Here is a 115,343-nt window from a genome sequence, read left to right as displayed (position 1 = left end):
ACCGGCCGGGCGCGACGCCATTTGCCGGTGCGGCTCCGTTGCGGGCGATAACGAATCCGACGTGATGCTTGATGCCGACCCCTGGCGTTCCGACATAGTGTGCAACGGGCATGCCCTGACGGGTTGCCCGACTGGAGTACCCTGATGCCATCTTTCGCCCCCGCTCTTGAAACCACGCTGCACAAGGCCCTGGAGGCCGCATCGTCGCGGCGCCATGAATATGCGACGCTGGAGCATCTGCTGCTCGCGCTGATCGACGACGAACATGCGTCCAAGGTGATGCAGGCGTGCCAGGTGGATCTGGGCGAGCTGAAGGCCACCGTGGCGCATTATCTGGACACCGAGCTGGACGCGCTGAAGGTCGATGCGGCCACCGACCCCTCGCCCACCAGCGGGTTCCAGCGCGTGGTGCAGCGCGCGATCCTGCACGTCCAGTCGTCGGGCCGCGACGAAGTGACCGGCGCCAACGTGCTGGTCGCGCTGTTTTCCGAGCGCGAATCCTATGCGGTCTATTTCCTCCAGCAGCAGGACATGAGCCGGCTGGATGCGGTGAGCTTCATCAGCCACGGCGTCGGCAAGGGCGGTCAGGCGAGCGAGGCGGCCAGCCCCAAGGGCGCGGCCGAAGAGGAAAAGCCCGCCAAGGCGCAGCCCGAAAAGGGCAAGACGGAAAGCGCGCTCAAGCAGTTCACCGTCGACCTCAACGAAAAGGCCAAGAACGGCAAGGTCGATCCGCTGATCGGGCGCGGTCCCGAGGTGGACCGCACCGTGCAGATCCTGTGCCGCCGGTCGAAGAACAATCCGCTCTATGTGGGCGATCCGGGCGTCGGCAAGACCGCGATCGCGGAAGGACTGGCGCGCAAGATCGTCGAGGGCGAGGTGCCCGACGTGCTGAAGCCGGCGGTCATCTACTCGCTCGACATGGGCGCGCTGCTCGCCGGAACGCGCTATCGCGGCGATTTCGAGGAGCGGCTGAAGGCGGTCGTGAACGAACTCGAAAAGATGCCGCATGCCGTGCTGTTCATCGACGAGATCCATACCGTGATCGGCGCTGGCGCCACCAGCGGCGGCGCGATGGATGCGTCCAACCTGCTGAAGCCAGCCTTGTCGGGCGGCACGATCCGCTGCATCGGTTCGACCACCTACAAGGAGTTCCGCAACCACTTCGAGAAGGATCGCGCGCTGCTGCGCCGGTTCCAGAAGATCGACGTGAACGAGCCGACGATCGAGGACACGATCAAGATCCTCGCCGGACTGCGTTCGGCGTTCGAGGAGCATCATTCGGTCAAGTATACGCCCGATGCGATCAAGTCGGCGGTGGAGCTGAGTGCACGCTACATCAACGACCGCAAGCTGCCCGACAAGGCGATTGACGTGATCGACGAGGTGGGCGCGATGCAGATGCTGGTGCCGCCGTCCAAGCGCAAGAAGACGATCACGCCCAAGGAGATCGAGGCGGTGATCGCGACCATGGCGCGCATCCCGCCGAAATCGGTCTCGTCCGACGACCGGCAGGTGCTGGAGACGCTGGATACCGACCTGAAGCGTGTCGTGTTCGGCCAGAACAAGGCGATCGAGAACCTGTCGGCGGCGATCAAGCTGAGCCGGGCGGGCCTGCGCGATCCCGACAAGCCGATCGGCAACTATCTGTTCACCGGCCCCACCGGCGTCGGCAAGACCGAGGTTGCCAAGCAGCTGGCCGCGATCCTGGGCATTCCGCTCCAGCGGTTCGACATGTCCGAATATATGGAGCGCCATTCGGTCAGCCGGCTGATCGGTGCGCCTCCAGGCTATGTGGGCTATGACCAGGGCGGCCTGCTGACCGATGCGGTCGACCAGAATCCGCATTCGGTGCTGTTGCTCGACGAGATCGAGAAGGCGCATCCCGACCTGTTCAACATCCTCCTCCAGGTGATGGACAACGGGAAGCTGACCGATCACCACGGCAAGACGGTCGATTTCCGCAACACCATCCTGATCATGACGACGAATGCCGGCGCGTCCGATATGGCGCGCGAGACGGTGGGCTTCGGCAACCTGACCCGCGAGGGCGAGGACGAGCAGGCGGTGCAGCGGATGTTCACGCCGGAATTCCGCAACCGCCTGGATGCGATCGTGCCCTTCGGATATCTGCCGCCCGAGGTCGTGGCGCGGGTGGTGGACAAGTTCATCCTGCAACTGGAACTGCAACTGGCCGACCGCAGCGTGCACATCAGCCTGGACGATGCCGCCAAGAGCTGGCTGACCGAAAAGGGCTATGACAAGCTCTACGGCGCACGGCCGATGGGCCGCCTGATCCAGGAGAAGATCAAGCAGCCGCTGGCCGAGGAATTGCTGTTCGGCAAGCTGGTGCACGGCGGCGAGGTGACGGTGAAGATGAAGGACGGCGCGCTGTCCTTCGCGATCGAGCCGGCCGCGCCCAAGAAGCAGAAGAAGAAGGGCGGCCGCGCCGAGGCGATCGACGCGAAGTAAAGCCAGCCGCCAGTCGATTCGACAAAGAGGCCCCGGCAGCGCATCCCGCTGCCGGGGCCTTCTTCTTTGCCGCGGTCTAACCCGGCCAAGCAGTTGAATACGCGCCGGAATGGCGATACGCCGGGCGATAGGAGATCGATCATGCGCGAGCGTCGGATCATTGCTGCGGTTATTGCCCTGCTGGTGCTGGGGTTGATCGTGCGACATCCGACCGCCGATATCCGCCTGATCACCCATGATCGCAGCGATCCGGCACCACATCAGATGCAGGCGGCGCTCGATACCGGCCTGATCGGGGTGCGCGTGCTCTATACCTGGACGGTACGGTCGCTGGACGCCCGTTAACTGCCGCTTGCCTTGCCTCCCCTGCCCGGCTGGCCCATAGCAGGCGCCATGGATATTCCGATCGAAGACCTGTCGTTTGAGGACGCGCTGAAGGAGCTGGAGCGGATCGTCGGCCGGCTGGAAAGCGGCGAGGCGAGCCTGGACGAATCGATCCGCCTGTACGAGCGCGGCGACCGGTTGCGCGCGCGCTGCGCCGAGCGGCTGGACGCAGCCCAGGCCCGGATCGAGGCGATCCGGCTGGACGCCGAGGGCAAGCCGACCGCTACCCGTCCCTTCGCGGCAGGCTGAGCATGGCGACCGCCACGGTGATGCTGGGCGACGCGCTCGCCGATGTCGCAGCCGAGATCGATGCGCGCTTCGATGCGCTGCTGGAGGTGCCGGACGATCCGCGCGCGCCGCTGTACCGGGCAATGCGTCACGCCGCGATCGGCGGGGGCAAGCGGCTGCGCCCGTTGCTGGTGTTCGCCACCGCGGCGCTGTTCAACGTCGACAAGGACCGGGCAGCCCGCGTCGCCACCGCGCTGGAGGCGATCCACGTCTATTCCCTGATCCATGACGACCTGCCGGCGATGGACGATGACGACATGCGCCGTGGCAAGCCCACCGTGCACAAGGCGTTCGACGAGGCGACCGCGATCCTGGCAGGGGATTGCCTGCATGCGCTGGCCTTCGAGATATTGGCGGAGCCGGACACGCATCCCGAGCCGCATGTCCGCGCCGAGCTGATCCTGGACCTGGCGCGTGCCTCCGGCCCGTCGGGGATGGCGGGTGGACAGGCGATGGACCTGGAGGCGGAAACCGGCGATTTCGATCTGAACACCGTCACCCGGCTGCAACAGATGAAGACGGGCGCCCTGATCACCGCGGCGGTGGAGGCGGGTGCAATCCTGGGCCGGGTGGGGCCGGAGGGCCGCACCCATTTGCGTGGATATGCGCATGACCTGGGCCTTGCCTTTCAGATCGCCGACGATCTGCTGGACGCCGAGGGCGACGAAACAGTGGCGGGCAAGAAGCTGCGCAAGGACGGCGATGCCGGCAAGGCGACGTTCCTGACCCTGCTGGGCGTGGAGCGGGCGCGGGCGCAGTGCGGGATGCTGGTCGACCAGGCGGTCGAGCATCTGCGCCATTACGGGCCCGAGGCGGATTTGCTGCGCGCGGTTGCCCGCTATGTGGTGGAGCGCGACCATTGACCCGGATCGGCGTCTATCCCGGCACCTTCGATCCGGTCACGCTGGGCCATATGGATATCATCCGGCGCGGCGCGAAGCTGGTCGACCGGCTGGTGATCGGGGTGACCACCAACCCCTCCAAGTCGCCGATGTTCACGCTGGACGAGCGCATGGCGATGGTCCGGCGCGAGGTGGCGGATGTGGGCGGCGAGATCCATGTCGTCGCGTTCGATTCGCTGCTGATGGATTTTGCCGAGCGCGAAGGCGCCCGCGTGATCGTTCGCGGCCTGCGCGCGGTGGCCGATTTCGAGTATGAGTATCAGATGGCCGGCATGAACCAGCAGATCAATCCGCGGGTCGAAACCGTCTTCCTGATGGCCGACGTGGCGCTGCAACCCATCGCCAGCCGGCTGGTCAAGGAAATCGCGCTGTTCGGCGGCGAGATCGGCCGCTTCGTGCCCCCGACCGTGCGCGACGAGGTGGTGGCCCGGGTCGGGCAGATCGGACGCAAGGGTAGCTGAAACCCGACGCCTCCTGCGCGACGTTCAGTTTGGCGCAAGTGCGGATTTGCTCTAGAGCGCCGTGATCCTGATAGCCCTTGGGGAAAAGATGCGCGTTTTCGCCGGTATAGTTGCAGTGGTGGCCAGCTTGTTCGCGGTGCCAGCCGCCGCGCAGGTGCAGGCACCGGTGGCCCCGCGGGCGGCACCGCCGCTGGTCACCGACAAGGAAAATCTATGGCTGCTCGATCTGTCGACCGGCGGCCGGGTGACGATCTGGCTGCGTCCCGATGTCGCGCCCAAGATGGTGGAGCGCATCAAGACGCTGACCCGACAGCATTTCTATGACGGACTGCTGTTCCACCGCGTGATCGACGGCTTCATGGCACAGGGCGGCGATCCCAAGGGCGACGGCACCGGCGGGTCGGAGCTGCCCAACGTCCCGTCCGAATTCAACTATCTGCCGCACGTGCGCGGATCGGTGTCGGCGGCGCGCGCCGATGATCCGAACAGCGCCAACAGCCAGTTCTTTATCGTCTTCCAGCCGCGCCTCGCGCTCGACAAGAAATACACGGTGTTCGGCCGGGTGATCGACGGCATGCAATATGTCGATCCGATCGAGCGGGGCGAGCCGCCGGCGAACCCGTCGCGGATCGTCCACGCCTATATCGCGGCGGACAATCCCCCGCCCTTCCAGCCGCTGCCCGTCGCCGCCCCCGCGGCCGGACTGGGCGCGCCGGTGACGTTGCCGGGGGCCGCGGTCGCCGCGCCCAAGCCGGCTGCCCGGACTCCGGCGCCGGCGCCGGCGGCGCGGAAGGTCGCGCCGAAGCGCCAGTGAACGTCGACCTTTTCGACTTCGCGCTTCCCAACGACCGCATCGCGCTGCACCCCGCCGCCCCGCGCGATGCGGCGCGGATGTTGGTGCTGGATGGCGAGGCGACGCGCGACGCAGAAGTGCGCGACCTGCCCGGATGCCTGCGTGCGGGCGACCTGCTGGTCTTCAACGATACGCGCGTCATCCCGGCGCAACTGGAGGGCCGGCGGGGCGAAGCGCGGATCGGGGCGACGCTGCACAAGCGCGAAGGGCCGCGCCGGTGGCGTGCCTTTATCCGCAATGCCAAGCGTTTGCGCGACGGCGATGTGATCGATTTCGGCGCAGGCGTTGCCGCCACTGCGGGCGAGCGTGGCGAGGATGGCAGCTTCGTGCTGGACTTTGCCGGTGACGAACCGGTCGAGTTGCTGCTGGAGCGTGCCGGCCGCATGCCGCTGCCCCCCTATATCGCGCAGAAGCGCGGGATCGAGGCGCGCGATGCGGACGATTACCAGACGATGTTCGCCAACGAACCCGGCGCGGTGGCGGCACCGACCGCGGCGCTGCACTTCACGCCCGGGCTGATCGAAGCCCTGGAGGCGGCGGGGATCGGCCATGCCACGCTGACCCTGCATGTCGGTGCGGGTACCTTCCTGCCGGTCAAGGCGGACGATACCGCGGATCACCGCATGCATGCGGAATGGGGCCGCATCGACCAGGCGACCGCGGACCGGCTGAACGCGACGCGCGCGGCCGGCGGGCGGATCATCGCGGTCGGCACCACCTCGCTGCGCCTGATCGAGAGCGCCAGCGGCGAGGACCGGATCGTGCGACCGTTCGAGGGCGACACCGCGATCTTCATCACCCCCGGCTACCGGTTCAAGGGGATCGACGGGCTGATGACCAATTTCCACCTGCCCCGGTCGACGCTGTTCATGCTGGTATCCGCGCTGATGGGGCTGGAGCGCATGCAGGCCGCCTATGCGCACGCCATTGCGGCCGGATATCGCTTCTATTCCTATGGCGATGCGTCGCTGTTGCTGCCGGGGGACGGTGCATGATCGGGCTGGTGCTGGCGGTGTTGATGCAGGCGGGCACGCCGGCTGCGCAGGAGGCGGAGATCATCGTGCCCGGCCCCGCCAAGCCGTCCGCACAGACGCCTGCGACGATGGTGCTGGAGCCGGTGGCGATGTTCATCGCGGCATGCGACGAGGATGGCGATGGCCGCACCGACCGGGCCGAACTGTCGGCCTGTGTCGATCGCTCGTTCCGCCTGGTCGATACGGGCGGCACCGGCCGCATGCGCTACCTGATCTTTGCGGATTGGGCGCAGCGTTTCCTGGGCGACCGCAACGCGCTGCCCAGCCCGTTCGAGGTCGATCGCAACAGCGACGACATGGTCGGGCTGGACGAGTTGCAGGCGCATTTCGCCAAGCTGTATTCGCGTTTCCACAAGGATGGCGGCGAGGGCATCAGCCGCGCCGAACTGCTGACCTTCCGGACCGCGCCGATCGATGCGCAAGGGCCGACCCGCCCTGCCGAGCGCGGCCGCAAGCCAAAGGGCGAGACCGGACGGTCCCGCTGGAAAGACTGACCCCGATGACCCGTTTCGCCTTTTCCATCCACGCCACCGACGGGCCCGCGCGCACCGGCGCGATCGCGATGGAGCGCGGCACGATCCGCACCCCCGCCTTCATGCCGGTCGGCACCGCCGCCACCGTCAAGGCGATGAAGCCCGGCGATGTCGCGGCATCGGGCGCGGACATCATCCTGGGCAATACCTATCACCTGATGCTGCGCCCCGGTGCCGAACGCGTCGCCCGGCTGGGCGGGCTGCACGGCTTCATGGGCTGGGACAAGCCGATCCTGACCGATTCGGGCGGCTATCAGGTGATGAGCCTGGCGGAGCTGACCAAGCGGTCGGAGGACGGCGTCGCGTTCAAGAGCCATCTGGACGGCACCCGCCATCTGCTCAGCCCGGAACGCTCGATCGAGATCCAGCGGCTGCTGGGATCGAACATCGTCATGGCGTTCGACGAACTGGTGCCCACCACCTCGACGCGCGAGGTACAGGCCGCCGCGATGGAGCGCTCGATGCGCTGGGCGAAGCGCAGCCGCGATGCGTTCGACGGGGGCGGCGCGCATGCCGAGCATAATGCGATCTTCGGCATCCAGCAGGGCGCGCTGGACGAGGGGCTGCGCAAGGCGTCGGCCGACGCGCTGATCGATATCGGTTTCGACGGGTATGCGGTCGGCGGCCTGGCGGTCGGCGAGGGGCAGGAGGCGATGTTCGGCTGCCTCGATTTCGCGCCGGGGCAGTTGCCGGCGGACAAGCCACGCTATCTGATGGGAGTCGGCAAGCCGACCGACATCGTCGGCGCGGTGGAACGCGGCATCGACATGTTCGACTGCGTGCTGCCGACGCGGTCGGGCCGCACCGGCCAGGCGTTCACGCGGACCGGTCCGCTCAACCTGCGCAATGCCCGGCACGGCGAGGATCAGGGGCCGCTCGATCCGTCCTGCGGCTGTCCGGTTTGCCGAACCTGGAGTCGTGCCTATCTCCATCACCTCGTGCGCGCCGGAGAGATACTGGGCGCCATGTTGATGACGGAACATAATATCTGGTTCTATGAAACGCTTATGGCTGATCTGCGCGCCGCCATCAGCGAAGGACGCTTGAGAGCCTTTGCGAACGCGTTCCGCGCGCGCTACGCCGGCAACCCGACGGGAGAGATGCAATGACCGACCGTACCGACGACGCCCCCAACGAGATCCTTGCCGCCGCCAAGGATGCCAAGGCGCATGCCGCCGCCGCCGCCGAGGCCGTGGCGGAGGCAGCGGAAGACGCCGCCAAGCGCTGGCCGCTCGCCAAGATCGGTCTTGGCGTGGGCATCGGTTCCGCCGCGATCGCCGCGGCTGCGCTCTATGCCGATCGCAGCCGGTCCAAGAAGAAACCCAAGTAAAGGATACATGATGCGCTGCTTGCGTGCCGCCCTGCTGTTGAGCGTTGCCACCCTGCCCGCCACGCTTTCCGCGCAGGAGCAGCCCCAGCCGCCGGCCGCAAGCGCGCGCATCCCGTCCATTCCCTTTACCGAGCGCACGCTGGCCAATGGCCTGCGCGTCTATGCCATTCGCGACACGACCACGCCCAACGTAGCGGTGCAGGTGTGGTATGACGTCGGCGGGCGCGACGATCCACGCGGGCGCTCGGGCTTCGCGCACCTGTTCGAACATCTGATGTTCAAGGCGACGCGCAACCTGGTGCCGGAACAGATGGACCGGCTGACCGAGGATGTCGGCGGCTACAACAACGCCTCGACCGGCGACGACTATACCAATTATTTCGAGGTAATCCCCGCCAACCATCTGCAGCGGCTGTTGTTCGCGGAGGCGGACCGCATGGCATCGCTGGTGGTGGAGCCGACCAGCTTCGCCTCGGAACGCGACGTGGTGAAGGAGGAATATCGCCAGGGCTTCGCACGGCCCTATGGCAAGCTGTTCCAGACCTATCTGCCCGAGATCAGCTATTCGGTGCACCCCTATGCGCGCGGGGTGATCGGCGACGTGGCGAATCTCGATTCGGCGACGATCGACGACGTGCGCGCCTTTCACGCCACCTATTACCGGCCCGACAATGCGATCCTGGTGGTGGCAGGCAATTTCGATCCCGCGCAACTGAACGGCTGGGTCGACCAGTATTTCGCGCCGATCAAGCGCCCGGCCGGCGAGATCCCGCGCGTCACCGTGACCGAACCGCCGCGGGAGCACCCCGTCAGCCGCACGGTGTACGAGGCCAACACCCCCCTGCCCGCGGTCCTGCTGAGCTGGCAATTGCCGCCCGATCGCGATGCGGACGTGCCCGCGCTCCAGGTGCTGGACGCGATCATGGCGACGGGCGAGAATTCGCGGCTCTATCGCAGCCTCGTCTACCGCGACGAACTGGCGCAGAGCGCGCAGACCTCGTTCGACACGCGGGCGGGCACGGGCACTTACGCGGTGTTCGCGATCATGGCAGGCGGCAAGGACGCCGCGGCCGGCGAGGCGGCGCTGCGCCGCGAGGTGGCCCGCTTCCGTGACGAAGCCGTCACGCCGGCCGAACTGGCCGAGGCCAAGAACGAGATCCTGACCGCCGCGATCAAGCGACGCGAGACGGCGGAGGGCAAGGCGTTCCTGCTGGCGCAGAACGTCATCATCAACGACGATCCCACCGCCAGCGACAGGCAACTGGCCGCGGTGCAGCGCGTCACCGCCGCGGACATCCAGCGGGTCGCGCGCAAATATCTGGCCGACAACCAGTCGGCCGTGCTGCGCTATCTGCCGGAGCAGACGGGCAAGACGGGCGATACGGTGACGGTCGCGCCCACCGTCGTCACCCGCCCGCTGACCGCACCCGCCGACATCGCCATCGTCACGCCGGCACCCGCCGGACAGCGCATCCTGCCGCCGCCGCCTGCCGCGCCGGTGAAGCCGGTGCTGCCGCAGGTGGCCGAAACGCGGCTGACCAATGGCCTGCGCGTCATCACCGTGGAGCGGCACGACCTGCCGCTGGTCACCGCCTCGCTGGTGGCGGTCGGTGGCGCCGCGACCGATCCGGCCGGCAAGGCGGGGGCGAGCAGCCTGTCGGCCGGGCTGATGACGATGGGCACCACCACCCGGTCCGCCGTCGAGATCGCGCGCGCGGTGGAAAGCCTGGGCGGATCGATCGGCAGCGATACCAGCCGCGACGGGGCCTCGGTCGACCTGACCGTCACCTCCGACCAGCTTGCGCCCGCGATGACCATCCTGGCCGATGTCGCCACGCACCCTGCCTTCGCCGCCGAGGAGATCGAGCGGGCACGCACGCAGACGATCGACGGCGTCGCGGTCGCGATGAAGAACCCGGCGCAACTGTCGGGCCTGGTCGCCAGCCGCGTCGTGTTCGGCAACCAACCATATGGCACCCCGCTGGAGGGTACCCCGACCTCGTTGAAGACGCTGACCCAGGCGGACCTGAAGGCGGCGTACCAGCGGACATGGCAGCCCGGTCAGGCCGCACTGGTGCTGGTCGGCGACATCACACCGGCCGCCGCCCGGACGCTGGCCGAGCGGTACCTGGGCACGTGGCAGGGCAAGGGCACTGCGGCCGCGGTGCCGGGCGACCGGGCGGCCTTCCCCGCGCCGCGCGTGGTGGTGGTCGACATGCCCGATGCCGGACAGGCCGGCGTCGTTGTCGCGCGGCCCGGCATCGCGCGTGACGATGCCCGCTATTACCCCCTCGCCGTCGCCAACACCGTGCTGGGCGGCGGGTTTTCTTCTCGGTTGAATCAGGAGGTGCGGATCAAGCGGGGGCTGGCGTACGGGGCGAGCAGCGGGCTTCAGGCGGGGCGCAGGCCCGGGCTGGTCGCGGCGCGCACCCAGACCAAGAATCCGTCGGCCGCAGAGGTGGTTACGCTGATTTCCGCGGAGATGGAAAAGCTGGGCAAGGCGCCCGTGCCCCAGGCCGAACTCGCCACGCGGCAGGCGGTGCTGGTCGGCAATTTCGGGCGCACGGTGGAGACGACGGACGGTATCGCCGGCCTGTTGGGCGACTATGTCGTCCAGTCCGTACCCCTGGACGAGTTGCAGCGCTACACCGCCAAGGTGGAGGGCGTGGATCCGGCGGCGGTGCAGGCCGCCGCCGCCGCGCTGCTCGATCCCAAGGCGGCGAGCATCGTCGTGGTGGGTGACGCCAGGCAGTTCCTGCCGGCGCTGAAGGCACGTTACCCCCAGGTGGAGGTGGTGCCGGCCGCGGCGGTCAATCTGGACAGCGCCAGCCTGAAATGAGGTAAATTGGTGACCTTTTACCGGTAGCACTGCGCCGATGGGTCGCAGCACACCGTACACGGTCTCCAGGGCCACCCTGCGCCGAATGCTGGCGGGTTGGCTGGTGCTGGTCGGCCTGCTGCTGCTGGTCGCGCTGGGACTGGCGCTGCGCCCGCCGGCGGCGGCGGTGCCCCGGGTGGCGGTCCAGCGGTCCGTGGAGGAGGCTGCGGCGCCCACCCCACCGGCGCCCGGCCGGGCCACCGGGACGGCCGACCTGCCGCCCCTGCCCGCCGGCGTGATCGACCGTGGCGATGCCGGCGTGACGCCCGCCCCGCCGTTTCGCTGGGGGGCGGCGAGCGCCGTCGACCGCGCCCGCGCTCTGCAATGCCTGACCGCGGCGATCTATTACGAAGCGGGCGGCGAGAGCGACGCCGGAGAGCGCGCGGTGGCGCAGGTGGTGCTGAACCGCGTGCGGCATCCGGCCTTTCCGGCCAGCGTGTGCGGCGTGGTCTATCAGGGATCGGCGCAGGCGGGGTGCCAGTTCAGCTTCGCCTGCGACGGGGCGCTGGGCCGGGCACCGTCGGCGAGCGGCTGGGCGCGTGCGACGCGGGCCGCGGCGGGGGCGCTGGCCGGCGGCGTGTTCGCCGGCGTCGGGCTGGCCACCCATTATCACACCTATGCGGTCAGCCCGTCCTGGGCACGGTCACTGGTGATGACGGATGTGGTGGGCGCGCATTTCTTCCATCGGTGGAAGGGATATTGGGGCACGGCGGCCGCCTTTACGCAGCGTTATGCAGGCGGGGAGCCGATGCCGGGTGGCCCGGCGCCGGGCGGCGGGGCGCCGGGCGAGGCGGAGGTCGCCCCGGCGGTGCCGGTCGAGATACCGCCGCTGCCCGGTGCGACCCCCGTCGCGACAGCGGAGGCACCCGCCGGGCCACGCGGTGCGGCGGCTCCTGCCCCGCCGCCGGCCGGTGACCGGTTGCCCGCCTCCGGGCAGATCCTCGACCGGTGGCGGGATGTCGGCCAGCCGCTGCCGCGCTTTACCAGCGGCGCTGCTGGCGATCCTGCTTCTGGAAGCGGACCCGCTGCGACAGCACGTCGTAGCGACGATTGAGATCGGTCCGCTCGGCGCGGGTCAGGCCACCGCCGCTGCGGCGATACCGCTGTTCCAGCCGATCGAGATCGCGGAACTGAACGCGCAGGCGATCCGCCTCGCGACGGTTCAGCGTGCCGGCGCGAATGCCCTGATCGATGCGCCGCTCCAGATTGGCCTGGCGTGCGTTGATCGGCTCCCAACGCTGGGCCTGTGCGGCGGCGGGGAGCAGCGCGGCGAACCCGAGGGTGGCGGCGATGATGGCTTTCATGGGTCTACTCCTTGGTTACGCGGCCATGTGATCTTGGCCTGATGACCATATGGGCGCCGTTCGTCGCAGACCTGTCCCGACTTTCCCGCAAAAGTGTCGCAGGCTGTGGCAGTCGTGGAGACTTCGTTCAGCTTGGCGGTTGAAGGTCCAGGAGGAGCCAGATCATGGACGATGACGCGATCAAGCCGACGACCGAGACGGAGCGGCCCAACCTGTCGACCGAGCATCAGCAGGACGGCGACGCACGGCGGCCGAGCGACACGCTGGACCGCGGGCAGCCGCAGGCGGACGAGACGGTGCCACGCAAATCCTCGCTGACGTGAGGGGCGGCATCCCGGCACCTTGAAGCATCATGCTCGAACCCTGACCCGACATCCGCTTGGCCTTGAGCGACGTTGAAGGCTGTGCGCACGTGACTGTGCTTCGACTTCGCTCAGCACGAACGGATCAGGTTGAAGGCCTGATGCTATAGCGCATGAAAGTGTCCCATATCCGACGCTAGAGCGGTTTCCGACCGATCTGCGCCATCGTGACGGAGCCGATTTTGGTTCAGGGCAAGAAGCGAGGAGCGGAGCGATGCCGGGGCATCGTGACCGACGAGCGACGTGGCCCTGGGCCAAAAATCGGCCCGCCCCGAAGGGGTTGCATCAGGAAGGCCGCTGGACGTCGTCGCGACGCTCGCAGGGGCAGACCAGCCCCTGCTTCGCGCCGCTCCTAGCCAGCAGCCTTCCTGATGCAATCACGATGACGCAGATCGGTCGGAAACCGCTCTAGCTACAGGCAGGACGCTTGGCGTTGCGGCAGGGCGGCGGCACGGCCCGTTCGTGTCGGATAGCGCAGACGGAGCGTGTCGAGTTTGCGCCGCACGCGGCGGCATGTCTCTCGATACATCGTCTCGACACGCGGCTTTGCCGCTACTCGACGATTACTCGAGACGAACGGGGAGGTTAGGGTCGAATTCGATCAGACGTGGTCGTCCTCGTCCTTTGCCGCCTGCCGCGTCTTCTCCCTCTCTCACCGGGAGCATCGAGTGAACAGTGCCCCGCACTGTGCAGGTCATACCGGGGGCATGACCGACCCGATGCTGGAGGGAGCGGCGCAGCCGCGGAAGGGTGAGGGTGAGCGGGGTGGATCGGATTGGCCGCAGCTTGCTCTTAGATGGTCGCGTGTTCGCGGCGGGGGGAGGTCTTGCCCGTCTGCGCATCCAGCCCGCGGGCGGTGAGCAGGTCAACCAGCGTGATGCCGAGAACAAGGCCGAGCGCGCCCCAGACGGCGCCGTTGCGCGGATTTGAACGCGCAGCAAGACCGAGCGCGCCGATGTCTAGCGCGTCGCCGGCGACACGGCCCCAAACATTGGTCGCGGCCGCCGGGGCGGTGAGCAGTGCGGCACCCGCGGCCAGCTCGCGCAGGCCGAAATTGCGCACCAGTGTTTCATGGCCTTCGCTGTCCAGCGCGCTGGTGATGCGCTTTGGTGCCAGCGTTTCGGCCAGGCCGAGTGCCACGGAGAACAGGCCGAGGCCGAAGCTGATCGTCTTGTAGTTCATGGGAACATCCTCTCCTTGGCGGGGCCGCGGTGTCGCGACCCCTGCCCGGCCGTCAGGCGGCGCCGGCGCCTTCCGAAAAGCCGCTGCCGCGATCGGCGACCAGCGTCGGGGCCGGACCGGTGGCGGGGCGCAACGCCTCCTTTTCCTGCTCCGTCGGGGTCGCGGTGGGATCGGGGCGGAAGGCCGCGACCGCGCGATCGGTGTTGCCGGGGTGGCGGTCGCCCATCAGGTCGGTGGGGACGTGTTCGGCGGCCGGATTGGGCGTCTGGTTATGGAAATGCTTTTCCGCCTCGGCCTGGCCGCTGGGCAGATTGGCATCGAGCGCGGTGCGCGGATCGCGGTCACCGCCGAGCGGTGCGGCAGTGCCGCCGGTGGCGCTGCTCGCCGTGTCGGTGTCGCGCTTGGCGGCCGGCTGGATGGGGGGCAGTTCGGGCACAAAGCGGGTGCCGACGACCCAGGCAATGGCCGCCACCGCAAAGCCGCCGAGACCAAGGCCGGCCGAGCGACCCAAGGTTTTGTTTGGCATGGATTTTTCCTTCCGTAACAGCCCCACGAACGGGCCGTCGGGGGATGAAGTTCCGGCGGCACCCCGCCCCTTTCGGGCGAGGCGCCCGGCGGCGATCAGTCCTTCAGGCTGGCCGGCACACGGCCACCCGACTTTTCCAGCTCACGCATCACGGCCTTGTGCAGCCAGATGTTCATTTCGGCCGAGCCGTCCTTGGCACCGCTATAGCCGAGTTCGGTGGCCAGTTCCTTGCGGTTGTCGAGGCTGGAATCGAGATCGAGCAGCTTCATCAGGTCGACGATCGACGTCCGCCAGTTGAGGTTCGGATTGCCCTTGGACTGGGCGATGCCGGTCAGCACCTGCTCTACATCGACCGCCTGCGCGGGAGCGGCGGCGGCGGGTGTGGCGGAGGCGGCGGGGCTCGACGGTGCCTGGGGCGGCGGCGGGCTGGCGGGATGCGACTCCGCGGCCGTGGTTTGCGGCGGGGTGGTCTTGCGCCCGCTGAACTGGCCGCCAAGGGGGCCGTGTTCGCCGAAAATGGCGGTCTTGATCTTGCCGAAGATGCTCAATTCTTCCTCCACGGTGATGGCTTGCGGGTGGAAGAACGCGGGTGGGAGGGGTTTGATGCATCGACATGGCGGGATTGGCTGGCGGCCGGCACGGGTCGTCGTGGGGGGACGATGGGTCGAGGCGCACTTGCCCTCTCCCCCGCGGGGAGAGGGAGGGGACCCGCGGCGTAGCCGTGGGGAGGGTGAGGGGTTGCCAGGCAGCGCTACACTGCTGGTCTGCCCCTCACCCTTCCCACTGCCTAGCGGCAGCGGGCCCCTTCCAGCATCAGGTCGTCCATGCCCCCGGCATGGACTAAACAGCGCGGGGCGCTGTTTACCTGATGCTCCCGGAGGGGAGAGGGATTAGATGTTACTCGGCGGCTTGGGCCTGCGTGCCCTTGTCGAGCAACGGCTTCAGATATTTGCCGGTGTAGCTGCGGGGCTCCGCAGCGACGGTTTCGGGGGTGCCGGCGGCGACGATCTCACCGCCCTTGACGCCGCCTTCCGGTCCCAGGTCGACGATCCAGTCGGCGGTTTTGATCACATCCAGATTATGTTCGATCACCACCACGGTGTTGCCCTGTTCGACCAGCGCGTGGAGCACCTCCAGCAGTTTGCGGACATCCTCGAAATGCAGGCCGGTGGTGGGCTCGTCGAGGATGTAGAGCGTGTTGCCGGTGGCGCGGCGGGCGAGTTCCTTGGCGAGCTTCACGCGCTGCGCCTCGCCGCCCGACAACGTCGTCGCCTGCTGGCCGACCTTGACATAGCCCAGGCCCACCTCGACCAGCATCGCCATCTTGTCGCGGATCGGCGGCACGTTGACGAAGAAGGCGGCGGCATCCTCGACGTTCATGTCGAGCACGTCGGCGATCGACTTGCCCTTGAACTTCACCTCCAGCGTCTCGCGATTGTAGCGCGCGCCGTGGCACACGTCGCAGGTGACATAGACGTCGGGGAGGAAGTGCATCTCGATCTTCAGCACGCCGTCGCCCTGGCACGCCTCGCACCGCCCGCCCTTTACGTTGAAGGAGAAGCGGCCGGGCTTGTAACCGCGCGCCTGCGATTCCGGGAGCCCCGCGAACCAGTCGCGGATCTGGGTGAAGGCGCCGGTATAGGTCGCCGGGTTCGATCGCGGGGTGCGGCCGATCGGCGACTGGTCGATGTCGATGACCTTGTCGAGATGCTGAAGCCCGGTGATCTTGTCGTGCTTGCCCTGCAGGATGCGCGCGCCGTTCAACTGGCGTGCGGCGGCGGCATATAACGTGTCGATGGTGAAGCTCGACTTGCCCGAACCCGACACGCCGGTGATGCAGGTAAAGGTGCCGAGCGGGATCGACGCGGTGACGCCGGTCAGGTTGTTGGCGGTGGCATTGTGCACGGTCAGCTGCTTGCCCGAGCCCTTGCGCCGCTTGGGCGGGACGACGACCTCGCGCGTGCCGTTGAGGTAGTCGGCGGTGATCGAAGTTTTCGACTTGAGCAGCTGCTTCAACGTGCCGTGCGCGACGATCTCGCCGCCATGGACGCCGGCGCCCGGCCCCATGTCGATGACGTAGTCGGCGGTGCGGATCGCATCCTCGTCATGCTCGACGACCAGCACGGTGTTGCCGAGGTCGCGCAGGCGGCGGAGCGTGGCGAGCAGCATGTCGTTGTCACGCTGGTGCAGGCCGATCGAGGGCTCGTCGAGCACGTAGAGGACGCCGGACAGCCCGGAGCCGATCTGCGAGGCAAGGCGGATGCGCTGGCTCTCACCGCCCGACAGCGTACCCGAGGTACGGTCGAGGTTCAGGTAATCGAGGCCGACATTGTTGAGAAAGCCGAGCCGCTCGACGATCTCCTTCAGGATGCGTTCGGCGATCGCGCGCTGCTGGTCCGACAGGTGGTTCGGCATGTCGGTGAAGAAGGCGAGCGCATCGACCACCGACAGGCGGGTGCCGTGTGCGATGTCCCTGCCGGCGATCTTCACCGCCAGCGCCTCGGGCTTGAGGCGGGCGCCGTGGCAGGTGTCGCAAGGCTTGGAGGACTGGTATTTGGACAGTTCCTCGCGCATCCAGGCGCTCTCGGTCTGGAGCATGCGGCGGTTGAGGTTGCCGATCACGCCCTCGAACGGCTTCTTCACGTCATAGGACTTCTTGCCGTCGACAAAGGTCAGCGTGACCGCCTTGCCCTTGGTGCCGTGCAGGATGATGGACTGGACCTTGGGGTCGAGATCCTTCCAGGCGGTGTCGAGCGCGAAGCCGAACTCGCGCGCGAGGCTGCCCAATACCTGCATATAATAGGGGCTGGGTGGATTGGACTTGGCCCAGGGCACGACCGCGCCCTTCTTGATCGACAGGTCGTGATTGGGGACGACGAGATCCTCGTCGAAGAGCAGCGTCTCGCCCAGGCCGTCGCAGGCCGGGCACGCGCCCTGTGGCGCGTTGAACGAGAAGAGGCGCGGCTCGATCTCGGAAATGGTGAAGCCCGAGACGGGGCATGCAAAGCGTTCGGAAAAGACGATGCGGCCCGGCGGCGCATGGTCGCCGAGGACCGCGGACTTGGGCGTGGTCGGCTCGACCGGATCGGCCGGGTCGACATAGGCGAGGCCGTCGGCCAGCTTCAGCGCGGTCTCGAAACTGTCGGCAAGGCGCGTGGCAAGGTCGCCGCGCACGACGAGGCGGTCGACCACCACCTCGATGTCGTGCTTGAACTTCTTGTCGAGCGCGGGGGCTTCCTCGATGTCGTAAAGCTCGCCGTCGATGCGCACGCGGGTGAAGCCCGCCTTCTGCCACTCGGCCAGCTCCTTGCGATACTCGCCCTTGCGGCCGCGCACGACGGGGGCGAGGAGGTAGAGGCGCGTCCCCTCCGGCAGCGCCATCACCCGGTCGACCATCTGGCTGACCTGCTGCGCGGCGATCGGCTCGCCGGTGGCGGGCGAATAGGGAATGCCGACGCGCGCCCAGAGCAGGCGCATGTAATCGTAGATCTCGGTGACGGTCGCCACCGTCGAGCGCGGATTGCGGCTGGTCGTCTTCTGCTCGATCGAGATGGCGGGCGACAGGCCCTCGATATGATCGACGTCGGGCTTCTGCATCAGCTCCAGGAACTGGCGCGCATAGGCCGACAGCGACTCGACATAGCGGCGCTGCCCCTCGGCATAGATGGTGTCGAAGGCGAGGCTGGACTTGCCCGAGCCCGACAGGCCGGTGATGACCGTCAGCGTGTCGCGGGGGATGTCGATATCGACATCCTTGAGGTTATGCTCGCGCGCGCCGCGCACCGAAATCTTGGTCAGGGACATGAGGCGAGTTCTACTTCCGTTCCGCTCGGGAGGCCAGAGCCGGAAGATAGGAAGCGATCACCTGCGTTACGAGGGTGGCGGATGGGCCACCCTCGTCATCCCCATCCTAAAACGCGCTCCAGTCGTCGTCGTCGAGCTTCAGGGCGGCGTTGCCCTGTACGCGCGCCGGGCGGGCGGTGCGTGGTGACGGCATCTTCGCGACCGGCGCTGGGGCACGCGGGGCGACGGGCGCCGGGGCGTCCTGGTCGTCCACGCGGAAGCGGTGGACCTGTTGTTCGAGCATGCCGGTCTCGTCGGTCAGGGCGCGGACGGCGGCGGTCACCTCCTCGACCATCGCCGCATTCGCCTGCGTCGCGGTGTCCATCTCGCCGATCGCCAGGTTCACCTGCTGGATGCTGGCCGCCTGCTCCCCCGCGCTGCCCGCAATGGCGGTGACGAAGGTCGCGATCTCGTTGATGCCGGTGGTGATCGCACGCAGCGACTGGTCCGTCTGCTGCGCCAGGTCGACGCCGCTGCGCACGCGCTGCACGGTGGCGGTGATGCGCGCGTTGATGTCGCGCGCCGCTTCTGCCGAGCGTTCGGCCAGCGCGCGCACCTCGGACGCGACAACGGCGAAGCCCTTACCCGCCTCGCCGGCGCGTGCCGCCTCGACCCCGGCGTTGAGCGCGAGGAGGTTGGTCTGGAAGGACAATCCGTCGATCAGCGCGATGATCTCGGCGATTTCGTTGGACGAGCGTTCGATGTCGCCGATCGCGGCGACGGTGCGGCGCACGATCTCCTCGCTGGTGTTCACGTCGCGGCTCGCCTTGTGCACGATCGTCTCGGCGGCGCGCGCCTGATCGGCGGTCTGGCGGACGGCACCGGCGATCTCGTTGATCGCGGCCGAGCTTTCCTCCAGGCTGGCCGCCTGTTGTTCGGCGCGGCGCGCGAGGTCGTCGGTGGCGGCATGCATTTCGGCGGTGCTGGCGGCGATGCCGCTGGTGTTGCCGCGCACACCCGCCAAAGCTGCGGACAAGCGCGAGACGGCGGTGTTGAAGTCGCGTTCCAGCGAGGCATAGGATGCCGGAAAGTCCTGAAGCCGGGCACGCAGATCGGATTCGGCGAGTTGCGCCAGCGCGGCGCCGACCTGATCGACCACCATCTGCTGCTCGGCATCGGCGCGCGCCTTGGCGACCGCGGCATCGCGGAACACCACCACCGAGCGCGACATCACGCCGATCTCGTCCCCGCGCGCCTCGTCGGCGACGGTGACGCCGTGATTGCCGCGCGCCAGCGTGTCCATGACGCCGGTCAGCCGCACGATCGGCCGCGCCAGCGAGCGGGCAAGCAGGACCGACAGGGTGATCGCCGCCCCCAGCAGGGCAAGGCCGCCCAGAACCAGCGCCCAGCGCCCGGTGCTGATCGCGGCATCGCGCATGTCACGCGCCGCCACCATATGCTCGGCCTGGTCGGCGCGCAGCGCGCGGAGTGGCGCCAGGACGGGGAGCATCGTCACGGTCTTGCTGGACGCACGCAGCACCTCCTGCGCAGCGGCCGGATCGGTACGCGCCTGCGCGATCAGCGGCTCGCCGATCTGCTGGCGCCAGTCGGCGATCTTGGCGGCCGAACTGGCCACCTGACGCGCCTGTTCGGGTTGCTGCTTCAGCATCGCCTGCAGCTTGTCGGCGGACGCGATGCCATCCTCGCGCGCTTCGCGATATTGCTTCAGATAATTCTCGTCGCGCGTGATGAGAAAGCCGCGCACTTGGCTGTTCTGGCGCAGGATGGCGATCTCCATCGCCAGCGCCTCGGTAAAGATGTCCTGTGCCAGAACGCTGCGGTGGCTGGTCGACTCGATCCTGGCGAAGGCGCCCCACAGCACCGCCATCATGACAAGCACGCCCAACACGACGAGCGCAAAGGCTCCGCCGATCTTCTTGGATATTGGCAGAGAATTCACGTCGTATCGCCCCCGAAAACTTTTGTGTGCCAAGGGTGAACTGGATCAGGATCCATCAAGGGCGAGTTAACGCGCGGAGCGGCGGCGGCCGCAAAAAAGGGCCCGCCGGCACATGCCGACAGGCCCCTTCTCATTCCCAATACCGCGATCGGTGCGTGAACGACGTCAGAAGTTCATCGTCGCGCCGATGACGATCTGGCGACCCAGCGCGTCATAACGCTGCGGCAGCGTGTTGTTGAAGGTCAACGCGGCCTGACGCGAGTTCTGGATGATCGGCGGATCGCGATCGAATACGTTGTTCGCAGCAAGGCGCAGCGCGAACTGCCGCGACACGTTGAACGCCATGGATACGTCGAAGAAGTCCTGCGCACCGATGCGGAAATAGGTGGTGCGCCGGCGTGCCGCGGTGCCGCCGATCGTCGGATCGCCCGAATTGTCCGCGCTGGTGAGCGGCCCGGTGTGGCGCCAGTTGAACGAGATGTTGAACACCGAATCGGGCGTCGTGTAGGTGGTGCGCATCGTGTGCGACCATTTCGGGATCAACTGACCGCAAGCGACGCCGTTCGAGAAATAGCCGGCGCAGTTATATTGTGGACGCAACGGCGAATCCTGAGCACCAGCGAGCGTGGTCAGCGAGCCGTTGAAGTTCAGGTCGATGCGTCCCGCCTGCTGCATGCGCAAGGTGTACTGGCCCTGGAAGTCCCAGCCATTGCCCAGCGTCCTGTACAGATTGGTCGTGCCCTCGCGGAAGAAGCCCGACGTGGGGTTGGTACCCGGGGCATTGTACAGGATGCCGGTCACCGGATCACGTACGACGCCGCGGCAGAAGAACGGATCGCCGTTCGACGCCACGCACCCTTCGGCGAAATAGCTCGCTTCCTGATACCCCAGCGAACCGTTGAGGCGGATCTGGTAGCGATCGACCGAGAAGAACAGGCCCGGAATGAAGCTGGGCTGGAGTACCAGTCCATAGGTCAGCGTGTAGGCGGTTTCCGGGTCGGCGGTCCAGCCGCCCGATCGCGCGGTGCATGTATTGTCCGGGCAGATCAGGGTTTCGCTGCCATACAGCGCGTCGGACAGGCCGGTCGCGCGACAGACCTCGCGCGAGGCGATCGGTGCGCCGCGCGTGCCGTTGGCATTGACGGTCGGGGCGCAGAAGTCCGTCACGGCCAAGGTGCGGTACGTCTGCTGCGTCGCCTGCCGGATCTCGATCACGGTCGGGGCGCGCTGCGCCTTGTTGTAGGATGCGCGGAAGGTGATGTCGCGGACCGGGGCGTAGAGCCCCTCCACCTTCCAGGTGGTGAAGACCGAGGGGTTGGTGCTGTACTTCGACACGCGGAAGCCGCCATTCGCCTGCAACAGATGCGCGAAGCGCCGGTCCTGCATCAACGGTGCCTGGATCTCGATGTTCGATTCCCAGACATGCTGGCGAAGATCGGCTTCGTTGTTCCCATATTGCACACGGTATGCCTCGTTCGCACCGGAGAAGAACCGGTCCTCGCGATATTCCGCACCCAGCGCGATCGCGAGGCCGTCTTCCGCCCAGGGCGAGGTGATGCCGTATTTGCCAAGGTCGCCGGTGACGGTGGAGATGACGTTGTACAGTTCGCCGCCACTGTTGACGGCGCCGTCGGTAGCCCCGCCGAACATATAGTTGATCGCCGCGGTATCGTTGAAGCCAGCGCGGAAGGCATCAAAGGGAAGACAGGCGCGATCGGTGCCCGTCACCACCGAACGGCAGGTCGGAGTGCCGTTCACGTTCACCACGTCCAGTGCGCGGTTGACGCGAACCGGGTCCGAGAACCGGGCGTAGGCCGTATCCATGCGGTTGAACGCATAGACACCGCCGATGTCATACGTCCACGCCTCGCCAACATTGCCGCGCACGCCGCCGGTGGCCCGAATACCCTTGTTGGTGAAGGTATTGGTCTGAAGCGGCTGACCATCGAAACGATAGCGCACGTCCAGCGGCGCGAACGTCCCCGCCCGCCCGGCATTGGTGCCGCACAGGGTATTCGCCTGGCTGCCCGACAGGAACGGATTGTCGCAGTTCACCTGATAGGGCGTCGAGCCGAAGACCGTGGAACTGTAGACCCGCAGCGGCGACCCGTTGCGCGATTCGTTGCGGAACCAGAGCGCGTCGGCGTAGACCTCCACCTCCGGCGCGATCTTGAAGTTGAAGAAGGCGCCGCCGGTGAAGCTCTCCGACTCGCGCTGGAGCGGCGTGAACTCATAGGGGTTGGCCGCATTGCCGCGCCCCGGCCCAAAGGCGACAAAGGTGCGCGAACCGTTCGGGTTGTTGACGAACGACTGCCCCGCGGTCGGGCCGCCGCGCGGCAGGATGAAGCCGCTGGACGAATAGCTCGACAGCGGCGTGCAGGCCACGGGACCGTTGCGAACGGTTTCCTGGATGTAGCAGGGCGAATAGGAACGGTCGGAATAGTTGACCTGATCCGCGGTGCGATAGTTGAAGAAGGTCGAGACGCGCAGACGATCGTCCAGCATCTTCTTGCCCGCGGTGATGGTGATGTCGGCGCGGCCGCCATCGTTGGTCAGGCCAAGTGGCGTCGCGAAGCCGTTGGTACGTGCCAGCGGCGTGACAAATGTTTCGCGATTATTATGGTTGTAGAAGTTGTAGTTGCCATCGATGCGCAGCCCGTCGAAATCCTTGCGCAGGATGAAGTTGATGACGCCCGAAACCGCGTCGGAGCCGTACACCGACGAGGCACCGCCCGACAACACGTCGATCCGCTCCAGCAACGAAGCGGGAATGATGTTCGTATCCTGTCCGTTCTGCGTGCCGAGTCGCTTGCCGTCGAGCAGCACCAGCGTACGCTCGAAGCCCAGGTTGCGCAGCTTGAGGCGCTGGCGGCCGTCCGAGTCCTGGTAGTTCTGCTGGCTGTCCGGCGCGATCTGCGGCAGGCGGTTCAGCACCTCCTCAACGTTCAGCGGACCCTGTGCCTGGATATCCTGTGCGGTGACCGAGGTGATCGGTGAGGCGGAGCTGGTGTTCGGCCGGGCGATGCGCGTGCCGGTGACGATCAGCACGCCGTCGTCGGTCGCGGTGGCCTGTCCGCGGATCGCGGCGGCGCGGGTGTCGGCCGCTTCGGCGGCGAGCGATCCCTGTGCGCTGCCCCCCTGATCGGCATCATCACCGTCTGCGTCGTCGTTGGAGGTCTGTGTGGACGGGCTGGTCGTCTGCGCACCCCAGGCGGGTACGGCGAACATCATCAACGCGCTGGCCAGCGCAAGCGATGATACCGATTGCTTGAGCATGTCTTCCCCTGTTTTACCGGCAGTGCTTTGTGCTGCGGCTTGGGCAAGATGTCCGGGATATTACGGCACCTCGTCAATACCGATGTAATACATGTGCAGCAGTGGACTTGTCCTATTCAGGAAATGCTGACAATCTTTCAAAAGATCACATCACAACAAATTGATTATCAGTCATATTTTGCATTTTTGCCGACCGGCCGTGCAAAATGTCTTGGCAGGATAATTCCTGCCTTTTCAACGAACGACAACGATCACGACCCGATGGATCGGTGTGGCACCTTCGCAACGCGGGCAAAAAAAAGACCTGCCGGCGAGGGGTGCCGGCAGGTCGAGGGGGGAGCTTTTTGGAAGGAATCAGAAGTTGATCGTGGTGCCGATCGCGATCTGGCGGCCCAACGAGTCGTAGCGCGCGGGGATGGTGTTGTTGCGTGCCAGCGCGATGTCGTACGAGTTCGGCAGGATCGGCGGCACCTTGTCGAACAGGTTGTTCGCGATGATCCGGAATGCGAACTGGCGGGCGATGTTGAAGGTCAGCGCCAGATCGAAATAGCTCTGCGGATCGATGCGGTAGAAGGTGGCGCGTGCCCGCTCCGGCGTGCCGCCGATCGCCTCGTCGCCCGAATTGTTGGCGCTGGTCAGCGAGCCGACATAGCGCCAGTTGAACGAGGCGTTGAAGACGTTGTCCGGCGTGCTCCAGGTGGTGCGGAAATTATGCGACCACTTGGGCAGCAACTGGCCGCAACCATTACCATAATAGCCCACGCAGTTGCGCTGCGGCTGGATCGGCGAGTCCTGGCCACCGGCGAAGGTGGTCAGCGAGCCGTTGAAGTTGAAGTCGAAGCGGCCGGCGCCGCCCGCGTTCAGCGTGTATTGGCTCTGGAAGTCCCAGCCGCGGGCGATGGACTGGTAGTAGTTGGTGGTGCCCTGACGGATGAAGCCGCTGGTCGGGTTCGTCGCGCCCGGCGAGAAGAGGTTGCCGGCGGCGTTGCGGACGATGCCCGAGCAGAAGAACGGGTCGCCGCCCGAGCGCAGGCAGCCGTCGGTGTAGTAGCTGTAGTCGTTATAGCCCAGCGAGTCGTTGATCTTGATGCGGTAGCGATCGACCGAGAAGATCAGGCCGCGGATGAAGCTGGGCTTCACGACGAGGCCATAGGTCTGGGTGTAGGCGGTTTCGGGGTCGGCGACGAAGCCGCCCGAGCGGGTGGTGCACTGGTCGTTCGGGCAGATGAGCGAGGTGCTGCCGTACAGGGCGTCCGACAGGCCGGTGGCGCGGCACACTTCGCGCGAGGCGATGGGCGTGCCGTACACGACCTGGCCGGTGGCCGGATCGGTGGTGCGGGTGGGCGCGCAGAAGTCGTTCTGCGAGCCGCCCTGCGTGCCGTAGCTGATGTTCTGCGCCTGGCGGATCTCGATCACGGTCGGCGCGCGCTGCGCTTTGTTGAACGAGGCGCGGAAGGTCAGGTCCGACACCGGCGCCCACAGCGCCTCGGCCTTCCAGGTGTTGAAGGTCTGCGGGTTGGAGCTGTACTTCGAGACGCGGAAGCCGCCGTTGACCTGCAACAGATGGGCGAACGGCTTACGCTGCACGAGCGGCGCCTGCACCTCGATGTTCGATTCCCACACGTCCTGCGAGGTCGAGAAGTCCTCGCCGCCGTTCAACTGGCGGAACAGGTCGTTGGCATAGCCGCGGAAGCTGTCCTTGCGATATTCGGCGCCGAGCGCGATGGCCAGGCCGTCCTCCGCGAAAGGCGAGGTGACGCCGTATTTGCCGAGATCGCCGGTCACGCTGGTGACGACGTCCCACAGCTCGCCGACGCTGCCCTGCGACTGGAGGTCGCCGGTCAGCAGGTAGTTCATCACCGCGGCACCGGGCACGCCGGCGCGGAACGCGTCAAGCGGTACGCACGACGGATCGGTGCCGTTCACCACCGAGCGGCAGGTGGGCGTGCCGTTGACGCTGACCACGTCGAGCGCCCGGTTGACGCGGGTGTAATCGGGGATGTCGCCTGCGGTGATCGTCTGCTGGTTGCGGGCATAGACGCCGCCGACGTCATAGGTCCACGCATCGCCCACCTTGCCGCGGATGCCCGCGGTCGCGCGAATGCCCTTGTTGACATATTCGTCGAGCACATAGGGCAGGTCGTTGAAGCGATAGCGCACGTCGAGCGGCGCGGTCGCGGTGGCCGAGCCTGCCTGCGCGCCGCACAGCGTCGTCGCCTGCGTGCCCGACAGGAACGGGTTGTCGCAATTCACCTGATACGGCGTGGTGCCATAGGCGGTGTAGCTGAGGATGCGGTTGGGATAGCGGTTGTAGGACTTGTCCCGGAACCAGATCGCCGAGCCGTACAGTTCGGTATCCGAACCCAGTTGCAGCGTGGCGAAGCCGCCGGCGTTCCAGCGCTCGAGCTGGCGCTGGTAGGAATAGCCGTCATACGGGTTGGCGGCGTTGCCCGGCCCTGCGCCATAGGGCACGAAGGTGCGCGTGCCGTTGGGGTTGTTCACCAACTGCGCGCCGTTGTTCACGGTGCCGGCGGGCTGGATGTAGCCGCTGGGCGAGTAGGTGGACAGGGTGCAGGACAGCGGACCGTCCTTGCCGTTTTCGACCAGCTGGCAGGGCGAGCTGGAGCGCGCCGAATAGTCGACCACGTCGGCCTGGCGATAGTTGACGAAGCCCATCAGGCTGAGCGCGTCGCCGAACAGCTTCTTGCCGGCGGTCAGCGTGATGTCGGACCGGCCGCCATCGTTGGTCAGCCCGCGCGGCGAGGTGAAGGAATTGTTGCGCGCGATCGGCGAAACCAGCGTGTCGCGGTTGTTGTGGTTGTAGAAGCTGTAGTTCGCATCCAGCCGGACGCCCTCGAAGCTGGGGCGCAGGATGAAGTTGACGACGCCGGCGACCGCGTCCGAGCCGTAGACCGACGAAGCGCCGCCGGACAGCACGTCGATCCGCTCCAGCAGCGAGGGCGGGATGATGCCAGTGTCCTGACCGTTCTGCGTACCCAGGCGCTTGCCGTCGATCAGCACTAGGGTGCGCTCGAAGCCCAGGCTGCGCAGCTTGATACGCTGGCGGCCGTCCGAATCCTGATAGTTCTGCTGGCTGTCCGGTGCGACCTGCGGCAGGCGGTTCAGCACTTCCTCGACGTTCAGCGGCGCCTGTGCCTTGATGTCCTGCGTGGTGACCGAGGTGATCGGCGCGGCGGACGCGACGTTGGGCCGCTGGATGCGCGTGCCGGTGACGACCAGGGTCTGGCCCTCGCCATCCTCCTGCGGTGCCGCGGCCTGCTGTCCGCCGATCGCGGCAGCGCGCGTCTCGGCCGACTGCTCGACCGCATCGGTGGTCGCCGGATCGGTATTGGACGCTTGCTGTGCCAGCGCCGGCACGGCGGATAGGACCAGCGACCCCGCCAGCGCCATGATCGATACAGACTGCTTCAGAACCATCTCGAACCCCTTGCCCCACATTTTGTTGATTCAATTCCGTGGGTTGAGAGCCATGTTTTCGAGAGATTCTCTTGTCAGTCAATACCTCATTGATACCTTTGGGTAGACCAATGCAGTTTAAATGTTGCAGCCAGGGACAAGGCATGCATTGTTTGGGACAAGGCGGTGGACGATCCGGGCCAAGGGGGATGACGATGACGACGCGGCGATCGGTACTTCAAGCATCGGTATTGGGCGGGATGGGCGCCGCCGCGGCGATGGCGGGCGGCGCGCGGGCGGCGGGCAAGGACGCCGCCGGTTCGGCGCTGATCGTGTCGACCTGGGATTTCGGCGCCGCCGCCAACGATGCCGCCTTTGCCGCGATGAAGGCGGGCGGCACGCTGATCGATGCGGTGGAGGCCGGCGGCAAGGTGCCGGAGGCGGACCCGAGCAACCATTCGGTCGGCTATGGCGGCTATCCCGATCGCGACGGGCATGTGACGCTGGACGCGGTCATCATGGACGATGCCGGCGGCGTCGGTGCGGTGGCGGCGCTGGAGGAGACGATGCACGCGATCTCCGTGGCGCGCGCGGTGATGGAGAAGACGCCCCACACCATGCTGGTCGGCGAAGGCGCGACGCGCTTTGCACGCGACCAGGGCTTTCCGCGCCAGAACCTGCTGACGCCGGAGGCCGAGGCGGAATGGCGCAAATGGCTGACCACCGCCCGGTATCGCCCGGTCGCCAACAGCGAGGTCGGCACCTATGGCGCCGCGCCCCCCACCGCACGCCCGGCGGCGCGCTGGATCATGACACGATCGGCCTGCTGGCGCGCGACACCAGCGGCCGGATGGCGGGCGCGTGCACCACATCGGGCATGGCGTTCAAGATGCGCGGCCGGGTCGGCGATTCGCCGCAGGTCGGCGCCGGCCTCTATGTCGAGCGCGGCGTGGGCGGCGCCACCTCCACCGGGCTGGGCGAGGAAGTGACGCGCGTATCGGGCACCGCCCGCGTCGTCGCCTCGATGCGCGCCGGCCTTGCACCTCAGGCGGCGTGCGAGGAAGTGGTGCGCCACATCGCGGCCCTGCGCCGCGATGCGATCAAGGGCGTGCAGGTTGGCTTCCTGGCGATGGATACCAGGGGGCGGATCGGCGCCTTTTGCCTGCTGCCCGGCTTCACCTATGCGGTGACCGACACCGCCGGGCGGACGAAGGTGCTGAAGGCGCCCTCGTTGTTCAAGGCATGACATACCGGCTGGAGGTCTGTGTCGAGGATGCCGCCGGGATCGCCGCGGCGGCATCGGGCGGCGCCGACCGGATCGAGCTGTGCAGCGCGCTGGGCATCGGCGGCCTGACGCCGCCGGCCTCGCTGATCCGCGCGGCGGCGGCGGCCCCCCTGCCCGTCCATCTGCTGTGCCGCCCGCGCGAGGGCGGGTTCGTCTGCGACGCGGCGGACCGCGCGCTGGTCGCCGACGACATGCGCGGCGCAGCGGAGGCCGGGCTGGCAGGCGTGGTGATCGGCGCGAGCCGGGCGGACGGCACGCTGGACACCGATACGCTGGCCGCCTGGGTGGCGCTGGCGCGCGAACTGGGGGCGGCGCGCGGAAGCGCGCTGTCGCTGACGCTGCACCGGGCGTTCGATCTGGTGCCGGACATGGCCGCGGCCCTAGACGATGCGATCGCACTCGGCTTCGACCGGGTGCTGACCTCGGGCGGGGCGGTGAAGGCGGTGGACGGCGCAGCGGCTCTGGCCACGCTGGTCGAACGATCGGCCGGGCGGATCGGCATCCTGGCGGGCAGCGGCGTGTCCCCCGCCACTGCGCCGGCGATCCTCGCGACCGGGGTGCGCGAACTCCACGCCTCGTGCCGGCGCGCCGTGGCGCAAGGCGACGACACGCTGGTGCGGTTCGGCTTTGCCGCCGCACAGCGCATGGAAACCGACGCAAGCATCGTCGCCACCCTGGCGCAGATGGTGAAGTCCGCTTGAATAATACCAATATATGACTTACGCTTCCCAACGAGCGGTTTGCCACGGCGGTGACCGCCTGCGCGTCGCTCGGCCCGAGGCTTGTCGCCAAGCGCCTGCCGGTCGCCCGCGCACCCCATTCTTGGCCGACAAGGAGCCAGCGCGCCTGCCATGACGGATGATCCGCAGATCGCAACCCGCAGCGAAACGGACACGCTGATGCACGCCGAGGCGGCCGAGGCGAGCGCGGCGGTACGTCGCCTGATCGCCGCCAATGGCGACACCCTGGCCGCGCTCGGCGCCCGGCTGCGCGCAGCACCGCCCGCCGTGGTGGTGACGTGCGCGCGCGGCTCGTCCGACCATGCCGCGACCTATGGCAAATATCTGATCGAAACGCTGGTCGGCGTGCCCGTCGCCTCCGCCGCGCCGTCGGTCGCGTCGGTGTACGAAGCCAGCGTCACCAGCCCGGCGATGCTGTGCATCGCGATCTCGCAAAGCGGGCGCAGCCCCGACCTGCTGGCCAGCGTCGCGGCGCAAAAGGCCGCGGGCGCGCATGTCGTGGCGCTGGTCAACGACACGACCTCGCCACTGGCGGAGGCGGCGGACACGCTGGTGCCGCTGATGGCCGGCCCCGAGAAGTCGGTCGCGGCGACCAAGTCGTACATCACCGCGCTCGCCGCGCTGGCGCTGCTGGCGGCGGAATGGGCCGGAGACGATGCGCTGAAGGCCGCCGTCCGGACATTGCCCGACCGGCTGGCCCAGGCCTGGAGCTGCGACTGGAGTGCTGGCCGCGAGGCCCTGGTCGAGGCCAGCAACCTGTTCGTCATCGGCCGCGGCTTCGGCCTGGCGATCGCGCAGGAAGCGGCGCTGAAGCTCAAGGAAACCTGCGCGCTGCATGCCGAAGGGTTCAGTGCGGCCGAGGTGCGCCACGGGCCGATGGAGATCGTCGATGCCGGTTTCCCGCTGATCGCCTTTGCCACATCCGACAGCGCGGGCGACGGCGTGCGCGAGGCGGCGGCGGAGTTCACGACGCGCAGCGCCCGCGTGCTGCTCGCCGATGCCAAGGGCGGCGGCACGCTGCCCGCGCTGGCCGACCATCCGGCCATCGAACCCATACTGATGATCCAGAGTTTCTATCGCATGGCCAACGCATTGTCGGTGGCCCGCGGGCTCAACCCCGATGCCCCGCGCCATTTGAGCAAGGTCACCCGCACGCTATGACGCTGCATCGCTTCACCAACGGCCATATCGTCACGGCCAGCGGCGTATTGACCCGGGCGACGATCGACGTCGAAGGCGGCGTGATCGTCGCGGTCACCGGCGATGTCGGCGACGGCGAGGACGCGACCGACCTTCGCGGCGGCTGGCTGATGCCGGGCTTCATCGACACGCAGGTGAATGGCGGCGGCGGCGTGCTGTTCAACGACGAACCCACGGTGGAGGGCATCGCCGCCATCGCCGCCGCGCACGCACCCTATGGCACCACCGGCCTGATGACGACGCTGATCAGCGACCGGCCCGCGGTGGTGGCGCGCGCGCTGGACGCCACCGATGCGGCGATCGCCGCCGGCGTTCCCGGCGTGCTGGGCACCCATGTCGAGGGGCCGGTGCTGGCGCTGAGCCGCAAGGGCATCCATGATCCCAGCCGTTTCCAGCCGCTGGACGACGAACTGATGGCGATCCTGACGCAGCGCCGCACCGGCCGCGTCATGGTGACGCTGGCCCCGGAACGGGTGTCGCCCGCGCAGATCGAGGCGCTGGTGGCAGCGGGCGTGCTGGTCTGCATCGGCCATACCGATGCCGACTATGCCACCACGCGCGCCGCGTTCGATGCCGGGGTGACCGGCGTGACGCACCTGTTCAACGCGATGTCGCCGCTGGTCCACCGTGCGCCGGGCGTGGTCGGCGCCGCGCTGGACGATCAACGGGTCTATTGCGGGATCATCGTCGACGGCTTCCATGTCGATGACGCGGCGCTGCGCATCGCGCTGCGTGCCCGGCCGCTCGACCGGTTCATGCTGGTGTCGGACGCGATGCCCTGCGTGGGCGCCGCTTCCAAGGACTTCGTGCTGCAGGGCAAGCCGATCCATGTCGAGGACGGGCGCTGCGTCGGTGCCGACGGCACGCTGGCCGGCTCCGACCTGGACATGGCGGGCGCGGTGCGCGGCGCGGTGACGCGTCTCGGCCTGTTGCCCGAACAGGCGGCCGCCATGGCGGCGACCAGCCCGGCGGCGTTCCTCGGCCTGACCGCCGAGCGGGGGCAGATCGCCCCCGGCCAGCATGCCGACTGGGTGTGCCTGACCGCGGACCTGACCCCGGCGGGTACCTGGATCGGTGGCGAGCCGATCGCCGCCCCGGCGGCGCTGCCGCTGGACGAACCCGTCGCCTGACCACCCCTTATCGCGTTTCCCGGAGATATCATGGCCACCATCCCCCTGTTTGCGCCGTTGGAGGGCTGGGCCGGCCCCATTCGGGACGTCCCCGACGCGGTCTTTGCCGAGGCGATGCTGGGCGACGGGATCGCGATCGATCCGGTCGCGGGCATGCTGGTCGCGCCGTGCGACGCGCAGGTGGTGACCGTCCAGCCGACCGGCCATGCGATCACGCTGGTGACGCCCGAGGGGGCCGAACTGCTGATCCATATCGGGCTGGACACAGTGGCGCTGGCCGGGCGCGGCTTCGAACCGGTGGTAAAGGCCGGTGACCGCGTGGCGTGTGGGGCGGCGCTGATCCGGTTCGATCTGGACATGGTGGTGCGCGAGGCGCGCGCGGTAGTGACGCCGATCGTGGTGACCAACGGCGAACGCTTCGCGATCGAATACCGCGCGGATGCCGGGATGGTCGCGGTGGGCGATCCGCTGATGACGCTGGTGGCGCGCGCCGACGTGGCCGCCACGACCGCCGCGCAAGGGGGCGCCAGCGCCAGCCGGGTGATCGCGGTGCCGCTGGTCCACGGCATCCATGCCCGTCCCGCCGCGCGCATCGCCGACCTCGCCAAGCGGTTCGTTGCCGAGGTGACGCTGGAAAAGGACGGCACCGGCGCCAGCGCGCGCAGCCCGATCGGCCTGCTGGCGCTGGGGGTCGGGCATGGCGACACGGTGACGATCACCGCCACCGGCCCGGATGCCGAGGATGCGGTGGCCGCGCTCGCCGAACTGATCCTGAGCGGCATCCATGAGGATGCGCCCGCCCCTGCCCCACCGCCGCCGCCGCCCGCGCCCGTCCTGACCGCGCTTCCCGAAGGCGCGCTGGCGGGCGTGACCGCCGCGCCCGGCCTGGCGATCGGCACCGTCGCCCTGTGGCGTGCGGAGGACCTGTCTCTGCCCGTGGAGGGTGCCGGCATCGCCGCCGAGGAAGCCTGTTTCGACGCGGCACGCCGCGCGCTGGCCGAGGAACTGGCGACGCGCAGCGCGAGCGCGACGGGGCCGGCGCGCGCGATCTTCGAGGCGCATGCCGCGATGCTGGACGACCCTGTGCTGATCGAGGCGACGCTCGCCGGCATCGCACAGGGGCAGAGCGCCGGCCATGCCTGGCGCGGCGCGATCCGGCCGCAGGCGGATGCCTTGCGCGCCGGTGGCGACCGGCGGCTGGCCGAGCGTGCGGACGACATGCGCGATCTGGAGCGGCAGTTGATCGCGCGCCTGATGGGCGTGGAGGATACGCGCGCAGAACTGGCGCCGGGCACGATCCTGGTCGCCGACGATCTGTTGCCGTCGCAATTGATGGGGCTGGACCTCGACCGGCTGGCGGGACTCGCGGTGGAGCGTGGCGGGCCGACCTCGCACGTCGCGATCCTGGCCGCCTCGCGCGGGCTGCCGGCGCTGGTCGCGATTGGCGCGGGTCTGCGCGACGTGGCGGCGGGAACGCGCGTCGTGCTGGATGCCAGCGGCGGGCTGATCCATGTCGCGCCGTCGGCCGACACGCTGGCATCTGCCGAGACGCGTATCGCAGAGGCGCAGCGCCGCCGTGCCGATGCGCTGGCGCGGGCCGGTGAGGATTGCCGGACGCGCGACGGCACGCGGATCGAACTGTTCGCCAATTGCGGCTCCGCCGACGATGCGCAGATCGCGGTGGCGAACGGCGCGGAGGGCTGCGGCCTGCTGCGCACCGAACTGCTGTTCCTGGAACGCGACACCGCGCCCAGCCTGGAGGAACAGGTTGCCGATTATCAGGCGGTGGCCACCGCGCTGGACGGCCGGCCGCTGATCGTGCGCCTGCTCGACATCGGTGGCGACAAGCCTGCACCCTACCTTCCCATCCCGCCGGAGGAAAATCCGGCGCTGGGCCTGCGCGGCATCCGCGTCGGCTTTGCGCATCCCGAAATCCTGGAGGACCAGATCCGCGCGATCCTGTCGGTCGAACCGGTCGGGCAGTGCCGGATCATGGTGCCGATGATCGCGGGCGTCGACGAACTGCGCCGGGTCCGCGCGGTGCTGGAGGGGATCGAGGCGGGCTCGCGCGTCCAACTGGGCGTGATGGTGGAAACGCCCGCCGCCGCCGTCACGGCCGACCTGCTGGCGCGCGAAGCGGATTTCCTGTCGATCGGCACCAACGACCTGACGCAATATGCACTGGCCATGGACCGCGGCAATGCCAGCGTCGCCGGCGCGCTCGACGGGCTGCACCCGGCCGTGCTGCGCCTGATCGGCGAAACGGTGAAGGGCGCGGACGTGCATGGCCGCTGGACCGGCGTGTGCGGCGGCCTGGCCTCCGATCCGCTGGCGGTGCCGATCCTGGTCGGGCTGGGCGTGACCGAGCTGTCCGCCGCGCCCGCCGCCGTGCCCGAGATCAAGGCGCTGGTCGCAGCGCTCGACATGACGGCCGCCCGCGCGCACGCACAGGCGGCGCTGGCCTGCACGACCGCCGCCGAGGTGCGCGCGCTCGCACGCAAGTTCGAAGGGGAGTTGGGCGCATGAGGGCCATTCTGGGAGCGTTGCAGCCACTGGGCCGCGCGCTGATGCTGCCGATCGCGGTGCTGCCCATCGCCGGGCTGCTGCTGCGTCTCGGCCAGCCCGACCTGCTCGACATCGCGTTCGTCAGCGCGGCGGGCGATGCGATCTTCGCGCATCTGGGCCTCCTGTTCGCGATCGGCGTGGCGACCGGGTTCGCCCGGGACGGCAACGGCGCGGCCACGATGGGCGGCCTGGTCTGCTACCTCGTCGCCACCGCCGGCGCGCAGGCGCTGTTCGTGGTGCCCCCCGATGTGCTGGCCACCGTGCCCGAGGGCTTGCGCGCCACGGTGGAGAAGGCGTGGAAGGCGACCACCGTCGCCAAGTTCGACGTGCCCGTCGGCATCATCGCCGGCGCGATCGGCGGCAGCTTCTACAACCGCTTCTCCAACCTGAAGCTGCCCGATTACCTCGCCTTCTTCGGCGGACGCCGCTTCGTCCCCATCGCCTCCGGCTTCGCCGGCCTCGGCCTCGCGCTGATTCTAGGCGTCAGCTACGCCGGCATCAGCGCCGGCATGGACGCCCTGTCGGCGGGCGTGGTCGCGGCGGGTGGCGCGGGGCTGTTCGCCTTCGGGCTGCTCAACCGGCTGCTGCTCGTCACCGGGCTGCACCATATCCTGAACAACGTCGCCTATTTCTCGGTCGGCGAGTTCCAGGGCAAGACCGGCGACCTGACGCGCTTCTTTGCGGGCGATCCCACCGCGGGCGGCTTCATGAGCGGGTTCTTCCCGGTCATGATGTTCGGCCTGCCCGCCGCCTGTCTGGCGATGTATCACGAGGCGTTGCCGGAACGGCGCAAGGCGGTGGGCGGGTTGCTGCTCAGCCTTGCGCTCACCTCGTTCCTGACTGGCGTGACCGAGCCGATCGAGTTTTCGTTCATGTTCCTGGCGCCGGCGCTTTATGCGGTGCATGCGGTGCTGACCGGTACGGCGGAGGCGGTGATGAACGCGCTGGGGGTGAAGCTGGGGTACGGTTTCTCCGCCGGGCTGTTCGACTATGCGCTGAACTTCGGCAAGGCGACCAAGCCATTGATGTTGCTGCCGGTGGGGGCCGCCTATGCCCTCGCCTATTATGCGATCTTCCGCTTCGCCATCCGGCGCTTCGGCTTGCAAACGCCGGGCCGGGAGCCGATCGCCGAGGGCGCGGCGACCGCGGTCGCGCCCGTCGCGGCCGGCGAGCGCGGCACGGCGTTCGCCCAGGCCCTGGGCGGCGCGGCGAACCTGCGCGACGTGGGCGCGTGCACGACCCGGCTGCGGCTGGTGGTGAACGATCAGGACGTGGTGGACGAGGCGGCGTTGAAGGCCTTGGGCGCGCGGGGGATCATCCGCCCGTCCGCCACCGCGCTCCAGGTGGTGGTCGGCCCGATCGCCGACACGGTGGCGTCGGAGATACGCGATGCGCTGGCGGCAGGAGGTGGCGCCGTAGCCGTCGCTCCGGTGGCTGAGGCGGAGACCAGCAAGGCCGTGCAACTGACCCCGGCGCTGGTGCACGCGCTGGGCGGCAAGGTCGGTGCCGCCAGCGTCCATGCCGGGCGCGTGCGGGTCGAGGTTGCGGGGGCCGTGGATGACGCGGCGCTGGCGAAGCTCGGCGTGAAGGCGGTGGCGCGCCCGGCGACCGGGGTCGTGCATCTGCTGGGCGATGCCGACCGGTTCGTCGCCGGTTGAGATTCTAAGCCCTCTCCCCAGATGGGAGAGGGCGTAGTCTGATCACTCCACCGTCAGCGTCACCGGGCCGGTGATGCCGGCACCTTCCACCACCAACAGGATCGTGCGCACGCCTGAGCCGGCCGGAAGGCGCGCCTCCAGCGGGCCGGCGGTGGTGCTATCCTTGCTCGCGAGACGGCGGCCATCGGCATAGAGTTCGGCGCGGCCGGTAATCTCGCGGAAACGGAGCATGCCGCCCTCTGCCGCGATGCGCTTCCACGGGGTGACGGTGGTGCGCCAGGCGCGCCAGTTGCCGGCGGGATCGGGCTTGGCGCCATTCCCGGCGCGGGCAAAGGCCCAGCTGTTGTTGTCGCCGTCGGGCGGCGCGGCGTCGGGACCTGGCTTCGTTGCGGAGGCGGGCGAGCGACGCCATTCGCGCAAGGCCTGCCCGCCGAAGCTTTCCGGCCATTGCGCCACCTCGGCCACCGGGCGGCGCGTGATGGTCAGGCGCGCGGGCAACAAGCCCTCCGCCTCGGCACGGAGGCTCACGCGGCCGGCCCCCCTGTTTGCGCGAACGATGATCTGGGCAAGGCCGTTGAACAGCGAGCGGGCATTGCCCTTTTCGGGTTCGTGGCTGTTGGGATCGCCATTGCCGATGCCGATGATCTCGGCACCCTCGACCGAAAAGCGCGTCGGCAGGTTGGCGGTGGGAACGTGGCGCCCCCTGGCATCGACCGCATCGATGGTGATCGCCTGCGCATCCTCGCCGTCACCGGCCATGACGCTGCGCGCGGGCGTCAGGTGGAGCGCGACGGGCGGCCCGGCGGTTTCCTGCGCCGCCGTCGCCACCACGCGGCCGCCACGCATGGCGATCGCCTCGATCCGGCCGGGGGCGTAGGGCACGGTCCATTCGTTGCCCATGATCCGGTCGACCTGTTGCGGTTCGAGATCGCGGCCGTTTACGCGCAGGGCCACCGTTTCCGCGTTGCTCGTCACGAACACGCGGATCGGCTGGCCTTCCTTGCCGCCCCAGGTCCAGTGCGGCGCGATTGCGACGACGGGGCGGTCGTCCACCCAGTGCGCGGCGTGGATATCGGTCGCGGTCTTGGGAAAACCGCACAGGTCCATGACCCCGAAGAAGCTGGAGATGGTCGGCCAGGCATAGGGGGTCGGCTCGCCATGATAGTCGAAACCGGTCCAGACGAAGCCGCCCGCGACGAAGCGACGCTCCATGATCTTGCGCCAGGTGTTGCGATGCGTGTCGCCCCAGCTTGCCGCCTCGTCATCATAGGAACTGATGACATGCGCCTTGGGATCGCTGTGGAAGGCGCCGCGCGTTTCATACGCGCTGGTATCCTCCGAACTGGTCATCGCCCGGTCGGGAAAGAGGCGGTGGAATTGGTCGTAGTCGTTCTGGTAATAGTTGAAGCCGGTCACGTCGACGACGCTGGACACGCTGTTCGGTTCAAAGAATGCGCCGTTCATCGCCGCGGTGACCGGGCGGCTGTCGTCCAGCGCCTTCACCTCATGCGCCATGCGGCGGACCATCTCGACGCCGGCCTCCGTCCCCTGCATCGGTTCCTCGTTGAACACCGACCAGAGGATGATCGAGGGATGGTTGCGGTCGCGCCGGACCAGCCAGCGCAGTTGCGCCATATAGTCGGGCGCGGGGTTGAACTGCCGGTTCTCGTCCATGACGAGAAAGCCCATCGCGTCGCACAGGTCGAGAAACTCGGTCGACGGCGCATTGTGCGAGCAGCGGATCGCGTTGCAGCCGATCGCCTTCAGCCGTTCCAGCCGCCAGCGGTGCAGGCTGTCGGGGATCGCGGTACCGACGCCGGCATGGTCCTGATGCAGGCACACGCCCTTCAGCTTCACCGGCCGGTCGTTGAGGAAGAAGCCTTCGCCTGCGTCGAAGCGGATGGTGCGGAAGCCGATGGGGGTGCGGCGCTCGTCGACGGCCGTGCCGTCCACCAGCACGCGGGTGACGACGGTGTGGAGCGTCGGCGCCTCGACCGACCACAGGACCGGGTTTCCGGCATCCAGCGTCAGCGTCGCGACCGCTTCGTCCAGGGGCGTGACGGTGGCGGGCGTCTCGGCATGGGTGAGCAGACGGCCATCGGGGGCGAGCAGTTGCGCCTCCACCGTCACGGTCGCCGCCTCGCGTGCAACGCTGTTCAGCGTGACGGCGACGGGCACCTGCCAGCGCCCGGCACCGCGGCGCGGATCGCAGTGGACGCCGTCGGTCGCGATCGACACGGGCGCGCGGCGGACCAGCCAGGCATGGCGGTAAAGCCCCGCACCCTCATACCACCAGCCCTCCATCGCGTTCGCATCGACGCGGATGGCGATCGTGTTCAGTTCCTCGCCGAAGCGGGCAAACGGCGTCAGGTCGATATAGATGCTGTTATAGCCCGACCAGTTGTGCGCCACCGTGCTGCCGTTCAGCCAGATCGTCGCATTGGTGGCGATGCCGTCGAAATGCAGTTCGAGGCGCTTGCCCCGATCGGCGGAGTCGAGCGCGAAGCGGCGGCGGTACCAGCCGATGCCGCGACGGCGATAGCCCTGCGCGACGTTGGCGCTTTCCTCGAAGGGCTGTGCGCTGGCCCAGTCGTGCGGCAGGCGGATGCGCGCCCAGTCGCTGTCGTCATGGTCGATCGCCGCGGCACCCTGAGCATTGCCGGCCTTGACGCTGAGATAAGTGGCGTTGTGCGAATCCAGTACGGGATCGCCAATGTCGCCTTCGTGGAACAGCCAGCCGCGCTCCATGCGGGTCTTGTTCGCATCATGGACGGGCAGCGGCGGGGGTAGCGTATTGCCGGGCGCGGGCATCGGCAGGGCACCCGCCTCCCCCATCCGGCGATTGCGGGGGGCGGCCTGGACGGGCAGCGCGAGAACGGCACCGGCACTCGCGCCGGTGAGGAGCAGTTGACGGCGATTCAAGAGCGAAAACTCCTCGGGCATCGACCCCTACAGGTCGGACAGTTCGGCAACGAAGTCGTAGGCGTCGCCGCGGTAATAGGACCGGGTGAACTCGGCGGCGCGACCGTCGCGCAGGAACCCGCGTCGCTCGATCAACAGGCCGGGCTGGCCGGCATCGACGCCCAGCATGCGCGCATGTTCGGGGCCGAAGGGCACGGCGCGCAGCCGCTGGAGCGCGCGCACCGGACGGCTGCCCGCCTGATCCAGCGCGACATACAGCGAGTCGCCGACCGCCTGGACCGAGGGCAGGCAATAGCCGGCGATGGTGGAGAATTCGAGCGCCATGGGCTCGTCATCGGCATAGCGGATGCGCTGGAAGCGATATACGGGCGCGCCCGGCGACAGGCCGAGCGCCATGGATTCCTCCGGGCTGACCGTGCCCGCGGCGCGGCTGATCCATTCGCTGGACGCCGCCTTGCCACGCGCGGCCATGTCTTCGGAAAAAGAGGAAAGCTTGGAAAAGCTCTTTTCGACGCGCCCTGCCACAAAGGTGCCGGCGCCGCGGCGGCGGGTCAGCAGGCCATCCTCGACCAGGCCGCCGATCGCCTTGCGCACGGTGATGCGCGACACGTCATATTCGGTGGCGAGATCGCGTTCGGCGGGGATCGCATCGCCCTGCACCAGCACGTCGCGGCCGATCGCCTCGCGGATCAGCTGCTGAAGCTGGAGATAGAGCGGAGATGGATTGCCATCGCGGAACCGCCCCACCTCGTCCGAAAAAGCCATTCCCGTCTCCCTTTGTCCCACCGCCCCCACGGCAGGTGTCGTGCGATCGCGATGCGCCGCCATGAAGGGCGAACCTACCGAATGGCACGCCGGGGAACAACTGCTCCGACGGATCCGGCGAGCATTCCAATCCATCACACATTCCCCGAAAGGCTCATGTTTCGCAGCGGATTAATTCGTTACCCTCCAGCTACTTATTATTACCTGCCGGTTTTAAGTCAATTTTATGAATTTTTGTAGCGCATATGGTATATTTTGGTTATACCGCTGGCCGGACCTCTGACCGTCAAGAACCGGCAGGGAAAGCCGCCAGCCATGCGGCGGTAGATCGGGGAGCAGCGCAGCTGGGCGCCTCTCCATGGAAGGGGAATGACGATGCGGTTGCGCCACTGGATCCTGATGACGACGGCCATGACCGGACTGGCCGCCACGGCCGCGCAAGGCCAGGAGGCGCCGACAACACCGCCCAGCACCACCGCGCCGAGCAATGCCGCATCCGGCCAGGACCCGGCGGCCCAGGATGGCACCGCGGGCGAGGACGGCGAAATCGTCGTCACCGGCTATGCCCGCAGCCTTCGCCAGGCGATCGAGGTGAAGCGTAACGCGAACGCCGTGGTCGACGCCATCTCGGCCGAGGACATCGGCAAGTTCCCCGACCGCAACGTCGCGGAGTCGCTGGCGCACATCCCCGGCGTGTCGATCGACCGCCGCTTCGGCGAGGGTGAGAAGGTCGCCATTCTGGGCACCGACCCGGCCCTGAACCGCATGCTGCTCGACGGGCACGGTCTGGCATCGGCCGACTGGGGCGGCAACGACAACGACCCCAGCAGCCGGACCTTCAACTATTCGTTGCTCGCCCCCGAACTGGTCGACCGGCTGGAAGTCTACAAGTCGCCGGAGCCGCGGATCGAGGAAGGCAGCCTGGGCGGCACGGTGATCGTGCGCACCCGCCGGCCGCTGGAACTGGAGGCCAATTCGATCTTCGCGTCGGGCGGCTATCTGTACAACGACCGCGCGGACAAGGGGAATATCCGCGGCTCGGGCCTGTATAGCTGGCGCAACGATGCCGAAACCTTCGGCGTGCTGGTCGCGGCGACCTATGACAAGCAGAACATGGTGCGCGCCGGTGTCGAATTCTTCGGCTACGACAATATCGCGCCCAATGCCGACGGCACGCGCAACAGCCCGTTCGTCAATCGCGACGCGACCACCGGCGCGCTGTCCCTGAAGAATCCGAACGCGACGATCAACGGCGGCACGATCCAGGATCTCTATGCCGCGGCATCGCCCTTCGGCATCAACTACGCCTATTTCCAGCAGCAGCGCCAGCGCGCCAGCATCGCCGGCACGGTGCAGTATCGCCCGGCCGAAAACCTGACGCTGACGCTGAACGGCCTGCACATCGACGGCAACTACAACAATTACAGCCAGGCGATGTACACCATCCCCGGCGCATGGACCGGCAACGTCCTGCAATCCGCGACCGTATCCAACGGCGTGGTGACGCAGGCGAGCTTCGGCGCGGCGGCGAGCAACAGCCAGAGCGCGCAGCTCGATACCCTGGTCCGCCGCACCAAGCTGAAGACCGACAATCTGAACTTCTTTGCCGATTGGGAAGGCGATGACGGCGCCAAGGTGTCGTTCGCCGGCGGCTGGAGCAAGGCGACCGGCGGGCGCAATCCCGAATATCTGTTCAACGTGCAGACCCGCCTGCCGTTCAGCTACGCGATCACGCCGACATCGGCGGAGGTCAATTTCACCGGCGACCTGACCAACCCGGCGAACTACTTCACCAACCCCAACAACAACCCGGCGCAGATCGAGGGCCGCCCCGTCATCGTAAACGGGGCGCAGCTGAACGCCGCGCAGATCGGCGGGCTGGATTACAGCGTCACCACCGACCGCGACATCTTTGGCGGCTTCGACGGCACGGTGCCGCTGGGCGGCGTGTTCACCGAGCTGTTGATCGGCGCGCGCGTGACCGATCACGTCAACCGCATCAACGCCCGCGGCATCAACACCTACAAGACCAGCTCGCAAACCGCCGCGCAGCTCGGGGTCACCACAGGGGTCACCCCCGGCGGCGTCTTCGACGGCAGCGGCGGATCGGGCAGCGCGACCCAGTTCCTGAATCTCCCCGAACAGTCGGTGATCGACATCCTCGCCAATTCGATCAACAGCCCGCTGGTCACCAAGATCGGCGCATCGACCAGGGTGAAGGAGACGGTGGCCGCGTCCTACATCCAGGCGAATTTCGATCAAGGCGGACTGCGCGGCAATATCGGCGGGCGGCTGGTCTATACCCGCGACGTATCCAACTACGCCACGACGCTGAGCAACGTGGTCAATCCCCAGCCGGTGCCGACGCGCGTCTCGACCGATTACCTGAAGTTCCTGCCGAGCGTGAACCTGATCTACACGATCACGCCGGAAGTGATCGTGCGCGGGTCGGTGGCCAAGGTGATCTCGCGGCCGCGCTACCAGGACCTGGCGGCGGCGACCTCGCTCAACGACGTGACGCTGGACGGCGGCGGCGGCAACCCGAACCTGCGGCCGTACCAGTCGACCAATTATGAAGTGACCGCGGAATGGTATCCGCGTGCCGGTGCGCTGCTGTCGCTGGAACTGTTCCGCCGCGACATCGACAACTATATCATCAACACGCGCACCAATGCCGTCTACTTCAATTCGCTGCGCAACCAGTTGACGACCTACAACGTCAACCAGCCGATCAACGGCGGCAAGGCCAAGGTGAACGGCGTGCTGGTCAACGGTCAGGCCGAAATCTGGGGCGGGTTCGGCCTGCAGGCGAACTATTCGTACCAGGACAGCTCGACCTCGACGATCGCCGGGATCAACGGGGCGCTCAACCTGCCCTATCTGTCCAAGCATACCGTGAACGTGATCCCCTATTTCGAGAGCGGACCGTTCCAGGCGCGGGTCAGCTACAACTATCGCACCTCCTATTTCCGCACGATCGGGCGGCTGGGATCGGAGGAAATGGTGGCGCCCTACAGCCAGCTCGACGCGTCCGCCTCGCTCAACCTGACCAAGAACATCACGTTGACGGTCAATGCGCAGAACCTGCTGGACGAGACGTATCTGCAATATAGCGGCACGCGCGACCGGCCCTCGGCCTTCTACAAGAACGGGCGCACCTTTGTCGGCAGCGTATCGTTCCGCATGTAACCCCCTCGGGTGTTCCCCGCGTGTAACCTGTTGTGCCGGCCGCGTTTTCCCGACGCGGCCGGCACCGGTTTTTTTGGGTCGGGGGCATGGACGTACCCGCGCGTCTTCTGCATGATACCTCCTAATACCAAAACGGAACCAAGGGGCAGGCATGCAGGCGGCGACGACGGCATCGATCGGATCGGGGATCGGATTGGGACTGGTGCTGGCGCTTACCGCCCCCGCTGCGGCGCAGACGCCGTTGAAATTGCTGCCAATGCCCCAGACCATCGTCCGTGGTTCGGGCAGCATCACCATATCCGCCGGCTCCACGGTTTCGGCACAGGCACCGCAGGCGCAGGCCGCGGCGCGCCTGCTGGTCGATCATGTCCGCACCGTGCGCGGGATCGCGCTGGCGCCGGCCCAGGGTGACGCCCGGATCATATTCGCACAGGACGATGCGATTGCGGGGGCGGAGGCGTATCGGCTGGTGGTGCAGCCGGGGGGTATCCGCATCACCGCGTCCCGGCCCGCCGGCTTCGTCCACGGCGCGATGACGCTCGCCCAGTTGCTCAGCCCCGACACTGCGATGGGCAAGCCGGTGCGCGTACCCGCCGTCACCATCGACGACGCGCCGCGCTTCGCCTGGCGCGGGCTCCTGGTCGATCCGGTGCGCCACTTCCAGCCGATCGCCGAGATCAAGCGCATCGTCGACCAGATGGCGGCGGTGAAGCTCAACACGCTGCACCTGCACCTGACCGACGATCAGGGATGGCGGTTCGAGGTGAAGCGATACCCGAAGCTGACCGAGATCGGTGCCTGGCGCCAGCCGCCCTCCACCGGCGGCCCGGCGCCCGCGACGCGCCATGGCGGCTTCTACACGCAGGACGATCTGCGCGAGCTGGTCGCCTATGCCGCCGATCGCGGCATCACGATCGTGCCGGAGATCGACCTGCCCGGTCATGCCCAGGCGCTGGTCGCCGCCTATCCGGAGATCGGCGTGCTGGGCAATCGCCCGCCGGTCAGCAACGAATGGGGTGTGATGCCCTATCTGCTGAACCCCAATCCGGCGGGGATGGCGTTCATCCGCAACGTGCTGGACGAGCTGATCGACGTGTTTCCCGGCACCTATATCCATCTCGGCGGCGACGAGGCGGTGAAGGACCAGTGGGAACGCTCGCCCGAGGTGCAGGCGCAGATGCGCGCGCTGAACATCACCACCGAAAACGGCCTGCAAAGCTGGGTGATCGACGAGTTCGGCAAATATCTGGCGACCAAGGGCCGCCGGCTGATCGGCTGGGATGAGATATTGGAGGGTGGCCTGCCGCCGTCCGCGACGGTGATGTCGTGGCGCGGCGAAAAGGGCGCGGTGGAGGCGGTCCGCCAAGATCACGACGTGGTGCTGTCCCCGGCGCCGATCCTGTATCTGGACAGCATGCAGAGCCGCCAGGCCACCGAGCCGCCCGGCCGCTGGTCGGAGATCAAGACGCTGGCCGACGTCTATGCCTATGATCCGATGCCAGCGGGCATTCCGGCGGACAAGGCGCACCATGTGCTGGGCGTGCAGATGAACGGGTGGAGCGAATATTTCGTCACCCCCTGGCAGGTGCAGCACGCGGTCTTCCCGCGCATTGCCGCGATCGCGGAAAATGGCTGGATCCAGCGACCGCGCGACTTCCCCGGCTTCGTATCAAGGCTGGTGCCGCAGATGCAGCGCTGGACGCGCGCCGGGATCGAGGTCGCGGACAGCGCGCTTGCGGTGGAATACCGGCTGGCGGACAGCCCCGGACAGGCGCTGCGCGCGAACAGTGTCCGCGTGACGCTGGAGCAGCAGGCGCCGCAGGGCACGATCCGATATACGCTCGACGGCACCGAGCCGGGTGCGCGGTCGAGGCGCTACACGGGTGCGCTGACGATGAAGCCGGGTGCGACGATCCGCGCCGCGCCCTTTGCCGCCGATGGCCAGCGGCTGGCCGCCCCCCGCGACTTCGCCACCGCGCGCGCGGCGCTGTTGACGCGGACAAGTTCGGAGATGGCCGCCTGCCCGAACGGCAAGCTGAACCTGCGCGTCGCGCTGACCCCGGATGCGACCGCCAACGGGCCGGCCTACAACGTCAACATCTTCGACAATTGCACCGCCTATCCACAGGCGCCGGTCGACCTCGCCCGCGGCTACACAATCGAGGTGGCGCGCCTTGCCCGGCATTACGGGCTGGCGCATGATTTCGACCAGGTCCGCCGACACTATAACGTTACCCCGCATGGCGAGTTGCTGGTGCTGGTCGGCTGCCGCGCCGCGGCGGACGGCGGCACCGCGCCAAAGCCGATCATCGCCGGCAGCTTCCCCCTGCCCGACCCCGCCACCGCGCCGCAGCGCATGCGCTTTTCAGGACAATTCCCCATGATGGACGCCACCCAGAGCGACAAGGGAGACAAGGACATCTGCCTGCAATTCACCGCGCCGACCAGCGATCCGATCTATACCGTCGAACGCATGACGCTGACGGAGGCGCAGTGATGCGCGGCTGGATGCTCGCCCTGCCGCTGCTGCTCGCCTCCACCGCGGCGGTGGCGGCGCCCAAGTCGGTGGTGTCGCTGAACGAGGGTTGGACGGTGCGGATCGACCCGGCGGATGCCGCCGCGGCCAACGCGCACCCGCGCGAGGCGAAGTGGCTGCCGGCGCGTGTGCCGGGCACGGTGCAGCAGGACCTGATCGCCGCCCGGCGCGTGCCCGATCCGTTCAAGGGACTGAACGAGGCGGCGATCCAGTGGGTCGGTCGCACCGGCTGGCAATATGTCCGCACGCTGGAGGTGAGCGCCGACATGGCGGCGCGCGACCATCTGGATCTGGTGTTCGAGGGGCTGGATACCTTTGCCACCGTGTCGGTGAACGGGCAGGCGGTGCTGAAGGCCGATAACGCGCACCGCACCTGGCGCGTCGATGCCAAGCCGTGGCTGAAGCCGGGCCGCAACACCATCACCATCCGCTTCGCCCCGCCGATCGCGACGCTGCAACCCCGGGTACTGGCCGAGGCGAACCCCCTGCCCGGCGAATATGACAGCTTCTTCGGCGACGAGCCCAAGGGCAAGCAGACCTCGCCCTATATCCGCAAGGCGAAATATCATTATGGCTGGGACTGGGGGCCCCGCATCCTGAACGTCGGCCCGTCGGGGCCGGTGAAGCTGGAGGCGTGGGACGATGCACGCGTCGCGCAGTTCCGGGTCAACCAGATCGCGCTGAACGACGCCGAGGCGCGGCTGGCCGCCGATTTCGAGGTGGTGGCGGACACCGCCGGCCCCGCCACGGTGCGCGCCAGCCTGACCGGGCCGAACGGCGCGGCCGTCAATGCCGAACAGGTGGTGACGCTGGCGCCCGGCACCAACCGGATCAGCATACCGCTGACCATCGCCAACCCGCAGCGCTGGCAGCCGGTGGGATATGGCGCACAGGCCCTGTACCGCGTCACCGGCACGCTGGTGGAAAACGGACAGGCCAGCGACAGCGCGCAGCGCCGCATCGGCCTGCGCACCGTGGAACTGATCCGCAAGGACGGCAGCTTCGGTTTCAAGGTGAACGGCACGCCGATCTTCGCCAAGGGCGCGAACCTGATCCCGTTCGACAGCTTCCCCTCGCGCGTGACCGCCGAGGGCATGCGCCGGATGCTGGCCGACGCCAAGGCGGTCAACATGAACATGATTCGCATCTGGGGTGGCGGCTATTACCTGCCCGATGCGTTCTTCGACGCCGCCGACGAGCTTGGCCTGATGATCTGGTCCGACTTCATGTTCGGCGGCTCGGTGACGCCGCCGGACAAGGAATTCCGCGAAAGCGTGCGGATCGAGGCGGAGGAGCAGGTCGCGCGCGTGTCCGGCCATCCCTCCATCGTGCTGTGGGCAGGCGGCAACGAGGTGCTGGCCGGCTGGGAGAACTGGTCCGACCGCAAGGCGTTCAAGAAGCGGGTCGGCCCGGACGAACAGGAACGGATCGGCGCGGGCATGGCGGTGCTGTTCGACCGCGTGCTGCGTCAGGCGGTGCGCGATTTCGATCCCGGCGTGCCCTATTGGCCGGGTTCGCCCTCCACCGATTACGAGGGTCCGGTGGATACCGATGCCGATGGCGACCGGCATTTCTGGGACGTGTGGTCGGGGTCGAAGCCGGTCGAGCGGTATCTGGACAGTTGCCCGCGCTTCATGTCCGAATATGGCTTTCAGGGCACGCCCGACCTGTCGACGATCAAGGATTTCGCCGGCACGCTGGACCTGACGTTCGACAGCCCGGTGATGAAGGCGCACCAGAAGTTCCTGGCGGGCGAGGGCAATGCCCGCCTGATGCATTATATCCGCGAGCGTCTGGGCGAGCCGAAGAACTTTGCCGACTTCGCCTATCTGGCACAGGTCAATCAGGCGCAGGCGATCGCGATGGCCGCGCTTCATCACCGCGCCTGCCGGCCGGTGACGATGGGTTCGCTATACTGGCAGTTGAACGATGTGTGGCCGGTCGTGTCCTGGTCCAGCATCGACTATAACGGCCAGTGGAAGCTGCTGCATCACGAGGCGAAGCGCTTCTTCGCCCCGCAGGCGATCGTGGCCGAGCGCAAGGACGCGGCCACCCGCATCGCGCTCGTCTCCGACGCCACCACCCCGATTGCGGCACGTTGGCGGGTGCGCGGCTTCGGGCTGGACGGGCGCATGCTGGGCGAGCGGACCGGGGACGCGACGCTGGCCCCGCTCTCGGCGGCCGAGGCCGCGGTGGTGCCGGATGCGGACCTGTTCGCGGGTGCCGCGCCCGAGGCGAGCTACGGCGTTGCCGAACTGCTGGTCGGCGATCAGGTGGTCAGCCGCCGCATCGTCGAGCGGGTGCAGCCCAAGGCGATCGCCTGGCCCGATCCGGGCCTTTCCGTCCGCTGGCAGGGGCGCGAGGTGACGATCACCGCCACCAATCTCGCCCGCGCGGTGATGCTCGATTTCGGCGCGGTGGCGGCCCAGCCGTCGGACGACGGGTTCGACCTGTTGCCGGGGGAAAGCCGCACGCTGACCGTCGCGTCCGATGCCTCGCCCGCCACACTGAAAAAGGCGCTCACGTTGCGCACTCTGGGGAACCGCAAATGATCTGGCTGCTGCTCGCAACCGCAGACCCCGTCGCGACCGCGATCGCGACGATGACGATCGAGGAAAAGGCCGCGCAGTTGCAAAGCACCGCGCCCGCCGATGCCGGGGCCGGGTTGCCCGCCTATGACTGGTGGAACGAAGGGCTGCACGGGCTGGCGCGCAACGGCCATGCCACCGTCTTTCCGCAGGCGATCGGCATGGCCGCGACCTGGGACACCGCGCTGGTGAACAGGATCGGCGACGTGGTGGCGACCGAGGCGCGCGCGAAGTTCAACGCCAGGCCCGCCGGGGCCGATCGCCGCATCTATGAAGGGCTGACCATCTGGTCGCCCAACATCAACATCTTCCGCGATCCGCGCTGGGGCCGCGGGCAGGAAACGTACGGCGAGGACCCGTATCTGACGGGCAGGCTGGGCGTCGCCTTCGTGCAAGGGTTGCAGGGGCCGGACCCCGTCCATCCCAAGGTGATCGCCACGCCCAAGCATCTGGCGGTGCACAGCGGCCCGGAGGCCGGGCGCGACGGTTTCGATGTCGACCCCTCCCCGCAGGATGTCGAGGCGACCTATCTGCCCGCCTTCCGCATGGCGGTGATCGACGGCAAGGCACGCTCGCTGATGTGCGCGTACAACTCGATCCACGGCACGCCGGCCTGCGCGAGTGGCGACCTGTTGAACGTGCGGGTGCGCCGCGACTGGGGGTTCCGGGGCTTTACCGTGTCGGACTGCGACGCGGTGGCCAACATCCACATGTTCCACCATTACCGCCTGGACGGCGCCGGCGCATCGGCGGCGGCGATCAAGGGCGGCAACGACCTGAACTGCGGCAACGCCTATGCCGCGCTGCCCGAGGCGGTCCGCCGCGGCCTCGTCACCGAGGCGGAGGTCGATACCGCGCTCACCCGCGCGCTGGAGGCCCGCCGCGCGCTCGGCATCGCGTTCGGCGCGACCAGCCCGTGGAGCCGGATCAAGCCGAGCGAGATCGGCACCCCGGCCCATCGCGCACTGGCGCTGGAGGCGGCGCGCAAGAGCATCGTGCTGCTCAAGAACGAGGGCGATCGCCTACCGCTGAAGCCTGACACCAGGCTGGCGGTGATCGGCGCCAATGCCGACGATCTGGGCGTGCTGCAGGCCAATTATCACGGCACCACCGCGCATCCCGTCACCCCGCTGGAGGGTATTCGCGCCAGGTTCCGCCAGGTCGCCTATGCGCAAGGGTCGGTGCTGGCCGATGGCGCGCCCGTGGTGCTGCCCGAAACCGCGCTGAAGGACCTGACCGCGACCTACAGCGTCGGCGGCCGCGTGGTGAAGACGCAGCGCGCGCGCAAGATCGACCTGGACATCACCCGCGTGCCCCCGGTCGAAGGCCTGCCGGCGACCGGCTGGGTCGGCCGCTGGACGGGGACGATCACCCCGCCGGGGCCGGGTGCGTATCGGCTGATGCTGGATCAGGCGCAGTGCTGGAAGGATTGCCGGACGCACGACACCGCGCGCCTGTCGATCGGCGGGCGCGTGCTGCATGATGGCGCGGTTCCCAAGGGCCGCATCGAGATCGCCTGGGACAGCGACGGCAGCCCGCAGCCCTTCGATCTGGTGCTGGACCACGCCAGCGAGGACGAGAGCTTCCGCCTGCTCTGGCTGCCGCCGGAGGCGCCGATGATCGCCGAGGCCGTGAAGGCGGCCGAGAGCGCGGACGTCGCGGTGGTGGTCGGCGGCCTGTCCCCCGATCTGGAGGGCGAGGCGCTTCAGGTGCAGGTGCCCGGCTTCGTCGGCGGCGACCGTACCGACATCATGATCCCGCCGGCGCAGCAACGGCTGCTCACCGCGCTGAAGGCGACGGGCAAGCCGATCGTGCTGGTGCTGGCCAGCGGCAGCGCGGTCGCGGTGGACCCGACGCTGGCGGCATCGGTGCTGACCGTCTGGTATCCGGGCGAGGCCGGTGGCACCGCGCTGGCCGAGGTGCTGGCGGGCGCCACCAACCCGTCGGGGCGCCTGCCCGTCACCGTCTACAAGACGACCACCGACCTGCCCGCATTCGTCGATTATGGGATGAAGGAGCGCACCTATCGCTACTTCACGGGCACGCCGCTCTGGGGCTTCGGCCACGGTCTGTCCTATACCCGCTTCGGCTATGACGGCGTGCAGGCGCCGGCCAGCGTCGCTGCTGGTCAGGACCTGACCGTCACCGCGCGCGTCACCAATGCTGGCGCCCGCGACGGCGAGGAGGTGGTGCAGGCCTATTTGGTGCCGCCCGCACAAAGGCCGGGATCGATGACCGCGCCGGTGCTGCAACGCCAGCTCGTCGGCTTTACCCGCGTCGCGCCACGGCCCGGCAAGACGGTCACCGCGCGCTTCACGCTCGATCCGCGCGCGATGAGCGTGGTCGACCGCGACGGGCGCCGCCATGTCGTGCCGGGCGACTATCGCCTGTGGATCGGTGGTGGTCAGCCGGACACCGCGCCCGGCCAGTGGGTGTCGTTCAGCGTGACGGGTGCGGACACGGAGTTGCCCAAGTGATCGTCGACCGTCGCCAGTTCGTCGCGGGCGCGGGCGCGCTCGCCGCCGCGCCCGCCTTCGCCGCCGCGCCTGCGCTGCCGTCCAAGCGCCCCGCGCCCGGCCAGCGTCGCTTCACCAGCCCGGCGGTCGAGCGCGAGATTGCGCGCGTGTCGAAGCGGATCGGCGATCCCAAGCTGCGCTGGATGTTCGGCAACTGCTACCCGAACACGCTCGACACCACGGTGAAGATGGGCACCGCGAACGGCGGCCCCGACGCGTTCGTCATCACCGGTGACATCAACGCGCTGTGGCTGCGCGATTCCTCGGCACAGGTGCGCCCCTATCTGCATCTGGCGCGCGAGGATGCGAAGCTGGCCGAGCTGTTCCGCGGCCTGATCGCGCGGCAGGCGCGCTGCATCCTGATCGACCCCTATGCCAACGCCTTCATGGAGGACCCGACCGCACCGTCCAATCTGGAATGGTCGCAAAAGGACCGCACCGAGATGAAACCGGGCGTGGCGGAGCGGAAGTGGGAGATCGACTCGCTCTGCTATCCGATGCGCCTCGCCTATGAATATTGGCAGGCGACCCGCGACAAGCGGCCGTTCGACGCGACCTGGAGCGAGGGCGCGCGCGCCACGATCCGCACCTTTCGCGAACAACAGCGCAAGGACAATCGCGGGCCGTACAGCTTCCTGCGCACCTCCGACCGCAATACCGAGACGATGCCGCTGGAGGGCTGGGGCAACCCGATGCGCCCGGTCGGCTTGATCGCCTCGGGCTTCCGCCCGTCGGACGATGCGACCCAATATCTCTTCCTGATCCCGTCCAACTGGTTCGCGGTGACGACCCTGCGCGAAATGGCGGTGGTCGCGAACGAGGCCCGCGGCGACGCCGCGCTCGCCCGTGACGCCACCGCGCTCGCCGACGAGGTGGAGGCGGCGCTGCGCCAGTGGGGCACGATGCGCCTGCGCGACGGGTCGGAGGTCTGGGCGTATGAGGTCGACGGCTTCGGCAACGCGCTCTTCATGGACGATGCCAACGTCCCTTCGCTGTCCGCGCTCGGCTATCTCGGCTGCGTGCCGATGGACGATCCGCTGTGGCGGCGGACCGAGGCGGCGGCGTGGAGCGATGCCAACCCTTATTTCTTCCGCGGCACGGCCGGGGAAGGCATTGGCGGGCCGCATGTCGGGCTTGGCTGGATCTGGCCCATGTCGCTGATCATGCGCGCCATGTCGACGAACGACGCGGCGACCATCCGCGCCTGCCTGAAGACGCTGCGCGATACCGATGCGAACACCGGCTTCATGCACGAGGCGTTCTTTCAGGACGATCCGTCGAAGTTCACCCGCCACTGGTTCGCCTGGACCAACGGCCTGTTCGGCCAGTTGATCGTGACGCTGGCCCGCACCAACCCCGCGATCCTGAGCGAAGCGCTGTGATCGCCGGCGCCCTTTTCCTTCATCAGCAGGACCATCGATGATGACCAAGCCCGGCACCGTCTCCCGCCGCAGCCTGCTCGCCTCCGCCGCGGCGCTGGGCATGCCCCTGCCCGCGCTCGCCGCGCGGCCGGCGCGGCCCCGCGCGAACCTGTTCATCGGCACCGGCGGCGACGGCCACACCTATCCCGGCGCCACCCTGCCGTCGGGCATGGTGCAATTGTCGCCCGATACCGATGTGGAGCGCTGGGACACCTGCTCGGGCTATCACCACGGCGACGGCTCGATCATGGGGTTCAGCCATACGCACCTGTCGGGCACCGGCATCGGCGACATGCTGGACGTGCTGGTGGTGCCGACGCGCGGGCCCGTGCAACTGCTTCCCGGCCCGCTCGGCAACCCCGATGCGGGCTATCGCCAGCGCTTCTCGGCGGAGCATGCCGAACCCGGCTATTACCGGGTCGCGCTGGAATCGGGCGTGCGGGCCGAGCTGACCGTGACCGAGCGGACCGGCTGGCACCGCTACACCTTCCCGGCCGGCGCCGGGCATATCCTGGTCGACCTGTCGCACCTGATCCTCGACAAGTCCGACGCCGCGCCCCTGATCGACGAGGCCAGCCTTGCGGTCGATGCGGACGGCACGCTGACCGGCGGCCGCCGCGTCCATCGCTGGGCCAAGGGCCGGCGCATCCATTTCGCGATGCAGATGTCGCGCAAGCCCGATCGCATCACCTTCTACGGCGACGATGATGCCGAGCAGCCCGCCGGCGCCGTCGGGGTGCAGGGCAAGCGGGTGAAGGCGGTGCTGCATTATGACGATGCCGGCGCGAAGCCGGTGCTGATCCGCTGCGGCATCTCCGGCGTCGATGTGGACGGCGCGCGCCGCAACCTGGCCGCCGAGGCGCGGCACTGGAACTTCGACACCGTACGCCGCGATGCCGCCAAGACCTGGGCGCGCGAGCTGGACGCGGTCGCGGTGGAGGGCGGCACGCCCGACCAGCGCACGATCATGACCTCGGCGCTCTACCACGCGCTGCTCGCCCCCACCCTCTTTTCCGACGTCGACGGCCGCTATGTCGGCATGGACCGGCAGGTGCACACGCTGCCCGCGGGCGAGCGCGCCTATTCGACCTATTCGCTGTGGGACACCTACCGCGCGCTGCATCCGCTCCTGACCATCGTCGCGCCCGACCGGGTGCAGAGCCTGGTCTCCGACATGATCCGCCAGACCGCTCAAAGCCCGCTGGGGCCGCTCGTCTGGCCGCTTCAGGGCGTGGAGACGGGGACGATGATCGGCTGGCACGCGGTGCCGGTGCTGGCCGAGGCGCAGGCCAAGGGGATCAAGGCCGATTACGCCGCCGCCTGGCCCAACATCGCCAGGCGCTCGTTCGACTTCACCATGCGCGACCTCGACAATTCGAAGGGCCGCGACCTGTATGACGCCAAGGGCTATGTGCCCGCCGACAAGTGGTTCGAAAGCGTCAGCCGCACGCAGGAATATGCCTATGACGACTGGGCATCCTCCAAAATCGCGCGTGCCGCCGGCCGGACAGCGGAGGCGGACCGCCTGCTCAAGCGGTCGGGCAACTGGCGCAACGTCATCGATCCCGCGATCGGCTTTGCCCGCCCCCGCTTCGACGACGGCACATGGTGGAAGGACTATGACCCGATCCAGCTCGGCCACATGCCCAAACCCTGGTGGCGCGACTATACCGAGGCGAATGGCTGGCAGGCGACCTTCCTGAACCAGCACGACGTCTATGGCCTGATCGCGCACATGGGCGGCGAGCGCGCGTTCGAGGCGAAGCTGGACGCGCTGTTCAACGCGCCCTCCACGCTGCCCAAGAACGCGCCGCCCGACATTTCCGGGCTGGTCGGCCAATATGCGCATGGCAACGAGCCGGACCAGCATGCCGCCTATCTCTATGCCTATGTCGGCGCGCCGTGGAAGACGCAGGGCATGGTCCGCCGCCTGCTGACCGAGATGTACAAGAACGATCCCGACGGCATTATCGGCAACGACGATTGCGGACAGATGAGCGCATGGTTCGTGCTGTCCGCGCTCGGCTTCTACCCGGTCGATCCGGTCGAGGCGGTCTATGTCTTCGGCTCGCCCCTGTTCGAACGCGCGACGCTGACGCTGCCCGGCCGCCGGAAGCTGGTGGTCGAGGCGCCGGGCAACGGACCGACGACGCCCTATGTGAAATCGGTGCAGTGGAACGGCCGCCCCTGGACCAAAAGCTGGATTTCCCATGCCGATCTGGTGAAGGGCGGCCGCCTGACCTTTACGATGAGCGCGACGCCCGAACCCGGCTTCGGCCGCGCGCTTGCCGACCGGCCGCCCTCGTTCGGCCGCACCCCCGCCTGATGCCGGAGCCTCGCATGACCGATCTCACCCGCCGCTCGCTGATCGCCGCCGGTGCCGCCGGGGCGGCCCTGCCCGCCCTGACGCCCGCCTTTGCACAAACGCCGGCAGGCGCGCCGAAACCCTGGGGGGCGACGCCGTCGAAGCGACAGCTCGCCTGGCATGCGCGCGAGCAGTACGCTTTCGTCCATTTCTCGATCAACACCTTCACCGATCGCGAATGGGGTTACGGCGACGAGAGCCCGACGCTGTTCAACCCCAGCGACTTCAATCCCGACCAGATCGTCGCCGCGGCCAAGGCGGGCGGCATGCGCGGCATCATCCTGACCGCCAAGCATCATGACGGCTTCTGCCTGTGGCCGACGAAGCTGACCGAACATTGCATCCGCAACAGCCCGTACAAGAACGGCCGGGGCGACATCGTCGGCGAGATGGAGCGGGCGACACGGCGTGCCGGCCTCGCCTTCGGCCTTTATCTCTCGCCCTGGGACCGCAACCATCCCGACTATGGCCGGCAGGGCTATATCGACTATTTCCGTGCGCAGATCGTCGAGCTTTGCACGCGCTACGGCGAACTGTTCGAATTCTGGTTCGACGGGGCCAATGGCGGCGACGGTTATTATGGCGGCGCGCGCGAGACGCGCAAGATCGACGCGCCGGCCTATTACAACTGGCCCAGCATGATCGCGCTCGTTCACCAGCATCAGCCGATGGCCTGCACCTTCGATCCGCTCGGCGCGGACGTGCGCTGGGTGGGCAACGAGGACGGCATTGCGGGCGATCCGTGCTGGCCGACCATGCCGAACCACCCTTATGTCCAGTCGGAGGGCAATTCGGGCGTGCGCGGCGCGCCGCTCTGGTGGCCGGCGGAAACCGACGTGTCGATCCGCCCGGGCTGGTTCTACCACGCCGACGAGGATGCCAAGGTCAAGGACCCTCAGCGGCTGCTGCGCCTGTACGACGAATCGGTCGGCCGCGGCACCAACCTGAACCTCAACCTGCCACCCGATCGCACCGGCCAACTGCACGCGCACGATGTCGCGGTGCTGAAAAGCTTCGGCGACGCGCAGGCCAGAACCTATGCGACGAATCTTGCACAAGGCGCCGTCGCGCGCGCCAGTCATGAGCGCGGTGCGGCCTTTGCCGCGGCCCGCGTGCTGGACGGCAACCGCGACACCTATTGGTCCTCGCCGGACGGCGTGACCACGCCCAGCCTGACGCTGGACCTGCCGCCGGGCAAGCCGTTCGACGTGATCCGCCTGCGCGAATATCTGCCGCTCGGCGTCCGCGTCACGCGCTTTGCGGTCGATCTGGACGAGGGCCAGGGCTGGCGCACCGTGGCGGAGCACGAGTGCATTTCCGCCCAGCGCATCATCCGCCTGCCCAAGCCCGTCACCGCGCGGCGCCTGCGCCTGCGCATCGTGGAGGCCCCCGCCTGCCCCGCGATCAGCGAGATCGCCCTGTTCCGACAGGCGGCGCCGGTGCCGGTGGCGCCGGTGCGCTCGTCCGATCCGACGATCCTTGCCAAGCAGGGCTGGCGCATCGTCGCCGCATCGGGTGCGGGTGCGGAGGCGTTGATCGACAACGAGGCGGCGACGCGCTGGACCGTCCCCGCCCCCAGCGCGGCGGCCCCGGCGCAGGTGACGATCGACCTGGGCGCCGCACAGATGCTCGCTGGCTTCAGCCTGACGCCGTCGCGCACCGTCGCCAAGGACACCGCACCGCCGCGCGGCTATGTCTGCGAGACGAGCATGGACGGCAAGACGTGGACGCCCGGTGCGGCGGGCGAGTTCGGCAACATCGCCTATGCACTCGCCACCCAGCGCGTGACCTTCGACACGGCGCGCCGGGCGCGTTTCCTTCGCCTGTCCTTTGCCGCCACCGCCGTGCCCGCGGGCAAGCTGACCGTGGCCGAGGTCGGCGCGTTCACGGTGCGGTGATCCGCACAAGCCCCTCCCACGGCCTCATCCCATCCCCAAACCCGTTCGTGTCGAGTAGAGATCGAGTAGTCCCGCAGGGACGTATCGAGACCTCGTATCGAGACACCGTATCGTGCGCCAATCTGTCTCTCGATACACCGTCTCGATACGCGGCTTTGCCGCTACTCGACGGCTACTCGAGACGAACGGGTAATTGTTTCGATCTGCCATCATCGCCCCCGGCACCGCGACGCGCGACCAGCCAGCCGGCGAGCAGCGCCACGCCGGCACCGGCCACCACCATCCCGGCGCGGCGCTGGTCCGGCCGGCGGAAACCGCCATCGACCGCGCCGTCATCGGCCGGCGGCGCGAACAGATTGCCGCCGGTCACGGGCACCGCATCGGCCTTGGCGAAATACCGCCCCATGAAACCGTTCATCATCGCCGCGCTCAGGTTCGGCGTGGCGAACTGTGTGATCTTCATGAAGGCCGCCGGCGCGCCCACCGCGGTCGTGTTGCGTGGCCGGTCGGCGAGGCGCACCACCGCCTTTGCCACGGTACGCGGATCGAGCACGCCCGGCGGCACCGATGTCTTGCCGCCCGTGTAATTGCCCGCATGCGCGATCGCGGGCGTATCGACAAAGGTCGGATACACGTCGCAGATATGGATTTGGCGATATCCCGAGACTTCGCCGCGCAGCGCTTCGGAAAAGCCGCGCAGCCCGAACTTGCTCGCCGCATAGGCCGCCGCCCAGGGTGCGGCCAGGAACCCGCCGATCGAGATCATGTTGACGAAAATGCCGCGCTTCTGCTCCAGAAAGATGGGCAGGACCGCATGCGCATCGTGCATGTGACCGATCAGATTGGCCTCGATCACCTGCCGGTGCGCTTCCATCGGCACCGCGTGATATTGGCCGACCGCGCCGATCCCGACATTGCTGAACCACAGCTCGATACCGCCCAGATGCTCGCGCGCCCGCGCCGCCAGCGCCTGCACCGCCGCGGCATCGGTGACGTCGGTCGGGATCACCAGCGCCTCGCCCCCCGCCGCACGGCATCGCTCGGCCACCAGATCCAGCGCGCCCTTGTTGCGCGCCGCCAGCACCAGATGCGCGCCGCGCGCGGCAAAGGCTTCTGCCGTTGCGGCGCCGATCCCGCTCGACGCCCCAGTGATGACGACCTTGGTCGGATGGTTGCGGGTCATGGGCATCCTCCTGAAAACCTGGCCCCAACGCGTCGCCCGCCGGATCGGACCTTTGCCCTGCGCCCGGTTGCCCCTATTTTGCGGCGCTTGCGACGGAAACGGACCGCCCATGCATCATGGGATGGACGAGGGGGACGATGCGCCGGGCGAACACGCCATTGCTGCTATGGATCGCGCAGGAGGTGCTGCCGCACGAACCGGCGCTGCGTCGATGGCTGCGCGGTGCCTTTCCCCAACATCAGGCGGACGACGTGATTCAGGAAAGCTATTGCCGCCTCGCCGAACTGGACGGGTTCGCCCATATCGCCGACCCGCGACGTTATCTGTTCCAGACCGCGCGCAACGTCGTGCTGGCCGAGATCCGCCGGACGCGCGTGGTGCGGATCGAGGCGGCGGGAACGCTGGCGGATATCGAGCCCGCCTTGATCGCGGACGAGCTGGATCCGGAGCGGATCGTTTCGGGGCGCGGGCTGCTCGGTCATGTCGAGGCGCTGATCGGTGCCCTGCCGGACCGGGCGCGCGCGATCCTGCGGCTGCGCAAGCTGGACGGCCTGTCGCAGCGCGAGATCGCCGAGCGGATGGGCGTGACCGAGACGATCGTGGAGAATGACCTGGCCCGCAGCCTGCGCACCGTGCTGGCGGGGTTGAGCGAGGACGAGCGCGCCGAACTGCCGACGCGCCAACGGATGAGACATGGACGAACGCCCCTCCGCCGCCGCCATTGACGCCGCCGCCGCTGCATGGGTCGCGCGGTTGGACCGCGGCGGGCCGGATGCGGGGCTCGACGCGTGGCTGGCCGCCGACCCGCGCCACCGCGGGGCGCTGATCCGTGCGCAGGCGCTGTGGACGTCGCTGTCCGGCCTGCCCGCCGCCGCGGCCGAACCGCCGGCCCAACTGCCGGCCATGTCGCGCCGTCGCTGGCTGGCGGGCACGGCGGGGCTGGCGGCGGCGGGCATTGCCGGGTTCGGCTGGTGGATACAGCATGATCCGGCGCAGGCATTCGCGACCGCGATCGGCGAGCGGCGCCCGGCGCGGTTGGCGGATGGGTCGACGATGCTGCTCAACACCGACAGCCGGTCGCGCGTGGCGATCGCGGGCGATGCGCGCCGGGTGATGCTGGACAGCGGCGAGGCCTGGTTCCAGGTCGCGCACGACACCACGCGCCCCTTCGTGGTGGAGGCGGGGGCGGTGCGGGTGCAGGCGGTGGGCACCGCCTTTTCCGTGCGCCGGCTGGCGGGGCGGGCGCAGGTGGTGGTGAACGAGGGGCGGGTGCGCGTCTGGTCGGTGGACGCGCCGGCGCGCTTCCTCAACCTGACCGCCGGGTCGCGCGCCGTCGTTCGCGACGATCGCGGCGCGGACGAGGCGCAGGTGGCGCCCGCGCGCATCGACGAGGCGCTGGCCTGGCGCCGCGGCGAGATCGTGCTGGACGGCATGACGCTGGGCGATGCCGCGGCCGAGTTCAACCGATACAACCGCCAGCAATTGTCGGTGGAGGCCGGACTGGCCGATCGCCGCATCGTCGGCTGGTTCCGCACCGACGATGTTGACGGCTTTGCCCGCTCCGCCGCGGCGATGACCGATGCGCGCGTCGAGCGGGACGGGGAGGCGATCCGGCTGCTCCGGGGGAACTGATCCGAATTAATTCGATCCGGTCCGGACGGAAATCGCCCGGCCGTCCATCTACCCTCGCGAGACGCACGCAGATGCGTCGCCAGACCAGAGGGGAGGATCTTCACATGCCGCTTCGTGCCACCTTCACCGCCGCATCGCTGATGGCCATCGTCGTCGCCAGCCCGGCCGCCGCCGCGGCGCAGACCAGGCGTTTCGACATCGCCGCGCAGCCCGCCGCCAGCGGCATCGTCGCCTTTGCGCGGCAGGCGGGCATCCAGGTGCTCGCGCCGGAGGAGGCGACGCGCGGCCGCCGCATCGCCGCGGTGCGCGGCAGCTACGCCGTACCGCAGGCGCTCCGCCGCGTCGCCGGGTCGGCCGGCCTCGCCGTCGCCTCGTTCGACGGACGCACCGCCATCCTCGCCGCCCGCCGCACCGCCGCCACCCGCCCGCAACAGGCCGACCCCGCCGCCACCCCCGGTGCCCCGCAGGCCGACACCGTCAACCAGCCCGGCGAGGCCCCGACGCAGCAGGCGGACAACGAGCTGGACGCGATCATCGTCACCGGCACGCGCACCCGCGGCCAGACGGTGCTGACCTCCTCCTCCGCGATCACCGTCGCCACGCGCGAGGATCTGGACCGCAAGGCACCGCGATCGACCGCACAGGCGCTGGAACTGGTTCCCGGCATCTTTGTGGAAGGATCGGGCGGCGAGGTGTCGAACAACTTCTCGGTACGGGGCCTCGCCGGCGGCGGGCAGCAATTCGTACAGTTGCAGGAGGACGGCCTGCCCGTCTTCTACATCAACGCGCTGTCCGACACGATCCTGAAGCAGGAAGTCTATATCGACCGGCTGGAGGCGGTGCGCTCGGGCGCGTCCGGCATCCTGACCGTCAACGGCGCCGGCGCCACCATCAACTTCATCACCCGCAAGCCCGATTTCGACAAGGCGGGCGGCACCTTCCAGCTTACCACGTCGAGCTTCGCCACCGCGCGCGTCGACGCCTTCATGACCAAGCCGATCGCCGAGAACACCGCGATCGCGATCGGCGGCTTCTATCGCCGCGACGACGGCATCCGCGATCCCGGCTATGACGCCAATCAGGGCTTCCTGTTCCGCGCCGCCATTTCGCAGCGCTGGGACAGCGGCCGGCTGACCCTGTCCGCCAAGGTGGTGGACGATCATAACATCTTCTACGTGCCGATCCCGGTGACCGGTGTCGGCGATCCGCAGTCGATCCCCGGCCTGTCCGCCACCCACGGCCTGTTGCAAAGCCGCGACTTCGGCCAGGTCCGGGTGCGCACCACGCCGACCACGGGCGCATCGTTCAAGGACATCGACCTGACCGACGGCGTGCATACCAGGGCGCAGTCCTATGGCTACGACCTGACCCAGGATTTCGGACGCGACTTCAACTTCTTCGCGCGTGGCCGCTACACGCGCTTCGGCACCGACTTCAATTCGATCTTCTCCTACGACAATTCCGCGCTGCAACTCGCCTCCGAACGGCTGCGCACCACCGGCACCGGGCTGAATGCGACCAGCGTGCAGACGCTCACCCGCTTCGCGCCGGCGGGCGCAACCGGGCTCGGCCTGCGCTATGTCGATACCGGGCAGATCGTCCGCGGCGATGCCGCGCTGAACGCGCTCAACGGCAACGGCCTGATCGCCGAAAGCGTGATCGGCAACAACCGCGCGTCGGTGAAGGAGTTCAACAGCGACACCGGCATCACCTGGCAGACGCCGACCAACTCACTGACCATCGGCGGGCTCTTCACCCGCTCCAGCCGGTATAACGACGCGGTGGGCGCCGCCACCTTCCTGACCGACGTGCGCAACCGCGCGCGCCGCGTCGACGTGGTGGCGCTCAATGCCGCCAACGGCGTGGTCGGCTCGCTGACCGAAAACGGCTTCCTCAACTATGGCACCTTCGGCGAAGGGCCGAGCCGCGCCAAGTTCACCTCGATCTCCGCCTATGCCACCGACCAGTTGACGCTGTGGGACAAGCTCCGGATCGACGGCGGCATCCGCTTCGAACATTTCGTGTTCAACCGACTGGGCGGCAACACGGTCGGACAGGTGCCGGTGGCGGGTGCAGGCGTCTTCACCCCCGGTGGCGTACTGATCACCGACAACGACAACATCATCGCCAACAACTACATCGCCCAATATGGCGGCGGCAGCTTCGACGGGACTTACTCGCGGCAGCGTCGCGAGTTCAACAAGATCGCCTGGACGCTGGGCGCCAACTATCTGATCACCGACCGTTTCGCCGTCTATGGCCGCTACGCCACCGGCTTCCAGGCGCAGGAACAGAACCGCCCGACCGACCTGCGCTTCGCCGAAGCGGGCCTGCGCTATTCCAGCCGGCTGGTGCAGGCGTCGGTGACCGGTTTCTACACCAACTTCCTCGATTACCCGCAATCGCGCGACGTGCAGACGACGGTGAACGGCGTAACGGTGACGCAGCAGCTTACCGCCAATTCCGGCATCAAGGTCTGGGGCGGCGAGTTCGACGTGACCGTGCGGCCGGTCGACTGGTTCCGCGTCCAGGCGGTGGGCGTGATCCAGGAGTCGAAGATCGACATCCGCTCGCTCTCCGCCTTCCAGGGCGGCAACCCGATCGACATCAACCAGATCGCGCAAGGCCTGCGCACCCAGGTGGAGGGGTTCGACGGCAACAAGCCGGAACGGACGCCCGCGATCAACGTCGCGGTCACCCCCGCCATCGTGCTGCCCAACGGTCTGGGCGAGATCTACGGCAGCTGGCGGCGGATCGGGCGCATCTATGCCGATATCTCGAACCAGCTCGAACTGCCCGGCTACAGCCTGTTTTCGGCCGGCGTGATGGTCAATGTCGCGCCGGGCGTCACCTTCAACGCCTCGGTAGAGAATATCGGCAACGCCGTGGGCCTGACCGAGGGCAATCCGCGCGGCGGGTTCAACGAGAATACGGGATCGAACTTCTATTTCGCGCGGCCGATCAACGGGCGGAACGCGGTCGCCAGCCTGCGGTTCGATTTCTGATGTCTCCTCCCCTCCCCTTCAGGGGGGGCCGCCATATCCCTTTCCCCACCGGGGAGAGGGCAAAGCTGTAAAAGGACGCCTGATGATCCGCCTCGTGCTCGCCGCCACGCTCGCCATCACCGCCGCCACCGCGGTCGCGCAGCAAGCCCCCCTGGCGTTTCGCATCGACGAAGGGCGCAACATCAACGCGTTCCTGCGCCAGGGGCCGGTGGCGGCGCATCTGCTGCTCCGCTCGGGCAGCGATCCGCGCATCCTCATCGCTTTCCCCGCCGGCAACAGCGGCACCGGCCTGTGGTTCGAGAAGACCGCCAAGCCCGTCACCTGGCGGCTCGATCAGGTGCCGACCCCGTATTCATCGGCCAGGCTTCACGGCCTGCGGGCGGTGGCGAGCATCGATGCCCCGGAACTGCGCTTCCGGCAGGCGGTGCTGTCATCGGTACGCGTGCTGCGCGACTATGAGGCGCTGGGCAAGGCACCTGCGGAGATACTGGTCGCCGGCCGCGCGGGCACATGGGCGCGGGACCGGCTGGACGGCGCCCCCGGCTATGCGCTGTCGGTATCGGGCCTGCACGGCACCAGGATCGAGGGGGACCGGGTGAAAGCCGGCCCCGATGGCCGCATCACGCTGGCGATCACCGCCGCCACCGGGGAGACGCCCCTGACCCCGCTCGCCGGCTCCGCGCTGCTGAACGCACAGGCGGGCAGCGACATGCGCGCGCGCAACGCGCTGCAATTCCTGTCCTACCGCGAGAAATATCTGGCGGGATCATGGCGGTTCGACACCTATTTCGGCCGCGACACGCTGATGAGCCTGCGCCTGCTGATGCCGGTGCTGCAACCCGCCGCCGTGGAGGCCGGGCTGGGGGCGGTGCTCGCCCGCCTCGCCGCCAATGGCGAGGTCGCGCATGAGGAGGATATTGGCGAGTTCGCCGTGCTGCGCAACATGCGCGAAGGCCGCGGGCGCGTCGCGACGCCGATCTACGACTATGCGATGGTCGATGACGACTTCATGCTCGCCCCCGTCGCCAGCGCCTGGCTGCTCGGGCGCGGCGCGCCGCGTGCGGCGACCTTTCTGAACGGCCGCGATGCCGCCGGCCGGACGCAAGGCGACCGGCTGGTGGCGAACTTCGCCTGGGTGGTGGAGCGTACCGCCGCCTTTGCCGCATCGCCCGGTGTCGACCGCCTTGTCGGATTGAAGGGCGACCGCCTGACCGGGCAATGGCGTGACAGCGAGGAAGGTCTGGGGCGTGGCCGCTACGCCTATGACGTGAATGCGGTGTGGGTGCCCGCTGCGCTGGATGCGATCGCCGCGATCGACCGCGCCGGGCTGCTCAAGTCCTTCGGCACCCCCGCCCAGCGCGCCACCATCGGCAGGGCAGGTGCGCAGGCCGCCGCATGGCATCGCGCCGCGCCACCGCTGTTCGCGGTCACGATCCCTGCGGACCGCGCCGCCAAGGCGGTGGGCGACTATGCCGGACAGGTGGGCGTCCCCGCGCAGGGCGCGCTTGCCGCGCTCGGGACCGCGCCGGTGACGTTCAACGCCCTGTCGCTGATGGCGGATGGCCGCCCCGTGCCGGTGCTGCATTCGGATGACGGCTTTGCGCTGCTTTTCACCGATCCCGATGCCGCGGCGCTCGACCGCTCGCTGACCGCAATGATGCGCCCCTTCCCCGCCGGGTTGATGACGCCGGTCGGCCTGCTCGTCGCCAACCCCGCCTTTGCCGCGCGCGACGTGCAGGCGCGCTTCGGCGCCGGCGCCTATCACGGCACCGTCGTCTGGTCTTGGCAACAGGCGGTGCTGGCCGCAGGGCTGAACCGCCAGATCGCGCGCACCGACCTGCCCGCCGCTCTCCGCGCCAGGGCGGTGGCGGCGCGCGCGCAACTCTGGCGCGCCATCCAGTCGGCGGGCGAGGTGCGTACCTCCGAACTCTGGTCCTGGGCTTACCGGGACGGCGGCTACCGCGTCGCCCCGTTCGGCGCGCAGTCGGGGGACGCGGACGAATCCAACGCCGCGCAACTGTGGAGCACGGTGTTCCTCGCGCTGCAGCCGCCGGCACCGTGACCGCGGCGCGGGTGCTCGACCGCCGCACCCTGCTGGCCCGCGCCGGGCTGCTCGCCGCCGCCGCCGCGATCCCCCGCCCCGCCGGCGCCGCCGCGACCCGCATCGCCGCCCTCATCGCCCGCATGACGATCGAAGAAAAGGCGGGGCAGCTTTCCTGTTTCAACGACGAGATCCGCCCCGTGGGCGCGGTGTTCAACCCGGTGGTGAATGCGCAAGGGGCTGCGGCGCAACTCGCCGACATCCGCGCCGGACGCATCGGCATGCTGTTCAACGGCTATGGCGCGCCGGGGGCGATCCGCGCGCAGGAGGCGGCACTGGCCAGCCGGTTGCGCATCCCGCTGCTGTTCGCCGCCGACCTCATCCATGGCTGCCGCACCATTTTCCCCATTCCGCTCGGCGAAGCCGCCGCCTTCGATGTCGACCTGTCGCGGCGCGTCGCCCGCGCCGTCGCGGTGGAGGCGCGCGCGGCGGGGATCCACTGGACCTTCGCCCCGGTGGTCGATGTCGCGCGTGACCAGCGCTGGGGGCGGGTCGCGGAGGGCGCGGGCGAGGATGTGGCGCTGAACGTCGCGCTGGCGGTGGCGCGCGTCCGCGGCTTCCAAGGCGCCGGCCTCGCCCGCGCCGATGCGCTTGCCGCCACGCCCAAGCATTTCGCCGGCTATGCGGAGGTGCGCGGCGGCATGGAATATGGCGCGGTCGACATGAGCGACGCGCATCTGCGCGAGGTGGTGTTGCCGCCCTTCGCCGCCGCCTTTCGCGCCGGGGCCGCGGCGACGATGGCCGCGTTCACCGCATTCAACGGCATTCCCGCTACCGCCAACCGCCACCTGCTGACCGACATCCTGCGCGAGGATCTGGGCTTCACCGGCGTCTGCGTGTCCGATTATGACGCCGACCGCGAACTGATCGCGCACGGTGTCGCCGCGGACGAAGCGGATGCCGCGCGCCTCGCCATTCTGGCGGGCATCGACATGTCGATGCAGAGTGGGCTGTTCCAGCGTCACCTCCCCGCCCTGGTGGCGAGCGGCGCGGTGCCGGTTGCCGTGGTCGACCGCGCCGTCGCCCGCGTGCTGGCGTTGAAGGACGCGTTCGGCCTGTTCGACGATCCCTTTCGCGGGCTCCGCCAGCCCGCCGCCCCGCCGCCCACCGCCCTTGCGCGCGAGGCGGCGACACGCAGCATCGTTCTGTTGCGCAACGCGGGCGCGGTACTGCCACTCGCCCCCGCCACCCGCGTCGCGCTGATTGGCCCGTTCGGTGCCGATCGCACGCATCTGAACGGCCCCTGGTCGTTCGCCGGTCGCGCGGAGGACGGGGTCGATCTCGCCACCGCCATCCGCCCCCTTTTGGTCGAGCCGGGCAGCGGCATTCACCATCCCCTGCCCGGCGGCATCGACCGCGCCGTGGCGGCGGCGCGCGCGGCGGACGTGGTGCTGCTCGCCATCGGCGAGGGCGCGGACATGTCGGGCGAGGGCAACAGCCGCGTCGCGATCACCGTGCCGGCCGCGCAACAGGCCTTGGCCGAAGCGGTGGCCGCCACCGGCAAACCGCTCGTCATCCTGCTGCGTCACGGCCGCGCGCTGGAGCTTGAGGGCGCGGTGCGCGATGCCCCTGCGATCCTCGCCACCTGGTTTCTGGGTGCCGAGACGGGCCACGCCGTTGCCGATATCCTGTTCGGCCGCGCCGAGCCGTCGGGCCGCCTGCCCGTCAGCTTCCCGTTTGCCACCGGCCAGCAACCCTGGAGCTACGACCGCCCCGCCACCGGCCGCCCCGCCCCCGACGACGCTCCCCTGGCCCCCGGCCGCGCCCATTGGCGCGATGCTCCCGACCGCGCGCTCTTCCCCTTCGGCGCCGGCCTCTCCTATACCCGCTTCGCGCTCGACAGGGTGCGCGTAGCCGCCACCGTCCCCTTCGGCGCACCGGTCCCCGTCTCGTTGCGCGTCCGCAACATCGGCCCCCGCCCCGGCCTCGCCTGCATCCGCCTCGACATCCACGACCGCGTCGCCAGCCGCATCCGCCCCGTTTGGCAGATGAAACGCTGGCTCCGCCTCCCCCTCGCCCCCCGCGCCGCACGGCACGTCACCTTCACGCTGACCCCCGACGACCTCGCCCTCATCACCCCCACCGGCCACCCATCACTCGAACCAGGTGCATTCGACATCCGCCTGTCGGAGGGCATGGAGGCAACGGCCTTCACCAGTTTCACCGTCACCCCCCACGATGCGCCTATCCTGGAAATTAACGGAGGTTCTTCTGTTCCTTAACGAAGTCTGACACAACAGACCCAAGGAGCAACATGCATCAAGAGGAGCCAGGATCGCGCGTCGAAGCGCTGGAGCGCAAGAACGCGGTGCTGGAGGGCATCAATCGCATCTTCCGCGAGATGCTGGCCATCCGCTCCGATGAGGCACTCGGCCAGCTCTGCCTGTCGATCGCTGAGGAGGTGACGGGCGCCACCATCAGCTTCATGGGCGCGATCAACACCGCCACCGACCAGTTGGACGATCTGGCGATCAGTCCAGGCGGATGGGCTGCCTTCTCGATGAACGACCCCGCCTTCTCCCACGGCGTGGCGCCATCGGGCCTGAAGATCCACGGCATCTATGGCCGCGTGCTGCGCGATGGCCGGACCGAGATCGCGAACGATCCCGCCAGCCACCGCGACCGCATCGGCACGCCGCAAGGCCACCCGCCGCTCACATCCTTCATGGGCGTGCCGCTGCTGGTCGGCACGCGCGTCGTCGGCATGATCGGGCTGGGCAACCGGCCCGGCGGTTTCGGTCCGGAGGAACGCGAGGTGATGGAGGCGCTCGCCCCCGCCATGTGCCAGGCACTGGTCAGCCGACGCACCGGCCGGGCGCTGGCGACCAGCGAGAGCAAGTTGCGCCGCCTGTTCGACACGATCGACGAGGGCATCGCCCGGATCGAACTGCTGTACGATGCCGATGGCGCCGCCACCGCGCTACGCTGGCTGGAGGTGAACCGCGCCTTTTCGCAGCACACCACGCTGGGCGACGTCACCGGTCAGGTGGTGAGCGAGGTCATGCCGCATTATCCGCGCGCATGGATCGAACGCTATGCGCAGATTTTGCGCACGGGACGCGCCGAACGCTTCGAGCGGCATGTGCCCGAGTTGAACCGCTGGTTCTCCATCTACGCGGCTCCCGCCGCCGATGGCGGCGCCAACGAGGTCGCGCTGGTTTTCACCGACATCACCGGGCGCAAGCAGGCCGAGGCGGCACTGCGCGAAAGCCGCGCGCGTCTGGAAACACTGGTCGCCGGCATTCCGCATCTGGTGTGGCGGGCGGAGGATCACGGCGCCTGGACCTGGGCCAGTCCGCAATGGACCGCGATCACCGGCCAGACGGAACCCGACTCGCTGGCATTTGGCTGGCTCGACCGTATCCACCCGGACGACCGGGACCGTGCATGCGAGGCTTGGGCCCAGGCCGACGCGCGCCGCGCCTATCGTGCCGATTACCGGATCTGGCACGTGGCGGAGGATCGCTATCGCTGGTTCCAGACCCGCGCGGTGCCGCGTCGTGCCGAGGATGGCACGATCGTCGAATGGCTTGGCACCTCCACCGACGTGCACGAGTTGCGCCAGCTGCAGGACCGCCAGCAATTGCTGGTCGCCGAGTTGCAGCACCGGGTGCGCAACATGCTGTCGGTCGTCCGCTCGGTCTTTGCCCGCTCGATCGAGATGGGCGGCTCGCCCGAGGAGGGCGCCTCGCACTTCAAGGGGCGGCTGGACGCGCTGGCCCGCACGCAGGTCATCGTGACGCGCAGCGCGAGCGGCCGGGTCGACCTCGAAAACCTGATCCGCGACGAATTGCTCAGCGTCGGCGCGGCCAACGCGCCCAATGTGCGGCTGGACGGACCCGATGTCGCATTGCCGGCATCGGCCGCGGAATCGCTAGGACTGGCGGTGCACGAACTGACGACCAACGCGATCAAATATGGCGCGTTGCGCTGCACCGCCGCGACCCTGTCGATCGGCTGGAACATCCTTGCCGCAGACGATGGTGAACGCACGCTGGTGCTGACATGGGTTGAGGACGGCGTCGACGACATCACCGATGCGCCCATGCAGGGCTTTGGCCGGGAACTGATCGAGGATGCGCTACCCTATCGCCTGGGTGCGCAGACGCGACTGGAATTCGGGCCACGCGGCGTGCGCTGCACGATCGCGATCACATTGCATGAAGAACGGGAGGACGCACATGGCTTCGAATTGCGATGAGCCGCAGGTCGATTTGACGGGCAAGCGCATCCTGATCGTCGAGGACGAATATTACATCGCCTCCGACCTGAAGCGCGCGTTGCAGCAGGCGGGCGCCTCTGTCGTCGGCCCGGTCGGGGATCTGCGCCGCGGCCTGGCACTGGCCGGACAGGAACCGCTCGACGCCGCCGTGCTGGACGTCAATCTTCAGGAAAGCGCATCCTTCCCCATCGCCGACGCGCTCGACCGCCGATCGGTGCCGTATATGTTCCTGACCGGCTACGACGCCTGGGCCTTGCCCGCCGCCTATGCTGGCGCGCCCCGCCTCATCAAGCCGATCGGCGTCGACGCGGTACTGAGCGAAGTGCAATCGCTGATCCGCCGGCAGAAATAACGCGCCCCGGCATCCGGCGCCGCGCGGCATCCGCTCCTCCCGTGGAAAACCGCTGGCGCCCCCGCCGACGCTCTGCTAAGCGCGCGCTTCCAGGCACCCGTAGCTCAGCTGGATAGAGCGCTGCCCTCCGAAGGCAGAGGTCACAGGTTCGAATCCTGTCGGGTGCGCCAGCTTTCTTCTCTCAAACCCGCAGAATTGCTAGGCTTTTTGATGATGCTGGCGTAGGCGTTCCCACACTAGAACCCACACCTCCTTTTGGCTTCGACCGGATTGGCCACAAACCGCAGCTTCAGCTTCGAAGGTGTTGCGCCCCGCCACCCCACACGCGTCCTGTTCGCGCTCGTATCAACAGGCCATCACCCATTCGACTGATACCTCCCTATGAATATGGGACGCCGCGCACTAAGGTCGAAGAGGTCTAATGGCGCTCAACCTATTGCGTACGTTAGCTGCTTGAGCGCTGGGGGGTATGCGGGAGTTCAATTTCTACATCGATGACTCAGGAACGCGTCATCCAGATCGAAAGCCAATGTCAAACGGGTTCGGCGGCGATTGGTTCGCGCTTGGCGGGATCGTTGTAGCTGCCGAGGCGGAGAACGAAGCTCGATCCAAGCACGCAGAGTTCTGTGGCCGATGGGGAATCGATTATCCACTGCACTCGGTGAAGATCCGCCATCGGAGCGAGCCGTTCACTTGGATCGGTAACCTCCCATCCATCGAACGCGGCCGCTTCTACGCTGAACTCGACAAATTGCTTATCGAAATCCCTGTGGTGGTTCTCGCCTGCGTTGTTGATCGCCCAGGATATAATGCTCGGTACGCGGCGCGTTATGGCCAGGACCGCTGGTCAATATGCAAGACAGCCTTTCCTATTATTGCGGAGCGAGCAGTCAAATTTGCTATGCTTCACGACGCCAGAGTGAGGTTATTTGTTGAGCGCTCTGACAAAAAGACTGACGCCCTACTAAGGGCTCATTATGATGAACTCCGCGAAACCGGCATGCCTTTTCAAGGGGGCGGAGATGCCAAGTACAGTCCGTTGACCGGCGACATAATGAAGAAGCGGCTTTATGATCTACGCTTCAAGTCAAAAAGTTCACCAATGATCCAATTGGCGGATTTGATGCTATACCCTTTATGCAAGGCATCGTACGAGCAGAATTATCGACCGATGCAGTTGCTGCGTGAAAATGGCAAGCTCATCGAAGCGCACATCCCTCACGAGTTTGTAGCTACAGTCGGCACGAAATATAGCTGCTTTGACCGCGGGCAAGCGAAAGACAAATAGGGCCGCACGTTTCCATGCGGCCCTATGGCAGCCTCCTACGGAGACCTCGTGGGCTAGGCCCACTGGCTAAATGCGGATCCAAGCCAGAAATGTCAAATGTGGGCTTGACAAAGCAGGTTACCGCGAATCCAGCTGCTATGCATAATTGGCCAAAAAGGGGCCAGCAGGCGTTGATCCCGCAGAAGCGATGCCAAACACCAAAAAATATTTTTTGCGCCTCAGAGGCCCTCTAGCCGTCAATAAGCGGCTAAAATGATCACGAGTTCACACATCAAACCTCGTCATTGAGTGTGGCCATATCGACACAAGCTGCATCTAACTAGTGACGAAAAAGCTACTTAACGCCTTTTAGGCACACGTCCTTGGGGTCACGATGCTCGTGAGCTACAAAGGGTAGATCCCGCGCGCCACCGGCTTGTGTGATTGCCAAAATTGAGAGCGATGTCCCGATCGTGATTCTGAGGGAGGGTAAAGGCGGTTGACTCAAAGGCTGATGCAGTCGCTGATATATGTATGACTCGACCACAGTATAGCATGTTCATTGACGACACAGGAGACGTCACGAACAGCACGACTAATTCGCCACAAAATCGCTATGCTAGCATCAGCGGCGTGATTATTGATCGAGCATATTTGCAAGCCACGTTCGAGCCGAGCTTCCAGAAGATTGTGCGCAGGCACTTCGGTGAGAAGGAAGACGGCAGCCCGGTTGTTCTGCACCGGCGACAAATGATTTCACCTCCAAAGGAGGGACCATTCGCATGCTTACGCGACGACACAAAGCGAGGAGCTTGGGACGCGGCATGCCTCGATATGATGACCCGTGCACACTACACTGTGATTACTGTATGCCTCGACAAGGTCGCCTTCTATTATCATCACCCAAAGGCGGCGCTTGACGTCTACGAAACTCTTATCCAAAACGCTGTGGAACGTTACTTCTACTTCTTACGGGCGAACGGATCCGGAGATGTGGTAGTCGAGGCACAGAACTCGGGTACGGATAAAGCGATCAAGGACCGGTTTCGCCACGTGATGGAGACCGGCACTGAACACATCAACGCTGGCAAGCTGCAATCGGTGTTCACTTCTAAAGAAATCAACATTGAGCCAAAGAAAGCAGGATATGCAGGGCTTCAGTTTGCCGACCTTATAGCGAGGCCAGCTTTTGCTCATTGCCGCGCGGCATATGTCAATGATACCAGCGATTTAACTGCCTTCGCCCGGCAGATCGCCCCGATACTCGAAAACTATAAGTTTTATCGAAGTCAGGAGGGAAAGGTCGACGGCTACGGTAGGGTCTGGAGACCACCCCTTAAACGCTAAACGGCCCCTGGTTCAGGGGCCGTCCAAGCATGCTGGCTTGTGCCTCCGGTCGTACCGGATTGCGTGTTACGTGATTCGTACGCCACCGCTTGTCAAGCCGTTGCCTGCCGCATTCCCGCTATCAAGATACAAACATCGCCTCAACGATCGCCTGCATCAGCACCGCCCGCGGCACTGGCACCCCAACGGACACATAGCCGGGATTCTGCGCCGACCGCGTCCCGTAGAACCCGATCCACCGGCGCCCATGCTGCCGCCAAGCGCGCTGTAACGGCACCACCGGCAGCAACAGGCACATGCCGGCGGGGACGAACGCATAGGCAATGAAGTCCGCAGCCAGCGGCTTTTGGATCCAGCCTGGGACACGGCGCTGCTCGTCGGACCAGCGCTCCAGCAGCACGTCGGGCCAGTCGTGCATACGGACCTTCTCGTCCACCGTGTAGGTCCGCCCGCAGGACAGCGTCAGCAGCCGATCGATGCCGCCGCGCTGTGCCCATCCATCCTCCCGCACCGCGACGGCAGAGGCGAGGGTAGGGAACGCCCGCTTATACAGCGGCTCCCACCAGTCCGCGTCCACGAACCGCTCCGACAGTGTGAGGCTGTCCTTGAAGCGGTGGACACGCGGAGAGCCCGCCGCTCGACGATCGCGAACGGCGGGCTGGTGCTTGATCGGCCGGGAACGTGCCGGCTGAACCGGTAACGGGTTAATGGTGCGCTTCCTCCTGTTCTGCGTCGTGGCTGTCCTCGTCGTCATCCAGCAGCGGCTCCGCATCGGGATCGCCGTCGATCTCGTCCATACGGTCGATCATCCGGTGGGTGAGCCGCGACAGCTCGGCACGGGACAATGAGGGGATGGCGGCAAGGATCGCGTGCGGAGACGCCAGCCGGTCCATCCGGTGCCATGCCCGACGGCGTGATCGGCGCCACGGCATCGCCTTCGTTGCGGCCGGCGGCGGGATGATGGCGGTGTGGCCCATCAGCATGGCTCCCCGTTCTGGCGGCGCTCGATGGTGATCCGTACCGCCTCGGCGCGATCTGGATGCCCGACGATCTGCGCCATGAGCGGCGTCAGCTCGTCCGCCGGGCAGTCCTGCACGACCAGCCACAGCTTGCGACCGGATGCCAGGGCATAGCCGCCGCCGATCTGGACGAGGTTGTGCAGCCAGGCGGTGGGGCAGAAGGGTGGAGCGGGTTTATCGGTTTTGACCGGATCGTTGGTAAAAACGCTTGCCATGTCAGCGTCCCTCCCGCTGCTGGCCGATGCTGGTCAGGCGACGCGCTTCGGCGAGTTCGCTACGCGTCAACTCGACGGTGCCCTCAACGGCGGTCGTCAGGACCGGGACACAGTTGCCCACGGCAACCTTGATGGTCTCGAAAATGCGACGGCGTTCCCAATCCGTCATGTCGGTGAATGCGTCGAAGCGATCCACCAGGGTCGTCGCGCAGTTCAGGATGCCCACGACATCGCCGAGCGATTGCGGCACCTCAGCCAGCACAGCGCCTTCCAGATGTTCGATCCGGCGGGACCAGTGCTGGTGGTGATCCTGCGCGCAAGGTGCAGGGGGGCTTTGCCTGTCCAGACGCTCACCAGCATCAAGGCTGTGCTGGATCTCGACCATCATCTGGCGAATGGGGGAAGCGATAGCGACCATGGATCAGCCCTCCTTGTTCGCGAGGCGAGCAGCATCGGTCAGGATCTGCTCAAGCCGGGGGATGCCATCTTCCATCTCCTTTTCGATCATGAAGGAGATTTTGGCGTGCAGGTCCGCCGCCGTTGCGCACGGGAAGATGGCGACCTGTTCTTGCGCCTCCGCTACGGCGTCGCACAGCGCGTTGACGCGTGCATTGTGCTCATCAATGCCGGTCTGCCGGCGGATGCGGTCTAGCGCTTCCTCGCGCTCCAGATGAGCGGCCAGGAGGGCACGGTGGACTGCCCGGTCATCGTGATGGGCGACGAACTTGTTGTAATGCCGCGCCGCCTTGATGGCGTCAGGATTGCTGGTCCGCCAGTAATTGCCGCGGTCGGACGGAATGGTGACGTGCGGCACCTGAGTGCACAGCGCGTGAAACCGCTTGCTTGCGGGGGCGCATACGCCTTCGTCATAGCGCTGGCATTCCGAGTCGGCATCGGCAACCGCTTGCATCAGGCGGGTCAGTTCCGGGCTGACATCGTCAGCGGCATTGGCGGTGGTCGCCACAGCAGGCACAGCGAGCGCAACAGCAGCGAGGCCGGCACCTCCGAAGATGGCGCGGCGGGTGGTTTCGGTCGCCATGGATCAGCCCTCCTGACCGGCGGCGGCGATTATCGCGTCGATCGCGGCGGTGACAGTGACGGAGCGGCAGAAGGCATGGAACGCCTCGCCCTCGCCGGTGTGGTCCATGTGCAGCAGCGCGGCGTGCCCATAGGCCGAGCGGATCGCTTCCAGGCATTCCACGCGGAAGCCAACGAAGGACCAGAATTCCTCGCGGTCATAGCCGTAGCGGGTGCGGTTCCACTGACCGGCCGGCGGCTGGGTCGCCATGCTGGCTAGGATCGCGCGGGCGCGGCAATCGGTGGTCCAGCAGGGCGCAGTGTCGTTCGCGGGCTGGGGAACGGTGATGCAGTCCGCGGTCTGGACGGCAGGCGCAAGGATGCTATGTGCGGCAGTAGCCATTGTCGATCTCCTCGATAGATCGGTTGTGGTCAGGCCGGGCATGAAGGGTGCAACCTCCATGCTCGGCTGTTTGACTGATACCTTTAGTAACACCCGAATTGATTGTTCGCAAGCGTTCGCTGGCATTCTTTTCTGTCGCCGCTATGTTGGTGCCGTGAAGGTCACCGTCGAACAATGCCGTGCGGGTCGTGCACTCCTAAACTGGTCGGCGGCTCAGCTGGCATCCGCGGCCGAACTGAGCGTGATCACAGTTAAGCGGTTTGAGGGCGGTCAGAATATCGCTTCACCGTCGCTGGCGAAGATTGCGGAGACGCTGACCGCTGCCGGGGTTATATTGATTGAAGACGGGGCGGCGTCACCGTCAGGACGCACTGGCGTACGTCTCGCCTGATCTTCTCAAATTTATTTTCCGTTCTCCTGATCTGTTCGAACAACCTCGCAATCTAATTCCCTACTAGGCTAGGGATTTGGGCTTATTCGCTAGCGTTCAGATGCCTCAGGCCGGTCGCTTGTCAGACGCGTCCTCTGTTGAAACCTCAGCGACGATCGTCGACAATTCGACCGTGGAGGGTCGAACCGTGAAGATGTATTCAACGCTGAGCTGGGATGAGAAATTCATCAAGACGTGGGCGCAGATGCGTGTCGTCGAAAACCACAACGGCCGCGCCACACCAGCTAAGCATGTGGTCGAGGGGGCCGCTCCGCCCGAGTACCTACATGGTACACCTGCGATCGTCGCCAACGCTCGGCAACGGTTGGTCGATCATGGCATCGATCCGGATGAGCGGCGAGCCAACGGGGTGATCGCGCGCGAAGTCATTCTGTCAGCCAGTCGCGAGTTCTTCGCCGCCGGATCGGTAGCTGATCAAGAAATGCGGATTGCCAAGTGGAAGGCCGCTCAGGTTCCGTTTTTGAAGGAGCATCTTGGTGAACATCGGCTCGTCTCGGTGGTAATGCACACCGACGAGTACACTCCGCATATCCACGCAATCGTCCTGGCCTTGAAGCATTTCCCGGAACGCCAGCGCGGCCATGAATGGCGACTTGCCGGCGAGGTTCTCGGCGCAACGGGCAAGTGGGCCCAGGATCATACAGCCTATGCGCGCGCCATGGCGCCGTTTGGGCTGTCACGCGGCAAGGATAAGAGCGACAACAAGCACAAGCCCTACCAGGACCATATTGCGGAGCTGGAGGCCGAGAGGAACGGCTACCTTGTCGCCCAGCAAGAGATCGCATCGCAGCAGGCCGCCATCGATCAGGCGATGGTTCACCTAGCCGCAGGATGGGCGCGATTGGTGGAAGCAAACCAAAAGGTTAGCGAGGAGAAGCGCGAGGCGGATTCTGCCCGCGCCGCCGCTCTCGCCCTCGTTCAAGAAGCTGCTTGCACACAGCAGGCCGCAGACGCGCGCGAGCAGCGCCTGCTCTTGCAATTTGAGCTTCTTCGGGACCAGCAAGCGAGGGCGGACGAGCGGGAAGCGGCGCTGGATCGCCGAGAGCGAGCGCTGAACCCACGTACCGGCGATGCAGCAATGAGCCAGTTGGCAACACCCCGTATGGACGCACAGATCAATTCACTACTGCACCGCTCCAGAACGGATTTTGGAACAGTCAGTTGATTGCTTCGGTCGCTATTATTGTCGTGACAGCAGCCGCCACCTCTCGCTAGACCTAAGCGAAGGCAGCTGCTAGGCCGCCTTCCAACGGGGTCTCCCTTCGCATACGGGCTGTGCAACTGCGGCCTAAGAGCGAATGTCTAGACACATCGAACGTGCCATCCTTTACTGGGTGACTGGCGTGATTGGAAGGGAGACCTCGTGTCGTCGGTTGCGCGCATCTTCGGCAAGCACTTCCCCCTCCCCATCCCCCCAGAACTTGCAGACGAAGCCAAGCTGCTCGCGCATCTCGGTCTCGGCGCCAAGGAGCTGAAGAGAATCTGGTGGTATCGTGGGCGAATGTACGCGCGGTTCGACATCGCCAAGGGCAGTGGGAAGGTCCGGCAGATTACGGCTCCCGACAAGCGACTGAAGATCCTCCAAAGCAAGCTCGCGCCGCTACTCGACCAACTCTACCGGGTGCGTAATCCCGTCCACGGCTTCGTGCCGAACCGCTCGGTTAAGACCAATGCCGAGACTCATGGGCGGCGCCGGTTCGTTGTCAATCTGGATCTGAAGGACTTTTTCCCCACGATCACAGAGAACCGCATAAAGGGCTTGCTCGGCGCGCTGGGCGTCGACGACCGGGTTGCTGAGATCATCGCACGCCTGTGCTGCGTCAACAACCATCTGCCGCAAGGTGCACCGACCAGCCCGGTTCTGTCCAACATGATTTGCTTTCGGCTCGATACAGAGTTGCTCCGCACAGCAAAGGCCGCGCGCTCGATCTATACGCGCTATGCCGACGATATTACCTTCTCGAGCTATCAGCCCCCCGCGCCGCTCTTCGAGGGCGCCCTGCCCGCAGCTGGGCGTTTCTCGCCCGATACACTCGCGCCGACACTGCGCAATGTCTTCGCGAGCAACGGCTTTGTCGTAAACCCGGACAAGACCCATTATGCCGATCGCAACTCCCGGCGGATTGTAACTGGGGTCAAGATCAACGCCGGCCTCAATGTCGACCGGCGCTATGTCCGGCGCATCCGCGCCCTGCTTCACTCGGTAGAGACCCTCGGGCTCGACGATGCGCAGCAGAAATATACCGATGCGGGCGGCAAGGGCCTCATCGCCGAGCATTTGCGTGGCAAAATCGCCTACATCACCCACCTGAAAGGCCTGACTGACCCGGTCGTGCGATCATTGGCAATGCGCTTCAACAAGAGCTACGCCGCGCGGCCAATTAAACTCGCGCCGACAGTCGAGGAGCAGCGCGATCGGGCAGTGTGGATCGTCGAGCATTCAGCCAATGGCGGCGAGCAGGGCACGGCCTTCTTTCTCAAAGGGATCGGCCTAGTCACGGCCGCCCATTGCGTCGAGGGGGTCAGCGATTTCACGGTCTATCACCCGTCCAAGCCGTCGAACCACTTCAAGGTGACAGTCTCCAAACAGTGTACCCATCGCGATCTCGCCCTGCTCGGCCATGCGATCCCGACGACCGACTATTTCGAACTTGATGCCGCCGCGCTGCCAGTTGCCGTCGGCGCGTCTGTGACGGCCTTCGGCTATCCGGGTTTTGGCCCAGGCGACAAGATGAACGTCCGCGCTGGCTCGGTCACCTCGCTGCCGATGAAGAGGGGCGTCCAGATGGTCGAGGTTAGCCAGGAACTAGCGCAAGGCATGTCGGGTGGACCGATCGTGGACGCCTATGACCGCGTCGTCGGCATCGTTCACAAAGGTGGCCCCGACGAGGCTCGTCAGCTCGCAATCGCGATCGGTGTAGTGCAAGTATGGGCAGCGGAATGATGACGCCACTGCGGTTGGTCTCAATCCGCGTGCGCGCGGCATGAGAATTCTGTCGCGCCCCCAGGTGCCGCTGGAGGATGACGAGATCTGCCTCGTCAAAGGCCTGCTTAGGCATCGCAAGCTACTGAAGATGAACCAGCAACGCGTTATTGCCTATTTCTCGTTTCCCCACCGCACCGTCCATCATAACGTCATTTCCGCGATCGCACGCAACGCGGCGGGGACGAGCGACGCTGACTATCCGCCGGCTGACCTCGCCGCGTGCCACAGTTTTCTGAAGGCTTGGAACGGCGAATGGGGTCAGCATCGCTGGGCGTCCATGATGTCCAATCCCTCTGGCCTTCAGAGGGATGAGCTTGCCTTTGGCTACCGCTTCCACCCCGTCGGCCAGGGCCTGTTCTGCTCAGGGCATCTTACGCGACCGGGGCAGCCGGCGTTCCGGTGGGTCTATGACTGTGGCACCGATGGGGGTTCGCGCAGCCCAGCTCGCGCCAAGCATGTCCGTGACGAGATCGACCGGCTGAGGATCGACATCGAGACCGACCGGCTCGACTTGGTCACCCTCTCGCATTTCGACGAGGATCATCTGAGTGGGATGCTTGACCTGCTGGCGACCTTCCGTGTCGGTACGCTGCTGCTCCCCCATCTAACACCGTGGGAGCGTCTGATCGTTGCCCTATCTGAGGAGGCCGCCGTCGGATCCGACCTCCTCGAATTCCTCATGGCGCCAACAGCCTTCCTGCTGGCACGCGCGGAGGGACGCATCGATCAGATCTTGCTGGTGCCGGCGAGCGGAGATGACGGCGAGGCGCTGCCGCCCGCAATCCCCCCCGATGCGCCGATGCGGGGCGAAGAACCAGGGGGCTTGCCGCATATACTCATCAAGGATCATGTACCGGACGGCGAGGACCAAGCCGATGGTCTCGCGGCGGACGAGGGGCTGGCCGATCCGCGGATCAGCGTCTTGCATCGCGGCGGCTACATCCTTGTTGCCCACGCCTGGGAGTTCGTGCCCTACAATGATTGCCGGCTCGAAACGCTTGCGACCACATCCTTCAAGGATGCCGCCCGCCCGCTGGCTCACGAGCTTACGCACGCCGCAGAAGAGGAAGATCGGAAGACGGCACTGGAAAAGTTAACCGAGCTCTACGACGAGACGTTCAAATCCTCCGGGTCGAAGGAAATTTCGCCGCGTCGGCGGAATGAAATCTCGCTTTTCCTCTATGCGGGGCCGATCGGCCAAGTCGAACTACGCAGTGCTACGGTTACGATCCCGCGGCATCGCATGGGGCCAAGCGCCGGTGAGGTTCCGCGCTACTGGCTTCACACCGACCGGTTCGGCCAGATGCTAACCGGAGACGGCTTTCTCCATACTGCTAAACAGGTCGGCGATTTTGAGCGCTTCTACCACGTCGGTGATCGGATGATGCGCGGGGCTATTTTTCAGGTCATGCACCACGGTTCGGCAGCCAATTGGAAGACAGGCGTCGCCGGGCTGGTGGAGCCGGTCGCGAGCCTCTTCTGTTCGGATCCTTTAGGCAGGCACAGCCATCCGAGCGGTGCGGTCCTAGCGGACTTTGCCAGCTATCATCCGGTTCAGGTCGACGGTGAGCATGGCTGGCGGTTGGTAGGCTCGTACCGCTTTCTCTAGACCACAAACTCGCACCGGGAAGGCAAAGATGTTGTAAATTGCTCGCAGCTTCCCCGCATGCCGAAACCCTCATGATCGCGCTGTCCGGATAGGTCGTGAACACGCCGGCGCGGAGACCATGCGGCTCACGCGCAGGCGGCTAGGTTAATGCCGGTGGCCGATTTGGGCGCAAGCGGCCGTTCGCTTCTATTCTGAAACGATCACGCCTGGTCGAAAGCAGCCGCGCCGGTCGGCTGCGGCAAATGGCAGCCATCGCGTTCAAATCCGTAAAAACGGCTAGGCCGGCATCCACTAATCCTAGACATTCAGGCGAGCTACCCAGCCGCCTTATATGAAACTATGACCTGAGAATTGGGCAATTCAAGGGCATCATCCCCGCGCGGGCGTGATCATATCGACCCGCAACGTGGCATCACTCGTTGAGAAGCTCGCCACTTGAAGATGGCGTGAGGATCGTGACGCTGTTCGAAAACACGTCCCGAACATCGCCGTGGTGAAGGCAGATGCCCCCGTCGTGCCATATTGCATTTTGACGATGGGCGAGGTGATCATAGCCGAGAGCAAGAGGGGGAACAGAGATGATTGGGGGTCGAGCGTTCGCAGTTTTCGCGCTAATAGCATGCGCAGGAGGGTGCAGTGAGGCGCCGTCGGCGACTTCAAGCGAGGATCAGCGCTATACGTCAGCTAGCGAAACATCGTCTGACGACGCAAGCGAGACAGGCGTGAGCGAAGATGAGGCTCATGACCGTGCCATCGATGCGCTCGCCTCTCAATCGTTTGAGGATGTAGCCGACGCCAGCATGTGCACCGAAGACTGCGAAGGGCACGACGCAGGATTCGAATGGGCAAAGGAGAACGGCTACACGGATGCGGCATCTTGCAGCGGGGAAAGCACGTCCTTTGTCGAAGGTTGCCAAGCGTACGCCTCGGCTTTCGCTGAGAAGGTCGAGGAGGAGCAAAGTGGCTCGTAAAGTGCGGTTAGACTGCCTCTGATCACCTACGCTGCTCCTGCGGCTTTGGCGTCATGCTTATGCTGGTGGGCACCAAGCTGCCGCTAGTACCGCTATCCACGAACTGCCGCACGAACGCTTGCGCCTGCTGGTCAATACGGCGAGCGCCAGCGCGGGTGCCGTCATACTTCAGGATACCATCAAGCGTCCGACGGGTAGCAGCTATCTCCTTACCCTTGCCCAAGGCATTACCCGCCGCGTGAGCGGCAATCGTGGCGATAGGGTTGCCGTGCGTCAGAATACCAATTCCGGCACCAGCAAACCGAAGAGTCCCAGCCTTCAGGTAATTGATGATCTTGGTCGCCGTGCCACTCGGGTTGACGGTGCCGCTGATCGGAATGGTCGCGTTGCCGACGATGCGGCGCAGCTTCATAAGCCCGTTGAAGTCCTCGCGATCCAGCAGGATGCGCAGCTTATCCACGCCGAATTTATCGATCGCACTGTTCAGTTTGGCGCCGCTCACCACGTCGCCAAGCTGCCCACCGCCGTAGTTGACGTTGCGCGAAATGGCGCTGTCGAACACATCGGCGATGGCTTGGTGTTGGATCGCTGCCCATGCCTGATTGGAGGTGGGCGTGTTGCTGCCCATCAGCAGCGCGCGGACCTTGCGCAGGTTCGTGATGCCGTCCTTGCCGGCGCCGATCACCTGACCGATCGCGCGCTCGGGTAGCAGTACGTCGGTTTCCGTGCCCTTCTTAACCGCGATCAGGTTTTCAACGATGTCCTTGGCTTTGAAGGTCTGGCGCTGCTGGCGATGCGCTGCGCGTGCTGCCTCGTACCGCTGGCCGATCGCGCCTTCACCGCCAGTCGCCCGCTCAAGGGCTTCCTCCAACGCATCATCGATCGCCGGCTTGATCGCCTGCGACGCCCGCGACGGATCGCTGAGATACAGGCGGTTGATGGCCTGCCGCAGATCCTCTGCATTTGCGGCGGTAAGCTGCGTCGGCTTCCCACGGAATGAGACGGTGGAGCCGTCATCCAACGCCACGCGGGTTATACCGACCTCGTTGGTGGGCTCAGGCTTGCCGATCAGGCCATACCGCGCGAGCTGCTGCTCGATCGACTTCTTGACGCCAGCCGGCACCAGCTCATCCAACAGCACGTCGGTAGCGGCGTTGCGGATACCTTCGCCGTTGAGCGTCAGGCTCTCGCCGCCCGCTTCCTCGGCAAGTCGGTACAGCCGGCTGACACCCTGCTGCCCGCTATCACGCAGCGCACGCACCGCCTCCTTGACCTGCGCGCCTCGATCGGCCGCATTGCCCGCGTCAGGACCAAACCCTTCACGGAACCGAGCAACGGCGCCCTGGATCGCTTCCTGCTGCTGGCGGAAGAACTGGCGGGCCTCTTCGCCCTCGCGCGTCGCCGATACCCGGAGCGAATTTTCGTCGTTCTGGATCTCGAAATCCTGCTCCGACTGCCCCCGCGTCAACCGGATGCCTTCGCTCTGCGCTTCGTCGTAACGCTGGCGCGGCGTGGTGGGCACCGCAAGATCATCGGTCGGCAGGCGCTCGGTGATGCCCTCGACCAGCGCCTCGTTGCGTGCTGCGAGATTTGGCACAGCGGCAGGCGCCGCAGGCTCAAGTGCGATGTTGTCTAGCGCAGCGATCTGCTCTGGCGTTTCCTGCGGCCGATTACGGACCGCTTCACGCGCGGCTTGACGCTCGGCAGGCAGGCGCCGATCGCCAGCAGTGCGGGCGCGGGCGTAGCTGTTCAGGACATCCTCTTCACGGGCGCCGGCACGCAGAGCCATGTCATAGGCTTCTGGCGTCAGGCGCCCGTCCTGTCCAACGGCGATCGAGGCTGGCACGCGGGTAGCGAAGGCACGTGATGCGGCCAGAGCGCCCGCAGCGCCGCCAGCAAGGCCGCCAGCGACAGCGCCAGCCGTTCCCGCCACGTCGTTGCCAACATCGGCACCAGCGCCCCCAGCCAAGCCAGACACAAGATCCACGGCAGGGTTTGCCGCAACCGTGCGACCGACATATCCGGTCATGCCAGCCGCACCTCCAGCAAGCGCTCCCAGCCCCGCGCCAGCAAGGCCAGCAGCCCCGCCGCGCCCCGCCGCGCTCAACAGCTTCTCGGTGTCGGTGACAGCCTCCGGTGCGCCCGTCAGATCACGCAGCGTCTGCCCCAGATCGGTTGACAGGTTGGAACCGGTAAGCGCGTTGATGCCGGCATTTAGCGGATTGCCGACGATACCCAGAATGTCGCCAACACCAGCCGCCAGATCACCGACACCGCGGTACAGAGCCTGTCCAACCGTCTCACCAGCGGGCGAGGCTTGCGGTGTCTCGTTAACCGTGTTGACCCCGAACGCACGCCCCTGACGGGCTGCGGCGAGCGCTTCGTCCAGACCTGTAACCGTGGTGGGGTCGATGCCCTGCGATGTCAGGAACTGATCAATCTCGGCGCGCGGACGATTGCTCCCGATCAGCGTCTGCAACTGCTGCCGGATAGCCGGCGCATCCATGCGTTCGGCGGGCTGAAGCTGCGCATCGACGGGCAGTTCTTCGAACCCTTCAGGAATCGGATCGATCTGCGCATCAGCGGGAAGTTCAGAAAAGCCCTGCATCACCGAGCCACCAACCGCTTACCATTCGGAAGCTGATATACAGGCTTCCCCTTGTAGGTCCCGACGAGCTGGCCACCTGCCGGCGCCGGCTGTCGGGTGTCTGACTGCGCACCTCCGGGCTTACCAGCATCCCTAATGCCATTACGCAGACGTCTAATTTGCCCGTCTAATGCGACTACACGGTTATGCCCGTCGATCTTCATCTGCCGTATTGCAGCATGAAGCTGGGGCAGCGTCATTGCGTTGTTCAGGATTTCCATGGCTTCATGGCGCGCACTGTCGGATGTGATAGCACCACCGGTCGCGCCAGACGCCAGCTTGGCGTATTCATTGGCGGCCGTATTCACGGCTACATTGAATGCGGACACAGCCGGGTCGCCTTTCACGTTCTTGCGGCCGCTCTGGATCCAGCGGTTGAACACCGGCACGCCGCCAGCAACCCCGGTCGGGGCGAGCTTCAGAACCTGATCGACGTTGCGCTGGAAGGTATCTTCGAACCCAACGATGCTGGTATATTGCTTCTGGGCTTGCAACAGGGCCGAGCGAGCCGCCTTAACGTCCGCTTGCGCGAGGTTGCTATCTCCGCCGGTAAGGCCGCGACCCGATTGGATCGCGGCTGCTTTACGCAAAATGGCCTGTCGCCACGCTGCTGCCTCCTTGCCGGAACCCAATGCTGGCAGATCACCACCGGCCGCAATCTTCTCCGCATAGAAGTCGACGGTAGCTTGATCGACCGGGTTGCTGGTGCCCGGCTTTGATGTGAACACAACCTTGGGGCCGGTGTTCGGGCGTTCGTTCGGCAGCTTTCCACGACCCGACCCACCATTGGCCGGCAGCCCCTCAACCATCGTTGCGATTGTGTTCTGGCCGCGCGAACGGTTCCGAGCAACCTGCGCTGCCGCTGCTTGAATACCCGCCTGCCGCGTAGGAAATTTTCGGTAAGCGCCAGTTTTTGGGTCTCGAATATTACCGGGATTGTTGTTGCGGTCGGCTAATGAGCCTGGGCCGCCTTCTGACAACGTCAATGCTTCCGCGATCTGCACATTTGACATGCCAGGAGGGAAAGGCGTTGTGGCCGATATTCCCAGTTTGCCGGCCATGCCCGCTATCTTGCTATCGACAGCGCGATCGTCATTGTCACCGCCGTTACGCTTGCGCGGTGTCCATCCGCCAACAGTTCGCCCGGACGTTGCGGGGCCACCTCCACCAGTAGCCCCGGCACCGCCAGACGCTTGACCACCTCCTTTCGCCACTTCGACAAGAGACTCGGAGCCGTCCCCGTTCTGGACCTTGATGTAGTCGACGCCTTCGGGGTCACGGTAATCGATGACGAACTCGCCGGTAGCGTCGTCGTAATGGCCTATCGAGCGGCCCACGACCTGACCGCGGCGTTCACCCGTCGCACCATACTCGCCAAGATTGCGGCCAGCGGTATCGGGGTTTGCGGACGCTACAATGGCGTATGCGGCACCCTTCGCCGCCTTGATCTGCTCGGGGTTACCGCTGTCGATCATCCGGATAAGCTCGAGATCTTCCGGATCTGGTGGGTTGCCGCTGGCTTTGTCCGCGTCGATCGAACGCTGCACGATGGCTTTCGCAAGGTCAGGACGATTATTGGCCAGCGCCTGATTGATCTGCGCCGCCGCACTGACCACCTGCCGGCGCTGCTGTTCGCCAAGCTGCTCGGCCGCAGTGGCGATACCCTTCATCATCGGGTAGCGGGCTGCCAGACGTGCGTATTGCTCAGGTGTGGCGTTCTCGCCTAGCGCCTTGATGTCGGCCCTGAACGCCTCTTGCTCGGCCAATTCAGCCTGCTGCTGACGGAGCGCGATAGGAGCCTGCTGCGCAAAAAGCTGCTGGCGCTGGCTCTCGCCGATCTGACGCTGCTGCTCGCCGCGAATGGCAAGCGCATTCATCCGCAGTTGGTCGTAGCTGGGAAGCTGGCCTAGCGCACCGATGTAGCCATCAAGCTCCATAATCAATGCTCCGTTGGCAATGGTGCAACTTCGGCACCGAATAAAACAGCCAAGACGACCCAGCCTTGGCGACTGCGTAACAGGTTAGGTGCTGACACGTCGAAGTTCGCGAGCATGCGGCGAGCCTCTTCAAAAGAAAGGCCGGAATTTTCTACGACGTACAAAGTTGCAGCGTCACTGACAGCGCGGTCATGTGCAAACACTTCTGCCACGCTGGCAAAGGCGCCGCGAGAGATCCCCCCAAAAAGTGCCATCACGGGTGGGCTGACATGATAGTGGGGCAGCACATAATTTTGCCTCAGAAGATGCTTGAGTTCGACTGGATTACCGACCGTGCAGCTCCATTCGTGGCCAAGGTGCCGCCTTTGGTGATTCCGTTGATGCCGGGTGCGATAAAGCCCAAGACGTTGCCGATCGTGTCGTCCAGGAAGCTGCCGGCGCTTTGCCAACTTTGCGCATTGATGCGCCCACGCGCCAGTGAGTTGTTCGCCCGCGCCTGTCCGATGCTGCCGACGAGTGAGGTAACGTTGTCCGCGTTGTTCGCGCCAAAACCTGCCACAGAACCGGTAGCACCCAGCCCCATGCCCGCGACCCCGCCAAGGTTGCCAAGGATCTGCTGATAGACGGTGGAAAGGGTGTCAGCGCCGAAGTCGGCAAGGCCCCGCTGTGTATTGCCACCACGAAGCCCGCCGGTCGCAGCCGCATTTTGCAATAGAGCCTCTTCGCCATTGCGGTACAGGCTCTCGTACAGGGGATCGGACTTGATGCGCGCCGTCAGGCCGCTCGGGTCATCGCGGTAGCCGGTGACGAGCTGGGAAAGCTGATCGATCGCGGCGTTGCCGGCCTGCGTGTAGGGCAGATAGTCAGAACGGGTCTGCTGGTACTGCTGGTTCTGGATGTCGATGCCGCGGTTGTAGGCGTCGACCATCTGCTGGGTCGCTTTCGAAGCCGCCTTTTTTTGGCTGCCGGCGCCGAAAAGATTTCCGACGAAAGAAAATAGGCCCATCAGTGCACCACGGGGGAGTATGAGAAACCCATGGCGTCGGCGATGATGTGCCACCCGACCGGGCTATCTAGTAGCGGGACGATGTAGGTCGGGAGATTAGCAAAACGATCACGCACAACGGCATGGTCCATGTCGGATGCCGCGCTCACTCGACGGACAAGAGCATGCGCGCAACCAATCGTCGCGAACAGACGATCTGCCTTGCATTCGATGCCAGTCATGCGGCGATCTCGCGCCGAACCGCCGATCGGAAGAATTCCGACAGTGACATGCCTTGCCGGTTCGCCTTCTCTTCCGCGAGACGAAGAAGAGCGCCATTGACCCTAAATTTGGCTTGGCTGTCGTGAACCTGCGCGGGCATGTAGCGTCTCCTGAAGATCAGGGTTCACTTGTAGCCCGAAGGTGGGGCAGGTATCAGGCGGTCTATTGGGGTCTTATACCCAATGAACGCAAATGCGTTGGAGGCTGTTGATGGATCAGGAGGATCGCCAACCATTTGGCTACACCCCCGTTCGAAAAGACGAAGATGCTGGCGGCTTTGGCAGTGAGCATAAGCGAGCAATCGATCGCATGATGTCGGACCGTGGCGGGATAGTTAACAGCTTTGCGCAGGTCGAATATCTCCTAGCCGATACGGTCGTCAGATGCGCTGATCTTGCCGCATACGATAAGGCAGACACAACTCTGCCCTATCGCCTTGACCAGCGGGTTGCGCGGTTCGCTGCCCTTCTGCCGCTACCCGGCCCCTTAAATGATCAGCGCGATAGCTTTGAGCGAGTGGTATCGGACTTTCGCGAGGCCGAGGAGCGTCGCCAGTTTCTCGTCCATGGATTCGCCTCGTTTCATTTCACACGAAGCGGAGATATGGCAATGCGCTTCGATCGCTTCATGCCCACTCGAGATGAACCTGCGAGGCGCCGATCGATGTGGTTCCGACCCCAAACCTTGTCCGACATTCGAACTATGACATCCGAACGCACATCATTCGCCTTGGCCGAATTTATCGCGCTTCATACCCGTATGGGATGGGTGGGCGATTAGCTGGCATCTTCAGCTAGGCGCAACGCCGGGAACAAACGTCACGACAAGTAGCTGCTCGTTGAGCTTCAGTGGCGGCTCAACGATAGGATCAGGCTCCCCAGCTTTCTTGAGGAGCACTCGGACAGCCGGGGCAAGATCTAGGGTTGATGCTTCCAAGCGGCCCACGCGGCGATGCATGTTCATAGTTGGTCTCCTTACAGGTCTTCATCTCCCGGCAGCCAACAGGCGAGAAGCCGCTGGCTAACCGGGTTTTGGGCGGTCTCGATGGCATGGCGGTATGCGGCGACCGAAATCGCGCTCGGGGAGGCGCAGCCGCATTGATGATGTGCGGCAGCGTACCGCTCGATTGCGAAGCCGCGATCTTCGGCGCCCATCATCTTGTTTCCGGTCGATGCCTCCAGACGGGTCAATCGTTGATTTAGCATCATGCCGCGATCTCCCTCGAAATTAACCACGCCCGCGTTTCAGGGGCTAAGATCGCTAGGTCGACCGCGGGAAGGGCCTGAACCCGCGTCCACTCGGTATCGGCAATGGCATGCTGCTCAGGCGTAAGATCTTCGCCGAGCCATGCGCGGATGTAGAGCGGCACTTGGTCGCCGGCAGCGACCTGCTCCAGGCGACCTATCCTGTTGGCCATGGCTGCCTGTCTCATGCTGCACGATCCTGAAGGGAGGCCCGCATCAATCTCGCTTCTAATGACGGCATCAGTTCTTCTCCTCCAGCGCCGCGATGCGCCGTTCCAAGTCGCCCATCTCGACGATATTCTTATGTGCGGTCAGCAGGGTCATCACGCGGCCGGCTTCCTCCGGTGTCACTTCGCCGGAGCCAACTGCGGCAAGCACTGCTGCGGATGCGCCGACCACGTCGGCGGCGTTCGCTATCTCCGGGAGCTCAATCCGTACTGGCGAGTCCTTCCGGGGCGGGACCAGGCGCTCGAGACAGAGCCGCAGCGCCACAATGTCGCCCTCCAGTGCCTTGTCGATCGCCGTGCGCGTCAACTTCTCCGCTTCGCCGTTCAACAGCGCTTCCGCAGCCATGGTGGCGCGGCTGCGAGTGCCTTTCGGCTTACCAGGATTGCCGGGCTTAAATCGAGTGTCGGCCCCCGATTTTGCGGGCTGATTGCGGGATGTGGTCATGCTTGATTGGTCCTGCGCTGAGTGGCCACGCGATCGCTGGACTTCCAGACGGCAGCCGGATGATAGGGGTTTGCAAAGGGGAGAGATTCGAGATGATTGGAACTGTGCTGGTCGCACTCGCGACAATTCAGAACATCAACCCGACGCCAACTCAGCCGACCACCTATGAAACACTCATGGCCAGCCGCGTCCCGGTCACGACCGAGGACATCACGGATCGACCCTATCGAGTCGTCAAACACGTGAAACGCAATGTTCGGAAAGCAACGCTCCTGAGTGGCAACCCATCCCGGACAAAGTTGGAAAATGAACTTTGGGAGCGTGGCCGTGCAGCCGAGGCGGACGCAGTGGTGAACGCCCGCTACATTGACGACGGGGTCTGGGCTCGGGCGCAGGGCGCTAGTTTCGTTGAAGGTGATGCAGTCAAGTTCCTGACCAGCGAAGAAGTGCAAGCGCTTCGTGGGCTGACGCCATCCACAAAATAGGGTGGCGTCGTTAGCCGTGCGCGGAGCATGCCACGCGGCCCTATTGTCGCTATCGTCACTATTGTCAGAGGGGGATGCCGTCGCGATCGACCCCTCAGCCACCGCCGCCATCGGCCATTCCCAAGATAGATAGATAGATGACTTTTTTAGCCTACGCCGCGCGAGGGCTGGGTAGGTCAGTGCGACCGCAGGAGCCCGTGACAATAGCGACAATAGGGACAATAGCGTCGGCCACGTGGCGACGAACGACGGCATTACCGTTCGCAAATCCCTTTCTGGGGGAATACGATGGCCTATGTTTACCGGTGCTCGGATATACCTGTTCACGACGTTCGTGGTCGCGGCGGTCGCTGTGGCGCTTGGCCAGATCGGGTATGCGATCGGCTTAACCGCAGTGGCGCTATACGCGTATCCTAAGATCAAGAAGCGCGACGAACGAAACCCGTAGGTCAATGAGCTGAGCATCACCGGCCGAACTCCCACAGCATGACGGGGGTGATCGTCGGGTGAGTGCCGTGCCCCATGCCGCTCCTGTTGAATGCTGCGCGCCGGTCGCCGTCCGCCACGATCGCGCACCGGCCGTCTAGGACGACGATCGCGCGGCCACGCAGCCACACCGCCAGACCAGAGAACTCCCAATCGTCTCGGGGGCTGATCCCGAACAAGTCGCTAGCGGACCACCCCAAGGCGATTGCCTTGGCTGCCCATCCGCTGCGAGCGATAGCCAGCGCGTCCCGGACGATCTCGCGCCAGTTCTCTGGCTGCTCAACCCTCCTCGGCGCAGGCATGAACTCTAGCGTTCGCAACGACGCGGCAAGATCGGCCGGCAGGTCGAAGCTCTCCACTGGCGCAGGAAGCACGCCACCTTGTTCGTGCCGCTGGGCGACTGCCGCCGCTACATCGCGCCAGCTACCCATTGGCGACCCCGTGCACTGCGGGGTTGACCAGGAAGTCCTTGCGGGCTTTCCCAGGCATGTCCCCCTGCCGCCCCGGTGCCGACCGCAGCCATCCCGCCTCCACCAGCAAATCAGTCGCGCCCTCGACGTCGGCAGCCACCTTGAGGGTCGCTATCCCGCTGTTCCGCTGGATGTCGCGTGCGTTGATCCGCTGCGCGCCCTGCTTCTGGATGTAGCGGGCGAGAGCGGCGGCGTTCCGTTCCACTTCCGGCAATGCGGCATCGCCAAAGACGCGCAATGCAGATGGCTTGGCATAGTCGTCGACGAACCCGAGGACGGACACGAGCGTCGCTACACTGATCGTCGTAGGCTCCCGGCCCCCATTCGCCGCCCAGGTCATCAATTCGACGATCAGTGCGAGGCGCAGCACCATGCCGCGGAGCTTGCCCACGAAGCCCTTGTAGAGCGACGATGCCTCACGAACGGCGGCATCATTGTCTCGGACCCACGCTTCGAACACATCCGCCGCATCGTCCGCCAGCAGCAGAACCCTCGCGTCTATCCGTCCGTCATCGTGCCGCGGAGCGTCGAGTTGCTGAAGCCGCCGGTATATGCGCTCAAGCTGATCCGTGTCGGCGATCTGCCGGGGACGCTCGTACAGGATCGGATCGGGCCAGACCCACAGGAAGCGCGGGACCAGACCGTCGTCAGCGGTCTTCAACAGGCACTCTCGCAGCTTCTCCGGCTGGATGCCCCCAAGGACGGTGACGCCGTTGAACGGGACGAACAGAGGACCTGCCTTGTTGCTCTTGCGGTCGATGACGTGCGGCCGACCACCGTACGCTTCTAACCAGAATTCTCGGCCGCCAGGCGAATACCGATCGAAGCTCATCAGCCAGGCGGCCAGCTCGTCACGCAGGTGAAGCGTGCCGTTCGGATTGCCCGCCAGGATCTCACCGAGCGCTTCTGGTGTGGCGTCCTGCACAACCAGGCGCGGGCGCTGCGGCTCATCCGGCTCGATGGCGGCAGTCGGCATCGACGGGGTGGCGACGCCTTCCTTGGTGGCCGTTTTCACCTGTGTCTGCCATTCGGTGCGCTCGGCTTTCGCTCGCTCGCTCTCGGTTTGCCAGCCGATCAGCCGCGCCTTGTGCTGCTCCGCCAATTCCGTTTCCATGCCCCGGAGGGGCCCGGTCGCGGCGTCGATCGCTGGCGACTTGTTGGACGATGGATCGCCAACCGGAGCCACCCACAACACGCACGGCTCCTGCCACTGTGGCGTGGTGACGTAGGGCTGCACGCGACGCTTGGCCCCGACCAGCGATGCCACGACGCCAAGGACGCCCACCGCGACATAATCGACAGGCGCACCGGCACCGGCTGCCAGATCGCGGATCAGCGGCCATAGCGACCCGAAGATGTCCGTCGGCATGACAGGCGGTGTGGTGCGGCCGCCGGTCAGGATGGTCATATCTGGATTGGGCCATGGACTGGAGCCATGGGACCGAACCGATTGGTCATCCTCCAACGGCAGAGGGGAGAAGGGGCGAGCGTCCTGATACGCCGCCTGGAAAGCTGCGGCGTTCATGGGCGCACCCCCATCAATTCAGCGTTGAAGTCCTTGTATGGGGGATTCGGCCGCATGATCCGCGTAGCCAGGCCGAGCGCAGTGAACGCCGCCGCCGCCTTCGCTGCCGCCACGTCACCAGCCTGATCACCATCAGCGCCAATCACGATCGCGCGGGTCACGTCCGCGAAAGTCATCTGGGGCATCATGGACGTGCCGGCGGCGACCCACACCGAGCGGCCAAGCGCCTGCGCGAGCGTCAGACCGTCTTCCAGCCCTTCGGTGACCAGCATGCTGGCGGCGGGCGGACCGAGCTGAATAGAGCCCCCGACCACGTTGCCCAGGCTATACTTCACCTTCGGCTTAGGATCGGTCGCGGTCGGAACGGTCGCAGCCTTGCGCCCATCCTCCGTCAGATAGGTGCGCTGCAATCCGACCAGGGCGCCAGCCGGATCGGTGACGATGGCAATCAGCGTAGGTAGAGGCGCCGAGCCATTGGCCGCAAGCAAGCCATTGCCGTCAATCTTGGGCGGCGCCAGACGAGCGAACCGCAAGGTGTGCGGCAGGTCCATGGTGATCCCGCGCCACCGTAGATACGCCTCGGCTGGCGTACCGGCGACCGGCACCGAACCATTGACGATTCGCTGTGCCACGGGGCGCATGTCCGTCTTTGGCTTGGCTGGAGCCCGCTGCTGCTCCAGCTCACGCAGCGCGCCGCCGTCCAGCATCTCGATCGCGCCAGGCAGCTTCACACGGTAAGCCTGCTGCACGAAGTCGAGCACATCGCCCGACCAGCCGCAGCCGAAGCAATGCGCCCGGCGATCATCCGCATAGATCGTGAAGGACGGCGAGCGGTCGGGGTGGAACGGGCAGCATGCTTTCCACTCGCGGCCCGCGCGCTGGAGCTTTACGCCCGCCTTCGAAGCGACGCCGGACAGTGGGAAGCGGTCCCGGATGCCCGATACGATGCGCGACAGATCGTCGCTGTTCATGCGGCCCGTCATGCGTATCGCTCCACGATCGGCAGGCCATGCTCAACCGACAGACGATTGGCGTAGTCCGATGCCTTGTACGACTTGCGGAAGAACACCCCGACACCGCCACCGCCGTGGGGTGCCTTCAACCCCACGACATAGCCCTGCAGGACGGGAAAGACGCAGACGGCCCAACCGTCGGTTTCCGGACCCATGCCGCGTAAGTCGACCAGCGCAGCCGTTGCAGGGATGCGATATAAGCGACGTTCGTCCGGGGTGAGGTGCAGCTTCGGCCCACACTTCCCCTTGGGAACCGGTTGCGCCCGGTACCACGCGTCGAGGCTGTCCAGGCCCGTCGTGCGATCCTGGGCGCTGACGCCCAGTATCTCATCAAGGGTGGGGCGCCTCTGGTCACGGGTTCGCTGAAGCGCGACTGCCGCGATGGCGCGACGCTGCACTTCTTGGGGCTGACGATCAGCCATGCTGATGACGATCGCGCTCATAGGTCCACCACCATGATGTTGAGCCCGGTGCGACGGGCCATGCGGCGGATGAACTCATCCCGTGCCCGGCGATAGGCGGGCAGGTACTTGCGGCCCTTCCGCCCATAGGGGACCTTCGGCTGCCAGTCCGCCTCGAGCTTGCCCGATGCGAAGGAGAAGGTGACCGAGTAGCCGTCACCGATCGGCATGCGCTCGCTGCGCATGTTGATGTTGGTCCCGGTCATGCCTGCGCCTCCTGCGGGTCCAGGGCTGTGGCGCACCAGACAGCCGCATAAGCGCCGCTGCGATTCTGCCGGCGCCGCCCGGTGTCACGGATCGCACCCTTGCGGAGCAATTCGCTGAATCTGGGTTGAAGGCTGTACCGCGGATAGCCGGCCAGTTCGCACACCTCATCGACCGTGAGGCCATTCGGATTGTCGAAAAGCGTCTTCAGGACAATCGAGCGGTAAAAGCCGCTGACTGGCGCAAGACGTGCGTATGCGGCTGCGGACGTGTCAAACATTGTCGGCCCCTCCACGCTTGTTGAGGCCCTTGAGGAACTCTTCTGCTGCTTGGGCGGCCCGCTCTGCCTTTTCCTCCTCGTCGTCGGTTCGCATCGTGCTGTCGTCCACGATGGTCCAACCGCGACCCGCAGCCAGTCCAGCTGCGAACATTTGAGCGTCGCAGCGGGCTTGGAACCAGCGCTCCTGCACGTCTGGGTTATCCGCCCCGGGTACATCGACGTCCCAGCCGTCACCGGGGGCATCATGGATCCAGATGTAAGGCGAAGCGGCAGGAGCGCGTTCGATCTCCGCTTGCTGCAGTTCGGTGAAGGCGGCCTTCTCTGCCTTGTACTGACGCAGCGCCATCGCTGCCGTCGACAAGAGGGCCACATAGCGCGACCGATCGAAATGGGCGCGCAGATCTACGATGACATTGGTAATTTCGTGAAAGACGTCGGACCAGACACCTGGGCCAGTCCAATCGGCCGGAAGCTCCTGCTCTACTTGCGCGATGATACGCATCATCTGCGCCTTAGAGTTGACCTTATCCATTGTTCGCCCCCCAGATGAGGGCAGCAACCAGCGGCGCACGAACGGCGTTCAGGCCGAACCGTGCGATCAGGAATTGAAGACGAAGATTAGTGCTGCTATCTTCGCTGGTGCTGCTGTTGATGTGTTTTGTGAGGGCCGGCGTTGGCGCGCCGGCCTTTCGCATTTTACGGCTGCCTGCCGCTGCTGCGATCACGGTTGATCACGCTGCGACCTGGTCGAGCAGCTCACGCTTGAGCTTGCTGATGCTGCGGCCAGTAATCATCGATCGACTATCCAGCTTCACCAGCTCAAGCCGCTTATCGTTCACGAGTTCGTAGAGCTTGGTGCGACCGATGTTGCCAAGATCCGCACGCGCTTGAGAGATCGAGAAGAAGCGTTCGTCCATGTCCGTTGCCTCCTAATGGATGCCGGCGAACGGTTTCGAACACCGGCGGCAACAGCCCTAGTAATCACCCTATCCGCGCAGTCTCCGGACATGATTGCGCGGTTCTGTGCGGACAAAGTTGCGGGGTTTTGTCCGGGGCATCAGCGGCGCTTCGCATTCGCATTCAGGGCTCGGATAAAGCGCTGCCCATCCAATCGTAGCGCTATCTCCCAATCCAACATGTCATTGGTGGCATGGGTATCGATCGTGCGCTGATGGGCGATCTCGGCTTGCTCCCAATTCGGCCGACCCGCAGCACCAGTCACCTTCGCCAAGTTCAATGCAAAGGAGCGATAGACTTCATCAAGCGCTGCGCCCACATCGCGCGTCCACCCTTTTCGGATCGTCTCCCAAGGGTAGCCGAAAGCATCTTCGACTCTGCGCTCGGCCTGCATTGCCGGCATACCCGACGCCTTGAGATAGGCGGCCCATACATGTGCCCGAAATTTGGCTCGAATGACGCGGTCCTTGACTTTAGTATCGCTGAATTTAGCAAACATCTGCGGCGCATCGCCATTCGATATTGCAGCTGCCTCTTCTACAACCTTCATCGGAGAGGCTGCATCTTCAGGTATCTGGTAAAACAGCCCTGCGAATATCGAAATCCGTGCTGCCGCAACTTTCAAAACGGCTTCAGGGTCATTTTCATCAACAGAACCCAATGCAGCCTGTAGAACTTCAACACCAAGCAGTTTATGAATGAAGAACATCGACTTGCGGAGGAGATCCGCGGCGGCGACCTGCTGCTCCTCGCCCCCGTCAAGGGATAAAATCCTCTCCTTCTCGACTGATATATCGGCAAGAAGGTCGCCCAACGTTGTTCGCATCAGCCTTCCTTCTGCGGCAGCGGTGTGCAATGCGCTCCCCAAGCATCCAGTAGCTCACGTCGCATCTCGATAAACTTTGTGCGCTTGTACGCGCGGATCACTTTGTCAGGCACGGCATGCGCCAATGCTGCTTCAGCGACGGGATCAGGGATGTGGTGCATCTTCTCCGCGGCCCAATCACGGAATGAACTGCGAAATCCGTGCGCGTCATAGGGCTGCTTCGCGTCAGTCAGCACCTTCTTGAGCGTCATGTCGGACATTGCTTCGCCGGTCCGCCCAGGGAATATGAGATCGTCCGGCTTTGACGTGCGACCGCCTTGGACTGTTTCGAGCAGCGCTACTGCGGCAGGGTTGAGCGTGATGCTATGTGCCACACCTGTCTTCATCATCTCCGCCGGGCGGTCCCACTGGCGTTTCGCGAAGTCGATCTGCCCCCAGCGTGCAAATCGCACCTCCCCGGGACGCGCAGCCGTCAGCATTTGGAAGCGTAGCGCCGCCCGACCGGCGGTATGCGCTTTGCCCACCAGTGTTTCCATGAAGGCTGGAACGTCGCCGTATGGCATCGCCTTGAAGTTCTTGCCGGTGGGTTGCTTCGGCAATCCGACCGTTACCGATCGGCCAGGTGCTTCAGTGGTTCGCCAGCCCTTCGATCGACTGAAGTTGAGCACCTGCCCTACCCTCATGCGCACCTTGCGTGCCAGCTCGGGCTTCTTGGTCCAGATAGGGGCCAGCATGTCGCGAATATGACCGGCGTCGATGGTGTCCACCTTCAGGTTGCCTAGCGATGGGTATGCGTAGGTCTCCAGCGAGGCGAGAAACGCGGCGGCATTCTTTTCCACCCATCCTTCCTTCAACGCCTGGTGGGCGGCCGTCGTGGCATCTCGGAACGTGGGAGTAGGCCTGCGGTCACGATCACGCTCGGCGATAGGGTCGCGGCCATTGAGCGCATGCTTGCGCAGTTCCGCAGCTTTCTCGCGCGCCTCAGCGAGCGTGAGGGCGGCGATCGAACCCAATCCGATGTCGCGGCGCTTGCCGTGCATTTGGACGCGAAGTAGCCATGATCTGGCGCCAGTCGGCTTCACCAGCAGGTATAGCCCGAGGCCATCACCATGACGCCCCGGCCTTGCGTTCTTGACCGACAGCGCAGTCAGCTTGCCCATTAACGCTCCCTCATCTGTTCCCACACCATCGCGCGGTTACATACGAACGTCAACGAACATATCAGAAACGGGAACCACGAATCTATAGGGAACGCGTCGAGAGCGACAGACACGCGCGAACACCTACGATCACCTAGTTATGATCCTGTCGGGTGCGCCAAAATTGGCGAATATCACCTAAAAACAGCTGCATAGCTTTCCGCCTCGTGGCGAGAAGGCTCTCGACCAATTTACTCGCATCGGGAACAACGTGTCTCGTGCGCTGCTTCGGGAAGATGACAGCCTGAAACAGATTTTGAACGATGCCGACATTCCGACTGGCCAGCAAGCTCGTGCGGTCGGTGATCTCCTGTTCATCAGCGAAGGCGGCTTGCTCGCTAGACGAGCGAATTGGGCCATTGGAGATCAGCGTCGCCTACCAGCGCGGCAGCTACCTGCCGTAATCATGCTCATGGAACGCCGCCCGTACGCTGTCGCGCACCTCGCGTCACAGGTCCGTCACATCGCGCTGCTCCGCCAGCAACACTTCCATGCGGGTTGATCGAAAAACGCGCCCAAGCTCGGCCAAACCGACTTTCGGCCGATCTTCTTTTCTCCAAAATCTTTCACCGTGCTATCAATCTATAGCGCGAGAATAACTTGTTCAGTCACAGCTTAGCGACGATCTCGTCGATGTCTTCGTCGGAAAGATCGGGAATAGGCTTGGCGCGGAACGCATCATCCGCGTCGGCCTCTAGGCCAAAGTCCAATTGACCGGTGAACCTGTCGAGCAAACTGGTGTAGAATGCCCTCACGTCACTGTCCCCGGCAATCCATCGCACCTGGTCGTTATCCAATCCACCGCGCACCAGCTTGCCAGCATCATTGGCTGTGAGAGCATCTGAGAACGGCTGTAGTTGACTGACGGCGAGGTGTGTCATAGCGAAACTGCCACTCTCGATGAGCCTGTTGATAGCCGCAGCCTTTTCCTTGTCGACTTCCAGCTTGATGATCTCGAACTGCCTGTTCAGGAATGGCTTAAGTTCCTTGTGAAGATAGAGTTCTGCATTCTTGTGCTTCTTCCACTCATCAATGAGGAATTGATGTGGCTTGCCATTCTTGAGGGCAGACTTGTAGTCGCCGTCTATTGACACGACGTGCAGATCGACGCCGTCGTCTACACATTCCAGCAGATATTCCCAGTTAATCTGATCGCCTAAAGATTTGTCTTTGCCCGGTGGATTTCCAACGTCGCGTCGCAGTCGCGCCCGTTCAATCATTTCCTGGGTGACCTCCCCCACGCCCGCTTTCTCGATCAAGCTGTGGACGAGTTCATCAACGGCAAAGGAGTTTTCGGCTGCGCTTGCCTTCGCCTTCTGCACGAGGGTGTTACGTGCTTTATCGAGTTCTTGAACCGCCTTACTGTAGGCATCGCCTTCCTCGGTGTCAGCAAGGAAGCGGGGAAGAGCCATTGATCCCTTGGCCGCGAAGTCATCAATGGACTTCGCCAGCTTAGTCTCCCGGTTTCGGGCGAATTCATCTGCCACCTGGCGAGAAACATACAGCTTAAGAGTGCCGTTCTCTATAAGGCCCTCGAGCTTCCTAAGCTGCTCGATGTCATCACTCGTAAAGGCGTAAAAAGAGAGTAAAACATTCGTATCAACGAACAAGTTTATAGGCACTCGACCGCCCTCCGGGGCCACCACAGAAGACGGTCAAGGTGCCCGGCGGCCACTCAGGAGGTCAATAAGAAAATTGGTTCATTATCGACCCGCCTCGTCATCGTTCATGGATGCTTTATTTCTTTTGGACAGGTTGCCATCCGATTATCTGGCAGATGGCGTGATCCCATTAACATGATGCGCCTGCCCAGCTTGGCCGCCAATTTATCAGGAACACCGCTGATGCGCTGTGGACCTGTTTCAGAGTCCATCTTCCAACCAGAGCGCGCTGCGTAAATCAGCAGCACATATAGGAGGAGGTATGAGCCGGCAGATATGATGTTCGCAGGCCACGGCTTGCTGAGCGCATGGTAGGCACCCACGGCAGGGAGGGCGAGCATCGGGATCAGAATGATAAGAAACATGGGCGCAAGAACGAAGCGGAAGAAGCGTATCATCCATCGGTCGAAATGCTCGCGGTCAAGCGGCTTTACACCCTGCGGAATGCCTTTGATGGCGCCGCTCACAGTAAGTGCGTCCAATCCACCGGTATGCAAAACCTCGAACGCCGCTCCGTCTTTCGCATCAAGATAGCGGAAGCGGACGATGGCCTTGTGTGAGTCGATACCCGGGATGTCGCCGATGATGATGTCGCGGGTCCGTTCGAGCACCTGAACGCGCAGTATTTGTACGCCGTCCGCCATGTGCAGGGTAAGCGGTTCGTCGGCCAATATGTCATCCCCGTCGATCGTCTCGGTGCCGCTGTTCCATATCGCGATAGTGGTGCTCGTGACGCGCGGCACCTCGCGACCATGATAGGTGATCTTGAGGGCGTCGTCCTCGTCGGGGTTCTCGGGCCAAACCACCGCGACGTCGCTGGTGGTGTAGGACAACGCCTTGGTCCTCTCCCCCTTTTTGAAGTAAATCCAGGTTATGAGCCAACTGATGAGACCGCCGATCAGCAGGCCCACAATCGTCAGCCAATTGTTCACTATGAAGTCCAGCATTGCTCCCCCATTTCTAGCAACATAATGGAGAGCCGGTGGATCTGGAAGAGCGACACGTTCCGCGTCTGTGAAGGCTCCGTGGCCGGCGCAGCGGACTAATGTCGCAGCACCTCGCGTATCCGTTTCTAACCACAGTGATGCTCGGTCGCACGCTCAGGACCCCATCCATGAGTTCCGGCGTAGTTCAGGTGGCTTCGCATGCCTGGAGCGGCCATATAAGGAGGTATGTCAACCAAGCTAGAGCCGGGGCGCCGTTATCATTGCCAGCAACTGACCGATGGCCGGCGGCCTACCGGCGTGTTTTGCTGTGATCCGGACAGCATGGGGGTAAAGCTTTTTGATTATGAAGAGTTCTTTCATCTGGAGGAAGGAGCGCCGGTTTACCTGAGGCTGGAAGATAATCTGGTCGTTTCGATGCTCGACACGGTTGCCAGCGGTCCGGGTCGTTCAAGCTACCTCTGGGAACCACAGGCAACGACCTATTTTGCGGAGATTAGCGCGAATACGGTGGTATCTGGCCATAAGCCTTGGCAGCCAGCAAATCCGATCCGGAGTGTTATGTTCCGCGTGCCGCACGCTAAGGCGCTGCTGTATAATCGGGAGCGTTTGCGGGCTGCGCAGGGACGGCGCTTTCCCCCAAAAGCAGCATCTGACCCATTGTTCGAGGTGACGGTGGCGGGGATGGTCTTCAAATGCTGGTATTCACTTAGCGGATCGTTCGAGTTCGGCACCAACGATTGGGAACCCCTTTTCGAGATTGAGTTTGAGGAGCCGAGAACATTGAAGACTTATCTCGATCCGGTGCACAGCTTGCTTCAGTTTTTCTCGGCAGGAGCCGGTTTGCAGCTTACCCCTAAAGACATAACGATTTCGCCGCAAAGCCATGCCGAATGGCTGGCCGCGATCGAAGAGGATAAGCACACCGATGAGAACTACAGCGTTGTATATCTCTGGAAGCCAGCCGAGGTTGAGAAACACGATCTCCATGTCCGCAACAGCTTCTTTATGGCCTATAAGGCTGCCGACCTCGTTGCACTGAAAGGCTGTCTGCGAGCTTGGCTGTCGCGGGATGACGATTGGGCCAAAGCGACTGCGCTTATGATGGGGTCGCTAGGGCTAGTCAGGCAGGTTTCCGGCCAAAGACTGCTGATGGCATGTCGTTGGCTGGAGGCCATACCGGGTGGGCGGGCCGAGCGTGCACTCGATGACAAACAATTGGCCGTCATCCTAAAGGCGGCAGAGGAAGCCGCGCAGGCACAAGGTTGTCGTGATCTCGGTCGTCGAATTGCCGGTTCGCTGCGGTCGATCAAGCGAGAAAGCAATGAAGCGCGGTTTCTGCGGCTCGTCGGCTCGGTCGTTACAGTCTTCGGCACGAAAGCCTTCGAGCCCTTGCCGAGCGGTCGCAACATCGTATCGACGCTAGTCCGAGCTATGCGATTACGCGGTCAGGAAGCTCACAGCTACATTGAAGGTAGCGACGGAGAAGAGGTTGCCGACCTGATGGCGTCCACTGCGGCGCTTGAGGCTCTTTGCTATCTCCTTACGCTCAAGGATCTCCCGATCGATGAGGCCGGCAGGGACCGGGCGCTTCACAGCCGTATGGTTCGGACCTATCACTATGCGGAGATGGCCTTTCCGCCAGTCAAGAACTGATTTTCGACGCCGAACCGGCCCGCCCGCTAGGTCACGGTATGTCAAAGGTCGGCTTGCTCCGTGGCAGTGCTATGAGCCGACGCGAGGGAAAATCCCTCCCATTGCCAGTCTCTCTATTACTCTTCCATGCTACACAATCGTGTTACGCGATCGTGGTTAAAGCCATCATTATCAATATTTTGAGGAGGGTTTGGTGCCACACACACAATCCTGTCGGGTGCGCCAGCTTCCAAATCAATAATCCGGCGATCGCGTGACGAGCCCCGCTCGTGCGCGCGGCAACGCCATGTCCCTTCGAAAAGCCACGCCCGCCAAACGCATTCGGGGCGGCGCGAGATGATCGCGCCGCCCCGAACGTCTTGATGTTTTCTTCGATCGTCAGAGTGTCAAGCGAACCGTCATCTGATATTGGCGGTCGCTCTTGAAGTAGGTGCGCGGTGCTTCCAGGCCTTCGCGGTTGAGGACAAAGGTCGTCTTGGTGGTCGTATCCAGCAGGTTCTGGACCTGCAGGCCGATCTTGAAGTTGCGGTTGACCGTATAGATCAGCGATCCGTCCAACTGGCCGACACCCAAGGCATAGACTGGCAAGAACGGGAAGCAGCAGTCACGATTGGTCAGCAGATATTTCGACCGCCAGCTATAGGCGACGCGGGCATAGATCCCGGCCAGATCATAAAAAGCCGAGACGTTGAAGTTGTATTTCGACAACTGCGCCAGCGGCAAGTTGTCGTACAGCCCCGCCACGTCGAGCGGCGGACGATTGCCGTCCTCGGGCCGGTTGTCCGGTACCGCGTTCGGGATCTTGCCCGGCTCGATATAGGTGAACGTCGCCTGCGTCCCCAGCCCGCGCAACGCACCAGGCAAGAAGTCATAGGTCTGCTGGTACGACAGCTCGGCACCCTTGATGTTGGCATTGCCGGGCACGTTGACCGGACCGTTGATCGTCGCTGCAAAGGTCTGGCCGTTGTTCGTGAAGCTGCGGCTATATCCGAAATTGTCGAGGATGATGTTAGACAATTGCTTGTAGAAGACCGCGCCGGTCAGCGACCCGACCTTGGCGAAATACCATTCGGCGGTCAGGTCCACCTGCTTGGCATCGATCGGCCGCAGGAACGGGTTCCGCGAATTGGCGCTGAAACCATAGATGCCGGTCGTATTTGCCGTCGACGGGGCCAGACCGACGAAGTTGCGGAGATCGGTAAAGCCGGGACGCGAAATCGCCTTTGATGCCGCCAGGCGGAACAGCAACTGTCCGTTCGGCTGGAACTTGACGTTCAGGCTTGGCAGCCACTTGTCGAACTTCTGCGTGGCGACGTTCGTTTCCGAGCCGTTGTTCGAGAAAGCCACGATCGCCTGCTGCTGTGCCGGCGACACGGTACAGATCGGCCGAACGGTGTTCGTCGTGTTCGGGCTGGCGCAGAATTGGGCGACCGTCGCAAAGCCGCCAAGCGTGTTGGCGATGTTCGGAAAGCTGGTGCCGCCGAAGGATTGGTCCTCGGTATGGACGAACCGCACGCCCACGTTACCCGAAAGATTTGCGTCGCCGCCGCCGATATTGTCGACTCCGAAGTCGACACGGGCGTAGCCCGAATAGGTTTTTTCGGTAATGCGATAAACTTCATTCGGCCGGAAATAACCGTCGATCAGGTTCGCGCCGCGATCCTCGAGCGGGGTGTAACCGCCGCCCGACGCCTTTGTCGCGGTGCGCAGCAGGTTGGTCAGCGCTTCATGATCGGTCAGGATACCGTCCTTGATCCCCCAGACCGTCGGCGGCTGCACTGCCTGTCCGCGATAAAAGTCGGAGAAGTTCACCGGCGCCATACTGTCGACATACTTGGCTACAGTTGCCGTACTGGAGGTCCAGGTGTCCGATACCGCACCCCAATTGTTGTAGTCGTTGGCTTTCACCGTCTGGTCGCGGGTCGAATAGCGGCCACCAACACGCACTTTGCGCAGGAACGAATCTTCCGACACGTCATATTGCGCGTCGGCACGGAACGCCCATTCGTCGCCGTCGCTGTGCGTGCGGTTGTTCATCGCGTCGCGGATAAAGGTGTTGGTCTGGGACGCGAAATACGGGCCGATCGCCTGATTGTTCGGCGGGACCACCGTGATCTGCGGTACATCGCCGCGTCCGTCGATCCTCACACCGCTGAACGTCGCCAATTCGACAACATCGTCCGAATCGCGCGCCTTCGAATAGACATACTGCCCGTCCAAGTTCAGGTGCAGGCGATCGGTCGGGTCGAACTTGATATTCAGCGACTGGTCCTGCGTAAACCCGTCGGTTTTGAAATAGCGGTTGCCGAGCGTGGTGTATTGCCCGCCGCCCTGACGGATCAGGGTGCCGCTGGTAAACTGACCGTCGTCATTATAGGTCGGCTGGGTGAAGCTCTGTCCGGTGGCCGGCCCGAACGGGTTGTAGCCTTGCGGGAAGATCTGGTTCGCATCGCCATAATAGACGTTCGGCTCTACGGTGCGGTCGAGCCAGGTCTGCGCGGACTCCGCACGGAGGAACTGGGCGGTGACCAACAGGTTGCCAGGCGCATTCTCATATTGCGCTGCCGCCGAATACCCGACGCGCTTGCGGTCGAATTCCTGCGAGCGCATGCCGGCACCCAGCGGCACGTACACGAAATCGCGGCCCGCCGGTACCGGATAGCGGTCCCACAGCGTCGACTGATACCGCGTGCCGGGATTCAGGATGCGGCCTTCGCCGGCGTCCTGCACGCCATTGCCGTTCCGGTCGTCGTTGAAGCGCGGGAGGAACGCGGAATAGAAGACCGAGTCCGACCGGCTGCGCTGACGGTTATAGCTGCCGCTGGCCATGATGCCGAAACGGCCGCCGCTGGCGATATCCCACTGCTTTGAAAACAGCCCGACCACCGCCGGCTCGCTGCGTCCGTTATAGTCGCCATAGTTCACGCTGCCCGACAGATAGATCAGCGTTTCCTTGGTATCGAACGGCTTGCGGGTATTGATGTTGACCGTACCCGAAATGCCACCCTCGATCATGTCGGCGGTCAGGTTCTTGAAGACCTCGACCGATCCGACGAGTTCGGTCGGCACGTCGTTGAAGCCGATCTCGCGACCGCCGCTGACGCCGAAGCTGTCGCGACCGTTGAACTCGCCACGAACGTAGGACAGCCCGCGGATGGTGACGCCCGATCCTTCGACGGAGAAGTGCGCGGTGTCGGTGGCGGCGGCGAAGCGGGTGATCGCAACGCCCGCCACACGCTGCAGCGCCTCGTTGACCGAACGGTCCGGCAGGGCGCCAATATCCTCGGCCGTGATCGCGTCGACCACGGTGTCAGCATTGCGCTTGATGTTCTGCGCGTTCGCCAGGCTCTGGCGCACGCCAGTGACGACGATCTCGTCGCGCTCGGTCTCGGGCGGTGTGACCGACGCTTCCTCCGAACTGCCCGCAGTCCCGGTGGTGTTCCCGGCCTGCCCCGGCGCAGTCGGCGCCGTGCCGTCGCTGGCGGCTGGCGTGCCCGAAATGGTGCCCTGCGATCCCGCACCTGCAGGCTTGCCTGCGTCGACATCGCCCGCCTGACCCCAAGCCGGCTGCGATGCGAGCAGCAACGCCAGAGTCGATACACCAACATGCAACACCCGACGCCCAACGCGAGCGTCACGCAAACCGCGACCCGTCATGCAACCCCTCCAAATCTCGCCCCGACCATCTGCCGGTCTTGCGCCGGCAATGGCATCTCGGCCCCGCATGGCCGTGATCGCATCGACTATCTTAGAGCCGAAACGGCCGCAAGACGGATTTGAGAAATTAATATAAGTATTATTCGATTACCATGATCGTGATTGTAAACAACTTTACACCACGGTGCTTGGCGTTAGCTAAGCTCATGATTTTCTTAACATTTGGCCATTGGTCTGAGCAGCGTGGCTGTCGGGTCTGTGTCCGTTTAAACACACGTCGCGAACATTCGACGTGACGGTTTATGTACCGCCTGCATCGGTAATAGCTTGCGTTTGCTTAGCTATATCAACAACATAGCCATCGCCAAGAGTGGGACGCCAGAACAGCCGCCAATATCGAACATGGCGTTCCACACCGCGACACTGTGGTCCAAGCCACGTCGATTGCCTGGCCTGAGGCGCGGCGGCGCAGGGCTTATCCCCTGCTGAGCCCTTCCAGCCCGCCGGATGCGATTGCACCCGATGATCCGTCGATCATCGCACCCCCGCTGGGGGGCCCTGCATTCCGGCGCGACGGCGCCTCAGTGCGCCCGCGCACTTCCCGTCAGCCAGGCGCGCGCCTTGCGCTGCGCTTCGGCGATTTCACGGGCACTCATGTCCATCGCGATTTCGGCGCGCGCGACCTGCGCCGGCACGAAGCCGCTGATCGCCGCCAGATTGAACCATTTATGCGCTTCGACCAGGTCGAGCAGCGTGCCGCCCGATCCCGTCGAGCAGGCGACCCCGCGATCATACAGCGCGACACCGTCGCGCACCCCCTGTTCCACCCCATTTGCCATCATGACGAAAATTCCTGCCCATCTACGCAACCGGTGCGTTCGGTCGATTCGTTCGATGGACAGGGTTTGGGGCCGATTCGGTCGATATCTGGTTAACGTGTTAACCCTGATCGACAGGCACGTTGTCGATCAGCCGGGTGCTGCCCATGCGCGCCGCCGCCAGCAGGCGCCGGGGCCGATCCGCCGCCGGCTCGACCGCCAGCGTCTCGGCATCGGCCAGCGCGACATAATCCACCTCGAAGCCCGCGGCGGCGAGCGTGGTGCGCGCATCGTCCAGCACCGCGACGACATCCTCGCCGCGCGCGATCGCACGGGCGGCGACCCCCAGTGCGCGGGGCAGCGCCACCGCCTTGGCACGCTCGTCCGCATCCAGATAGATGTTGCGCGACGACAAGGCGAGCCCGTCATCCTCGCGCTGGGTCGGTACGCCGACGATCTCGATGCCCATGTCCAGGTCCGCGACCATGCGGCGGATGACCGCGATCTGCTGGAAATCCTTTTCGCCGAAATAGGCCGCATCCGGGCGCACCTGGTTGAACAGCTTGGTGACCACGGTCGCCACGCCGTCGAAATGGCCGGGCCGCGCCGCGCCGTCGAAGCCTTCCGACACACCCGAGACGTGGATCGTGGTGGCGAACCCGTCCGGATACATGGTGTCGACGCTGGGCATCCATACCGCATCGCAGCCCGCCTCGGTCAGCATGCGGATGTCGGCCATCTCACGCCGGGGATAGCGGCCCAGATCCTCGTTCGGGCCGAACTGGCGCGGATTGACGAAGATCGACGCGACGACCTTCGTGCCCGGCCGCTTGGCCGCCTCGATCAGCGAGACATGTCCCGCATGCAGGGCCCCCATGGTGGGCACCAGCACGACGCGGGAGCCCTCCGACCGATATTCCGCCACGGCTGCGGCAAGCGCGTCCCGTTCGCGAATGACTTGCACTGATTTTACCCCTCGTTCCCCAGGCCGGGGGCTTCTATGTAGGGTGGCAACAGGGATCAATAAGGAAGCGACGAGTTGCCCGAGCGGCCCCCGCATACCCATGTCATCGTCTTCGCCAATGAAAAGGGCGGAACCGGCAAGTCGACCACCGCGGTCCATGTCGCGATCGCGCTTGCCGCAAAGGGCGCCCGCGTCGCGTGCTTCGACCTCGATCATCGCCAGCGCACCGTCGGCCGCTATCTGGACAATCGCGCCGAAACCATCCGGCGCAGCGGCATCGCGCTGCCCATGCCCAAACATGCGACGCACAGCAGCCAGACCGAGGAAGGGTTCGAGGAAACCTGGTTCCGGCTGTGCCAGGATGCCGATTTCCTGATCGTCGACACGCCCGGCCGCGACGATCCGTTCGCGCGCACCGCGGCGGCCCTGTCCAACACGCTGGTCACGCCGATGAACGACAGCTTTGTCGATTTCGACCTGATCGGGCAGGTCCATCCCGAAACCTTTCAGGTGACCCGCCCCTCCTTCTATTCCGAATTGATCTGGGACGCGCGCAAGCAGCGCGCACGGCAGGACGGCACCACCATCGACTGGGTCGTGCTGCGCAACCGCCTGCAACATATCGAGGCGCGCAACATGCGCCGCGTGTCGGATGCGTTGACGCAGCTCGCCAAGCGGGTCGGCTTCCGCATCATCCCGGGCCTCGGCGAACGGGTCATCTACCGCGAGATGTTTCCGGCGGGCCTGACCATGATCGATGCCAAGGAATTCGGCCAGATGGGCCTTGCCCATGTCGCCGCGCGCCAGGAACTGCGCGAGATGATGGCGGCGCTGCAACTGCCCGAGGCCGATGCGCCGGACGCGGCCGCGTGAAGTGGATCCCGGCATGAAATGGATCATCGTCGCGCTGGTGATCTGGCTGGCGTGGCGTTTCCTGGCCAAGCCCAAGCCGAAGCGCAAGGCCGCGAGCATGAGCGATGAAACCGCGGCACGGGCGCTGCTCGGTCTGGACGCGGCCGCCGGGCCGGATGCCATCCGCGCCGCGCACCGCCGGCTGGTGGCCGATACCCATCCCGATCGCGGCGGCTCGGCAGAGCTGACCCGCCGGATCAACGCCGCACGCGACCTGTTGCTCAAGGCGCGTAGCTGACCCCTGCCCCCTTTGCGGACCCGAGATGACCAAGCCGATCCACCCCACCGCGCTTCGCGAATACGACATCCGTGGCACCGTGGGGCAGACGCTGGACGAGGGCGCCGCCTATGCGATCGGCCGTGCCTTCGCCACGCGGGTGCGCCGCGCCGGGGGAGCCCGCGTCGCGGTCGGCTATGACGGGCGCCTGTCCTCGCCCGCGCTGGAGGCGGCGCTGGTCGACGGGCTGACCGCGTCGGGCGTGGATGTGGTGCGCATTGGCATGGGGCCCACCCCGATGCTGTACCATGCGGAGGCAACGCTAGAAGTGGAAGCCGCCATACAGGTAACCGGCAGCCACAATCCCGCCCAGGACAACGGCTTCAAGATGGTGCTTCAGCATCATCCCTTTTACGGCGAGGACATTCAGGATCTCGCGCGGATCGCCGCGACGCAAAGCTGGGATCAGGGGCGGGTTGGGACGGTGACGGACACGCCGACCATCGAGGCCTATCTCAGCCGTCTGACGGCGGGATATGCCGGGGGGTGCTTCCGCATCGGCTGGGACGCGGGGAACGGGGCCTCCGGTCCGGTGGTCGAGCGGCTGGCGCGGCTTCTTCCCGGTGAGCATCATCTGCTTTTCACCGATGTCGACGGAAATTTTCCCAATCATCATCCCGATCCTACCGAAGAAGCCAATCTTACGGATCTGAAACGACTCGTCATCGACAAAAAGCTCGATTTCGGATTTGCTTTCGATGGCGATGGCGACCGGATCGGCGCGGTCGACGGACAGGGTCGCGTGCTGTGGGGCGACCAGTTGCTCGCCATCCTCGCGGTGCCGGCGCTTGCCGAACATCCCGGCGCGCCGATCGTCGCCGACGTGAAGGCCAGCCAGACCCTGTTCGACCGCATCGCCGAACTGGGCGGCCGGCCGGTCATGGCCCCCACCGGCCACAGCCTGATGAAGGTCGCGATGGCGCGGACCGGCGCGCCGCTGGGCGGCGAGATGTCGGGCCATCTGTTCTTTGCGCGGGATTGGTACGGCTTTGACGATGCGCATTACGCCGCGATTCGCCTGATCCGCGCCATTCATCTGTCCGGCGGCTCGCTGGACGCGCTGCGCGACGCGATGCCGGTGCGCGTGGCCACCCCCGAATTGCGGTTACCGGTCGAGGAGGCCCGCAAGTTCGCGGTTGCCGATGCCATTGTCGACGCGATCGTCGCGGAGGGCGCACGGGTGGATCGCACCGACGGCGCCCGCGTGACGACGCCCGACGGCTGGTGGCTGCTCCGCGCCTCCAACACCCAGGCCGCGCTCACCATTCGTGCAGAAGCCGCGGACCAGGCCGGCCTCGACCGGCTGCTCGCAACCATCGACCGCCACCTCGCGGCGCACGACCTGCGGCGTTGAGGCCTGCCAGCGGCCATCGCGCACGCGTTGACCATTAAGGCTCGCATTTCCGCCCTTGCGCGCCCACATAGCGGGCATGCGCGCCCGCCAGCAGCCCGACATCATCCGAGTCATCGATCTGGAGACCACCGGCTCCGCCCCGCCCACCCATGCCGTGTGCGAGGTCGGCTGGCAGGACGTGGCGCTCGGCGCCGATGGCCGCTGGGAGCTTTATGGCGAGGGTGGCAGCATCCTGGTCAATCCCGGCCGCCCGATCCCGCCGATCACCCAGGCGATTCATCATATCCTGGACGAACAGGTCGCCGATGCGCCCTGGTGGCACGATGTCGCGCGCCAAGTGCTCGATCCCTGGCCGCGCCGCCTGGCGCTTGCCGCGCACCGCGCCGATTTCGAGCAGCAATATTGCACGCCCGCCTTTACCCGTTCGGCCGACTGGATCTGCACCTGGAAATGCGCGCTGCGCCTGTGGCCGGACAGCCCCAGCTTCTCCAACCAGGTGCTGCGCTACTGGCGCAAGCCCGATGGGCTGGAGCATGAACGCGGCCTGCCCATCCACCGCGCCTTTCCAGACGCCTATGTCACCGCCTTCCACCTGCGGGACCAGTTGAACGAGGCGAGCCTTGCGCAACTGCTCGAATGGTCGCGCCAGCCCGGCCTGCTGCCTCGTGTCCGCTACGGCCCGGACCGCGGCAAGGACTGGCGCGAGATCGAGGAGGAATCGCTCGTCGGCTTCCTGTCGGACCGCGATCCCGACGTCCGCTTCACCGCGGAAACCGAGATGGCCCGGCGCCGCGGCGGCGGCCATATCGGCCGGCCCAGCGCGCAGGAATTGCTGCTGTAACGCCTTTTGAACAGCAAGGCCCTGTGATAGCATCATTTTTACGCGGAACGACGCGGACGACTCCCTCTGGCGCCGGACAAAGCCTTGGCGTAAGGCCGGCCCATGTTGGGGGCCTCCAAAGGGATCGCACGCAAGGGATTGATGGGCCGCTTCCTGATCGGAAGCATGGCGCTCGGCTTTGCCGCGCTTATCGCGATCGGCTTCGCGGCCTTTTTCACGCTGAACAATGCGCAGCGTCATACCAGCGCGCTGATCCATTCCTACCAGGTGGAAAGCACGATCGCCGATATCGGCCGGCTGGTCGAACAGGCGGAAACCTCGCGCCGCGGCTATATGCTGTCGGGCCGTGCCTCCTTTCTCACCACCCATGCCAGGGCTGCCGGCGCGATCCCGGTCGCCGTCGATCGCTTCGCCGCGCTGACGCGGGACAATCCGCGCCAGCAGGAACTGGTTGCCGGCGTACGCGGCAATCTCCGTACCCTGCTGGCCGAGCATGCGCGCACCAATGCCCTTGTCCGTGCCGGCCGGGGCAGCGCGGCGCTTGCCCGGTTCCGTGCGCAGACGGGTGCGCACATCGTCCTTGCGCTGCGGGAGAACTTCGCCGCGATGAATGCGGACGAGCGCCGCCTCCTCGCCTACCGCGCCACCGAGCGCGCATCGAGCGAGCGGGTGTTCTACATCGTGCTGGTCGCCGGCGTGGTCGTGTTCGTGCTGGTCGCGCTCGCCTCGCTGCTCACCATCCTGCGCTATACCCGCGATCTGGCCGCCTCGCGCGACGAGCTCGGCCTGCTCAACGAAACGCTGGAAGATCAGGTGGAGGAGCGCACCGCCGACCTCGCCCTCGCCAACGAGGAAATCCAGCGCTTCGCCTATATCGTCAGCCACGACCTGCGCTCGCCCCTCGTCAACGTCATGGGCTTCACCGCCGAGCTTTCCGCCGCCACCGCCCCCCTTGCCGAACTCGTCACCCGCGCCGAGGCGGAAGCGCCGCATATCGTGACCGAAGACGCCCGCCTCGCCGCGCGCGAGGATCTGCCGGAATCGATCCGTTTCATCCGCACCTCGACGGCCAAGATGGACCGCCTCATCAACGCGATCCTGAAGCTCAGCCGCGAGGGGCGCCGCACCATCGCGCCCGAACCGCTCGACCCCGCCGCGCTGGTCGACACCATTATCGCCTCGATCCAGCATGTCATCGACGAACGCGGCGTCACCGTCATCGTGCGCCGGCCGATGCCGCGCATCGTCACCGACCGGCTGGCGATCGAACAGATCCTGTCCAACCTGATCGAGAACGCGACCAAGTACCTCCAGCCCGGCCGCGCCGGTCAGGTCACCGTGTCCGCGGTTCGCGACCGGGCCCGCGTCATCATCTCGGTGGCGGACAATGGCCGCGGCATCGATCCGCGCGACCATCAGCGGATATTCGACCTGTTCCGCCGCTCCGGCCAGCAGGATCAGCCGGGCGAGGGCATCGGCCTCGCCCATGTCCGCGCGCTCGCCTATCGCCTGGGCGGCACCATCGCGGTCGAGTCGCAACTCGGCCAGGGCGCCACCTTCCACCTCTCGCTTCCCTCCACCCTCCATCAGGACGTGCCCGCCTCATGAACGACCATCGCACCGTCGGCATCATCATGATCGAGGATGACGAGGGCCATGCCCGCCTCATCGAAAAGAACATCCGCCGCGCCGGCATCCTGAACGATCTGAAGCATTTCACCGACGGCACCACCGCGCTTCAGCATCTGTTCGAGGCCGCCGACGGCCCCGCCAAGAACGGCCCGGCGCTGGTCCTGCTCGACCTCAACCTGCCCGACATGAGCGGCACCGACATCCTCGCCCGCATCAAGGCGGAGGACAGCCCGCTCAAGCGTACCCCGGTCGTCGTGCTGACCACCACTGACGACAAGGTGGAGATCCAGCGCTGCTACGATCTGGGCTGCAACGTCTACATTACCAAGCCGGTGAACTATGAGAGCTTCGCCCAGGCGATCCGCCAGCTCGGCCTGTTCCTGTCGGTGATCCAGGTGCCGGAGATCGAGGACTGAGCGTGACCGACGGCGCCCCCCGCATCCTCTATATCGACGACGACGCCGGACTGTGCCGGCTGGCGAGCCGCGTGCTGCGCCGCCACGGCTATCAGGTGACAAGCGCGCCGGACGGCGCCACCGGGCTGGCGGAGGCCGCGACCGCGTCGTTCGACCTGATCGCGGTCGACCATTACATGCCGGGGATGGACGGGCTGGAAACGCTGCAACGCATCCGCGAACTGCCCGCCCCCCGCCGGTCGTCTATGTCACCGGGTCGGACGAGGGCCGCATCGCGGTCGCCGCGCTGAAGGCGGGTGCCGCCGATTATGTGGTGAAGACGGTGGGCGAGGATTTCTTCGACCTGCTGTCCGCCAGCTTCGCCCAGGTGCTGGACCGCGCCGCGCTGGAACGCGACAAGGCCCGGGCCGAGGCCGATCTGCGCGCCTCCAATGCCCGGCTGGAGGCGTTGCTCGGCGAGGTGAACCACCGCGTCGCCAACTCGCTGCAACTCGTCTCGGCGATGGTGGGGTTGCAGGCGGGCGTGCTCGCCGACCAACAGGCGCGCGACGCGCTCGCCGATACGCAGCGGCGTATCCAGGCGATTGCGCAGGTGCACCGCCGCCTCTACACCGCCAACGACGTCGAAAGCGTCGACATGCGCGACTATCTCGGCGCACTGGTCGACGAACTGGCGGAAACCTGGTCGACCGACAGCGCCCCACGCGCGCTGCGCCTCGCGGCGGAGCCGATCCGCCTGCCGACCGACAAGGCGGTGTCGCTGGGCGTGATCGTGACGGAACTCGTCACCAACGCCTGCAAATACGCCTATCCCGCCGACGCCTCGGGCGAAGTCCGCGTCCACCTCACCCGCGACGGCGACGACGGCTTCCTGCTGATCGTCGAGGACGATGGCTGCGGCCTGTCGATCGGCGCCGCGCCGCGCGGTACCGGCCTCGGCACCCGTCTGATGCGCGCCATGGCGCAAAGCCTGCACAGCAGCCTCGAATACGACCCCGCCCACCGCGGCGCCCGCGCCATGCTGAAGGCCAGCATCGCGTAGGCAGATGACATGAGGTTGGACCCTCTATCCGTTCGTCTCGAGTAGTCGTCGAGTAGCGGCAAAGCCGCGTATCGAGAGGACGTATCGAGAGGCACCGTGCCGCGTGTGGCGCCGTCTCGACACGAACGGACAATGGTTCGGCCCATATCATCCGACTTCACCGCAAGCTGCGTTGCATCGGATCCATCACGGCCCATTCGTGCTGAGCCCTTCGACCGGCTGGCAAGCCAGCCAGTCGAAGGGCTCAGGCCGAACGGATGGATGATGAATGTTCAACGCATGACGCCATGAGTCACGACAACCCGCGCCGAACCCCCTCCAGCACCACCCCAAACACCGCATGCGATGCCGCGCTGTATGCATGCGTCACAGCCGGCGTATCCTGCGGCGCCGGCCCCCAGCCAAAGGCCGGCACCCCGACGTCATCGATCGCCAGCATCGTCGCCATCCCGAACGGCACGCCGAATCCGCGCGCGATGCGCGGATCGCCCGCCACCAGCACGCCATAGGCGACGCCGATCGCCGCACCCGTCGCATAATGGACAAGCGTTCCCGCCGTTTCGCGCCGCTTCTGCGTCACCGGGTCGCCGGTCACCAGCCGACTGGCGCTGTCCGCCGCCTTCACCGTCGCGGGATCGTCGTTGCTGCCGCCGCCCATCAGCGGCGACACGCCGCGCTGGAACGCGTCCATCGCCGCGGCCGCCACCAGCCCACCGGCCAACCCGATCCCCATCGCCTGCCAAAGCCTTGCCATCGCACCCGTTCCTTGTCGCCGCTCCGGCAACAGAACGTCCCCGGCCCTGCCATGTTCAAAGGGGCCGGGGCGAAAACATCGGCTCAGCGTCTACACGTCCAGATTGGCGACGTTCAGCGCATTGTCCTGGATGAACTCGCGCCGCGGCTCGACCACCTCGCCCATCAGGCGCGAGAAGACCTCGTCCGCCGCCGCCACGTCGTCGCTGGTCACGCGCAGCATCGAGCGGTTGGACGGGTCCAGCGTCGTTTCCCAAAGCTGCTCGGCGTTCATCTCGCCCAGCCCCTTGTAGCGCTGGATCGCCAGGCCTTTGCGCCCCGCCGCCAGGATCGCGTCGAGCAACTGGCTGGGCCGCGCCACGCGCGTCTGGCCGCGGGTCAGCGTGGCGGTCGCCTGCCCGTCCTCGTCGGTTGGCACCGCATCGACCGGCGCCTCGGCACCCGCGGCGCCCCGCATCGGCACCAGCTTGGCCGCCTGCGCGAAGCTGTCCGCCTGCTCGGCCGCCAGCGTATGCAGCTTGCGCGCCTCGGCGGAGACCAGGAAGGTCGCCTCGACGATATGGTGATCGGTCACGCCGCGCCACAGCCGCTCGAAATGGACGCCGCCCTCTTCGGTCAGGCGCGCGCTCCACGTCGCCTCGCTGTCGCCCGCATCGAGGCGGCGGGTCACCTCCGCGATCGCATTCTCGCGGCCGCTGCGGTCCAGCATCGGGTCGAGTGCCCCTGCCAGCGCCAGCACCTCGACGATCGCGGGGTCGTAGCGCCGCGGCACGTAGCGCATCAGCGTGCGCATCCGCCGCGCATGATCGGCCAGCGCCTTCAGGTCCTGGCCCGAGCGCGTGCCCGTGGCCCCTTCCAGCATCATCGTGCCCACGCCGCCCTCGACCAGATATTCGTCCAGCGCCGCCTCGTCCTTCAGATAGACCTCCGACCGCCCCTTGGTCGCCTTGTAGAGCGGCGGCTGCGCGATGAAGAGGTGCCCGCGCTCGATCAGCTCGGGCATCTGGCGATAGAAGAAGGTCAGCAGCAGCGTGCGGATATGCGCGCCGTCGACATCGGCGTCGGTCATGATGACGACCTTGTGATAGCGCAGCTTGTCGGCGTTGAAATCCTCGCGGCCGATGCCGGTGCCCATCGCCTGGATCAGCGTGCCGATCTCCTTGGACGAGATCATCCGGTCGAAGCGCGCCCGCTCGGTATTCAGGATCTTGCCGCGAAGCGGCAGGATCGCCTGGAAATGCCGGTCGCGGCCCTGCTTGGCCGATCCGCCTGCGGAATCACCCTCCACCAGGAACAGCTCGGACTTGGCCGGGTCCTTTTCCTGGCAGTCCGCCAGCTTGCCGGGCAGGCTGGCGATATCCATCACGCCCTTGCGCCGGGTCAGTTCGCGCGCCTTCTTGGCCGCTTCGCGCGCCGCGGCGGCATCGATCACCTTGGCGATGATCGATCGGGCATGGGCGGGATTCTCCTCCAGCCATTCCGCCAGCTTGTCCGCCATCAGGCTTTCCAGCGGCGCGCGCACTTCGGACGAGACCAGCTTGTCCTTGGTCTGCGAACTGAACTTCGGATCGGGCAGCTTGACCGAGACGATCGCGGTCAATCCTTCGCGCATGTCGTCGCCGGTCAGCGACACCTTTTCCTTCTTCAACAGGCCGGACTTGTCGGCATAGGCATTGAGCGTACGGGTCAGCGCGGCGCGGAACGCGGCGATATGCGTGCCGCCGTCGCGCTGCGGGATGTTGTTGGTGAACGCCAGGACGTTCTCGTAATAGCTGTCGTTCCACTCCAGCGCGACGTCCATGCCGATATAGTCGCGTTGGCCGGTGATCGCGATCGGCTCGGGGATCAGCGCCGCCTTGGTGCGGTCCAGCCACTTCACGAACGCGGCGATCCCGCCCTCGTAGAACAGCTCCACCGTCTTCGGCTCGTCATGGCGCGCATCGGTCAGGAACAGGCGCACCCCCGAATTGAGGAACGCCAGCTCGCGGTAGCGATGCTCCAGCTTCTCGAAGTCGAACTCGGTGATCTTGAAGGTCGAGGGTGAGGGCAGGAAGGTGACGCGCGTCCCCTTCTGCCCCGGCTCGGCCTTGCCGACCACCTTGAGCGGTGCCACCGCATCGCCGTGTGCGAAGCGCATGTAATGCTCCTCGCCATCGCGCCAGATCGTCAGGTCCAGGAATTCGGACAGCGCGTTCACCACCGACACGCCCACGCCGTGCAGGCCGCCCGACACCTTGTAGGCATTGTCGTCGCTGGTGTTCTCGAACTTGCCGCCCGCGTGAAGCTGGGTCATGATGACCTCGGCCGCCGACACGCCCTCTTCGGGGTGGATGCCGGTCGGGATGCCGCGGCCGTTATCGGTGACGCTGACCGACCCGTCGGGGTTCAGCGTGATGTCGATCCGGTCGCAATGTCCCGCCAGCGCCTCGTCGATCGCGTTGTCGCTGACCTCGAACACCATGTGGTGCAGGCCCGATCCGTCGTCGGTATCGCCGATATACATGCCCGGCCGCTTGCGCACCGCGTCGAGGCCCTTCAGCACCTTGATCGAGGAGGCGCCGTATTCACTGTTCTGGGGGGTGTCTGCCATGCCAAGCATATAGGGTCTGACGCCTTCGAACGGAAGCAAAATGGCGGTCCGTTCCGCGCCTGCAACAAGGGACGATGCGCAGCGTTTACCCGCGCATGACCGACCTCGCCGACCTGCCCCCGCTCCCCTCCCCCGAACGCATCCAGGAACTGCTCTTCGACGCCGCCCGCATCGGCCGCGACGACGTCATCCCCGCCCTCCTGCGCGCCGGTGCCGACATCGAAGGTCAGGACGCCCGCGGCTACACCGCGCTGGTCCTCGCCAGCTACAATGGCCAGCTTTCCACCACAGACTTGCTGCTCGACGAGGGCGCCGCCCCCGACGGGGCCAGCGACGCGCAGGGCAATTCCGCGCTGATGGGCGTCGCGTTCAAGGGGCATGTTGATATCGCCCGCCTGCTGCTCGACCGCGGCGCCGATCCCAACCGCCGCAACCGCGCCGGGCAGACCGCGATCATGACCGCCGCGCTGTTCAACCAGACCGCGATCATCGCCCTGCTGCTGGAACGCGGCGCCGATCCGAATGCCACCGACCATGCCGGCAACACCGCCGCCGCGGTTGCCCGGATGCAGGGCAATACCGCGCTGGCGGAAATGCTTACTCCCTCATAACGCGATCCGCGTCGCGTTCGCGCCCACGCCTTCGAACAAGGC

The 115,343-nt window shown here is 65.8% G+C and carries 97 protein-coding genes, 1 tRNA gene and 1 pseudogene (1 of these 99 running past the window's edge); 55 read left to right on the top strand and 44 right to left on the bottom strand.

The features are described 5' to 3' along the window. The first annotated feature begins 144 nt into the window (after positions 1-144). From clpA to NPJ82_RS02930, 12 genes are all read left to right on the top strand, one after another. Positions 145-2,469 (top strand): ATP-dependent Clp protease ATP-binding subunit ClpA, encoded by a 2,325-nt coding sequence (clpA, locus tag NPJ82_RS02985; protein ID WP_112381948.1) that lies wholly within the window; start codon positions 145-147, stop codon positions 2,467-2,469. Positions 2,470-2,610: 141 nt separating this feature from the next. Then, positions 2,611-2,814 (top strand): hypothetical protein, encoded by a 204-nt coding sequence (locus NPJ82_RS02980; protein WP_112381947.1) that lies wholly within the window; start codon positions 2,611-2,613, stop codon positions 2,812-2,814. A gap of 48 nt (positions 2,815-2,862) precedes the next feature. Further along, positions 2,863-3,102, top strand: a complete 240-nt coding sequence (locus NPJ82_RS02975; protein ID WP_112381946.1) for an exodeoxyribonuclease VII small subunit — start codon at positions 2,863-2,865, stop codon at positions 3,100-3,102. Positions 3,103-3,104: 2 nt separating this feature from the next. Continuing rightward, entirely contained in the window at positions 3,105-4,004 is a 900-nt protein-coding gene (locus NPJ82_RS02970) for a polyprenyl synthetase family protein (RefSeq protein ID WP_149682246.1), read from the top strand. Between the two features lie 50 nt (positions 4,005-4,054). After that, entirely contained in the window at positions 4,055-4,504 is a 450-nt protein-coding gene (gene coaD, locus NPJ82_RS02965) for a pantetheine-phosphate adenylyltransferase (protein WP_342658948.1), read from the top strand. A gap of 88 nt (positions 4,505-4,592) precedes the next feature. Further along, positions 4,593-5,318 carry a peptidylprolyl isomerase gene (locus tag NPJ82_RS02960; protein ID WP_342658314.1) on the top strand — a complete coding sequence of 242 codons (726 nt, stop codon included), beginning with the start codon at positions 4,593-4,595 and terminating at the stop codon, positions 5,316-5,318. After that, the gene (gene queA, locus NPJ82_RS02955) at positions 5,315-6,352 is read left to right on the top strand and encodes a tRNA preQ1(34) S-adenosylmethionine ribosyltransferase-isomerase QueA (RefSeq protein WP_342658313.1); all 1,038 of its coding nucleotides are present in this window, start codon (positions 5,315-5,317) and stop codon (positions 6,350-6,352) included. The genes NPJ82_RS02960 and queA overlap by 4 nt, the downstream gene beginning before the upstream one ends. Beyond that, positions 6,349-6,885 carry an EF-hand domain-containing protein gene (locus NPJ82_RS02950; protein ID WP_112381941.1) on the top strand — a complete coding sequence of 179 codons (537 nt, stop codon included), beginning with the start codon at positions 6,349-6,351 and terminating at the stop codon, positions 6,883-6,885. The genes queA and NPJ82_RS02950 overlap by 4 nt, the downstream gene beginning before the upstream one ends. A 5-nt stretch (positions 6,886-6,890) precedes the next feature. Continuing rightward, positions 6,891-8,033: a tRNA guanosine(34) transglycosylase Tgt gene (gene tgt, locus NPJ82_RS02945; RefSeq protein ID WP_342658312.1), complete on the top strand. Its 1,143-nt coding sequence runs from the start codon at positions 6,891-6,893 to the stop codon at positions 8,031-8,033. Beyond that, complete coding sequence (locus NPJ82_RS02940) at positions 8,030-8,254, top strand: hypothetical protein (protein WP_112381940.1); 225 nt, start codon at positions 8,030-8,032, stop codon at positions 8,252-8,254. The genes tgt and NPJ82_RS02940 overlap by 4 nt, the downstream gene beginning before the upstream one ends. A 7-nt stretch (positions 8,255-8,261) precedes the next feature. Then, positions 8,262-11,093 carry a pitrilysin family protein gene (locus tag NPJ82_RS02935; protein WP_342658311.1) on the top strand — a complete coding sequence of 944 codons (2,832 nt, stop codon included), beginning with the start codon at positions 8,262-8,264 and terminating at the stop codon, positions 11,091-11,093. A gap of 85 nt (positions 11,094-11,178) precedes the next feature. Further along, on the top strand, positions 11,179-12,186 hold the full coding sequence (locus NPJ82_RS02930; protein ID WP_342658310.1) for a cell wall hydrolase: 1,008 nt from the start codon (positions 11,179-11,181) through the stop codon (positions 12,184-12,186). On the opposite strand, the gene NPJ82_RS02925 is transcribed toward NPJ82_RS02930, so the two are convergent. Next, positions 12,113-12,436 carry a hypothetical protein gene (locus NPJ82_RS02925; protein ID WP_112381938.1) on the bottom strand — a complete coding sequence of 108 codons (324 nt, stop codon included), beginning with the start codon at positions 12,434-12,436 and terminating at the stop codon, positions 12,113-12,115. The two genes, NPJ82_RS02930 and NPJ82_RS02925, sit on opposite strands and share 74 nt — an antisense overlap. A 164-nt stretch (positions 12,437-12,600) precedes the next feature. Here NPJ82_RS02925 and NPJ82_RS02920 point away from each other — a divergent pair, with 164 nt between their 5' ends. Continuing rightward, positions 12,601-12,759, top strand: a complete 159-nt coding sequence (locus tag NPJ82_RS02920) for a hypothetical protein (RefSeq protein ID WP_162843979.1) — start codon at positions 12,601-12,603, stop codon at positions 12,757-12,759. Positions 12,760-13,590: 831 nt separating this feature from the next. Here the strand turns inward: NPJ82_RS02920 and NPJ82_RS02915 are convergent. From NPJ82_RS02915 to NPJ82_RS02885, 7 genes are all read right to left on the bottom strand, one after another. Beyond that, positions 13,591-13,980, bottom strand: coding sequence for a hypothetical protein (locus NPJ82_RS02915; RefSeq protein ID WP_342658309.1), 390 nt, complete (start codon positions 13,978-13,980; stop codon positions 13,591-13,593). Positions 13,981-14,032: 52 nt separating this feature from the next. Continuing rightward, complete coding sequence (locus NPJ82_RS02910; RefSeq protein WP_342658308.1) at positions 14,033-14,506, bottom strand: hypothetical protein; 474 nt, start codon at positions 14,504-14,506, stop codon at positions 14,033-14,035. 95 nt (positions 14,507-14,601) lie between these two features. After that, on the bottom strand, positions 14,602-15,054 hold the full coding sequence (locus tag NPJ82_RS02905; RefSeq protein ID WP_342658307.1) for a DUF3597 domain-containing protein: 453 nt from the start codon (positions 15,052-15,054) through the stop codon (positions 14,602-14,604). A gap of 349 nt (positions 15,055-15,403) precedes the next feature. Further along, positions 15,404-18,310: an excinuclease ABC subunit UvrA gene (gene uvrA, locus NPJ82_RS02900; protein WP_342658306.1), complete on the bottom strand. Its 2,907-nt coding sequence runs from the start codon at positions 18,308-18,310 to the stop codon at positions 15,404-15,406. 106 nt (positions 18,311-18,416) lie between these two features. Next, positions 18,417-20,249, bottom strand: coding sequence for a methyl-accepting chemotaxis protein (locus tag NPJ82_RS02895; protein ID WP_342658305.1), 1,833 nt, complete (start codon positions 20,247-20,249; stop codon positions 18,417-18,419). Between the two features lie 165 nt (positions 20,250-20,414). Further along, on the bottom strand, positions 20,415-23,525 hold the full coding sequence (locus NPJ82_RS02890) for a TonB-dependent receptor (RefSeq protein WP_342658304.1): 3,111 nt from the start codon (positions 23,523-23,525) through the stop codon (positions 20,415-20,417). A gap of 354 nt (positions 23,526-23,879) precedes the next feature. Then, positions 23,880-26,963: a TonB-dependent receptor gene (locus NPJ82_RS02885; protein ID WP_342658303.1), complete on the bottom strand. Its 3,084-nt coding sequence runs from the start codon at positions 26,961-26,963 to the stop codon at positions 23,880-23,882. A 110-nt stretch (positions 26,964-27,073) separates the two neighbouring features. Between NPJ82_RS02885 and NPJ82_RS02880 the strand changes: the two are divergent. From NPJ82_RS02880 to nagE, 7 genes and pseudogenes are all read left to right on the top strand, one after another. Then, positions 27,074-27,613 (top strand): annotated as a pseudogene (locus NPJ82_RS02880) (isoaspartyl peptidase/L-asparaginase); the annotation flags it as partial. Positions 27,614-27,645: 32 nt separating this feature from the next. Beyond that, positions 27,646-28,188, top strand: coding sequence for an isoaspartyl peptidase/L-asparaginase (locus tag NPJ82_RS02875; RefSeq protein WP_342658302.1), 543 nt, complete (start codon positions 27,646-27,648; stop codon positions 28,186-28,188). Then, a complete protein-coding gene (locus tag NPJ82_RS02870) occupies positions 28,185-28,928 on the top strand; it encodes a copper homeostasis protein CutC (RefSeq protein WP_342658301.1) in 744 nt (247 codons plus the stop codon). Before NPJ82_RS02875 ends, NPJ82_RS02870 begins: the two co-directional genes overlap by 4 nt. 150 nt (positions 28,929-29,078) lie before the next feature. Continuing rightward, positions 29,079-30,128, top strand: coding sequence for an SIS domain-containing protein (locus NPJ82_RS02865; RefSeq protein WP_342658300.1), 1,050 nt, complete (start codon positions 29,079-29,081; stop codon positions 30,126-30,128). Beyond that, on the top strand, positions 30,125-31,297 hold the full coding sequence (gene nagA / locus NPJ82_RS02860) for an N-acetylglucosamine-6-phosphate deacetylase (protein ID WP_342658299.1): 1,173 nt from the start codon (positions 30,125-30,127) through the stop codon (positions 31,295-31,297). The genes NPJ82_RS02865 and nagA overlap by 4 nt, the downstream gene beginning before the upstream one ends. Positions 31,298-31,327: 30 nt before the next feature. After that, the gene (gene ptsP, locus NPJ82_RS02855) at positions 31,328-33,823 is read left to right on the top strand and encodes a phosphoenolpyruvate--protein phosphotransferase (protein ID WP_342658298.1); all 2,496 of its coding nucleotides are present in this window, start codon (positions 31,328-31,330) and stop codon (positions 33,821-33,823) included. Further along, a complete protein-coding gene (gene nagE, locus NPJ82_RS02850; protein ID WP_342658297.1) occupies positions 33,820-35,520 on the top strand; it encodes an N-acetylglucosamine-specific PTS transporter subunit IIBC in 1,701 nt (566 codons plus the stop codon). The genes ptsP and nagE overlap by 4 nt, the downstream gene beginning before the upstream one ends. A gap of 42 nt (positions 35,521-35,562) precedes the next feature. On the opposite strand, the gene galA is transcribed toward nagE, so the two are convergent. Both galA and NPJ82_RS02840 read right to left on the bottom strand, forming a co-directional pair. Next, positions 35,563-38,463, bottom strand: a complete 2,901-nt coding sequence (gene galA, locus NPJ82_RS02845) for a beta-galactosidase GalA (protein ID WP_342658296.1) — start codon at positions 38,461-38,463, stop codon at positions 35,563-35,565. A gap of 6 nt (positions 38,464-38,469) precedes the next feature. Continuing rightward, positions 38,470-39,207 carry a GntR family transcriptional regulator gene (locus NPJ82_RS02840; protein ID WP_112382252.1) on the bottom strand — a complete coding sequence of 246 codons (738 nt, stop codon included), beginning with the start codon at positions 39,205-39,207 and terminating at the stop codon, positions 38,470-38,472. A 369-nt stretch (positions 39,208-39,576) separates the two neighbouring features. Here NPJ82_RS02840 and NPJ82_RS02835 point away from each other — a divergent pair, with 369 nt between their 5' ends. From NPJ82_RS02835 to NPJ82_RS02805, 7 genes are all read left to right on the top strand, one after another. Next, positions 39,577-42,396 (top strand): TonB-dependent receptor, encoded by a 2,820-nt coding sequence (locus NPJ82_RS02835; protein WP_342658295.1) that lies wholly within the window; start codon positions 39,577-39,579, stop codon positions 42,394-42,396. A 151-nt stretch (positions 42,397-42,547) separates the two neighbouring features. Further along, positions 42,548-44,893, top strand: coding sequence for a family 20 glycosylhydrolase (locus NPJ82_RS02830; protein ID WP_342658294.1), 2,346 nt, complete (start codon positions 42,548-42,550; stop codon positions 44,891-44,893). Next, a complete protein-coding gene (locus tag NPJ82_RS02825; protein WP_342658293.1) occupies positions 44,893-47,484 on the top strand; it encodes a glycoside hydrolase family 2 protein in 2,592 nt (863 codons plus the stop codon). Before NPJ82_RS02830 ends, NPJ82_RS02825 begins: the two co-directional genes overlap by 1 nt. Beyond that, entirely contained in the window at positions 47,481-49,997 is a 2,517-nt protein-coding gene (locus NPJ82_RS02820) for a glycoside hydrolase family 3 C-terminal domain-containing protein (protein WP_342658292.1), read from the top strand. The genes NPJ82_RS02825 and NPJ82_RS02820 overlap by 4 nt, the downstream gene beginning before the upstream one ends. Further along, the gene (locus tag NPJ82_RS02815; RefSeq protein WP_267349578.1) at positions 49,994-51,418 is read left to right on the top strand and encodes a glycoside hydrolase family 125 protein; all 1,425 of its coding nucleotides are present in this window, start codon (positions 49,994-49,996) and stop codon (positions 51,416-51,418) included. The genes NPJ82_RS02820 and NPJ82_RS02815 overlap by 4 nt, the downstream gene beginning before the upstream one ends. Before the next feature lie 37 nt (positions 51,419-51,455). Beyond that, positions 51,456-53,783 (top strand): GH92 family glycosyl hydrolase, encoded by a 2,328-nt coding sequence (locus tag NPJ82_RS02810; protein ID WP_342658291.1) that lies wholly within the window; start codon positions 51,456-51,458, stop codon positions 53,781-53,783. 14 nt (positions 53,784-53,797) lie between these two features. Continuing rightward, on the top strand, positions 53,798-55,720 hold the full coding sequence (locus tag NPJ82_RS02805; RefSeq protein ID WP_342658290.1) for an alpha-L-fucosidase: 1,923 nt from the start codon (positions 53,798-53,800) through the stop codon (positions 55,718-55,720). 172 nt (positions 55,721-55,892) lie between these two features. On the opposite strand, the gene NPJ82_RS02800 is transcribed toward NPJ82_RS02805, so the two are convergent. After that, positions 55,893-56,903, bottom strand: a complete 1,011-nt coding sequence (locus NPJ82_RS02800; RefSeq protein ID WP_342658289.1) for an SDR family oxidoreductase — start codon at positions 56,901-56,903, stop codon at positions 55,893-55,895. A 137-nt stretch (positions 56,904-57,040) separates the two neighbouring features. Here NPJ82_RS02800 and NPJ82_RS02795 point away from each other — a divergent pair, with 137 nt between their 5' ends. From NPJ82_RS02795 to NPJ82_RS02750, 10 genes are all read left to right on the top strand, one after another. Then, the gene (locus NPJ82_RS02795) at positions 57,041-57,628 is read left to right on the top strand and encodes a sigma-70 family RNA polymerase sigma factor (RefSeq protein ID WP_149682266.1); all 588 of its coding nucleotides are present in this window, start codon (positions 57,041-57,043) and stop codon (positions 57,626-57,628) included. Then, the gene (locus NPJ82_RS02790) at positions 57,597-58,535 is read left to right on the top strand and encodes a FecR domain-containing protein (RefSeq protein ID WP_342658288.1); all 939 of its coding nucleotides are present in this window, start codon (positions 57,597-57,599) and stop codon (positions 58,533-58,535) included. Before NPJ82_RS02795 ends, NPJ82_RS02790 begins: the two co-directional genes overlap by 32 nt. A 104-nt stretch (positions 58,536-58,639) precedes the next feature. Further along, positions 58,640-61,540, top strand: a complete 2,901-nt coding sequence (locus tag NPJ82_RS02785; RefSeq protein ID WP_342658287.1) for a TonB-dependent receptor — start codon at positions 58,640-58,642, stop codon at positions 61,538-61,540. 82 nt (positions 61,541-61,622) lie between these two features. Continuing rightward, entirely contained in the window at positions 61,623-63,602 is a 1,980-nt protein-coding gene (locus NPJ82_RS02780) for a hypothetical protein (protein WP_342658286.1), read from the top strand. Then, positions 63,599-65,863 (top strand): glycoside hydrolase family 3 N-terminal domain-containing protein, encoded by a 2,265-nt coding sequence (locus NPJ82_RS02775; RefSeq protein ID WP_342658285.1) that lies wholly within the window; start codon positions 63,599-63,601, stop codon positions 65,861-65,863. The genes NPJ82_RS02780 and NPJ82_RS02775 overlap by 4 nt, the downstream gene beginning before the upstream one ends. Positions 65,864-65,895: 32 nt before the next feature. Beyond that, positions 65,896-67,842 (top strand): GAF domain-containing protein, encoded by a 1,947-nt coding sequence (locus tag NPJ82_RS02770; RefSeq protein WP_342658284.1) that lies wholly within the window; start codon positions 65,896-65,898, stop codon positions 67,840-67,842. Further along, positions 67,823-68,215 (top strand): response regulator, encoded by a 393-nt coding sequence (locus NPJ82_RS02765; protein ID WP_342658283.1) that lies wholly within the window; start codon positions 67,823-67,825, stop codon positions 68,213-68,215. Before NPJ82_RS02770 ends, NPJ82_RS02765 begins: the two co-directional genes overlap by 20 nt. Before the next feature lie 93 nt (positions 68,216-68,308). After that, a tRNA-Arg gene (locus NPJ82_RS02760) sits at positions 68,309-68,385 on the top strand. A 299-nt stretch (positions 68,386-68,684) separates the two neighbouring features. Next, entirely contained in the window at positions 68,685-69,503 is an 819-nt protein-coding gene (locus NPJ82_RS02755) for a DUF3800 domain-containing protein (RefSeq protein WP_342658282.1), read from the top strand. Between the two features lie 534 nt (positions 69,504-70,037). After that, complete coding sequence (locus tag NPJ82_RS02750) at positions 70,038-70,829, top strand: DUF3800 domain-containing protein (RefSeq protein ID WP_342658281.1); 792 nt, start codon at positions 70,038-70,040, stop codon at positions 70,827-70,829. A 121-nt stretch (positions 70,830-70,950) separates the two neighbouring features. Here the strand turns inward: NPJ82_RS02750 and NPJ82_RS02745 are convergent, their stop codons facing one another. The 6 genes from NPJ82_RS02745 to NPJ82_RS02720 form a co-directional block, all read right to left on the bottom strand. Further along, positions 70,951-71,406 carry a hypothetical protein gene (locus NPJ82_RS02745; RefSeq protein ID WP_342658280.1) on the bottom strand — a complete coding sequence of 152 codons (456 nt, stop codon included), beginning with the start codon at positions 71,404-71,406 and terminating at the stop codon, positions 70,951-70,953. Between the two features lie 127 nt (positions 71,407-71,533). Further along, positions 71,534-71,806, bottom strand: coding sequence for a hypothetical protein (locus NPJ82_RS02740; protein WP_342658279.1), 273 nt, complete (start codon positions 71,804-71,806; stop codon positions 71,534-71,536). Next, positions 71,806-72,063: a hypothetical protein gene (locus NPJ82_RS02735; RefSeq protein ID WP_342658278.1), complete on the bottom strand. Its 258-nt coding sequence runs from the start codon at positions 72,061-72,063 to the stop codon at positions 71,806-71,808. The genes NPJ82_RS02740 and NPJ82_RS02735 overlap by 1 nt, the downstream gene beginning before the upstream one ends. Position 72,064: 1 nt before the next feature. Then, positions 72,065-72,481 (bottom strand): hypothetical protein, encoded by a 417-nt coding sequence (locus NPJ82_RS02730; RefSeq protein WP_342658277.1) that lies wholly within the window; start codon positions 72,479-72,481, stop codon positions 72,065-72,067. Between the two features lie 3 nt (positions 72,482-72,484). Continuing rightward, positions 72,485-73,102, bottom strand: coding sequence for a hypothetical protein (locus tag NPJ82_RS02725; protein ID WP_342658276.1), 618 nt, complete (start codon positions 73,100-73,102; stop codon positions 72,485-72,487). Between the two features lie 3 nt (positions 73,103-73,105). Next, entirely contained in the window at positions 73,106-73,483 is a 378-nt protein-coding gene (locus tag NPJ82_RS02720; RefSeq protein WP_342658275.1) for a hypothetical protein, read from the bottom strand. Positions 73,484-73,523: 40 nt separating this feature from the next. On the opposite strand from NPJ82_RS02720, the gene NPJ82_RS02715 reads away from it, so the two are divergent. From NPJ82_RS02715 to NPJ82_RS02695, 5 genes are all read left to right on the top strand, one after another. Further along, complete coding sequence (locus NPJ82_RS02715) at positions 73,524-73,874, top strand: helix-turn-helix transcriptional regulator (protein ID WP_342658274.1); 351 nt, start codon at positions 73,524-73,526, stop codon at positions 73,872-73,874. Between the two features lie 100 nt (positions 73,875-73,974). Next, positions 73,975-75,099, top strand: a complete 1,125-nt coding sequence (locus tag NPJ82_RS02710) for a plasmid recombination protein (RefSeq protein WP_342658273.1) — start codon at positions 73,975-73,977, stop codon at positions 75,097-75,099. 198 nt (positions 75,100-75,297) lie between these two features. Further along, positions 75,298-76,878, top strand: coding sequence for a reverse transcriptase domain-containing protein (locus NPJ82_RS02705; RefSeq protein ID WP_342658272.1), 1,581 nt, complete (start codon positions 75,298-75,300; stop codon positions 76,876-76,878). Positions 76,879-76,918: 40 nt separating this feature from the next. After that, positions 76,919-78,529 (top strand): hypothetical protein, encoded by a 1,611-nt coding sequence (locus NPJ82_RS02700; protein ID WP_342658271.1) that lies wholly within the window; start codon positions 76,919-76,921, stop codon positions 78,527-78,529. Between the two features lie 722 nt (positions 78,530-79,251). Further along, entirely contained in the window at positions 79,252-79,500 is a 249-nt protein-coding gene (locus NPJ82_RS02695; RefSeq protein WP_342658270.1) for a hypothetical protein, read from the top strand. Between the two features lie 22 nt (positions 79,501-79,522). Here NPJ82_RS02695 and NPJ82_RS02690 read toward each other — a convergent pair whose 3' ends face one another. From NPJ82_RS02690 to NPJ82_RS02665, 6 genes are read right to left on the bottom strand one after another with little or no spacing between them, the layout of a single operon-like run. After that, entirely contained in the window at positions 79,523-82,111 is a 2,589-nt protein-coding gene (locus NPJ82_RS02690) for a hypothetical protein (protein ID WP_342658269.1), read from the bottom strand. Continuing rightward, complete coding sequence (locus tag NPJ82_RS02685; RefSeq protein ID WP_342658268.1) at positions 82,108-84,084, bottom strand: hypothetical protein; 1,977 nt, start codon at positions 84,082-84,084, stop codon at positions 82,108-82,110. Before NPJ82_RS02685 ends, NPJ82_RS02690 begins: the two co-directional genes overlap by 4 nt. Before the next feature lie 2 nt (positions 84,085-84,086). After that, on the bottom strand, positions 84,087-84,371 hold the full coding sequence (locus NPJ82_RS02680; protein ID WP_342658267.1) for a hypothetical protein: 285 nt from the start codon (positions 84,369-84,371) through the stop codon (positions 84,087-84,089). An 11-nt stretch (positions 84,372-84,382) separates the two neighbouring features. Continuing rightward, complete coding sequence (locus NPJ82_RS02675; protein ID WP_342658266.1) at positions 84,383-85,090, bottom strand: hypothetical protein; 708 nt, start codon at positions 85,088-85,090, stop codon at positions 84,383-84,385. Next, a complete protein-coding gene (locus NPJ82_RS02670) occupies positions 85,090-85,311 on the bottom strand; it encodes a hypothetical protein (RefSeq protein ID WP_342658265.1) in 222 nt (73 codons plus the stop codon). Before NPJ82_RS02670 ends, NPJ82_RS02675 begins: the two co-directional genes overlap by 1 nt. Next, complete coding sequence (locus NPJ82_RS02665; RefSeq protein WP_342658264.1) at positions 85,308-85,451, bottom strand: hypothetical protein; 144 nt, start codon at positions 85,449-85,451, stop codon at positions 85,308-85,310. The genes NPJ82_RS02670 and NPJ82_RS02665 overlap by 4 nt, the downstream gene beginning before the upstream one ends. A gap of 110 nt (positions 85,452-85,561) precedes the next feature. Between NPJ82_RS02665 and NPJ82_RS02660 the strand changes: the two genes are divergently transcribed. After that, a complete protein-coding gene (locus NPJ82_RS02660; protein ID WP_342658263.1) occupies positions 85,562-86,131 on the top strand; it encodes a hypothetical protein in 570 nt (189 codons plus the stop codon). 194 nt (positions 86,132-86,325) lie between these two features. Here NPJ82_RS02660 and NPJ82_RS02655 read toward each other — a convergent pair whose 3' ends face one another. The 3 genes from NPJ82_RS02655 to NPJ82_RS02645 are packed head-to-tail and all read right to left on the bottom strand — an operon-like array spanning position 86,326 to position 87,267. After that, a complete protein-coding gene (locus NPJ82_RS02655) occupies positions 86,326-86,559 on the bottom strand; it encodes a hypothetical protein (protein WP_342658262.1) in 234 nt (77 codons plus the stop codon). Then, positions 86,556-86,783, bottom strand: a complete 228-nt coding sequence (locus NPJ82_RS02650; RefSeq protein ID WP_342658261.1) for a hypothetical protein — start codon at positions 86,781-86,783, stop codon at positions 86,556-86,558. The genes NPJ82_RS02655 and NPJ82_RS02650 overlap by 4 nt, the downstream gene beginning before the upstream one ends. A gap of 52 nt (positions 86,784-86,835) precedes the next feature. Further along, entirely contained in the window at positions 86,836-87,267 is a 432-nt protein-coding gene (locus NPJ82_RS02645) for a DUF5681 domain-containing protein (protein ID WP_342658260.1), read from the bottom strand. A gap of 92 nt (positions 87,268-87,359) precedes the next feature. Here NPJ82_RS02645 and NPJ82_RS02640 point away from each other — a divergent pair, with 92 nt between their 5' ends. Then, entirely contained in the window at positions 87,360-87,752 is a 393-nt protein-coding gene (locus NPJ82_RS02640) for a hypothetical protein (protein ID WP_342658259.1), read from the top strand. A gap of 464 nt (positions 87,753-88,216) precedes the next feature. Here NPJ82_RS02640 and NPJ82_RS02635 read toward each other — a convergent pair whose 3' ends face one another. From NPJ82_RS02635 to NPJ82_RS02590, 10 genes are all read right to left on the bottom strand, one after another. Then, positions 88,217-88,669 carry a hypothetical protein gene (locus NPJ82_RS02635; RefSeq protein WP_342658258.1) on the bottom strand — a complete coding sequence of 151 codons (453 nt, stop codon included), beginning with the start codon at positions 88,667-88,669 and terminating at the stop codon, positions 88,217-88,219. Next, positions 88,662-90,116 carry a DUF3987 domain-containing protein gene (locus NPJ82_RS02630; protein WP_342658257.1) on the bottom strand — a complete coding sequence of 485 codons (1,455 nt, stop codon included), beginning with the start codon at positions 90,114-90,116 and terminating at the stop codon, positions 88,662-88,664. The genes NPJ82_RS02635 and NPJ82_RS02630 overlap by 8 nt, the downstream gene beginning before the upstream one ends. Positions 90,117-90,229: 113 nt before the next feature. Beyond that, on the bottom strand, positions 90,230-91,216 hold the full coding sequence (locus tag NPJ82_RS02625; protein ID WP_342658256.1) for a CHC2 zinc finger domain-containing protein: 987 nt from the start codon (positions 91,214-91,216) through the stop codon (positions 90,230-90,232). Continuing rightward, positions 91,213-91,689, bottom strand: coding sequence for a hypothetical protein (locus tag NPJ82_RS02620; protein WP_342658255.1), 477 nt, complete (start codon positions 91,687-91,689; stop codon positions 91,213-91,215). Before NPJ82_RS02620 ends, NPJ82_RS02625 begins: the two co-directional genes overlap by 4 nt. Then, positions 91,686-91,913, bottom strand: coding sequence for a hypothetical protein (locus tag NPJ82_RS02615; protein WP_342658254.1), 228 nt, complete (start codon positions 91,911-91,913; stop codon positions 91,686-91,688). Before NPJ82_RS02615 ends, NPJ82_RS02620 begins: the two co-directional genes overlap by 4 nt. After that, a complete protein-coding gene (locus NPJ82_RS02610) occupies positions 91,910-92,191 on the bottom strand; it encodes a hypothetical protein (protein ID WP_342658253.1) in 282 nt (93 codons plus the stop codon). Before NPJ82_RS02610 ends, NPJ82_RS02615 begins: the two co-directional genes overlap by 4 nt. Then, positions 92,184-92,723: a hypothetical protein gene (locus NPJ82_RS02605; protein WP_342658252.1), complete on the bottom strand. Its 540-nt coding sequence runs from the start codon at positions 92,721-92,723 to the stop codon at positions 92,184-92,186. The genes NPJ82_RS02610 and NPJ82_RS02605 overlap by 8 nt, the downstream gene beginning before the upstream one ends. A 199-nt stretch (positions 92,724-92,922) precedes the next feature. Continuing rightward, a complete protein-coding gene (locus NPJ82_RS02600) occupies positions 92,923-93,108 on the bottom strand; it encodes a hypothetical protein (protein ID WP_342658251.1) in 186 nt (61 codons plus the stop codon). 140 nt (positions 93,109-93,248) lie between these two features. Then, the gene (locus NPJ82_RS02595) at positions 93,249-93,974 is read right to left on the bottom strand and encodes a hypothetical protein (RefSeq protein WP_342658250.1); all 726 of its coding nucleotides are present in this window, start codon (positions 93,972-93,974) and stop codon (positions 93,249-93,251) included. Further along, positions 93,974-95,134 (bottom strand): integrase arm-type DNA-binding domain-containing protein, encoded by a 1,161-nt coding sequence (locus tag NPJ82_RS02590; protein ID WP_342658249.1) that lies wholly within the window; start codon positions 95,132-95,134, stop codon positions 93,974-93,976. Before NPJ82_RS02590 ends, NPJ82_RS02595 begins: the two co-directional genes overlap by 1 nt. Before the next feature lie 250 nt (positions 95,135-95,384). On the opposite strand from NPJ82_RS02590, the gene NPJ82_RS02585 reads away from it, so the two are divergent. Then, positions 95,385-95,675: a hypothetical protein gene (locus NPJ82_RS02585; RefSeq protein WP_342658248.1), complete on the top strand. Its 291-nt coding sequence runs from the start codon at positions 95,385-95,387 to the stop codon at positions 95,673-95,675. A gap of 106 nt (positions 95,676-95,781) precedes the next feature. Here NPJ82_RS02585 and NPJ82_RS02580 read toward each other — a convergent pair whose 3' ends face one another. Further along, on the bottom strand, positions 95,782-96,783 hold the full coding sequence (locus NPJ82_RS02580; RefSeq protein WP_342658247.1) for a PIN domain-containing protein: 1,002 nt from the start codon (positions 96,781-96,783) through the stop codon (positions 95,782-95,784). A 116-nt stretch (positions 96,784-96,899) separates the two neighbouring features. Next, positions 96,900-97,781, bottom strand: a complete 882-nt coding sequence (locus tag NPJ82_RS02575; RefSeq protein WP_342658246.1) for a hypothetical protein — start codon at positions 97,779-97,781, stop codon at positions 96,900-96,902. A gap of 225 nt (positions 97,782-98,006) precedes the next feature. Here NPJ82_RS02575 and NPJ82_RS02570 point away from each other — a divergent pair, with 225 nt between their 5' ends. Then, positions 98,007-99,434 carry a hypothetical protein gene (locus NPJ82_RS02570; protein ID WP_342658245.1) on the top strand — a complete coding sequence of 476 codons (1,428 nt, stop codon included), beginning with the start codon at positions 98,007-98,009 and terminating at the stop codon, positions 99,432-99,434. Positions 99,435-99,812: 378 nt separating this feature from the next. On the opposite strand, the gene NPJ82_RS02565 is transcribed toward NPJ82_RS02570, so the two are convergent. The 3 genes from NPJ82_RS02565 to panC all read right to left on the bottom strand — a co-directional run bounded on the left by NPJ82_RS02565 (position 99,813) and on the right by panC (position 104,873). Further along, positions 99,813-103,019, bottom strand: a complete 3,207-nt coding sequence (locus tag NPJ82_RS02565) for a TonB-dependent receptor (protein ID WP_342658244.1) — start codon at positions 103,017-103,019, stop codon at positions 99,813-99,815. A gap of 653 nt (positions 103,020-103,672) precedes the next feature. Beyond that, positions 103,673-103,933 (bottom strand): hypothetical protein, encoded by a 261-nt coding sequence (locus NPJ82_RS02560; RefSeq protein ID WP_112381916.1) that lies wholly within the window; start codon positions 103,931-103,933, stop codon positions 103,673-103,675. Between the two features lie 97 nt (positions 103,934-104,030). Further along, positions 104,031-104,873: a pantoate--beta-alanine ligase gene (gene panC, locus NPJ82_RS02555; protein ID WP_342658243.1), complete on the bottom strand. Its 843-nt coding sequence runs from the start codon at positions 104,871-104,873 to the stop codon at positions 104,031-104,033. Between the two features lie 75 nt (positions 104,874-104,948). Between panC and NPJ82_RS02550 the strand changes: the two genes are divergently transcribed. The 8 genes from NPJ82_RS02550 (at position 104,949) to NPJ82_RS02515 (ending at position 111,347) form a co-directional block, all read left to right on the top strand. Continuing rightward, the gene (locus tag NPJ82_RS02550) at positions 104,949-105,746 is read left to right on the top strand and encodes a division plane positioning ATPase MipZ (RefSeq protein ID WP_112381914.1); all 798 of its coding nucleotides are present in this window, start codon (positions 104,949-104,951) and stop codon (positions 105,744-105,746) included. A gap of 13 nt (positions 105,747-105,759) precedes the next feature. Continuing rightward, a complete protein-coding gene (locus tag NPJ82_RS02545; protein WP_149682274.1) occupies positions 105,760-106,023 on the top strand; it encodes a J domain-containing protein in 264 nt (87 codons plus the stop codon). 25 nt (positions 106,024-106,048) lie between these two features. After that, a complete protein-coding gene (locus NPJ82_RS02540) occupies positions 106,049-107,416 on the top strand; it encodes a phosphomannomutase/phosphoglucomutase (protein WP_342658242.1) in 1,368 nt (455 codons plus the stop codon). Between the two features lie 76 nt (positions 107,417-107,492). Continuing rightward, complete coding sequence (locus NPJ82_RS02535) at positions 107,493-108,257, top strand: exonuclease domain-containing protein (protein ID WP_112381911.1); 765 nt, start codon at positions 107,493-107,495, stop codon at positions 108,255-108,257. A gap of 102 nt (positions 108,258-108,359) precedes the next feature. Further along, on the top strand, positions 108,360-109,865 hold the full coding sequence (locus NPJ82_RS02530) for an ATP-binding protein (protein ID WP_342658241.1): 1,506 nt from the start codon (positions 108,360-108,362) through the stop codon (positions 109,863-109,865). Next, positions 109,862-110,305, top strand: a complete 444-nt coding sequence (locus NPJ82_RS02525) for a response regulator (RefSeq protein ID WP_112381909.1) — start codon at positions 109,862-109,864, stop codon at positions 110,303-110,305. The genes NPJ82_RS02530 and NPJ82_RS02525 overlap by 4 nt, the downstream gene beginning before the upstream one ends. A gap of 2 nt (positions 110,306-110,307) precedes the next feature. Then, on the top strand, positions 110,308-110,595 hold the full coding sequence (locus NPJ82_RS02520; protein WP_342658240.1) for a response regulator: 288 nt from the start codon (positions 110,308-110,310) through the stop codon (positions 110,593-110,595). A gap of 23 nt (positions 110,596-110,618) precedes the next feature. Continuing rightward, the gene (locus NPJ82_RS02515; protein ID WP_342658239.1) at positions 110,619-111,347 is read left to right on the top strand and encodes a sensor histidine kinase; all 729 of its coding nucleotides are present in this window, start codon (positions 110,619-110,621) and stop codon (positions 111,345-111,347) included. Between the two features lie 292 nt (positions 111,348-111,639). Here the strand turns inward: NPJ82_RS02515 and NPJ82_RS02510 are convergent, their stop codons facing one another. After that, positions 111,640-112,101 (bottom strand): DUF1440 domain-containing protein, encoded by a 462-nt coding sequence (locus tag NPJ82_RS02510; RefSeq protein WP_342658238.1) that lies wholly within the window; start codon positions 112,099-112,101, stop codon positions 111,640-111,642. A 90-nt stretch (positions 112,102-112,191) separates the two neighbouring features. Then, positions 112,192-114,690, bottom strand: a complete 2,499-nt coding sequence (gene gyrB, locus NPJ82_RS02505; protein WP_342658237.1) for a DNA topoisomerase (ATP-hydrolyzing) subunit B — start codon at positions 114,688-114,690, stop codon at positions 112,192-112,194. Positions 114,691-114,764: 74 nt separating this feature from the next. On the opposite strand from gyrB, the gene NPJ82_RS02500 reads away from it, so the two are divergent. Next, positions 114,765-115,301 (top strand): ankyrin repeat domain-containing protein, encoded by a 537-nt coding sequence (locus NPJ82_RS02500; RefSeq protein ID WP_342658236.1) that lies wholly within the window; start codon positions 114,765-114,767, stop codon positions 115,299-115,301. Here NPJ82_RS02500 and recF read toward each other — a convergent pair. Beyond that, on the bottom strand, positions 115,296-115,343 hold the 3' end of the coding sequence (gene recF, locus NPJ82_RS02495; RefSeq protein WP_342658235.1) for a DNA replication/repair protein RecF. The gene runs 996 nt beyond the window's last position; 48 of the gene's 1,044 nt are visible here — the last part of the coding sequence; the start codon falls outside the window, past its right edge — the gene reads right to left on this strand; its stop codon occupies positions 115,296-115,298. The genes NPJ82_RS02500 and recF overlap by 6 nt on opposite strands.

Source organism: Sphingomonas sp. NY01 (genome assembly GCF_038809135.1).
Classification (GTDB): Bacteria; Pseudomonadota; Alphaproteobacteria; order Sphingomonadales; family Sphingomonadaceae; genus Sphingomonas; species Sphingomonas carotinifaciens.
Note: the sequence above shows the minus strand (reverse complement) of the source record. Positions and strands in the feature narration are given on the sequence as shown.

What these genes read in the sequence shown, in the direction of transcription:
- clpA (WP_112381948.1), top strand. Translation starts at nt 145, where the DNA reads ATGCCATCTTTCGCCCCCGCTCTTGAAACCACGCTGCACAAGGCCCTG.
- NPJ82_RS02980 (WP_112381947.1), top strand. Translation starts at nt 2,611, where the DNA reads ATGCGCGAGCGTCGGATCATTGCTGCGGTTATTGCCCTGCTGGTGCTG.
- NPJ82_RS02975 (WP_112381946.1), top strand. Translation starts at nt 2,863, where the DNA reads ATGGATATTCCGATCGAAGACCTGTCGTTTGAGGACGCGCTGAAGGAG.
- NPJ82_RS02970 (WP_149682246.1), top strand. Translation starts at nt 3,105, where the DNA reads ATGGCGACCGCCACGGTGATGCTGGGCGACGCGCTCGCCGATGTCGCA.
- coaD (WP_342658948.1), top strand. Translation starts at nt 4,055, where the DNA reads ATGGATATCATCCGGCGCGGCGCGAAGCTGGTCGACCGGCTGGTGATC.
- NPJ82_RS02960 (WP_342658314.1), top strand. Translation starts at nt 4,593, where the DNA reads ATGCGCGTTTTCGCCGGTATAGTTGCAGTGGTGGCCAGCTTGTTCGCG.
- NPJ82_RS02950 (WP_112381941.1), top strand. Translation starts at nt 6,349, where the DNA reads ATGATCGGGCTGGTGCTGGCGGTGTTGATGCAGGCGGGCACGCCGGCT.
- tgt (WP_342658312.1), top strand. Translation starts at nt 6,891, where the DNA reads ATGACCCGTTTCGCCTTTTCCATCCACGCCACCGACGGGCCCGCGCGC.
- NPJ82_RS02940 (WP_112381940.1), top strand. Translation starts at nt 8,030, where the DNA reads ATGACCGACCGTACCGACGACGCCCCCAACGAGATCCTTGCCGCCGCC.
- NPJ82_RS02935 (WP_342658311.1), top strand. Translation starts at nt 8,262, where the DNA reads ATGATGCGCTGCTTGCGTGCCGCCCTGCTGTTGAGCGTTGCCACCCTG.
- NPJ82_RS02930 (WP_342658310.1), top strand. Translation starts at nt 11,179, where the DNA reads ATGCTGGCGGGTTGGCTGGTGCTGGTCGGCCTGCTGCTGCTGGTCGCG.
- NPJ82_RS02925 (WP_112381938.1), bottom strand. Translation starts at nt 12,436, where the DNA reads ATGAAAGCCATCATCGCCGCCACCCTCGGGTTCGCCGCGCTGCTCCCC.
- NPJ82_RS02920 (WP_162843979.1), top strand. Translation starts at nt 12,601, where the DNA reads ATGGACGATGACGCGATCAAGCCGACGACCGAGACGGAGCGGCCCAAC.
- NPJ82_RS02915 (WP_342658309.1), bottom strand. Translation starts at nt 13,980, where the DNA reads ATGAACTACAAGACGATCAGCTTCGGCCTCGGCCTGTTCTCCGTGGCA.
- NPJ82_RS02910 (WP_342658308.1), bottom strand. Translation starts at nt 14,506, where the DNA reads ATGCCAAACAAAACCTTGGGTCGCTCGGCCGGCCTTGGTCTCGGCGGC.
- uvrA (WP_342658306.1), bottom strand. Translation starts at nt 18,310, where the DNA reads ATGTCCCTGACCAAGATTTCGGTGCGCGGCGCGCGCGAGCATAACCTC.
- NPJ82_RS02890 (WP_342658304.1), bottom strand. Translation starts at nt 23,525, where the DNA reads ATGCTCAAGCAATCGGTATCATCGCTTGCGCTGGCCAGCGCGTTGATG.
- NPJ82_RS02885 (WP_342658303.1), bottom strand. Translation starts at nt 26,963, where the DNA reads ATGGTTCTGAAGCAGTCTGTATCGATCATGGCGCTGGCGGGGTCGCTG.
- NPJ82_RS02875 (WP_342658302.1), top strand. Translation starts at nt 27,646, where the DNA reads ATGGCGCAAATGGCTGACCACCGCCCGGTATCGCCCGGTCGCCAACAG.
- NPJ82_RS02870 (WP_342658301.1), top strand. Translation starts at nt 28,185, where the DNA reads ATGACATACCGGCTGGAGGTCTGTGTCGAGGATGCCGCCGGGATCGCC.
- NPJ82_RS02865 (WP_342658300.1), top strand. Translation starts at nt 29,079, where the DNA reads ATGACGGATGATCCGCAGATCGCAACCCGCAGCGAAACGGACACGCTG.
- nagA (WP_342658299.1), top strand. Translation starts at nt 30,125, where the DNA reads ATGACGCTGCATCGCTTCACCAACGGCCATATCGTCACGGCCAGCGGC.
- ptsP (WP_342658298.1), top strand. Translation starts at nt 31,328, where the DNA reads ATGGCCACCATCCCCCTGTTTGCGCCGTTGGAGGGCTGGGCCGGCCCC.
- nagE (WP_342658297.1), top strand. Translation starts at nt 33,820, where the DNA reads ATGAGGGCCATTCTGGGAGCGTTGCAGCCACTGGGCCGCGCGCTGATG.
- galA (WP_342658296.1), bottom strand. Translation starts at nt 38,463, where the DNA reads ATGCCCGAGGAGTTTTCGCTCTTGAATCGCCGTCAACTGCTCCTCACC.
- NPJ82_RS02840 (WP_112382252.1), bottom strand. Translation starts at nt 39,207, where the DNA reads ATGGCTTTTTCGGACGAGGTGGGGCGGTTCCGCGATGGCAATCCATCT.
- NPJ82_RS02835 (WP_342658295.1), top strand. Translation starts at nt 39,577, where the DNA reads ATGACGATGCGGTTGCGCCACTGGATCCTGATGACGACGGCCATGACC.
- NPJ82_RS02830 (WP_342658294.1), top strand. Translation starts at nt 42,548, where the DNA reads ATGCAGGCGGCGACGACGGCATCGATCGGATCGGGGATCGGATTGGGA.
- NPJ82_RS02825 (WP_342658293.1), top strand. Translation starts at nt 44,893, where the DNA reads ATGCGCGGCTGGATGCTCGCCCTGCCGCTGCTGCTCGCCTCCACCGCG.
- NPJ82_RS02820 (WP_342658292.1), top strand. Translation starts at nt 47,481, where the DNA reads ATGATCTGGCTGCTGCTCGCAACCGCAGACCCCGTCGCGACCGCGATC.
- NPJ82_RS02810 (WP_342658291.1), top strand. Translation starts at nt 51,456, where the DNA reads ATGATGACCAAGCCCGGCACCGTCTCCCGCCGCAGCCTGCTCGCCTCC.
- NPJ82_RS02805 (WP_342658290.1), top strand. Translation starts at nt 53,798, where the DNA reads ATGACCGATCTCACCCGCCGCTCGCTGATCGCCGCCGGTGCCGCCGGG.
- NPJ82_RS02800 (WP_342658289.1), bottom strand. Translation starts at nt 56,903, where the DNA reads ATGACCCGCAACCATCCGACCAAGGTCGTCATCACTGGGGCGTCGAGC.
- NPJ82_RS02795 (WP_149682266.1), top strand. Translation starts at nt 57,041, where the DNA reads ATGCGCCGGGCGAACACGCCATTGCTGCTATGGATCGCGCAGGAGGTG.
- NPJ82_RS02790 (WP_342658288.1), top strand. Translation starts at nt 57,597, where the DNA reads ATGGACGAACGCCCCTCCGCCGCCGCCATTGACGCCGCCGCCGCTGCA.
- NPJ82_RS02785 (WP_342658287.1), top strand. Translation starts at nt 58,640, where the DNA reads ATGCCGCTTCGTGCCACCTTCACCGCCGCATCGCTGATGGCCATCGTC.
- NPJ82_RS02780 (WP_342658286.1), top strand. Translation starts at nt 61,623, where the DNA reads ATGATCCGCCTCGTGCTCGCCGCCACGCTCGCCATCACCGCCGCCACC.
- NPJ82_RS02770 (WP_342658284.1), top strand. Translation starts at nt 65,896, where the DNA reads ATGCATCAAGAGGAGCCAGGATCGCGCGTCGAAGCGCTGGAGCGCAAG.
- NPJ82_RS02765 (WP_342658283.1), top strand. Translation starts at nt 67,823, where the DNA reads ATGGCTTCGAATTGCGATGAGCCGCAGGTCGATTTGACGGGCAAGCGC.
- NPJ82_RS02755 (WP_342658282.1), top strand. Translation starts at nt 68,685, where the DNA reads ATGCGGGAGTTCAATTTCTACATCGATGACTCAGGAACGCGTCATCCA.
- NPJ82_RS02750 (WP_342658281.1), top strand. Translation starts at nt 70,038, where the DNA reads ATGTTCATTGACGACACAGGAGACGTCACGAACAGCACGACTAATTCG.
- NPJ82_RS02740 (WP_342658279.1), bottom strand. Translation starts at nt 71,806, where the DNA reads ATGGGCCACACCGCCATCATCCCGCCGCCGGCCGCAACGAAGGCGATG.
- NPJ82_RS02735 (WP_342658278.1), bottom strand. Translation starts at nt 72,063, where the DNA reads ATGGCAAGCGTTTTTACCAACGATCCGGTCAAAACCGATAAACCCGCT.
- NPJ82_RS02730 (WP_342658277.1), bottom strand. Translation starts at nt 72,481, where the DNA reads ATGGTCGCTATCGCTTCCCCCATTCGCCAGATGATGGTCGAGATCCAG.
- NPJ82_RS02725 (WP_342658276.1), bottom strand. Translation starts at nt 73,102, where the DNA reads ATGGCGACCGAAACCACCCGCCGCGCCATCTTCGGAGGTGCCGGCCTC.
- NPJ82_RS02720 (WP_342658275.1), bottom strand. Translation starts at nt 73,483, where the DNA reads ATGGCTACTGCCGCACATAGCATCCTTGCGCCTGCCGTCCAGACCGCG.
- NPJ82_RS02715 (WP_342658274.1), top strand. Translation starts at nt 73,524, where the DNA reads ATGAAGGGTGCAACCTCCATGCTCGGCTGTTTGACTGATACCTTTAGT.
- NPJ82_RS02710 (WP_342658273.1), top strand. Translation starts at nt 73,975, where the DNA reads ATGCCTCAGGCCGGTCGCTTGTCAGACGCGTCCTCTGTTGAAACCTCA.
- NPJ82_RS02700 (WP_342658271.1), top strand. Translation starts at nt 76,919, where the DNA reads ATGAGAATTCTGTCGCGCCCCCAGGTGCCGCTGGAGGATGACGAGATC.
- NPJ82_RS02685 (WP_342658268.1), bottom strand. Translation starts at nt 84,084, where the DNA reads ATGGAGCTTGATGGCTACATCGGTGCGCTAGGCCAGCTTCCCAGCTAC.
- NPJ82_RS02675 (WP_342658266.1), bottom strand. Translation starts at nt 85,090, where the DNA reads ATGGGCCTATTTTCTTTCGTCGGAAATCTTTTCGGCGCCGGCAGCCAA.
- NPJ82_RS02670 (WP_342658265.1), bottom strand. Translation starts at nt 85,311, where the DNA reads ATGACTGGCATCGAATGCAAGGCAGATCGTCTGTTCGCGACGATTGGT.
- NPJ82_RS02665 (WP_342658264.1), bottom strand. Translation starts at nt 85,451, where the DNA reads ATGCCCGCGCAGGTTCACGACAGCCAAGCCAAATTTAGGGTCAATGGC.
- NPJ82_RS02660 (WP_342658263.1), top strand. Translation starts at nt 85,562, where the DNA reads ATGGATCAGGAGGATCGCCAACCATTTGGCTACACCCCCGTTCGAAAA.
- NPJ82_RS02655 (WP_342658262.1), bottom strand. Translation starts at nt 86,559, where the DNA reads ATGATGCTAAATCAACGATTGACCCGTCTGGAGGCATCGACCGGAAAC.
- NPJ82_RS02650 (WP_342658261.1), bottom strand. Translation starts at nt 86,783, where the DNA reads ATGAGACAGGCAGCCATGGCCAACAGGATAGGTCGCCTGGAGCAGGTC.
- NPJ82_RS02645 (WP_342658260.1), bottom strand. Translation starts at nt 87,267, where the DNA reads ATGACCACATCCCGCAATCAGCCCGCAAAATCGGGGGCCGACACTCGA.
- NPJ82_RS02640 (WP_342658259.1), top strand. Translation starts at nt 87,360, where the DNA reads ATGATTGGAACTGTGCTGGTCGCACTCGCGACAATTCAGAACATCAAC.
- NPJ82_RS02635 (WP_342658258.1), bottom strand. Translation starts at nt 88,669, where the DNA reads ATGGGTAGCTGGCGCGATGTAGCGGCGGCAGTCGCCCAGCGGCACGAA.
- NPJ82_RS02630 (WP_342658257.1), bottom strand. Translation starts at nt 90,116, where the DNA reads ATGACCATCCTGACCGGCGGCCGCACCACACCGCCTGTCATGCCGACG.
- NPJ82_RS02625 (WP_342658256.1), bottom strand. Translation starts at nt 91,216, where the DNA reads ATGACGGGCCGCATGAACAGCGACGATCTGTCGCGCATCGTATCGGGC.
- NPJ82_RS02620 (WP_342658255.1), bottom strand. Translation starts at nt 91,689, where the DNA reads ATGAGCGCGATCGTCATCAGCATGGCTGATCGTCAGCCCCAAGAAGTG.
- NPJ82_RS02615 (WP_342658254.1), bottom strand. Translation starts at nt 91,913, where the DNA reads ATGACCGGGACCAACATCAACATGCGCAGCGAGCGCATGCCGATCGGT.
- NPJ82_RS02610 (WP_342658253.1), bottom strand. Translation starts at nt 92,191, where the DNA reads ATGTTTGACACGTCCGCAGCCGCATACGCACGTCTTGCGCCAGTCAGC.
- NPJ82_RS02605 (WP_342658252.1), bottom strand. Translation starts at nt 92,723, where the DNA reads ATGGATAAGGTCAACTCTAAGGCGCAGATGATGCGTATCATCGCGCAA.
- NPJ82_RS02600 (WP_342658251.1), bottom strand. Translation starts at nt 93,108, where the DNA reads ATGGACGAACGCTTCTTCTCGATCTCTCAAGCGCGTGCGGATCTTGGC.
- NPJ82_RS02595 (WP_342658250.1), bottom strand. Translation starts at nt 93,974, where the DNA reads ATGCGAACAACGTTGGGCGACCTTCTTGCCGATATATCAGTCGAGAAG.
- NPJ82_RS02590 (WP_342658249.1), bottom strand. Translation starts at nt 95,134, where the DNA reads ATGGGCAAGCTGACTGCGCTGTCGGTCAAGAACGCAAGGCCGGGGCGT.
- NPJ82_RS02575 (WP_342658246.1), bottom strand. Translation starts at nt 97,781, where the DNA reads ATGCTGGACTTCATAGTGAACAATTGGCTGACGATTGTGGGCCTGCTG.
- NPJ82_RS02570 (WP_342658245.1), top strand. Translation starts at nt 98,007, where the DNA reads ATGTCAACCAAGCTAGAGCCGGGGCGCCGTTATCATTGCCAGCAACTG.
- NPJ82_RS02560 (WP_112381916.1), bottom strand. Translation starts at nt 103,933, where the DNA reads ATGATGGCAAATGGGGTGGAACAGGGGGTGCGCGACGGTGTCGCGCTG.
- NPJ82_RS02545 (WP_149682274.1), top strand. Translation starts at nt 105,760, where the DNA reads ATGAAATGGATCATCGTCGCGCTGGTGATCTGGCTGGCGTGGCGTTTC.
- NPJ82_RS02540 (WP_342658242.1), top strand. Translation starts at nt 106,049, where the DNA reads ATGACCAAGCCGATCCACCCCACCGCGCTTCGCGAATACGACATCCGT.
- NPJ82_RS02535 (WP_112381911.1), top strand. Translation starts at nt 107,493, where the DNA reads ATGCGCGCCCGCCAGCAGCCCGACATCATCCGAGTCATCGATCTGGAG.
- NPJ82_RS02530 (WP_342658241.1), top strand. Translation starts at nt 108,360, where the DNA reads ATGTTGGGGGCCTCCAAAGGGATCGCACGCAAGGGATTGATGGGCCGC.
- NPJ82_RS02525 (WP_112381909.1), top strand. Translation starts at nt 109,862, where the DNA reads ATGAACGACCATCGCACCGTCGGCATCATCATGATCGAGGATGACGAG.
- NPJ82_RS02510 (WP_342658238.1), bottom strand. Translation starts at nt 112,101, where the DNA reads ATGGCAAGGCTTTGGCAGGCGATGGGGATCGGGTTGGCCGGTGGGCTG.
- gyrB (WP_342658237.1), bottom strand. Translation starts at nt 114,690, where the DNA reads ATGGCAGACACCCCCCAGAACAGTGAATACGGCGCCTCCTCGATCAAG.
- NPJ82_RS02500 (WP_342658236.1), top strand. Translation starts at nt 114,765, where the DNA reads ATGCGCAGCGTTTACCCGCGCATGACCGACCTCGCCGACCTGCCCCCG.